The following is a 115,343-nucleotide window of genomic DNA, read 5'->3' on the forward strand; positions in this document are numbered from 1 at the left end:
GAGTATTTTCATCTCGTCCCATGTCTGGAGAGTTAGGTATTTCGAAAAAAGCTAAAACATTCTCGTTACCTGCGTTAAGAAAAATATGCATGTAAGGATCAGGTTCTTTGGTAGATGGAACCTCGTTTTCTGCAATGGATAAAATAAGGTCCATATTTAACTTATCTTTATACCACTGTGCAGTTTCTTTAGCGTCGATACAGCGATATGCGACATGGTGGATTCTATCTATTTTTATCATAACTATAAGTTCCCATAACAAATTAATGAGTGGTATATCTGGTATTTTAGAAGCACTTAATTTTAGATTAAGTGCTTAATATTAAGCCCCAATAACACCGCGCTCTAGCTGCTCACGCTCAATAGATTCGAATAAGGCTTTGAAATTACCTTCACCAAAACCATCATCTTGCTTACGTTGAATAAACTCGAAAAATACTGGGCCTAAAGTGGTTTCAGAAAATATTTGTAATAATAATCTAGGTGTTTCACCTTCTGTTGTACCGTCTAATAAAATGCCACGTGTTTGCATTTCTTCAACAGGTTCTCCGTGACCCGGTAAGCGTTCTTCTAACATATCGTAATAAGCGGCTGGAGGAGCTTTCATAAACTTAACGCCAGACTTTTTCAATCTATCCCAACAAGTAATTAAATCGTCACAAGAGAAAGCAATGTGTTGAATACCTTCACCATTGTATTCCATTAAAAACTCTTCTATTTGACCACCGCCACCAGCAGCTTCTTCGTTTAATGGGATGCGGATTTTTCCATCTGGTGCTGTCATCGCTTTTGAAAGTAGACCTGTGTATTCACCTTTGATATCGAAGTAACGAATTTCTCTGAAATTAAACAGATTTTCATAATATTTAGCCCAGTGAGCCATTCTGCCACGGTAAACATTGTGTGTTAGATGATCTAATGTATGAAAACCACAACCTTCTGGGTGTCTATCTACCCCTTCAATCCAGTTAAAGTCGATATCGTAGATAGTATGACCTTCAGCATAGCGATCAATTAAATAAAGAGTGGCGCCACCAATACCTTGAATCGCAGGTAAGCGTAATTCCATTGGAGCTGTTGGTATGTCTACAGGTTGTGCACCTTTTCTTAGCGCTTCAGCATAAGCAAATTGAGCATCTTTAACGCGAAAAGCAAGACCACAGGCAGAAGGACCGTGCTCTCTTGCATAATGATAAGCATGGCTGTTTTTTTCATAATTGGTAATTAAGCTGATATCTCCTTGTCTCCATAAAGCTACGTCTTTAGATTTGTGCGTTGCAACCATAGTAAAACCCATCGCTGTAAATGCAGGTTCTAAAATACCTTTTTCTGGAGCAGTAAATTCCACAAATTCAAAGCCGTCTAATCCCATAGGATTCTCAAATAGATCAGTCATCTTTATCTCCGTACCCAATTATTTGTATTGTCATTATTTTGGTAACAAATGTTACTAGTTTTTCTCGATATTAGTGTTAATGATTATTGATGTCAAAATGGTGAAACAAATAGATAAATCAGAGTGGAAAGTATTCTTTTCACCTTGTTTTGAGTAGCGAAAATGTGTCAATCATGAATGGATGAAAAACGTTAGCTCAAAGGCTTGTAAGATACGGAATAACTGAGAATACGAAAATTAATGTCTTTAATTTTATGTGTAAATTAAATGGTACATTGAGGTAGGAACTTAACTTTCAGAGCAAAGTTTTGATTTAAGTAATAACTGTATATGTTAAAACTTAAATGGCGTTATTATCTGCTTAACTAACAAGTTATGCTTTGTATACTCTGTATTGTTTAAATACTAAGTACATACTGCAGCAGTTATTTCAAAAGTTGAAAAAGTGTTAATCTTTTTTCAGCCTTCAAACGTAATGGTAAGTATAGAATGTTAGAAATATTAATTATTTAATTAAAAAGTTATTTTTTATTTTAGAATAAGCCCATTAACTCATTAAGATCTATTCAGTAATACATTTAAGGCAACATAATGACCATTAAAAAAATATCTAATCTATGTAAATTCGCAGTAATTCCTTTGTTATTGGGTTTTCCTCTTGCTGTAATTGCTTACCGTATACAGTTATGGAATATGGGTACATCTTTTCAACTGATTAAATTTACGGCTTATGCCAGTGTTGCTGTATTAGCGATAGCTTTAATTGTAGGTATTATTGGTTTTTTCAAAAAACAAAAAGACGTAGTTAAAACCTGTACTTCTGTAGCGATATTATTAGCAATACCTGTAGTTGGTTTATCAATGACAGGCGCTAAAGCTAAGTCTTTACCTTTTATACACCAAGTAAGTACAGACACTGTAAACTTGCCAAAATTTGAAAAAGTTATCGAATTGCGTGGTGATAATAGTAACCCTCTAGCTTACGACAGAGAAAAACTAGAGCCATTACAACAAGAAGCTTACCCTGAATTACAACCAATTATGAGTACGCTAAATACCGAGCAAGCTTTCAGCAAAGCGGTAGATACTGCAATGAGTTTAGGTTGGGAAGTTGTTGCTAAAGATTCAGGCAAGGGGACTATAGAAGCTGTTGATACGACCTTATTGTGGGCGTTTAAAGATGATGTCGCTATTCGTATTCTAGCTACTGATACGGGTAGTAGAATTGATTTAAGATCTGTCTCGCGTATTGGTGGTTCAGACTTAGGGGCAAACGCTGAGCGTATAAAAACCTTTATTTCTTTATTTTCAGAGTAAAATGTATTGAGCCTAGTATGTTTATATAGGTTATGTATTTGAATCTATGACTTTATGTCAGTAAATTATTTTTAATAAGCCTTTACAGAAATGTTGAGGCTTTTTTATTGGGTTGAGTTTATTAGAGGTGATTGGAATTTGCCTATTGAAGGTAGATTATTAAACGTTAGATTAGCTTTGTTGATCACTTCATCGTGATTAATCCGTTTGGTATAACCTCAACTTAAATAACTCACTTTAAAACGAAAAACACCCAGTAATACCAAGTTGATTAATTAACTGCTCATTTTTAACGATTAAAATTAATAATGACCGCGTTATAAAATTTATAAGTAGAATAACTACTTACTAAATTTTATGCCTTGTAATTATCCATTTTTCCTCATGAAAAAGTAGATCACTTCATTAATCAAATTGGTATAACCTTAGTTATTGGGGGTTTGATTTTACTGTCTGCAACTCTCTAAAAACTGATTCATAACTTTGCTTATCCCGAGCTAAGGTTATTTAGATTTTAATGCTAATACTTTATCAATATCTGCAGCACTGTGACGATTTTCGAGTTGCTCCCAAGGCTCACCCCAAGTGCGGTTAACAATACGACCACGTTGAACAGCAGGGCGATCGAGTATGGCTTTAGCCCAACGTTGAACATTGGTGTATTCGTCAACTTGTAAGAAGTCTTTTGCTTCGTATAAAACACCTAAAACTAAATTACCGTACCAAGGCCAAGTAGCAATATCTGCAATACTGTATTCATCTCCAGCGATAAATTCATTTTTAGCCAATTGCTTATCTAGAACGTCAAGCTGACGCTTAATTTCCATAGTGAAACGATTGATTGGGTATTCAAACTTTTCTGGTGCGTAAGCATAAAAATGACCAAAACCACCACCTAAATAAGGTGCTGAGCCATGTAACCAGAATAACCAGTTCATTACTTGAGTACGCTTAGTTCCACTTTTAGGTAAGAAAGCATCAAATTTTTCAGCAAGGTAAACCAAGATTGAAGCTGACTCAAAAATAGGATTAGTTTCTTCATTCGATTTATCAATCATCGCGGGTATTTTAGAGTTAGGGTTAACTTCTACAAAACCAGATGAGAATTGAACAGCTTCACCAATTTGAACTATGTGTGCATCATATTCAGCGTCTTTTCCAAGGGCTAACAATTCTTCAAGCATAATTGTTATTTTCTGGCCATTTGGCGTTGCTAATGAATACAGCTGTAGATCATGTTCGCCAACAGGTAGTACTTTTTCATGTGTAGCACCTGAAACGGGGCGATTTATACTTGCCCATTTTCCGCCACTTTCGGCATCGTGTGTCCAAACTTTTGGTGGTACAAATTGGTTTTCCATTCTTATCACTCCTAATTTAGTGATTGGATTATTTGTCAAAATTTTGAGGATAAAGTGCGCGTGCTGCTACTTCATCAAATTCAGATTTAAATTCAATATCTTTATCAATATTTCGAGCTCTTGCTACTGCTGGACGTGATTCTATTTTAGTGAACCAACGTTTTAGGTTAGGGTAGCTATCTAGACCCGGTTCGCCTAATACGAACATGGCTTTATCGATCCAACCCCAAGCTGAAATATCAGCAATAGAATATTCATCACCGACAATATATTCACGACCTATCATGTGAGCTTCTAACACATCATAATGACGCGCAGCTTCACGACGGTAGCGATTCATCGCATAAGGTAGTTTCTCTGGAGCCTTATGATTAAAATGAACCGATTGACCTGAAAATGGCCCTAAACCTGTCGCGATAAACATTAACCATGAAAGCATTTCACCACGATCTTCAGGTTTGCCTCCTAACTCACCCGACTTTTCAGATAGATACATAAGAATAGCATTTGAATCGAATATACGCTTACCGTTGTCTTCCATCGCTGGTGTTTTAGCATTTGGATTAACTACACGAAATTCCGTGGTATGTTGCTCGCCTTTCATTGTGTCTACAGGGATCAGCTCATAAGGTAATCCTGTTTCTTCAAGAAAAAGAGCAACTTTCATTGGGTTAGGTGTTTGATGAAAGTAAAACTTAAGCATAATTTTATCCTATTATATTTTATGTAAATAAAGCGATGATGAAGGTAAAAGCTTCAATCAAATTAGTTATTAATTAATGTTCTAAAAGCAGATCAGCAAAGTGCTCTAAATTCTTCGCAACAAAGTTTGGCTGTGGTAAGTTTTCTGTGATCAAAAGATTGTTATTTGGACGCGTGATAAAAGCGCCAGAACAACCTACAGCTTGTGCGCCTAAAGTATCCCAAAGATGACAAGCCACTAAACATATTTTATCAAGCTCAACACCTAAAGCTTTAGCTGCATATTGATAAGTATCGGGGTGCGGCTTAAAGCGTTTCACTTCTTCTACACTAAATTGAGCTTCGAAAAAGTCACTAATTCCTGCTTTTTCTAACAAAGTAGGTGAGGCAGTCGGCGTTGAATTTGTTAGTGTCGCTAAGCGAAACCCCGCAGCTTGTAGGCGTTTTAAAGCAGGTAAAACATCAGGGTGCGGAGGTAAGCTACCCATCAAGCCTTTAAATTCAGCGATATCTTCATCGTTTATCACAACGTTATGATTGGCGCCAACCATCTTTAAAGCGCCAAGTGCTAAATTTCCAAAGGGTTCGTACAAGCCAGACACTGTCATGGCTTGTGAATAAAGCACCAGTTCAGCAAACCAATTACGCATTACTTGTGGGTTATTAAAAAGTCGTAAAAATAAGGGCTCAAGAATAGTAATATCAAGTAGTGTTTCGTTTACATCAAACAGTAAAACGTCAATCTTGTGTGCTTTATTCATTTTATAAACCTTGTATCAGTTTAATAGCATAATTTATTTACTTAAAGCCCAGCTAACTCTGTAAGTACATCTTTATATGTACTTTGAGGATGAGCTCCCGTTAAAGCACTTGTGCGATTAAATATAACCGTTGGAACACCTGAAATACCTTGTTGTTGCCATTGTAATTCTTGGCTTTCAACTCGTAGACGGCGTGCTGCATCATTTAATGCCTCTGCTGAAGCTTGCTCATTTAAACCAACTGTTTTAGCTTCTGCTAACAAAATATCTCGATCAGATACATCTTTATGCTCAGTAAAAAAAGCCGCGAATAAACGTTGTTTCAATTCATGTTGCAAACCTTCTTCATGTGCATAATCGAGAAGAACATGAGCATCACGGGTATTTACCATTTTCATTTCTTCAAAGTAATCAAAAGTAAAACCGTATTCAGCACCACGAGCGCTAATGTTATCTCGTGCTTTATCACTGTCTTCACGTTTAGCACCATATTTACGTAATACATGATCTCGCAAATTCTCACCTTCTTTTGGCATATCAGGGTTCAGTTCAAAAGGTTGCCATTCAATTTCGATTCGATCTTTTAAGCCAAGTTCATTTATGGCAGCTTCAAGATGTTTATAACCAACAATGCACCACGGGCATACAATATCTGACACTATATCTAGCTTGATTATGTCGTTACTTTCGGTTTTATCATTCATTCTATTGTTCCTCTTCGTGCATTGGGTTGTGCTACTAAATTGGTTAGGTGTAGCACTTAATTGTTCATACTATAAACTTGCTTGAACAAACGTTCAATAACTATTTGAGCGATCGTTCAAACAGGGCGATATTTGTTTTTGATATTTGAAAATAATTAAAGGGAATAGGAATAAAAGAGTATTTATTGGAATATTGTTAATAATGCAGTAGCAATAAATTGGAGTTGTATTATATATTAGCTCTACAGCGTCTCAATGCATTTCAATGTCTTAAACATACTGATAATTCTATGATAAATATTGTAAATTTTTCCCATACAAAACTAACTATTTCTAATTGGCAACTCAATAAAAATGAAGGGTGGTGCGTACTAGGGCGAAATGGCTCTGGTAAACAATACATCGATCAATTGCTAACAGGAGAGCTAGAAGCTGACTCTGTTGAGGAACTAATCTTACCGAAAGCAGAAAAAGTGGGGATGATCTCATTCGAAGCACAACAAGAAATTTACGAACATGAGCTGAAAATAGATAATACAGATTTCCTCAATGCCAATGATATTGGCACTAAAGCCAAGGATTTTCTTCCTGAAGATAAATGGGATGATCCACTCGTAAGTGAGTTTGGTTTAAGTCATCGTCTTGAGGCTGGATATCGTCAATTAAGTACCGGTGAAAGTAGAAAAATTTTGATTTTACAGGCGATTTTTAACGGTATTGAATTGTTAGTTTGTGATAATCCGTTTGATAGCTTAGATGTTGAATCTTGTGAGGCATTATCTATCGCTTTAGAGCGTTTATCTAAAACAGGTATTAGCGTTGTGCTGATGTTGAGTAATCGACAAGATATCCCTAGCTGGTGTAACAATATTGCTTTTATTGAGCGCGGGCAATTTGATGTTATTGGGAAATTAGAAAGCACCGAAACTAAAAACCAATTAGACGCTTTGCTTACACCTGTTGCAGACGATACAAGCTGGCCTGAAAATATGCGTGAGCTGTCTGACTATCCTCATGATTACTTAGTTAAATTAGCCAATGGCAGTGTTCATTATAGTGGCAAGAATGTTTTCGAAAACTTAAATGTTTCGATAAAACCGTTACAACATACGTTGATCACTGGCGGCAATGGTAGTGGGAAATCCACTTTAATGCAGCTTATTACAGGTGATTGTCCGCAATGTTATAGCAACGATATTGAAGTACTTGGTCATAAACGTGGTTCAGGTGAAAGTATTTGGGAAATTAAAAAGCACATGGGGATTGTTAGCTCAGAGTTTCATCGACAATATCGTGTACATAGCGACTTATTAACGGTAGTTGTTTCTGGCTTTTACGATTCGATTGGTTTGTACGAACAGCCAAGCCCATCACAAGTGATTATTGCCCGTCAGTGGTTAGAAAAAGTGGGTTTAATTGCACTTCAACATAGCCCATTCCAAAGCTTAAGTTATGGTGAGCAACGTTTAGCATTAATTGCTAGAGCCTTAGTTAAATCACCTTATTTACTGATTTTAGATGAGCCAACTCAAGGCTTAGATGAACTAAACCGACACAGATTACTTAATTTTTTAGAGCATTTAGAAAAACAACAACACAGTACAGTATTGTTAGTTAGCCATCGAAAAGACGAGTTTTTACCGCTATTTAAACAACATATTAAAATGTAGATCTAAGCAAGAATAAGAGAGATAGATGCAATATTTATCTCTCTAATGTTTTTTTGATTGATTGGCAAAGTGCGACAGCAACATATTCTTCAAAATTTTCGGCAGGATCGAATGATCGTTCATGAGTGATTTCAATAGATTCTAATTGAGCAATAAGCAGTTTGATTTTTTCTTCTTTGGATTGCTTCGCATCATTTAACTCATCAGAAACTGATAATAATTGATTCCAGATAACATTATTCATTTTTATACTTCATAAGTTTATACCGCTAATAAACTTATCGGTACTAAATAGAGAGGGTAAGAAAGTACATTTACTTATTCAAATGTACTGATTTTCTTGTACTTAATGGGACCTGACTTTAAATGGAATTAAAGTAAATTTCTAGTTTTCTTACTGAGTTTTTAATTGGTTATTGGGATTTCTCAATAAACATCGCGAATGTAACGCTGCTCTTGCTGCAAAGCGTCTAATGTACTTTGCCCTAAAGTATCAATTAAGGTTTGATGAACACTTTCCCCCATTCCAGATAAACAGCCGCAAACATAAATAATAGCGCCTTCATCTAACCATTTTTTTATGATGTATTGGTCTGAAACTAGAATGTCTTGTACATATTTAGGGTAGTTATTACCTTGAGAATAAGTACAGCTAAGCTTGTCTAATTGAGTATCTTTTAAAGTAAATAAGTGTTGATTAATGGGCAGTTGAGGATCGTTTCTACGTTCACCATAGATTAACCACATAGCACCTATTTTTTCATTTAATGTTTGTTGTGCATAAGTTCTTGAGGCTATTTGAGCTTTAAGCCCCGCTAAACCACTGCCTGATCCTATAAGGATAATCGGTTGGGTATTATTGATAATATGATTAGCTTTAACGGATCGTATTTTACCTTCAATCAGATCTCCTACTTTACTATGATGGCTCAAAAAGCTAGAAGCTAAACCAAAGCTTTTATCATCTTTTTTTAGTAATCGTATAATAAGCTCAAGTTGTTTATTTTCAGTAATTGAGGCTATTGAATAACTTCTTTTGGCTAAGTAGGGGAGATGCTCGAGTAAGTCAGAAACAGGTATATGGCATTTTTCTGGTAGTTCTCGTTCAAAGAGCCATGCCGCTAATGGTTGTTGGTGACCTTGATGAGTTAACCATAAAGAACCATCGAATACGTGCTTAAGTAACCAGTTTTCAACAATTTCAACGGAATTGCGTGGCTGAATATCAATAAGATCGCCAGCTTGCCAAATGGGCGTAGCACCTAGACACTTGAGGCTTATTTTAACGAGTAGCTCATCGCCGCAATTTGGGTTTAATATTTCACGTTCAACCAGCTGCCAAGAGTAGCTTGAACTGCTTTGTGTTTTATCTATTTCTGTGTTGTTTATGTCTAACCAAGGGGGAACAATGTCAGAAAAAACAGTGGTTTCTTCATCATAATTATCAAGTGTTATTAGTTCACTTAATGGTTGAGCTTTTAATGCTTTAAGTCCGTTGTTAACTTGATGGCCAAAAGCACAGAAATCTGGATAACTTGAATCGCCCAAAGCAATAACCGAGTAATTAACTTGTTTTAACGTTATCTCATCTTTAAGTGCTTGCTCTAGGCGCTGATTAAATAAATTACCATCGTCGGGAGCTTTACCATCACCATAAGTGCTTACAACAAAAAGCACTTTTTCCATCTGACTTAAGTGCTCGAACGTTAGACTATTTAAAGGTAATACATCCGACATTTCAGACAGTTGTAAAGCTTGCGCACAACGGTTCGCTATTGTTAATGCATTGCCTGTTTGGCTTGCATAAACAATTAATGTTGATGTATCTTTGGTTATTGTTATTTGTTGTTTAGCGCGATGTAAACGCCACATAAAAACACATAATATTAACCATGCAAGAATAGCTAAAACGCTAATGTACAAGCTTCCCATAAATCAACTTCTGTTAGTTTGCCAAATGTATAACTTTTATTTAAACGTATTACTCAGGTAATACTTCAAAAGTAGCACCGTAACTGCCTTTACGAACGGTTGCAGGCGCTATAGCTTTATCGTCTTCAAACTCTGCTTCAAGTAAATACATACCGGCTTCAGGCCAAGTAATATTTACAAATCCGTCAGCATCAGTAACTAAATCTAATTGATTTTGTTGGTTGCGGTAGCGCATGTTGCCGGCAACGATAGATAATTTAGCATTCGCTGCTGGTAAACCTTCAAACAAAAATTTGAATTTAGCTGTTTCACCTGCAAACAAGTCATTTGGGTGCGTTACTGGAATAAGTTCTAAACCTGAGTTTGTTGGTTTGAATGTGTTTTCAGTGGGTTCGCCAGAAGTAACAAAAGTCTCTAAACGTCTAAAGCTTTGAGCCACAAGTAAAGCGTCAGCTTCTTTTGGTACAGCTGTTGCAAATTCACCATCTTTAGCTGTTTTACCACGAGCGGGCCACATTTTACGTTTGCCATTTTCGTCTTTCCAAGTTGCTCGTAAGCCGCCAGACGCATAGCCAATTCTATAAGTTCCTGGAGTTACTAAATTCAAATCAAAGGTTGTTTTGAATTTACCTGTATGTGGGTTTTCAGCATCAATGTTTTTGCCTGTTGGATCTTGAATCACTAATCCTTTCATACGAAGTGGTACATGCTCAGGAATAAACAAACTATTCGAAACAGCAGCATCAAATGATACCCAAGGTGCATCGCCTGATAAGTTGGTTGTGCTAGGTAAAATCCAAGCTCTGTGTGCATTGGCGCTAAAACTTAAGCTCATTACCATAGTGATAGATAATAGCGTTTTCAAAGATGTAGATATGTTCATTTGCTTCTCCTTATAAATGATTGATTACAAAAGTTAATCGTTAACAAGAACTATATTAATTTTGCCTAGTTCGGTTTTTCCTAGAGCTGTTAAAGGAAAGTTAGTTGCCTTAGGTGGCCATGTCAGTGGAATGTTGATCACCTCTTTACCGCCAACTTCTCTTGAAGCTTCGATACGTAATTGGTATTCACCTGCAGGTAAATTAGCGAACTGTTTTGAGTTTAAAGCCATAGATACTTTATGAGTTCCTGGGCCTTTAGTTGCCGAAGTTACACCATCAAAGGGTTGCTCTGCTTTTCTGCCAACACGTCGCCACCATTGTCTGATGTCTTTTAGCCACTTTTCGCCTTCGTTATCTTTCATGTCTAAGTCGTACCAGAGCTCTAATTGCGTAGCTTTACGTTTACTATCTTCAAGCCAAATAGCTACATAAGGTTTGTGGTATTCAGCCACATTAAAGCGAGGTATATCTACTTCCATTACTAGCTTACTATCAGCTGCATAACTCAAATTACTTACCACAAGCGCTGACAATAATGACAAGTTAAACAAGGTTTTACGGTTCATTGAATGTCCTTATATTTATAAAAATTAATGTAGATTGGTTAAAATAATAATGAAAGGTATCAGCACGCCTAAAGTGACATAAGGCCAAGTTGATAACCTAAAAGAGGTTTGTTTTATTAGCAGCCATAAACCACTTAAACAAAAAATGATAGAACCCACAGCAAAAGCATCAATAAACCAAATCCACGTGGTATTGGTATAACGACCTTTGTGAAGATCATTAAAGAATGAAATCCAGCCTCTGTCGGTGCGCTCATAAATAAGCTCGCCACTTTCAACATCAATTGAAAGCCAAGCATCAACACCTGGTTCTGGCATAGCTAAATAGAATTCGCCATCACTAAACTCACCTTGTGCATTGCTCGGAATAGACACACCAAATTCTTCATCTAAATGCTCTATAATACTTTTAGCAAGTGAGTTTTTGTCGTTATCAACAGGTTGCCAGGTTTGTAGTAAACCATTAGATAATTGAGTTTCAATGGTGGCAATTTCATTTTTTGCAGGAATGTCAGCCGCATGGTTTAGAGTGATCCCTGTCCACGAAAAAAATAACATGCCTACAATACAAATAGCTGCACTTATCCAATGCCATTGGCGCACACTGCCTAATGAAAACTTCATTCTAAATTACCCATCATTTTGATGCGGGCACTTTATAAAACAACATACCAAATGTCAATGCAAACGATAATGGTTATCATTAATCTTTGTGAAAGTTTTTGTAAGTGTTTTTGTCGTTTGTATTGAGTTAATAGGATCTTGAAAGTATGGGTAAAAAGAAGAGGAGGGATTTGTTCATCTCTGGCAATAATGGATTAGTTATTACCAGAGGGATTTTTCCGATTATTTTTATAAATAACGGTTAACGAGTATATTTAGATTGATAGACTTTAAGATCTTTTTTGACCTGAGGTGCCAACATATACAAACCGATAATGTTAGCAATAGACATAGAGAAGAACATAGAGTCAGAAATAGCGATAACAGAATCTAAACTGATTGATGCGCCAATAATGGTAAATAAACAGAATATAAACTTATATCCTAAATCTAAAAGCTTGCTGTCACCGACTAAAAATCCCCAAGCAATTGAGCCGTAATACGCCCACGAAATCATAGTAGAAATAGCAAATAATAAAACAGCAACACTGAGTAAATACGGGAACCACCAAATAACACTACCAAAAGCTCTAGAAGTAAGCGCCACGCCATCTATGCCTTCAACCGAAGTATATGCACCTGTGATCACGATGACTAACGCAGTAATGGTACAAATAACAACGGTATCAATAAAAGGTTCAAGTAGAGCAACATAGCCTTCTCGAATAGGCTCTTTAGTTGATGCTGTGGCATGAGCGATGGAAGCAGCACCTACACCAGCTTCGCTTGAAAAGGTTGAGCGTTTGAAACCTTGGATCATAACACCAATAATACCACCCACAACACCTGTTGGAGAGAAAGCACCATTGAAGATCAAGCTGAAAGCATGAGGTATTTCGCTGGCGTTAACCGCTAAAATAAATAGCGCAGCCAACAGGTAAATACCTGCCATAAAAGGGACAACTTTTGAGGTAACTTTAGCGATGGTTTTAATACCGCCAATAATTACAAAGCCAATAAAAATAGCTAATATTAAACCGAACAACCAACCTTTATCAGCCCAAACACTACTGCTACCGCCCATAGCTGTAACAAATTGTTGATAAGCTTGGTTTGATTGCAACATATTGCTACCACACAAAGACGCGGTAACACAGCAAATAGCAAAGAATACACCTAAGGCTTTACCGAGTTTTTTATGACCTAGATCTGACAAACCATCTCTAAGGTAATACATAGGGCCACCGCGAACTGTACCTTCTTTACTGATACGTCGGTATTTCACACCTAAAGTACACTCAAGAAACTTGGTGGACATGCCCATCAAACCTGCAACTATCATCCAAAAAGTAGCACCAGGTCCGCCAATTGAAATCGCGATAGCCACACCGGCAATATTACCTAAACCCACTGTGCCTGAAAGCGCTGTGGTTAAAGCTTGAAAATGGCTTACTTCCCCCGGATCTTTAGGATCCGAGTAATCGCCTTTAATCACTTTGCAGGCATGTTTAAAACCACGAAAGTTAAGAAAACCAAAATATAGAGTGAAACAAACGGCAGCAACAATCAGCCATAAAACAATAATAGGAACTGAAGCACCAGCAACATTAAATGAATAAAAGATGATGCTAGTAAATAACTCTGCGACGGGTTGGAGCAACTCATCTATTTGTTGGTCAATACTTTTTGAAACAGCTAAGCCGGTTTCAACTTGGTTAATAGAGTTGACTAGCAGGGTACTAAAAGATTGCCAAAGCATAGGTGCTTCCATTTGTGGGTAATTTATAAAGTGTGTTTATAAAGGTAAATTTTCATGCATAGATTACCTATTTACAGCAATCAATGAAGTTAACTAGTTTTACTGTAAATATCTAAATAAATCAATGAAATTGAAAGGACTTTTGAGTTTACCAAGAAGTATGAAGTTAGGGGATTATATTAAAGAGGGGATGGGCTACCGAAGCTAAAATCAATTTTTCAGCTTCGGTAATTATTACTTATAAGAGCTATTTCTAAGAGTTATGCGAAAGAAATATGTTAAAAGATTAGCTAGCGTTAATAGCATCTGCCATAGATTTTTCAGCGACTTGCTCTAACCATTCAAAATCCATGGTTTGATGTGCTTCACAAATAAACCAAGGTTCACGTGAATCAGGTTCTAACATCACGCCATTGTCGATTAAGTTAAGGGCGAACTGTGTATATAAGTCGCTATTGGTTTTTTTCCAATCGCGGTAGTTTTGCGGCACGTTAGCACCAAAATGCACACCAAACATTGAGTTAGGACCTGCAAAACAATGTTCAACATCAAACTTAGTAAACACGCGAGAAAGTAAGGTTTGAATGTGTAAACCTACACTATCGATAGTGGCTAACGCATCAGTTTCTTTTAATAAAGTTAATGTCGCTTTTGCCGCACTTAACGCTACCATATTAGCCGTATAAGTACCGCCATGTGTAACGCCACCCTTATCGAAAGATATAGCATCCATCACTTCAGCCCTACCACCAAAAGCGGCAACAGGGTAACCATTACCCATAGCTTTAGCGTAAGTGGTTAAATCAGCGTGAATATTATATAAAGCTTGCACGCCGCCTTTAGCGACACGGAAACCGGTTTTAACTTCATCCATAATTAACAATGAACCATTGCTGTCACAAATATCACGTAGCTTTTGCATATATTCTTGCGTTGAAGCAATAGAACCACAATTACCCATGATAGGTTCAATCAAGATAGCTGCAATATCATCACCATATTCTGCAAATACAGCATCAATCGCTTCAAAGTCGTTTAATGGAACACTGACTTGATGTTCTCGTGTGCTTTGAGGAATACCTGCGCCAAAAGGAATAATTTCAGGCGATTTATTATCATCTACTTCCCAGTTATCAACATCCGACTTCCACATAACTTCGTCATGTAAACCATGAAAACCACCTTCAACTACAACAATTTTATTGCGACGTGTAAAGCCACGAGCCGTTCTTACAGCACCAATAACGGCTTCAGTACCTGAATTAGCAAAACGCATTTTGTCGATATTTGGACATAGTGATTTCACTAGTTCAACCACATCAGAATCAAGACCTGTAGAGAAGCCAGAAATAGTGCCTATGTTGGTAATCGCATTGATAACTTCATTATCAACACGTTCATCACGGTAACCTAAAATAATTGGACCGTAAGCTAAACGAAAATCTACAAAGGTTTGTTCGTCGCAATCGGTGATCGTACAACCTTTCATACTACTCAAAAATACGGTGTTGTCTTCGCCCCAGTAACGGTAGCTGTCGGCAACGCCTAAAGGCATGTTGGTATGCGCTCTTTTGAGCATGTTGGCACTATTGGGTTTGTGTGTTTTGGTCATAAGATGGTCCAATCTAACTAGTATGTTTTCAACAAAGGTTGTCGTCGTAATTTATGGCGCAGATAATACAGGGATAGTGAGATGGCAGGAAGTGCTAGAGGTAATTAATAGCTTGGTATTATAAATAAAAAAGCTCTTATACATTACATATAAGAGCTTTTAGGTAAGAACTCACTGAAAGATTAGTGATCTCTTCGTATTAGGTTCAGGTTTTTATAAACCGAAAGTACGAGATACAGATAACACAACACGTGTGTCGGCAGTATCCAAATTCATATCAGTATCTTCAAGAGCCGCGTTAAAATCAAAACCTTTGTAGCTAGTCATGTATTCAACACGGTAATGGTTGTATGACGAACCACCATCCCAGCTCCATCTGTTTTCATCTTGCGACGTTGAACGATCAAAGCTAACTCTAACATTATGACCTGGAGCTACTTCAATGGTGTGAGCAACCATGGCAATGTAATGACCCACATCAAAACCGAAGTAATCCCAGCTGTACCAAAAGTTTAATTCGGTATCACCTAAGTCGGAGTTATAACCAAACTTCGCATAAGCTTCAGGGTAGTTATAGGTATCTGAAATAGAATCACCGTGGTATGTGTAATAGGCAATACCTGCGTCTAAACCAATTTTATCGTCTAACTGAAAATACTTACCTGCGTAAACGTCAAATTCAAGGTTTGAATCTTCACCGCTACCAAAATCAATAGTTGAAGCCCAAGCGCCAGTGTAAAAGCCATCATCTCCTGCATAGTCTAAACTCGCTTGAAGAGCTGGGTTGTTATTGGTTTGGCTAACACCGTTAAAAGTGTAGTCAGAAGTAAGGTTAACTGTTGCTGATACTTCCGCTAAAGCACTTGAAGAAGCGGCTAATAAACCACTTGTTACTAACGTTATCATTGTTTTATTCATTATTTAATTTCCCTTTAAGTTACATGTTCAATTTTTGTAAAATCAATTTTGTTTTCTTTTGGCGAACTTTCAATGGCTGCTACATCTTTGAATTTGCTAAATATCATATAGCCAAAACAAGCGAAGAACATCCCAACAACTAAAGCGCCAACCCATTGAATTTGTAAGAAATCTAATTTGAATAACAAGGTAAGTAAGCTCAACGCAACTAAGTTACCTATTAAGTATTTAACTTTACCCACACGCGCTACACCTATGTTTAAATTATCGGTGTATAAGCGCACTAAAGAATCGAGCGAGTTCACTACAAATGTAATACCAACAACTACCATAGCAATGTTATAGAAGCCTGCGGTTTCAATGCCGTTCAGGTTGTAGTAATACAATACAGTAAACCAAATAGCGATTGGGATAGACGGAAATACCATCATAGCCACAAGTACTTGATAGGTGCGTAAACCACTAACAAAACGTGCGGTGAATTGACCAATCATTATGCTCCATGCAAACCACCAATAAAGGTAAAACTCATGGTATTCGTTCATCGGTAAAACAAACTCATGGATGTTACCAAAGTAACCACCTAGCATTGAGAAAGTATTTGCAAATTCGCCTATGCTTGAACCTTCACCAAGAAACGCTCCGCCCCACATTAAAGCGATTAAGGCAAGAAACAACCAAGTTGTTGATAAGCTTAAAATGCGTACATAACGTATGTTGGTACTTGAATACACGGCAAAGGCAATAACCAAGAAAACAATCGCGTAAAACGTACCAATAATAGATTCACCATCGCCAAGATCAGGCATATACCAAGGTAAATTAATAAGAAGTAAATTGGCGGTAAAGGCACAAGTACCTATGATGACAACGTTATTTATAATTTTAACTACAGGTATTTCGAAGAAGCGCACGCGTGGCTCAAGAACACAAAAGTAAAAACAGGTTAAAAAGTAAAAAGCCCAGATAAGAAAGGCCCAAAAGCCAAATTCGATAGATAGTGGATTTGTAAATCCATACTCAGGACTGGTTGCTAAATCGGAGTAGCCAGCGAACTCAGTTAACGGGAACATAATAAGTCCCACATCTAAGCCTGAAGTAAATAATATCGCGATAAAAGTAAAGGTTCTTACTGGCGTTACACCTACGCAACGAATATTTCCCCATCGATATAATACGAATATGATGGCGATAAATGTAAATAGCATTCCTGCTGATAACCATGCGGTCATAACTGTCTCCCTGAAGTGCAATTTATGTGTTTAAAGATAATTAACTCCTCTGTTGTTTTATTGTTTGAGTGATCCCGAAAGCCTAATTAAGGTTGTGACTTTATACTTCAAACCTTAACTTTCGCCGTTATAAAATATAAGACGACGAAAATTAGGAGATGAACGATACTCGCGTTTATTTGATGCTATAAATTAGCTGATTGTTCTTTTAGGTGCGGCTGAACGTTGCTGTTCTTGCCGTTTAGAGTCAATAGTGACTTTAGCTGTTGATGGTGCAAGTAATTCTTTGCCGCGAATAATATCAGCAGCACGTTCAGCAACCATAATGGTTGGAGCGTTTAAGTTACCGTTAGGGATCGTTGGAAATATTGATGAATCTACAACACGAAGCCCTTCAATTCCACGAACTCGGGTTTGCGGGTCAACTACTGCCATTTCGTCTGTTCCCATTTTACATGAGCAAGAAGGGTGGTAAGCACTTTCAACAAACTCACGTACAAATGTATCAATTTCTTCATCAGTTTGAATATGAGTACCCGGTTGAATTTCTTCACCACGGTATTCATCTAACGCTTGTTGATTAATAATTTCGCGAGTTAAGCGAACACAAGCACGGAAACCTTCGCGATCATCTTCGTGTTCAAGATAATTAAACAAGATTTCTGGATGTGCTTTAGGATCTGCTGAAATGGCTTTAATATGGCCACGACTTTTTGGTTTATTATGACCAATGTGTACTTGAAAACCATGACCTGCAAAGGCTTCTTTACCGTCGTAACGCATTGCTGCAGGTAAGAAATGATATTGTAAATCAGGCCATTCAACACTGGCTTTTGAACGAATAAAACCACACGATTCAAAGTGATTTGTCGCACCTAAACCTTTTTTAGTTAATATCCAGCGCACACCAATTTTAAGTTTACTGAACCAATCTAATTCACCATTAAGAGAAATTGGCTTTTTACATTTAAATTGAAAGTAAAACTCAAGATGATCTTGTAAGTTGTTACCTACGCCAGGTAAATCGTGCTTAACTTCAATATTGGCAGCTTCTAAAACATCTTTAGGCCCTATGCCTGAAAGTTGTAATAAGTGCGGAGAACCTACAGGACCCGCAGATAAAACCACTTCTTTGCTCGCCATTACATCAACAACTTTACCTTTACGTTCGTATCTAACACCAACGGCTTTTTTACCTTCAAGTAATACTTTGTGTACTAAGGCATGAGTGATAACGGTTAAATTATTACGTGTCATCGCTGGGCGTAAATAGGCGTTGGCTGTTGAGCTGCGCACACCATTTTTAACTGTCATGTGCATTGCGCCAAAGCCTTCCTGCTGCTCGCCATTGTAGTCTTTGGTTTCAAAATAACCGGCTTCAGTACCTGCATTGATAAACGCTCGGTATAAAGGGTTTTTCATCTCGTTGCCATTGTTAACACCTAAATGACCACCTTTACCACGGTATTCATTGGCGCTAAAAGCCCAATCTTCTGACTTTTTAAAGTAAGGTAAGCAATGAGCATAATCCCACTCTTGAGCGCCATGTTCTTGCCATTCGTCAAAATCTTTTGCGTGACCACGCACATAAACCATGCCGTTAATTGAAGATGAACCACCAAGCACTTTGCCGCGAGGGCAATGCATACGACGGTTATCTAAAAATGGCTCAGGTTGGGTTTCAAACTGCCAAGCATATTTTTTGGTATTCATCGGAATAGACAAAGCCGTTGGCATTTGAATAAAAATACTTTTATCGCTGCCACCTGTTTCAATCAGTAATACATTGTTATTACTGTCTTCACTTAACCTATTTGCTAATACACAACCCGCAGAGCCAGCACCAACAATAATGTAATCAAATTTTTCGCTATTCATTTAAAACCCGTTTTAATAATTTAAAGAAGTAAAAGCTTTGTAATCACTGAGCTTGATCTATTTAAACCAAGCTCAAATTGATTGCTAAAAAGGACTATCAAGTTTCTGTAATCCTACATAAACCGCTTTAATTTGAGTAAAGTAATTCAGTGTTACTAAGCCGTTTTCACGACCAATACCTGACTGCTTATAACCACCAACAGGCATTTGAGCAGGTGAAGCACCGTAGTTGTTGATCCAACAAATACCTGCCTCCATTTGATGAACAACACGATGAGCACGTGTAATATCTTGTGTAAATATCCCAGCAGCTAAACCAAATTCTGTGTCGTTAGCTCGGCTGATCACTTCGTCTTCATCATCAAAGGTTAGTACACTCATTACCGGACCGAAAATTTCTTCGCGGCAAATGGTCATATCGTCAGTACAATCACCAAAAATTGTTGGTGCTGTAAAATAACCATCGGGTGCGTTAGCTGGTTTAAGTGCTTTACCGCCATGCAGTAATGTAGCGCCTTCTTTAATACCAATATCAATGTAGCTTTGTACGAGTTTTTGATGCCTTTCAGAGATAAGCGCGCCAAAGTTAGTGTTAGGATCCATAGGATCACCAATCACGATATTTTTACTTGTACGTTCTAATAATTTTTCAATAAATACAGGGTAAATCGACTTTTGCACAAATACTCGCGTACCGTTTGTACAGATTTCACCTTGGGTATAAAAGTTACCTAACATAGCGGCAGAAACTGCATTATCGATATCAGCATCATCAAAAATAATTAAAGGTGATTTGCCGCCAAGTTCCATCGTCACATCTTTCAAAGTACTTGCCGCAGCAGTCATAACTTTTTTACCAGTACCTACTTCACCAGTAAAAGAAACTTTAGCTATTTCAGGATGATGAGTTAACCATGCGCCAACTTCACCGGCACCTTGAACCACGTTAAATACGCCGTTAGGAATACCAGCTTCAGTAAATATTTCAGCAAGTTTTAATGCGCCAAGTGGTGTTTCTTCTGAAGGTTTGAAAATCATTACATTACCACAAGCTAATGCAGGAGCTGCTTTCCAACATGCGATTTGTAATGGGTAATTCCAAGCGCCAATACCAGCACAAATACCTAAAGGTTCGCGACGTGTATAATAAAAATCGCCATCTACTGATTGTTGATTACCTTCAACACCTGGAGCTAACCCAGCAAAAAACTCAATAGAGTCAGCGCCAGATAAAACATCAACCACTGAAGCTTCTTGCCAAGGTTTACCTGTATCAAGTACTTCAATTTCTGCTAACTCGTCATTACGTTCACGTAATAATTCAACGGCTTTAAGTAAAATACGGCTACGTTCCATAGCACTCATGGCTGACCAAGTGGCAAAACCACGTTTAGCGCTTGCTATCGCTTGTTCTTTTACCTGTTCATCAGCTACTTCTACTTGATAGATCACTTTACCCGTTGCTGGGTTGATCACATCAAATGTTTCACCATTGGCATTTTCAATATAAGTACCATCGACATAATTTTTATAACGTATTGTTGACAAGTATCTCTCCGTTTTCTTTAATTTAATGGTTAAGTTGGTCGTCTATAAAGTTTTTACATAATTGTTCAGCTTGTTTAAATTCTTCATCAGGTTGTGCGCTTAAAGCACATCGTAGCCAAAAGCCATCAATCATGGCTGCCGTTTGTTTTGCAGCTTGTTGTGCTTGTTCTTCAGCGAGTAACTGACGAAATGAAAAAAGTAAATTGCTGTGTAAACGCCTACTATTAATGTTTTGCAATCTTTTCAGCTTAGGGTCGTGCATCGACTCTGCCCAAAAGCTAAGCCAGGTTTTTATTGCCGCAGTTGATTGCTGAAACTGCGTAAAGTTGGCTTCTATAATTATTTTTAAACGTTCATTTGCCGCAAGCCCTTCAACAGAAATACGTTCTAGCAAAGCCAGTCTTAATTGCTCTAAAAGATGCATGATGGTGGCTTCTATCAAGCCTTGCTTACCACCAAAATAGTGACTGATAATGCCTGACGATAAGCCAGCAATACGGCTGATAGTAATAATCGTTGTACTTTGTAAACCGTATTCACCTATCGATTCTAACGTGGCATCAATAAGCTGTTGTTTACGAACTGGTTTCATTCCTACTTTAGGCATATGTTCTTTTTCTTTTTTTTTAATTGAACGTTCAATTAATTTCTATTCTAACGGTTTTTAGTGGAGTTATCAAACGAAGGGAGTTTGCTATAAATAACTGCAAGCCTTTGAAAGTGTGGTTTTGTAATTGATTTTGACTAGGTTTGGCTTATGAGAATGTAAATAAAGCAATGAATTGAAAAGAAGACTAATCATTAAAGGTTAGTGTTCTAATGATTATTTTTGGACGTATGGGCTGTTATAAAAACCTTATGTCATATTCATGAGGAAGCTGATGTTAGGAAGTGTTTTTAATTTAATTTAACTCGCTTGTACGTGAATTTCTCTTCTGTCGTATTGCCGTTATCTTCAATCGCTACGTATAAGTTTATTTCGTTATTGCTTATTTTTTCAAGCGTCAGGCCATTAAAATAAACTTTATTTTTAGTAACTTTAACAAGCACAAAATCCACTGTAATGTCTTTTTCTTCCCAGCCTTTTAGGTTTTTATGAAAATGCTTTAAGCGAAAAACAAGTGTGTCTTCTTCTTCAGATATTGTTTCAATCTCATAGAATTGAACTTCATTATTAACAACCAGCTTAAATGCACCCATCATACTTTTACCCAGTGCTGGCGCCCATACTTCTTCAATAATTCCACCAAAAGCTTCGCCTCTCCAATGGCCTTCAAGCCAAGAAACAACACTCAAATCAGCTTTGGGGGATTGTTGGTTGTTTTCTAAAAATAATAAGTTATCAAATTTGTCATTTGCTGAAGTGTTAAAACACAATAACAGGAGAATGTACGCTATGGCTTTGTTCATCTTTTTAATCCTTATAAAAGGCGGGCTTAATTAATAATATTACAGTTATAGCTAATTAAGTGTCGAATCGCTAATGACTCTTTTAGCTTTGTGGATGAGTTTTATACTTCTCTGGAACATATCGATAATGACCTGTGATTTTATAATCCTTTGGGGTATTTGATATGTTTAACACTTCTCCATGTCTTTTGAAAAATGTTTGTAGATTCGGAACGCGTCTATGATCTATGTTTTTATCTGTTCGGCTTAACCCCCAAATTCTTTTCGATGGATATAAATCAAAATTCGCCACCAATCCTCATGAACCAGCTTTTGAAGATCTGTGCCTAACTTTCTGTAAGAGCGGATCAGAACATCAGTACACACACCTATATTGTCTGGAACGTCACCATTAGGGTAAGGAATTGATAAATAAGCACCATCATAACTAACATTATGTGTAGTTCGTTCTAACAACGCTGAAACAATATCGTTTTCAAAAGACAACGCCTGAGTATCTAAAGCAAAAAGTATGAGAAATAAAAATGAGAGTTTTGTCATAACTATACTTCCCAATTCCTTTTTATGAATAGCCAGATAATAGATACAACCAGAACTCAGTGAACCACTGATTGGTTGTATCTACTCAGCGTTTTTTAATTATTGTTCAGAACCCGTTAAATTCATTTGTTGATCTAACTCTTGCAACTTTTCAATTCGCTCGTGTTCAGCGTTAATTAATTCTTTTAATCGATCTTGTTTTAATGCAACAACTTGTTGGCCTAATTGCATATTTCTTGTCATGAAAGTTGGCATTATTTCTTCGTACTTTTTGAAAATAGGTAAATCCATCATTTCTTTTATTTCTAAAAGTTCTTCGTATGAAAACAAGTCCATTTGGATATTAGCTATGCCATGAATAAATTCATCAGATTGAAATGTTTCGCGATAAAATATTTCTAATGCTCTTCTTATTGGTCGTATTGAAGGATCCGAAGCAACTTGTTGGTTAACAATGCCTTGGATCATCTCTTCAAATTTTTCACCTTCAGGCATTGAAACCACAGCTAACGCAGCTTCAAAGTGCTCGATATCGTTTGCTAATAAGTTTGTTGAAAAGCTTAACGCTAATATTAAAGTAAGTCGTTTAATCATAAATCCCTCTATTTTTGTTACTACACTAAATGGGTGTTAGTCGATTGTCCGTATTATTTAACTTAGCATTAAAACTAGCTTACGCATAAGTTAAAAATATCCATTTCAGCTTGATAGCTTGTTGTTTCAATATTCAGTAAACCCAGCATAGTGTGAAAAATGTTATCGTGACTAAAAGTTTTTTGGCTATTCGCTTGAGCACAATGACCTTTGATTTTATTAATATGGTTATTTGACCAAAAAAGCATAGGTATATGTGTTTGCTCACTTGGCGCAATAGAATAAGGAAAACCATGTAAATATAAGCCATGTTCACCTAACGATTCTCCATGATCTGAAACATACAACATGTCAGCGTTGATCCTGTTATTTTCTGTACTTTCGGTTGTTTTAACTAACTTATCCAATGTTTTTAACACTTCAGCAATGACGTAATCGGAATAATGAATCGTATTGTCGTAAGTATTTATAAGCTGTTCAGAGCTACAGTTTTGAATATCACTTTGCTGACAATCGGGTAAAAATGTAGCAAATTTATCAGGATAACGACGGTAATAGGTTGGTCCGTGTGAGCCCATCAAGTGCAACACAATTAATGTGGTTTGGTGAGTTAAATTTGTTACTTTTTGTTCAAGTTGAGGCAGTAATATTTCGTCAAAACAATAGTCGCCATCACATAAAGGGTTAGTTTTGTTTTTATCTATGTCAATGGTCTGTACTCTTTTGCACACGCCTTTACAGCCCTCGTTGTTATCTATCCACAATACGTCAACATCTGCCAGTTTAGCTATGTCTAATAAGTTTTGTTGTGATGCCGCAAGCTGTTTATTAAATTCTGGTTTGGTTAATAATGAAAACATACAAGGGACTGATACTGCTGTTGCTGTTCCACAAGAGTACATGTTTTGGAAGGATTGAATATTGAGCTTTGCCGTATATTCATTTGTCGCTTTTTCATAACCATTTAAAGAGAAGTTTTTGGCTCGTGCCGTTTCGCCCACTATCATAACAATCACGTTTTTATCTTCGTTATTAAATGCTGCTAATTTAGGTTCAGCATCTAATATTTTAAAAACGCTAGGTTCATAAAAATAATTTTGTTTAACGTATTTATAGCTAGAAATTAAGGTTGGAAATGGCACAATATATTTGGCTAATTCTCGGTTGTTACGATTAACTGATGCATAACTAGAATAAAGGCTAGCAGCAATAATGAAGATAATAACAAGGGCTACAGTAATAAGCTTTAGTCGTTCCATTATACTAATTTTAAATGATTGATTTTTCTTACTCATTTTAGATAAAAGGAATAATGGAAGTAAGGTTAACAACACCACATAAAAAATCGAAGAAGGGTTAAGATAGGTAAAAGCTTCAGATGTTGATGTTTCAAGCATATTTTCAACCATGCCATAGTCAAAAATGATGCCGTAACATTTAATGGCGTAACAAAATGTAGCTGACAATATAATGAAAAGGCTGACTACTATTTTATAAATATATTGCTTAGGTAATAGGCTAAAAAAAAGTACAAATATACAGGTTAAAAAAAGTGGTAAAGAAAATAAATAAGCCCAATTAAAGTTATCTAGTTTAGCCAAATCGGCATATGTTTTTTGTAAAAATGGTAGGTTTAAAACTAATGAGAAATAAATACTGATCAGCAGAGTCACTGAATTTAAGGTAAGGTTTTTAACTAATAGTTTTTGCACAATATTATCTCTTTAATAAAAATAATATTGTGCGGTTTTATACTTAAATAAGACTTAATCTAAACTGAAGGTTTACTGAGTTTTACAGTTACTTTTCATCCATTTAAAGTTTAGATTTGGTAATTGATAAATAGCGTTATAAGTTGATTCTATAATGAGCTTTTTTATCATTTATAAACTTGGTTTTGATACAATTTACTTCCTAAAATGGCATGGGCTTTTGCTCGTGTAATTAAGTCTTTTTTCTCGTTTTCAGACAAGGTGTTTTTCCCCGTGACTAAAGCTTCTTTGTCAGGTTGTAAAAATACTTTGTTGTTGTTTGTCATGTAAGCAAAGTTTTTATCATATTGCATTAAAGCGCGTAATTTATTCTTAGGAATTTCTTGAGTTAAATCGTGGCCCAACATGGGATGATTTCCGTTTATTCCCGCAAGAGATAATAGGGTAGGCGCCAGATCAATTTGGCTAGTTAATCGAGTATCTTTTTTAGCTTCAATACCTTCACCGATAATTAAAGCAGGAATATGAAAATTCTTTATCGGTACTAATTCAGCTCCAGCCACTCTTGAGTCATGATCCGCTACCACTAAAAATATGGTGTTTTCCCAGTAATCAGATTTTTTAGCCTTTTCGAAAAAGGTACCTAACGCATAATCTGCATATTTAGCAGCATTATTTCGCGTATTTTTGTCTTTATCGTATAAAGCTACTTTGCCATCAGGAAATTCGTAAGGTGTATGATTTGAGCTACTAAATACTAAACTAAAAAATGGTTGATCGTTATGAGCTAACTGAGTGAATTCTTGATGAGCTTGATTATATAAATCTTCATCTGACGCTCCCCAAGATCCTTCAAATTCTATTTTATTGAATTTAGGATGATCAACAATATCAGTAAAACCATTACCTAAAAAAAAGCTTTTCATATTATCAAAGTGACTTTCACCACCATAAATAAATTGCGTGTGGTAATTCTGTTTTTGTAAAAAGTCAGCAATCGTAAAAAAGTTATTCTGAGACTTACCTAACTTAACTACCGAGCGAGAAGTGGTGGGTAAAAAACCTGTTGTTATGGCTTCTATACCTCGCACAGAACGTGTTCCTGTTGCGTATAAATTTGTTAAATTCCAACCTTCTGTCATCAATTTATCCAACGAAGGTGATAACGGTAAGCCACCTAAAGCTCCTACATATCTAGCACCTAAGCTTTCTTGAAGTAGTATTACAATATTCTTAGGTTTACCTTTGTAGCTAGCTTGATGAAAAGCTTGTGTTGGTAATTCTTTATTTAAATATTGTTCAGGGGCAACGTTAGACGCTTGTTGGACTTGGGTGAGAGCTTTATCAAAAGGCATATCACCATAGAAGTCAGCACTGCTCATTTCAAGTTGCATTTGTTTTAAGGCAAAAAGTGTTGAATAAAGAGAATTTAAGGTAAGTTCATTAACCAAGTGATCTGTTGAAAAAGCCATCATCGCTGGGTTAATAGGGCGATGCTGTAAAGTTCCTCTAGCGCCTAAAGCACACATGAATATTAAAACCAAAGCTAATATAGCTTTATATTTTTTAGGTAAACTTGTACTTGATTGCCATTGGGCATTAAACAATTTAGTCAGAAACTTTATCGCTAAAGCAAGAATAAACAAACAACTTATTATTTCAACTTTGTATCCAGTAAAAAGCATCGCGCATACTTCTTGAGGATAAATAAGGTATTCAATAAATAAACGATTAGGTCTTAAATCGTATTCTAAAATAAATGTTGGCGTTATAGCTTCAAAAAATACTAATGTTGTTACTGCGGTGATTAACCAAATCTTGATAAAGGTATGTAAAAAGGTACTTAATGTTTTGTTGTTTGAATTAAAAAACCATGCAATACAGCTTACTAATACAGGAATGATAAATAGGTAAGATAAAACCGATATATCAATACGCAAACCATTTAATAAGATTTGCGGCCACGAGTCTTCAGCTAAAGTTCTTTCTGCTTGCCAAACAATCAAAGCTAACCTCACCGTAGAAAGCAAGATAAGCGCATAAACATAAAAGTGTAAAATAACGACAAGAGGACCTAATAATTGGTTTATTTTTTTAACAGGAATGCTAATAGAGTGAGTAGATCTGTTATTTATCACATTAGCTGATCCCTCATTAATTAAAGTTGCCATAAAACAACACCCCAAGTAGCAATAGCGATAGTTAAACTGATGAATACGGCTAATGAGCCTAAGTCTTTGGCTAAACCAGATAGAGGATGATGTTCTGTACTTATGCGATCTATCGTTACTTCTATTGCGGTATTTATTACTTCAACGAGCAGTACAAAGAGTAACGACACAATCAGCAATAAATGCATTAATAAGCTCACCGGCAATAAAAAACTAATCACAGAGAGTACGACAATAAAAACTAACTCTTGCTGAAAAGCCGCTTCGTTTTTTATAAGCCAGTTAAAGCCCTGCAATGAATTGATAAACGCTAAATAAATACGTTTAAAGCCTTTATGTTTCTGTATTGTCATTGATAACTCGATAAGTGTAATAATTCTTAACACTAAATTATCAAGTTGAACTTAAGATCACCTGAGGGGAAACTTAAGGAATGCTGAAGTATTAAATAAATAAGTATTGAGTTATTTACTTTCTTAAAATTCAGTTAACCTTAAGAATCGAATGATAAAATACTCAAAAATAACGATAGCTTTTATTATGAATATTTTACTTGTTGAAGACTCTGATAAATTAAGACGTAGTTTACGTATAGGCTTGGTTGGCTTAGGCTTTGCTATTGATGAAGCAAGTGATGGTGCAGACGGATTAGCTATGGCACTAGCTGATGATTACGACGTTATTATTTTAGATTTAATGTTGCCAAGTGTTGATGGTTTATCACTATTAAAAACCTTAAGAACACATAACAAACAAAGCAAAATATTAATCTTATCAGCAAAAGATCAAATTAATGATCGAATCGACGGCTTATTTACTGGTGCTGACGATTACATGACAAAGCCTTTTTCATTTGACGAATTACACGCCCGAATTATCGCATTAACTCGAAGAGGTGAGCTGTTAAGAGCTTCCAATATTATTACCATTAATGACTTTGTTGTTGATTTGCAAGCCAAAGTGTTTAGTTATAAAAACCAACCCATAGAATTAACGCCAACAGAATATAAAATTACAGAGTGTTTGTTTATTAACAAAGAGCGAGTTGTGAGCGCTGAAAAAATGGGAGAATATATTGTTGGTAAATATGATGCTATTAACAAGAACTCATTAGAAGCGCATATTTCGTCTATTCGTAAAAAATTAAAACCATTGTTAGCCACTTTTCCCGTTAAAAATAAACGTGGATTTGGCTATATCGCTACTCAAGATTAAGTAACGATACACGGATTTTAGGATTAGAAATGACCTCAATTAAACAGTCTTTAGTTAGGCAATTAACAACCTTTATCACCTTTATCTTATTTTTGGTTTTACTATTTTTAGATATTAGTGTCGATAGCTATGTTGATAAACAATTTGATGAGTCTTTAGAACAGAAAGGGAAAAGCCTTGTTAACTTAATAAGTTATAAAGAAGATTCCATTCAACTCACTATGCTAACAGATGTGATGACAGAGTTTAATCGCGGTGATAATCCTGAATATTTCCAAATTTGGTCGAATAAAAAACTTCTAAAATACTCACAAACATTAGTGATTGAACCTGAATTTAACTTTAACAAAATTGACTTGTTATTAGGTGGTAGCGCAATTGTAGACGCTGAATTACCTGATGGGAGAAGTGGACGTGTATTTCTCTTTAAATTTATTCCTCAAACTGAAAACACTTCTAATGAAAACCAATATCAAGACGAAAGATTGAATGAGTTTCATCCACCTATTTATCTTGTTTTTGCACGCTCAAGCGCAACTCTAGAACGCATACTAATTCTCATCGATGTTGTATTTTTATTAACGGCGATTGGTACGGCATTTTTTATTCGTTATTTAGTAAATAGAATTGTTTCAAATGGTTTGAAACCTATCATATTGCTTAATCAGCAGATAAGAGAAATAGATATAAATAATGAATCAGACACATTTAAAATTGACTCTCCACCGAGTGAAATCAAAACAATCATCGACGAATTAAATCAGTTCTTAATTGAAAACAGAGTCTTACTTAAAAATGAAAAGCGTCTAACTTCCGATATAGCACATGAGCTCAAAACACCAATTACCGAGCTAATGAGTGTGAGTGAAATTGCGATAAAGTACCCAGACAATGTTGAAGTCTTAGAAAACTACAAAGATGATGTGTTGTCTATTTCAACGCGTATGAAAAATATTGTTGAGTCTTTATTATTACTTAACAAAGTCGGCTCAGAACAATTTCATTTAACGATGGAAAATATTAACTTATCTTCAACCATTGCATCTATCCTTGAACGTTTAGCTATTTCTCAGCCTTCTCTAGAGCAAAGAGTCGAGGTTAATATTCTTGACGAACTCGTTATTGTAAATGATGTGTTCTCAATTGAAGCAATACTTACCAACCTTATCAATAATGCGGTTCATTACAGTCCAGAATCAAGCAAAGTAAACATTCAACTCCGTCTTGCGGAACAACGTCCCGTACTTAAAATAGCCAACGTACCTTTGCAAAGCCTAACTCAAACCGATATTAACAATATGTTTGAACCGTTATGGCAAAAAGATAATGCTCGAACGTCTGAAACACATTTCGGCTTGGGTTTAGCTATTGTTAAAACCTTAGCTGAGCGAGGGAGCATAGAAATTTCGGTAGAATTAAATGAAGGCGATTTGATCACTTTCAGAGTTTCTTTTTAACGTTAGCTAAAATGCAGATATAAGTTAATAAATAAGCTCAATCACAGATAAATCACACCTAATCTATAATTTATCTGTGATCCCCTTTTAATTTTGATTAAACTACGCAAAATCAATGTTCACAGCCTTACCTTCTATGGAAAAACATCAAGAGTTATTAATTGCATTAAGAAAAGTTATTAGAGCTATCGATCTGCATTCTAAGCATCTGAGTAAAACTTCAGGCTTAACGAGTCCACAATTATTAATCATGCAAGAAATAGTAAAAAACTCAGGTATTAATTCAGGGCAGGTAGCTAAAAACATTAACCTAAGTGCGGCGACAGTAACAAATATTCTTGATCGTTTAGAAAACAAAAATCTTGTTTCAAGAGTACGAGATACCAAAGACAAACGCAGAGTCGGTTTATATTTAACTGAAAATGGTGAAGCGATTTTGTTAAGCGCTCCACAACCTCTTCAAGAACATTTCATTAAAAAGTTTGCCAACTTAGCTGAATGGGAGCAATCCCAATTACTATCATCTATTGAGCGCCTTGCCGATATGATGAACGCTAATGAACTAGACGCTGCACCATTATTAGAATTAGATACGTTAAGTGCCAGTATCGTTAATCAGAATCCAGAATAGGTTATTAGGCTTAAAATCCAACACTAACTAGAGTGTTACCATCTCAAGAGGATATTGAGTGGAAAATAACTATAAACTGACTCACTTAATTACATCTAGCATGAGCAGAAAATTACATTAGTGATGTTATGGAAATCACTCGTAATATAGTCTGCTTTAACTACCTAAGCTGATATACATCTTTTTAAATAAATCGATGTATGCTCCGGAAATTTCAAATTTATATAGAAACCCTATCTGAATACTTTTACGTTTTTTTAGACTCAGAAAGTCATACATTTGTTATATGATGAGGTTTATTTATGAGAAAATTACTGTGTTTTTAAACCGTTTTTAGCAAATCTTCTTTTCAATAAACATGAAATGAAGAATTGTTATAAAGACAAAACTTAAGTTTAATTGGTTTTATTTAACCTATTGATTTATATTTTTTATTCAATTATTGTCGATAATAATTATTAAGTAATGAATATGCTTTTCTCTTTTAGAAAGGTAGGTTTTATCCTCATATTAAATTGTCATGTTCCAAGGAAGGTTAAGCGTGAATCCAAGTTTTGAAGAATATTCTTTAGATGAATTGGAAGAGGTAAAAAAGCACATAGATAAACATTTGTACCCAGAACGTTATAAAACTATATGTGATCTAATTACTAAAATAAATACTGGAAAATATACTCCTCCACCTAAAGATAAACTACCAAATCCATTTATTTCAAATGAACCTCTAAGAGAGGTGGACTCGAATGGTGTTTACATTCCTAACTCTCTAACAAAACGGGAAATTATGGAGAACATTATATTTTCAGTTTTATTAATATCATACGGGATATATGGGTTTTATAGTGGTGAATTGCTTATTCCTTTAGGTAAACATGAAAGTACGTATGTCTATGGTGAAGGCATATTAACCGCAAATATTGCATTTCTTTGTGGTTGTTTTTATATGTTGTCTTATGTTGTTGACCATTATGATAAACGTGATAATGAAATTTATTACCACGAGTTTAGAGTATGGATGAAATACTTAGGGATATTTTTACTAGTGGTATCTTGTACTCTTTCCTTGTAAGTGTAAGTTGGAGGATGACAAAGTAATTAAGTAGGACTAAAAAAGTGGGCTGTTCGAGGCGTTATATTTTTCAAAGGATGATTGGTGAAAGCTACAAATAAATTAAAAATAATTATCGTTATTTCTTTAATAATTCTAATTGCAATTTTTATCTTATCTAAAGGATATATTGAAGATTACACCTCTGATTTTATTGATCATAATATATATTCAGAGGTTCTTGAGGAAGAGAGAAAAATATTCATTCGCTTACCCAAAGGTTATGATAAGAAAAAGAATTATCCTTTAATTATTAAATCAGATGGAAACTTCAATTTAAGTCGGTGGGATGAATCAATTTCAGATCTATCTGAAAAGAAGGTGATAGAAGATTCAATTATTGTAGCTATTCCTAATCTATTTTGGGTTGATTCAAGGAATAGGGACCTTGTTCCCCCTTATGCAAGAAAAGATGTAAAGATAGAAGCACGACCGCCAAGTGATAATTCGCCGTCAATATTCGGGAAAGCTGATTTATTTTTATCATTTATAGAAATAGAGGTTTTGCCTTATATGGAAACTAACTATTCAATTAATGATAATAGGATTTTAAGTGGCTTCTCTGCTGGAGGAAGTTTTGTCTTATATACAATTGTTACTAAACCAGAATTATTTTCTGGCTATTTTGTTTTTAGTCCAGCAGCTTGGTATGACGAATCCATTGTTGTAAATGAATTTAAGAGAGGATTGGATAATGTTAGTGGTAAACCATTATTTCTATATTTGAGTTTAGGTGATGCTGAGAATGAAATCATTACTGGATCATTTAAAGAATTATTATCGGCAATAGATTCGAATGCTCCAATAAATTTCTATTCTGAACATAGCTATAGTAAAGGTGCGGGTCATGTGGAAAATCCATATATTTCTATTCCTAAAGCCTTAGATGCATATTATAAGTTTAGGGCAGACAAAATAGAATAAACTATTCAAGCTGGGCAAATTAACCTTGGCCGGTCCCACTCTACATTTTGGCTAACAATTTTTAGCCTCTTAATTAAGCATTATATGTCACGGGGAGTCTCATTTGAGTCGTAAGTTTAGAAGTCAATTAGACTTTAATTTATTATTCAAAGTTTTTATTCTTGTTAGTTTTGGCGCTGGTATCTTTTGGGGTGTTATTTCGCTTATTCCATACTTCTGGAATTCAGAGAACTTTATGAAGGGTTTTTTAATCGCTATCATCACACCTTTTTTATCAGCACTTGGTGGTGCTATTTCATCATTAGTTGGTTTTCCTTTTTACTCTTGGTATTGCAATAAGATAGAAGGGCAACAGATAAGTGGGAAATTTTTAGAAGTTGAGTCATCAAAAGGTGACATACAATAAATCACTCAACAGACACTAAAGTTCCTCCCTTTTGGTAGATAATTTTTAGCTTCTCAATGAAGCGTAAGACATACAATTTTAGGAATCAAATACAATGGAAAGTAATGTTTATGCAACCCCAAAATCTGATATTGAAAATACTTCTATTAATCTCACTGATGTAAAAGTCTACTCCCCAACACAAATCGCATGCGGAGCACTTGTTGGAGGGCCTATTGGATTAATCTATTTTTTGATGACGAATTTTAGCTTGCTAAATGATGATGTAGGTAAAAGAAATGTGCTTTATGCTGGAATAGCTTTCATTATTGCTCTTTTATTTATTTTGCCTATGTTACCAGATGATTTTCCAAACTCGCCTTTTACCGTTGCTTATGTTGTTGTGGCTCGTTTAGTTGCTGAAAAATACCAAATGACTAAGAAGGCTATTATTGAATCGGAACAATACCAATTCCAATCTAGTTGGAAAGCTTTTGGTATCAGTCTTATTTGTCTTTTAGGCTCGGCTTTGGTTGTTCTTGTTCCATTGTTGATTTTGGATACGCTTGGTTTTATTACCTTATAAGGCAATTAAGTAGAGCTTAAAACTTAGTTTCGTTACACATTCTAATTAACAATTATTTGCCTCTAAGTGAGGTATTAGCTAACAAGGGAACTCATTAATTAATGGAATTTTTTTCTGCTATTTTTTTGTTTGCGCTATCTACAAGTATTACCCCAGGACCAAATAATATAATGATTATGACATCAGGATTAAATCATGGTGTTAAATTCAGTTTGCCTCATCTTTTGGGGATTTGTTTTGGCTTTCCCATAATGGTTATATTAGTAGGCTTAGGTATAGGTGTGTTTTTTGAAATGTATCCTATGTTACATGAAATAATCAAAATATTTGGTATTCTCTACTTATTATATTTGTCGTGGTTAATTGCTGCTTCTTCTCCTACATCGTTAGACGGAGGCATTTCTAATCCGTTGAGTTTTATTCAAGCTGCATTATTTCAGTGGGTAAACCCAAAAGCGTGGGTTATGGCTGCAGGTGCTGTATCCGCTTATACGACAGTATCAACAGATATATTTATTCAGGTTCTCTATATAGCATTAGCATTTTTTGTTGTCTCTTTTCCATCTGTTGGGGTTTGGTTAGTTTTTGGTGCAGGACTTAAAAAGTATTTAAAATCTCCTAAGCATCAAAAAGTATTCAATGTGTCTATGGCTATACTTTTAGTGGGTTCAGTCTTACCTGTAGTAAAAGAGTTTGTTGATAAATATACAGCCTAACAGTGACTATGCTCTAAGCCTGAATTTAATCTGGTGGTAAAAGGTATGTATTAGTGGATTCAAATCAATATAGCTATTCAGTCGAGCGCCAATATTGTTAACAACATTGGCGCTCTAAAGTATTTATATTGATGACTTAACGCATTAAATGTAAGAAATGTAGATGTTTGTGGTATTGATCAATAATGTTGTTGATCACTGCTGCTTTAGACCAACCCATAATGTCGTAATCTTGCCCACCTTCAACTAAATGAACTTCTGCACGATAGTAACTTTGTTCGTCTTCATCGTCTTCGGTAACAAAGTCAGGCTGTGAATGTTTACGCGCCATTACACGATAAATAAATACGCGTTCTTCGCCGTGATCAACAATCAAACTCAGACCATTTTCGTGTGTCACTTCAACACTAATATGATTTTCTTTAAGTTCTTTTGCCACAGAGTCAAATGCCGGAACAACTGTTAAATTAATAAACTTATTAACGTTAGTTTTATTCGGAAAGTCAACGATATTTTTCAAACGCACTTGCCAACTATCATCATTCACATTACTTGAATGCGGGATCACTGTGGCTAATTGACTGTCTTGTTTAAAAGCTTCAACACGTAATGCTTTAATTAAACCAATAATCGCGATAATTAACACTATAGCAAAGGGCAGAGCACTGGCAATCGTCATAGTTTGAAGGGCACTTAAACCACCCACCAACAGTAATATACCAGCAACTACGCCAATACCTATTGCCCAATAAACACGTTGCCATAATGGAGTGTCGTTGCTTCCGTGTGAACACAGCATATCTACAACCATAGCGCCTGAATCACATGAAGTGACGAAGAATATTACAATCATCAATACACTAAAAAACGACAACACAGAAGAAAGTGGGAAGTTCTCAAGGAATACAAATAACGCTACTGAAGAATCTTTACTCACCATTTCCCCTAAAGCTACAACGCCTTGGTTGTACACTAAGTCGATAGCGCTATTTCCAAAAATAGTCATCCACAATAAAGTAAATACAGTAGGTATTAACATAACGCCTAGAATGAATTCTCTGATGGTACGACCGCGAGATATACGCGCGATAAATAAACCAACAAAAGGTGCCCATGCTAACCACCAACCCCAGTAGAATATAGTCCAACCACCAATCCATGTTGTCTTTTTATAAGCAAATAAATTGAAGGTGTTATGCACAATATCAGCTAAGTAATCACCAATATTTTGCAGGTAAGCTTGAAGTAAAAATACCGTTGGGCCTAATACAAAAATTAGTACTAGTAAGATAACCGCCAATATCATATTGGCTTCAGATAAGCGTCTAACACCTTTATCTAAACCCGTAGCAACAGAAACTACAGCAAGCGAGATAATGCCACTCATGATGAGTATTTGATTAATAATCGAGACTTCAATACCGAATAAGTAACTGAAACCAGCATTTACTTGAGATGCACCTAAACCTAGTGAAGTTGCAACACCAAATACGGTACTCACTACCGCAAACACATCCACTAGATGCCCTGGCCATTGATAAATTCGTTCACCAATTAATGGATAAAGTGCTGAACGTAAAGTTAGCGGTAAGTTATGGCGATAACTAAAATACGCTAACACTAAGGCAACTACGGCATAGATTGCCCATGCATGTAATCCCCAATGGAAAAAAGTCATCTTCATGGCTTCGCGCGCAGCTTCTACTGTGCCGGTAGCTGCAGTCGGTGGAGATAAGTAATGCATTAAAGGTTCTGCAACCCCAAAAAACATCAAACCAATACCCATTCCAGCGGCAAATAACATAGAAAGCCAAGTAACTAATGGATAATCAGGTGTTGCATGATCTGGCCCTAGTCTTATGTCGCCATAACGGGAGAAGCCAAGAAAAGAAACAAAGAAGAAAATAAATGCAACAACTAGTACGTAAAACCAGCTACCGTTTTCAATAATACCTGCTTGAATGAGAGTAAATAAGTTGTTCGCCTGTGTAGGTAGTAAAGCGGTATAAAGTATGAGTGCGATAATAATGAAAGAGGCACTGAAAAATACCTTTTTATTGAGTTTACTTTTTGCGTCTGAAGGCAAAATATTCCCCTGAGTTTTGTTTGTATTGATATTATATCTGCTTATGTTGATCTGTAAACAACTCTAAGCTCTTAATCTTAAAAACCCTTATATAAATTATATGTAGCTTTAACCCTGAAATAATTTTTATAAATTGTTAAGCTATACTAGATATTAAATATAGTTAGAATTCTAACTATATTTATTCAACATAATAAATTATATCAAGGGAAAACATATGAAATTCACTAAGCTGCATTGTGCTGTACTTACAGCAATAGCGGCATCAGGCAACATCTATGCAGAAGAAGCAATAAAACAACCAAAAGCTCAAATAGAGACTATTGAAGTTACTGCGACTAAGCGTTCAGAATCTATCCAAGCAGTCCCTGTTACCGTTACGGCGTTAACCGGCGATAGCCTAGAGAAATTGGGTGTAGCTAATTTTGGCGAATACGTAGAATTTTTACCTAACGTCGTTTTTCAGGGCACAGGCCCAGGACAAAACGAAATTTACATTCGTGGTGCAGCAACATCACAAACCAACATTTCAGTTTCATCAGTACAAGCATTACAGCCTTCTGTAGCGTTTTACTTAGATGAACAACCTGTTTCAATGCAAGGTCGCAACTTAGACATTTACGCAACAGATGTTGAGCGTGTAGAAGTTCTTCCAGGTCCACAAGGCACACTTTTTGGTGCGAGTTCGCAATCCGGTACTGTGCGTTTAATTACTAACAAACCAACACATGATGGTTTTGCTGCGGGTTTTGATACCAACATTAATTCAACTAAAGGTGGCGATTTAAGCAACTCGGTTGAAGCTTATTTCAATATGTCTTTGAGTGATTCACTTGCGGTACGTGTTGCAGCTTATAATGATCATCAAGGTGGTTGGATCGACAACATCTTAAACCAACCAGGTCAAGGTGGTTACATTGGTAGCGCCGTAGTTATTGATAGAATTTCAGGTGGTGTTTTAGCTAATCCTGAAAATACACCTGTTACATCTCCAAAAAATGACACGCTAGTTGAAGAGAACTTTAACACTGCAAATTATGCTGGTGCTCGTTTTGGACTATCTTACTTAATCAACAATGATTGGGAACTTTTAGTTCAACATACGCAGCAATCTCTCGATACTGAAGGGGTGTTTGCTTATGATCCAAATCTTGAAGGTGAAAGCTCTACAAACCGCTTTGTGCCAGAAAATAACAATGATGATTTTGGTTTAACAACTTGGACATTAGAAGGCCGACTTGAGCAGCTAGATATTGTTTACACAGGTGGTTATTTAGACAGAGATATCAACTCGACTATCGATTACACCGGCTATACCAATGGTGGTGCATTTTCAGCTTATTACGTATGTAACTATGCTGGCGTATCTGAAAGTGAACAAGAATGTCTTGATCCAACAAAATTCTATAAAGAAGAAACCAGCACATCGCGTATTACCCATGAATTACGTTTAAACACATCAGCTGAAAATCGCTGGCGCTTAACTGCAGGTGTTTTCTACGATTCACAAGAGCTATCAACAGTTGGTTTATTTAACATTGCCAACACTAGTTTAGATGGTGCTTATGATTTCACTGACTTACAACGAACGTTAAAAGGTAACGACGGCATCAACAGTGATGGTTTTAATACACCATTCTCTTCTGAAATAAGTTTTGTGAACGATGTAACTCATGTAATCGATCAAATCGCTGTATTCGGCCAATTAGAATTTGATATTACAGATTCAGTAACCGCTGGTTTTGGTGCGCGTTGGTATCAAATTGATGATTCATTTAAAGGTGCAACAACTACGGTTGACGTAAGTGGTCGATTACAAGCCTTTGGTGATGGTAGCCCTGAAGCATTAACTGAGTTTTTTGGCGCAGACGAAGCAACAGCAATTCAAGAAGCAATTGCTAGCGGACAACTAGAAACTAGCTTACTTGATGATGACGGTACACTAACGGTAGACGACATTATCATTAAAGCATCACTTGATTGGCGTGTATCGAAAGATATGATGGTATTTGCATCTTATTCTGAAGGTTTCAGACCACCAGTAACTAACCGTGTTGGTGGTGGTTCAGCGTCTAGTGACGAAGGTGCTTTTGCTAACTTCCGTATTCCAGTTTATTCAACAACGGATAGTTTAGACAATATAGAATTAGGCTTTAAATCGACTTTGCTTGATCAATCATTACGTTTTAATGCAACAGCTTACTATTCAAAAATATCGGATCTACAAACGTCACGATACGACCCAACAAACATTAGTTTCTTAGTATTTACCGATAACGTTGGTGATGCTGAAATTAAAGGAATAGATGGTGATTTTAGTTGGGTAGCAACAGATAACTTAATTATCTCAGGTGCCTTTAGTTTTATTGATACTGAATTAACGTCAATTAACGATGAACTTGCAGGTATTGCTCCTCCAGTAGGAAGCCGTCTACCTTACTCAGCTGAGTTTTCAGGTAACTTACAAGCGCAATACTTTTACCCACTTAAAGGTGATTTAACGGGTTATGTAAATGGCTCAATTAGTTATACCGGCGAAAGACTAGCAAGTATGACAATGGACGCTTTTGTTAATGAAGATGCAACTCAGTTAATTTATGGCACAGGAACTGGCTTAAAAATCCAAAAAGAAGCTGATGTTTACGGTGGTGTTAACTACGTAGATCGTAATGGCGAAACTTTTGCTGGTGGTCGTTATGTACAAGAAAGTTATGTACTAGCTAACCTAAGTTTTGGTGTTACAAATGATGAATGGAAAGCTGAAGTTTATATTGATAACGTAACTGACGAAAATGCGACGTTATATATTGATACGCAACAGTTTACACCAAAAGTTGTTTCAAATAGACCTCGTACAGTCGGCTTTAGATTTTCGTACGATTTCTATTAACAGCTATTTTTGTTAAAGCTTAAGTTAAGTTAAAGCTCACATTAGTTAATAAGCTTTAACAATATATCATACTGAGTTACGCTGAAAATGCCGTTTGATGTTACAATCAAACGGCATTTTTTTGATAATTATTATCGTTATTTATTCGTGGAGCCAAAGTCTTGGAAAACACAGCTAACCTTTCAATTGATGAAGCATTAAAATCAATTCAGCAGCTAATTCAAACAGCAAAATTTAATGACGCAATATTGCAAAGTAAGCAACTTTTGCAACAACAAGAATTAATAAAAGATCATACGCAATTATGCCAACTATGGTATTTGATAGCTGTTGCTCAGCGTTATGCTAAAAGTTTTTCTGACGCATTAACCAGTATCAATGAATTAATTAAACTCGACGAAAAACATAGCCGAGCTCACCAAGAATTAGGTCATATATATATTGCTTTACAACAAATGCCACAAGCTGAAATAGCCTTTGAAAAAGCCGTACAACTTAATCCTTGTTTAGTCGGAAGTTGGCAAGAACTTATTGAAATATATCGCGATACTAATCAACCTGAAAACATTCAAAAAGCAGCGAATCAACTCGAAAAACTAAAAAAACTACCGCCTGCTTTACTCGCTGTAACTGAGTTTATGGTTGAAGGTAAATTTTTAAAAGCAGAGCAAATTTGCCGTCATTTTTTACAAAATAACAAACGACATGTTGACGGTATGTGCCTACTCGCAGAAATAGGTATAGAGCTTAAAATATATGACGATGCAGAGTTTTTATTAGCGAGTGCTTTAGAGTTAGCACCAACACACATTCATGCAAGATCGCAATATCTCAACCTATTAATACGCCTTGGTAAATACAAAGCAGCTGAACAACAAGTAGAAAGTTTACTGGTAGAACAGCCTAATAATTTAAGCTTTAAAGTTGCCAAAGCGAATGTATTAGCGGGCTTAGGGGAAACAGACCAAGCCATAAAATTATTTGAACAAGCGATAGAACAAGATGATCAAATCGCGGGTTTCCATTTACAACTAGGGCATTCACTTAAAGCCAAAGGTGATATAGAAAAAGCGGTTCAAGCTTATCAAAAGGCTTACCAAATAAATCCTAATTACGGTGATGCTTATTGGAGTTTAGCTAACACTAAAACCTATCGCTTTACAGACGAAGAAATAGCTCAAATGCAATCTAAACGTGAGAGTGACGACTTAGCAATAACCGATAAAATTCAACTTCACTTTGCTACCGGTAAAGCCTTTGAAGATCGCAAAGAGTTTGATCTTGCCTTTAAAGCTTATGAGCAGGGCAATAACTTACAACACAGCAATAATGGTTTCGATATTAGTAAAATTGAGCAACAAGTCGAAGATCAAATAAAGTACTGCACCGCAGAGTTGTTTGAACAACGAGGTCAGTTAGGACTTGATGCACCAGACCCTATTTTTATAGTGGGTTTACCTCGTGCAGGTTCAACGTTGCTTGAGCAAATATTAGCGTCGCACAGCCAAGTTGATGGCACTATGGAGTTGCATAATATTTTGGGATTAGCTTCCCGTTTACGTGGCCGTAATCCTAATCCAAAACAAGAGAACCAATATCCTAAAAACTTAGCTGAGATTAATCCTGAGTATTTTAAACGTTTTGGTCAGCAATTTATTGACGAAACACGTGTTTACCGTGACAGCGCACCTTTGTTTATTGATAAAATGCCTAATAACTTTCTTCATATTGGTTTGATCAAACTTATACTGCCTAACGCCAAAATTATAGATGCTAGACGATCGCCTATGGCTTGTTGTTTTAGTGGCTTCAAACAGTTATTCGCAGAAGGCCAAGACTTCAGTTATAACCTTGAAGATATTGGACGTTATTACCAAGTCTATTTAAAATTAATGGCTCATTGGGAAAAGGTACTACCTGATTTTGTACTCACGGTGAATCACGAAGATGTAGTGGACGATTTAGATAAAGAAGTACGCAGAATCCTTGATTTTTGTGGCTTAGGCTTCGAGCAATCATGTATCGATTTTCATAAAACTAAACGTAATATTAAAACCCCAAGTTCAGAGCAAGTTCGCCAACCTATTTATAAAAGTGCAACGGAACAATGGTTATATTTTGAAGAGCATTTAACGCCATTAAAAAATGTTTTAAAGCTGTAGTTTAGAATGAGTTAAGTTAATGAATACAAACATGAAGATGGACGTTAAAAAAGCAGTATTGATGACACTTGCTTATGCTTTTGTCATGTCTATCGCCACCGTTGGCGCTAAAAAAGCTCAGCTCACTATTAACGTTTCTACCCTTTTATTTTGGCAAAGCTTACTGTGCACGCTGTTGCTTTTACCTCAAGTGATTAAAAGTAAAATTTATCGCCCCGCAAAAGTGTGGGGCTTGTTAACTTTGCGTAGCTTCGGCGGCTTTTTTGCCATACTTTGCTACTACGGTGCGTTAAGTCATATTCCTATGGTAGAAGCTTCAATACTTCGAACGTGCGCGCCATTGTGCGTACCTTTTGTAGTGTTTGCGCTTCATGGAAAGGGCATTGCTCATCGGCGATGGTTGCCTTTGTTTATAGGCTTTGTTGGTGTGCTTATTATTATGCGTCCAAGTCCAACCAATATTAATGTTTGGCATCTGGTTGGTTTTGCGTCTGCGATTGGCTTGGCTGTGTCTATGGTAAGTACGCGTATGCTAAGTAATCATGTTTCAGCAAAAGAAGCATTATTCGTTTATTTTTTCTTTTCTACGGTTTTCTCATTAATACTTGTATTAGTGAAGGGAGATCCGCTATCAGTGGTTCAAAGCTCTTGGTTATGGGTGATTATTGTAGCAGCATCACTCTACTTGGGAATGTACCTTTATACCTTGGCATATACACACGCTCCGGCGAGTGTTATTGCACCTGTTAGCTATATTGGTATTGCTTTTAATGCGTTGTGGGGATGGTTTATTTGGCATCATATTCCAGACGTTTATGCTTGGTTAGGTGCATTTTTCATAATTTTGAGTATTGTTATCACGGCAAAAATTACAAAAAATTAAAGTGAAAATAAACCTTGTTTATTATTTGAACATCCTATAGACTCCATCTCAATTCGAGTTAACACATATGCTTTTTGCAGTTAACTTTGAACCTTTTATGAATTTCTTATTGCTCTGCCTTCCTTAAACATGTCAGTTCCCATTAGATTTTTTATTCCATTATTGTTTAGTCTCCATCGAAATATTTCAGCGTAAAATCTTTATATTTGAGCAAAAACAATAATAACACTTTGTTTTTATTGCGTGATCATATCCCCAATAACAACACTTATACCAAACGCATTAATAAATTAATCATTTAAACAAGTACAAATGATCAATTAATTATTGTGATTGGTATTATATATTAGAGTTTTTATATGTCTTACAATTATAACGGACAACAGATCCGTGTAATGCAACCAGTGCATTCAATTTCTGTTAATCAAAATCGCGTAGCGATCAAAGACGGTCATGGATTAAGTTATGTTACTTTTTCAAATTCGTCTGACTTTAAACAATTTTTATCTTGGTTAGCGACAAGTTAAATATTTAAATTAAATTCAAGAGAGAGGATCACACTTAATACTGACAATACCAATTAAAGTGCTATAGCTGCTAAATATAAAAATACAGTTAAAATCCGATAGTACGATTTACAGAATTAATCTACCAAAATCCTCATCTTGAATTGAACACTCTCGCTAAAATATCCTAGAAAAATACAGCACTAGTTATGCTTGATGTTAGTATGGTCACTAACGTTATTCATGTTTAATGTGCCGCTTTATTAAATAAAGCATTTAGTCATCTTCTTTGAATAAACATCTCATGTTGAGCTCTTCAGAGTCATTCTTCTTAACCATTTTAAGGTTTGTACGAATTTATGTTTTCGATTAACGATTTAGATAATATCAATGAAGAACTAAAACCTCTTAAAGAACTTGCTGACCGAGAACTTAGATCTATTTATGGATTAACAGGTTTACTCTACACACCGCATATTGATGCTTATAATCTTGTAGCAGTTAAAAAATCTAAAATATTACAACATTTGAAAAAAGCTGAGCTTATACCTTTATCTGAAGTTGAAACCGTTAGTACTAAATTAATGGCGTTGCATCGAAGAGCCAAAAACCATCAAATAGTTGAACACCAAGGTCACAGTTATAAATGTGTATTTGCACCACTCACCTTAAGTAAAACAGGGAAGATAGTGCGTAAATGGGTAAAGTATTGGTTAAGAATGTTGCCTAATGGCAAAATAGATAGAGCGTGGGAAAGTCAGGTAAGGGAAGTTTGGCCTGAAAATTTTCTGATCAAGCGATCTGATTACGAATAGAATTTGGCTTCAGTTAGCTAATTATGCTTTCATGCCACGATCACATATTTACAATCCCCAGAATATCACCATTTAGCCTCATTATTTTCATATCACTTTATGAATACTTCATATTTTTTAAGAAAATCTTTCTTAAATCCATCAAACTCCTTGAAATTTAAGATAGTAAACCTTAATTAACTGTCATTCAGTTTTTCCATTTATATGAGATCTAATAAATATTATTGTATTAATAATCATGTTGTTAAGGTTTTTTTATTGTCTGGTAAGAAATAGAACTCCACTTCATCATTTAAATTTATCTTCATTATTTTATAAAGAATAACAAATCTAAATGATATCGATTTGTATTTGGCTTTTTTGTGGTTTAGAATGCGCCGCATTAGAATTATTAAAATATAAATTAAATACAGGACCTCAAAAACATGAAGAAAAATCATAGTAAGTTAACATTAGGCGCTCAAGCTATTACAGCCGCTCTTGTTTTTTCAAGCAGTAATTTATATGCAGATGAAATTAAAGATAATTGTAAAGATGAAGCGACAGCTAAATGTGAATTAAACCAATCAGAAAAAGCGATTGAGTTAATGGAAGTTCACGGCGTAAGAACCTCAGTATATTTACACGATGAGTCAGGCGATATTCGTCGTGTTGCTAAATTGGTTGATACCCCACAAATTATTACGGTATTAACACAAGATCAACTTTTAGAAGCCGGTAAAACAGATCTTAAAGACATTTTATCAGCGCAAGCAGGTATCACATTAGGTACAGGCGAAAACGGTAACGCATTTGGTGATCGTTATATTATCCGTGGCCATGAAGCACGCAGCGATGTATTTGTTGATGGTTTACGTGATCCAGGTATGAGTACGCGTGAAAGTTTCGCAACTGAACGTGTTGAAATTACTAAAGGCCCAAGCTCAACATTTGCTGGTCGTGGTTCTTCAGGTGGTGCAGTAAACAGCGTTACTAAAAAAGCTTCAGTAAACTATAACTTTGGTCGTGTAGATGCAGGTTTAGGTACAGACGAATACCAACGTGTAACTCTTGATTATAACTTACCGCTTTCAGAAAATTCAGCAGTACGTATTAATGCATTAACTTCTGATCAAGATAAACCAGATCGTGAAGACATCTCTAGTAAAAGAAACGGTGTGCAATTATCAGCGGTATATTTACCTAGCAATAAATTGTCATTTACTGCCGATGCATACTACTTAGATGCTGAAGATGTATCTGACTTAGGTACTTACTTTGACCGTGATGCTTATGCACCCGTTGAAGATATCCCTGTGTACGCACAAGAGTCTGACTTCTTAAAATCTGAAGTAAAAACATTTACATTAAGAACAGAATACGAACTAAACGATAACGTAACGCTTTATAACGCCACACGTTACGGCGAAACAAAAAATGGTTACATTACTACTGGCGCAAGTGGTACAACGCGTGATGCGAGTGACACCATTGCACCAGGTGCAGCTACTATTAGCTTAAGTACTCACCAAGGTTACCAAGATGTTTCGTATGCAAGCACACAATTCAACCTATTTTGGAACACTGAGTTATTCGACTTAGAAAATAACTTTGTTTTTGGTCTTGAATACACAGATGAAGATGTTGAAAACGGTGTTTACTCTATCGATAACAACAACCCAACTAACTGTCAAATTTCAGGTCGTAATGGAGTATCTGGTGGTTACTGTATTATTGGTGGCGACGGCAATCCTGTTAGCAATATCGATCAATTAATCGGTAGAACATATTCGAAAGATTATAATGATGCGGTATTAAATATTAAAACTGTGTCGTTTTACATGATGGATACAGTACATTTAACTGAACAACTTGATCTTTACTATGGTGCTCGTGTAGATAGTTTTGATTACAGTAACGACACTATAAGCCGAGGTACTGAAACTGATTATGACTACTCAGACACTATGTACAATGGCAACATTGGCTTAATTTACGATTTCTCAGAAGATGTAAATATTTACGCTAACTACAGCACTGCAACTAACATCAATGGCGGCGAGTCTGACCTAGGTGCAAGTTGTGGTTACGGTGGTGTTTGTGGTGACCCAACTCAAGTAGAAGATTCAGATCCAGAACGTGTTCAAAATATTGAACTTGGTACTAAGATCATGATTGATGATAACTACTTACTTTCAGCTTCAATTTTCCAAATTACTAAAGATGATGTAATGGAAAGTGTAGGTGATGATGATTACGCTTCATTAGGTACGTTGAATACAGGTGAAAACCGCGTAAAAGGTATTGAAATTGGCTTAGTTGGTAACATTACTGATGCTTTAAGTGTGCAATTCTCAGCAACAGTAATGGATGCTGAAATACTTGACTCAATTACTGAAAGCAATGTTGGTTTAACTTTAAGTAACTTCGCAGAGAAAAGTGCTTACTTACAGTTAAGATATGAAATTAACGATTCATTCGTGATTGGTGGTGATTACGCTTACCAAAGCGAAATGTATGCTGGTCAGCCTGATAGCGCAGCGGGTTATGATGCAACAAACAACAGATACAGCATTGTTGTGCCTAGCTACCAAGTTGTTAATTTATTCGCTAACTATTATGCAACAGACGATTTATCGTTTAGATTAAACATTGGTAATGCTTTTGATGAAACTTACTATACTGCGGCATACCGTTCAGGTTCATTTATGTACCTAGGTAATGCAACAAGTACTAAGCTTACAGCAACTTACGAATTTTAAACTAGAGAGAAAATATGATTGTTATTGATAAAATATTATCAACTGAAGAAGTTAACGCATACCGTAAAGTACTAGCAAACGCCCCTTGGGACGATGGCACTAAAACGGCAATGGGAATGGCAGCTTCAGTAAAAAATAACAATCAAGCCGATCCTAATAACGACAGTGTGCGCCAATTAGCTAACCAGCTATTGTCGCGCATTGGCGAAACACCTAAATTAGTATCGGCTGCTTTACCTCATAAAATATTTCCACCGTGTTTTAATCGTTATATTGAAACCGAAGAATATGGTTATCATGTAGACGCTGCTGTAATGAGAATACCCAATACATCAGAAGTGATACGTAGCGATATATCAATGACAACTTTTTTGAGTGAGCCAGAAGAATACGAAGGAGGTGAGCTGATCATTTCTACCGAGTTCGGCCAACAATCAATTAAGTTACCGGCAGGTTATGCCATCGTTTATCCATCAAGTAGTTTGCACAAAGTTAACGCTGTTACTAAAGGGCAACGTGTTGCGGCAATTACTTGGATGCAAAGTATGATTGCCGACTCAAACATACGTCAGAACCTGTATCAGCTTGATCAAAGCATACAAAACCTGATTGCTGAAGATAAAACCTCGCGCACCGAGTTAGACAATTTACATAACGTCTATCACAACTTAATACGTCAATTTACTCAGCTGTAAACTAACCTAGGCCATATTTTTAAGCTGTATCTTAAGGTACAGCCTTTAATTTTATAACCTCGAAAACACCAAATCACAGGCTTATGTTTACATTTATTTGCGAGTAAACATAAAACGCCTTCTCAATAGAAACACCTAATTTAAATACCATTAACTCTGCATCAATCCTACATTATCCCTGCATTAGTCAGTTTAAGTTCTATACTTTATTTAGACATAAATGTGCAGAACGCTAAGCCAAATCGATCGTGTTTCCAATGTTCACGCTTAAATCTAAATGATTATTTTATCAACAGAGCCTAATGTGCTTTATGCATACGTATTCAGAGATATGAAACATTCCCCAGTTTATTGAATACGTATGCATTTGGTATCTAAGTTCAAATAGCGGGCTTATATTAAACGTGCTCACAAATTTATGTGTAACGAAAAATTAATAAGCTGATAAGAAGTTAGCTATAACAAATTATTCAAGGATGATTTAGGGGAAAATAATCATGATAAATTTCAAATTAAATAAAGTATCGGTGGCTTTAATATCTAGCGGACTCTTAGCCATGAGTTCATCAGCTATTGCCCAAACAGAGCAAAACAACAACCAAAAAGTTGAAGAAAAGCAAGTTGAAGTTATTCAAGTAACCGGTATTCGTGGCAGCTTAATTAAAGCACAAGCCATTAAAATGAGCTCTAATTCTATCGTTGAAGTTATATCAGCAGAAGACATCGGTAAATTACCAGATACTAGTATTGCTGAATCATTAGCACGTTTACCGGGTGTTACTGGTGAACGACGTAATGGCCGTACGAGTGGTTTATCTGTTCGTGGTTTTAATGAGAACTACATCGGTACATCTTTAAATGGTCGCGAATTATTAGGTATGGGTGATAACCGTGGTGTTGAATTTGATTTATATCCAACGGAAATTATTTCTACTCTAGCGGTACATAAATCATCTCAAGCAGATCTACTTGTGCAAGGTGTTGGTGGTACAGTTAATTTAGAAACTGTAAGCCCATTATCAGCAGCACCAGCCATGGCGTTTAATTTGCAGCTAGAACAAAATGAAAAAGATTCTCTAAATCCAGATTACGATAACCAAGGTCATAAATTATCATTTAACTTTGTTGATAAGTTTGCCGACGATACTTTAGGTGTTGCACTAGTTATCGCATCACAAGAAACACCACGCCAAGAAGAATTTTTTAGCGCTTGGGGTTACTCTCCGCTTTCAAGTATCGCAAGAACTGACGAAGACATCGCCGGTGATACTGTTGCTTCTCAAGGTACCGACGTTATTATCAATGGTGGTCAATATTACGGTCGTTCAGCTATGTTAGAACGTGACTCAATTGCTGCTGTTATTGAATATCAACCGAACGATCAATTAAACATTACCTTCGATGCACTTTATATCGATTTTGAAGAGAACGATGTACGTCGCGGCATTATTGAAGGTAGAAGTAATAATTTTAGTGTTACAGGCGTAGAAAACGGCTTAGTCACTTCAGGTTTTCAAGATGGCTTTAACGCAGTAATCCGTAACGATTCAACACAACAAAAAGCTGAGTTAACAGCTTTTGGTTTGAATTTAGATTACGAAATTAACGACACTTGGTCAGCAACACTCGACTTATCAACAAGCTCAGTAGATAAAGACATTGTTGGTATGGAAGCTTACGCAGGTACAGGTCGTGCAGGCTCTGGTGCCGCTTCAGCACGTTCATTTGAAATGGTATCTACAGGCGCAATATTTAGTGACCATCCAACTATTGCCCCTGTTGATTTAACCAACCCAGACATTTTAACACTTGCTGGTCCACAATCTTGGGGCGGCGGGTTTAATGCTTTAGCTTCACTTCCACAGTTTGCTGGCGGCTCACCATCAGACGCACAAGATGGTTTTATTAACCGTCCTAAATTTGAAGAAGAATTAAATAGCATCCGTATTGATGTTGAAGGTCTTATTGAGTTCAGCATTTTTAATAGCATTAAAGCAGGCGTTAACTTTTCTGAACGTACTAAACAAAAAACTAACCAAGGCGCATTTTTAACTGCACCTACTTTCCCTGGTGATGGACCAATTCCTGATGTTACTGGCTTTACTGATTTAAGCTTTGTTGGCATTAAAGGTGTGGTAGCATTTGACGGACCAGGCTTAGTAAACAGCGGCTACTACACAGAAACTGACGCAGCACTTGTTGAAAACACACGTTTAGGTGACAGCTACACTATCTCAGAAGACCTATTAACTTTTTACACTAAGTTAGATATAGAAACAGAAATAGGCGATATATTAGTTAGTGGTAACCTTGGTGTACAAGTTGTTAATGCTGATCAAGAAGGTTCAGGTTATAACACAAGTAGTGGTGCAGATGGATTAACGCGTGCAATAGCGGTATCAGACGATGCTTCATACATTGACGTTTTACCATCATTCAACTTAAACTTTGAAATAGCTGAAAATCAATTTATTAGAACAGCGGCTTCAAAAGTTATCAGTCGTCCAAGAATTGATACCTTACGCCCAAACAGCGCAGTAAGCTTTCAGTTTAACGATGTAAACATACTGCAAACCGACCCAACACAATCAGCTTGGTCTGCGTCATCAGGTAGTACACAGTTAAAACCGTTAGAAGCAAATCAATATGATATTTCATATGAAAACTACTTTGCAGACAATGGTTACTTTGCCGTTAGTTTCTTCTATAAAGATCTGAAAAACTGGCACCGTAATAGCCCTGTAACAACTGACTTTAGCGACTTTTATATTCCGGGCTTCCATCAAACAACTGATGGCCAAGTACCAGGAACATTATCAGGTCAAACAACAAGTGCGGTAGATGGTTTTACTGGTTATGCTCGCGGTTACGAATTACAAGCTAGCGTGCCACTTGAATTAGTACACGAAAACCTAGAAGGCTTTGGTGTAACCATGAGTGCTACCTTTATTGATGGTGAATTATCTGACGACAGCCCAGTACCAGGATTGTCTGAAGAAAGTTACTCGTTAACGGCTTACTATGAGCGAAACGGTTTCGAAATTCGCTTATCTGGCACCAAACGTGATGAATTTATCACCGAAACTCGCGGTCTTAGCTTAAGCTTAATTCCAAGAACCGACCAAGGTTCAGAAATTTGGGATATGCAAATGGGCTACGACTTTAGCGAGTCAGGTATTGAATCTTTAGACGGTTTACGCATTATATTACAAGCGCAAAACTTAACTAATGAAGATTCAGTGCAAGCTGACGGCAGTGGTTTTCTTTCTGCTTATAGCTCATTTGGCGCAAACTACATGTTAGGTCTTAATTATAAATTCTAACCAAGCATAAGTCTCAAAGCCAAAACCTACCAATACCCTTGGTAGGTTTTTTTGCTTTAGACTGTTTAGGCCAGTGTTTAGATTTAGTGTTTAAGTTCAATATTCTGAGGTCGTTTAAAAATGAATGCAGCAACGAATAATACAATAAAAAAAGTAGTTGTTTTAGGTGGCGGAACCGCTGGTTGGATGTCGGCAGCCATGATAAAAAAACTGATAGGTTCAGCCGTTGAAATTGAATTAATTGAATCAGAACAAATAGGCACTATTGGTGTTGGCGAAGCGACTATCCCACCAATTAAGTTATTCAACAGCGCACTCGGTATTGATGAAGCTGAATTTCTCCGCGAAACCAAAGCCACCATCAAACTTGCCATTAAATTTGAGAACTGGAAAAACAAAGGTGACAGCTATTACCATACCTTTGGTGCAGCAGGGCGAAGCTTAGCTTTTTGCCAATTTCATCATTTACTTAAACGCGCCAATCAATTAGAAAATGATCAACATCTTTGGCAATACGACTTAAATTACTTATGTGCTGAAGCTGGCAAGTTCGCCAAAATAAATAGCCAAGATCCTATTTACGACATGCCATACGCCTATCACTTTGACGCAGGTTTATACGCACAGTTTTTACGAAAGATCAGCGAAAAAATGGGCGTGAAAAGAACCGAAGGTATGGTTGAACATGTACAGCAATGCCAAGAGTCGGGCTATATTCAAGCATTACAACTTAACGACGGACGCCAAGTAAAAGGCGATATATTTATAGATTGTTCAGGCTTTAAAGGCTTGCTCATTCAACAAAAACTCGCCACAGGTTACGAAGATTGGAGCCATTGGTTACAGTGCGATCGGGCTATTGCTGTTCCGTCTGAACGCTTAGAAAAAACCTTACCTTACACACGCTCAATTGCTCACTCCGCTGGCTGGCAATGGCGCATCCCGTTACAGCATCGCAACGGCAATGGCTTAGTGTATAGCAGCCGTTATTATAGCGAGCAGCATGCTGAAGACTTGCTGCTTTCTAACTTAGACTCTAAAGCGTTAGCTGATCCTAAACACTTACGTTTTCATATTGGGCGCAGACGCCAACAATGGAACAAAAATGTAGTCGCTATTGGTTTATCAAGTGGCTTTTTAGAACCACTAGAATCAACCAGTATTCATCTTATTCAATCGGCTATTACTCGGTTAGTGCACTTGTTTCCGCATCAAGGTATTAATAACGCATTGGTTAGCGAATACAACAAACAATCAAAAATAGAGTTTGAACAAATTCGAGACTTTATTATTTTGCATTATCACGTCAATCAACGCACCGACAGCCGTTTTTGGCAAGACATGCGAACCATGGATGTACCTGACAGCCTAGCCCATAAAATTGAAATATTTAAACAAAGCGGACGTTTATTTAAAGAACAAGACGACCTTTTTCAAGACAGCTCTTGGCTGCAAGTATTAGTGGGGCAAGGCATAATACCTAAAGACTATCATCCTATTGCGAACAGTGTTTCAGTCGAGGCATTAAACGAAATGTTAGCTAAAGTTAAACAGGCAAAGCACGAGCCTGTCGCCTCTTTACCTAGCCACGATGAGTTCTTACAAGCTAGCTTAAACAATAGCTGCACTTAAATCATAAAAAGCTGAATCTAGGTTAATAATAAAGGCATCACATGAACTCAGAAAGTCAGAACATAAACAACAAGCCGTTACATCTTGTTATTTTAGGTGGTGGCACAGCCGGTTGGATGGCCGCTAACTTATTCGCTAAAAAATGGTCTTCTCACAATATAAAAATCACTTTAGTTGAATCGCCAGACATCGGTATTATTGGTGTTGGCGAAGGTTCTACACCTAGCTTAAAACGCTTTTTTGAAATGATAGAAGTAGACGAATCGCAATGGATGCCGCGCTGCAATGCTACTTATAAAGTGAATATTCGCTTTGATGGTTGGAGCCCAGCATCAGGTGTTAACAGTTATAGTCATCCATTCTTCTCGCAAGTTGATACCTTTACCGCCAAATCATTTACCGTAAACTGCCAAACCCGACGATTAGGACTAGACACTCATACGCAACCTGAAGATTTTATCCTCAATGGTTTATTAGCTAAACAAGGTAAAAGCCCAGTAGCGCCAGAAAATTTCCCATTTCAAATGGAATACGGTTACCACTTTGACTCTCATTTACTAGGCGAGTTTTTAGCTGAATGTGCCGTTGCCCGAGGTGTTACTCACCTTAAAGAAAATGTTATAGCTGTTGAACAACACGCAAATGGTGATATTGCAGCTCTTAAAACGAAATCAGGCAATACTATAACCGGTGACTTTTTTATAGATTGTTCAGGCTTCGCCGCAGTATTAATGCAAAAAACACTGGGCGTAAAATTTAACAGCTACAAAGACAATTTATTTAACGACTCAGCCATCGTTATGCCCACACCCATTAGCGACAGCATTCCCGTTGAAACCGTTTCTACCGCGTTATCAGCAGGCTGGTGTTGGAAAATACCCTTACAAAATCGCTTCGGCAATGGTTATGTTTATAGCTCAGACTTTATTTCAACAGACGCAGCCGAAACAGAACTACGTAAACACTTAAACTGCCTTGATAGCAGCGAACAAGCTAGATATTTGAAAATGAAAGTAGGGCGCTTAGAAACCCATTGGGCAAATAACTGTATCGGCTTAGGTTTGTCACAAGGTTTTATCGAACCACTCGAAGCCACCGCTTTGCATTTAGTACAAATCAGCCTTGAGTTTTTCATGGAGCGATTCGAGCAAGGCGGCTTTAGCAATAAAAACCGAGATGAGTTCAACACTAAGCTTGCAAAAAGGTTTGATGGCGTACGAGACTACATAGTTGCCCACTACAAGCTAAATACACGAACCGACAGCGACTACTGGCGCGCTAATCGCGACAACACCAATATATCTGATTCGTTATACCAAGTACTTGATGTTTGGTACAAATGTGAAGATTTAACCAAAGAGATCGAAAGGCAACAGATAGGATCCTACTTCGATGCTATGTCATGGCATTGTCTGTTAGCAGGCTATGGCGCATTCCCACCACTTGCTAAAAATCAACCCAATAAAGGCGACCTATATAAAGAGAAAAAGGTGCAGCAGTTTTTACATGGGTGTGCGTTGAATTTTGGGTGAAGGAAACTAATGTAAAGTGATGAATGGTTAAGATAAATGTAAATACTTTCTTGATATATAACGTTTTATTAAATGGAAAAGTATTGTTAGCTAAATCAAGCGACAAAGGGGGGAAAATAACTGTTTTGTTCTTATTTAATTTCTTTTTGTTCAATTATAAATTAAGAATGCGGTTAACAAATTCTTGTGTTTGTTCGCTAAACATTTGAAGCTGCTCGTTACTTAATACTTCGCTCTTTCTTAATGTGACGATCTTTAATATCACATTATTACGGGTTGGATTGTTAAACATTTCAGCAATTCTGGTATCTTCTTTTTTAATCAAGTTATACAAATCTAAATATGATTGATGTTCTTTACCTGCTCGAACATTAGCAATATCATTAACTTGTTTGAAAATTGACTCACAAGCTTTGTTTGTTAATTCTGATTGTAGTTTACGGAACAACTTCCAATCACTCTCTGGAACGGATGGCATATCAAACCCTTATTAATTTATAACGCCTCTACAGTGGCTATTGTTTAGCCGTGCTTGTGTAACCTATCGTTTCACCTACTGCCAATTAAGCTTTAATTCTTTATGACTTGCCGCGCAGTCTTTGAGATAAAGGTTAATTAAATTTTGATAAGGTACGCCATTTTGTTCAGATAGTTGTTTAAAATATTCAATAACGTCTTGATCTAAACGAATAGTTATTTGTTTTTTCAGTTTCTTCACATAGGGGTTAGGTACGGAATTAGAAAAATCATATTGATCACGCATATCTATACTCCTCATATTGTTTACGTTCAAATTTATCAGCCTTTCTAGCTGAAATAATACGAATGCTATCATCTGGTTCTCGGTAACAATGGCAAACTACCAGTGCTTTAAAGTCACTGCTTAGACCGAGTATTATGAAACGCTCTTCACCGAAAGAGCTATCTGGATCAGGTATTAAGCGAGCATATGAATCAAAGAAAACTGACTGAGCCTCATCGAAACTGACTCCGTGTTTTTTGATATTAGCGCTCGCTTTGGCAGGATCCCATTCGAATTTAATATCATCCATAAATGCAGTGTAGTTATATTGTAGTGTAAATGCAAGTTGAAGAATTAATTTAACTCAGCGTTAAACGAGTAACAAATTCTAAATTAAAAAAGTTATTGGCGCATTCCCACCACTTGCTAAAAAGCAGCCTAATAAAGACGACCTTTATAAAGAGAAAAAGGTGCAGCAGTTTTTACATGGGTGTGCGTTGAATTTTGGGTGAGTATCAGAGTTTAATTGAAGAGAGTCTAGACAGACATGAAAAGATAAAACTGTAATTACTATTTTTATGGGGGCTAATTTTTATTATTTGTTGCCATTAACAAATAATCTAGTGAATCAACCAAACCATCTTAATATCCAAGTATTTATATGATTCCACGAGGTAATCTTGTGAATTTACCATCGTTAACTCCACGAATAAAAACTTGGTCAAAGGTTGAATAAAATGCATCTTCACTTTCTAAATTTGATGTCCACATCAATAGTTCATTATAGTCAATTGCAATACAGGGAGTCCTAATATCGTTGGCTAATGCTAAAAGGATTTCACTATAAACTGGATATTCATCATTAAATAGTTCTTTAACAACAATCAAGACTTTTATCTCTCGGCCTTCAAGTGAAATACTTTTTTCATCTCCTCCTATAATCATCTTCATTGAGGAAGTTGATTTAGCATAATTAACAGCGCCTTTAGATTGTTTACAAGCCTTTTTTAGTGATTTTTGAGTAGTCGATTTTTTTCGAGATATTGAGTTTTTTAATACTCGCTCTATATTTGGACTATCCTTAGCTTGGATAAAGAGAACATTTTTATTTGTGATTACTAATAAGTCAGCAATTTCTTCTTTATCTTGAACTCGTAATGGATTTAAATAGATACTATTAGATCGAAATATTCTCCGGAGTGATTGAGCTATATCTCGTTCTTGAAACTCTCCCGGCTCATCTCTAACTAGTTGGCTATAGCTATTTGAACTACTCCCTTGATAGCTGTGATTTTCAGGTCTCATATCTTGAATAAATAAATCTTCTGTGAATAATGCTTCATTAAACGTTACTTTGATTGCTAATGAGTCGTCTTTTTCAGTCCTACGACCAAACCAATTACCCATTTTTATATGTAGAACTTTTGCAGCCTCATTAGTAAATTGTACTAGCGGAGTATCTTTGATAAATTTTTTTGTTATCGGATCACATTCTAAAGTTGCCTCATAACCAAGTAACTCTCGATTTAAGTCATCAAAAAAATAAACATCTAAATTTTTAGTAAGAATAGTATCTTTAAGGGTTTCTACACCTGGCTCTTTAAACATAGGTGTATAAATAACTAAAGGTTCATCAGCATCATCAAAAAATGCAGATATTAACGCATATGTCAGGATTCCATTGCTGTTTAGCGGTACCGTATAAATACTAAATCCTTTATTTAATTTGGCTGCTAAAATAGCCTCTTTTGGGGCTTTTACAACTAGCTTTGGAATATTATCGACATTTAGCCACAGAGGCATTATGCCAATAGGAAAACTTTCGACTAAAGGTAATATTTGAGGGTGGGTGACTGATAGCATATAGATCCTTTGATTTTTATTCCTTTAAATAAACACCATTACTCTATCTGACAAAGCATATGAATACAAAAAGTGGTTCAGACTGCCAATTTTTTCTCACGGTGGAAGTTAAATACTATAAAACGCAAAAAAGGCGCTATTCATAAAGCGCCTTTCTTGTTCTCTATATCGATTATTTGTCTATACAGTAGTAACCAATAGCAACCAGTCGTTACTTAATCGCGCCATAAAAACATGCAAAAGCTGGAAGTTCTATGGTGTTATCTATCAAAGTTGCTGTTGCTAGTTTATGTCCTGTTTGCTCTGTCAGCTGATTAAATGCTGCTGTTGAGAAGCTTTGTTTTGCATCACTTAAGTTAAAACAAACCAACATTTTTTGTTGTTCAAATGTTCGTGTGAATACTAATAAATCTTCAGCTGATTCGATAAATTCAATATCACCATAAAGTAGTGCAGGGTGCTGTTTACGCCAATGGGTAAAAGCTCTGTAGCTATTTAGTATTGATGCTGGTTCATTATCTTGTTCGCTTACCGCTAACGGTTTATGGCTGTCGATCATAGGTAGCCATGGTGTGTTTTCAGAAAACCCTGCGTTGGTATCGTCTTTAGCCCAAGGATGCGGTGTTCTACAACCATCGCGACCTTTAAATTGTGGCCAAAAGGTTTTGCCGTAAGGGTCTTGAATGTCTTCAAAGGCAATTTCACCTTCAGGTAATCCTAGCTCTTCACCTTGGTAACTACATACGCTGCCACGTAATGATGATATTAAAGCAAACAGCATTTTGGCAAAGTTTGGCGCAGCAGCTAAGTTGTTTTTAGTACCCCAACGAGTTACCACACGTTGCACATCGTGGTTGCTGATAGACCAACAAGGCCAGCCGTCAGACACGCTTGCTTCTAATGATTTAACCACTTGTTTAATATAGCTGGCGGTAAAGTTGTCGGTTAATAAATCAAAGCTGTAACCCATATGTAAACGGCTATCGCCTTGAGTATATTCAGCCATGGTTTTAAGTGAGTCTTCAGACGATATTTCGCCTAAAGCTACTGTGCCAGGGTACTGATCAAGTAGTGCTCTGATTGATTCTATAAAACCTAAGTTTTCATCTTGGGTGTTGTTAAAGTAATGGTATTGATAGGCGTACGGATTTTTTTCATCGAAGCCGATACTTTGTCTTAACTCTTTAGGTTTAGGTGGGTTATCGCGTAGTTGTGCATCGTGATAACAAAAATTAATTGCGTCTAATCTAAAGCCATCAACTCCACGTTTTAGCCAAAATTCAACATTGTCTAACACGGCTTGACGAACATCAGGATTATGGAAGTTTAAGTCAGGCTGGCTAGTTAAAAAGTTATGTAGGTAATATTGCTGTCTGCGCGGTTCCCATGTCCAACCCATACCACCAAAAATTGATAACCAATTGTTAGGTGCGGTTCCGTCTGGTTTTGCGTCTGCCCAAACATACCAATCTGACTTGTCGTTGCTTTGGCTTTCGCGGCTTTCAATAAACCATTGGTGTTGGTCTGAGGTATGGCTAAGCACTTGGTCGATCATAATTTTAATATTTAAAGCATGGGCTTTTTCTATTAATTCGTCGAAGTCGGCTAAGTTACCAAAAATAGGATCTATGTCGCGATAGTCGCTAATGTCATAACCAAAATCTTTCATTGGAGATTTGAAAAATGGAGATATCCATATAGCATCTACACCTAAACTAGCAATGTAATCTAGTTTCTCAACAATGCCCGGTAAGTCGCCAATACCGTCGTTATTGCTGTCGTTGAAACTGCGAGGGTAAATTTGATAAATTACTGCTCCTCGCCACCACATTTTTTCTAACATTATGTAAACTCCAAGTCCTGACTAAAGAGAGTTGAGTGTTTCTCTTTATTGTATTCGTTTTATGATCCTAGAATACGCTAATTTGCCTTATCTATAATAGACCTTGCATACGTATGTATTGCGTAACATACGTATGCATTTGTTGGCTGGAAGTTTAAGTGGGTAATTTGAGTAGGGAATAGATAGATGAGTTTTGTTGGATTGAAAAGGAAAGGCAAAAGACATGAGTTATAAATAAGCCTGAACGCGGTTAGCTATTCAGGCTTATTGGGTTTTGTTGTTTTAGCGAGTTATTTGGTTCTTTATTTAGCTGCTTGCTTTGTTAAAGACAACAGTTTGTTATTGCTAAGTGGGCGGTTTAATAACAGCACTTGTACACCATGGGCCGGCACTTTAACCGATAAGGTTTTTTGCTCTGGTGTTATGGTTATAACTTCTTGGCTTTGTGCATTTTGCCAAGTGCCTGCGTTTAAAAGATCGTCGAGAATTATGGTTTCTTCTGCATCGCTTTTATTAAGCAAAACGAGGGCTGTTTGATTGATATTATCTTTTTGATAAATACGGTAAAAAGCAGCGGTGTTTTTGTTAAATGCTAGGTTGATTTGCATACCTTTTTGTAGCGCTATATTGTTTTTACGAACATGCGCTATTTTAGTTAATTGCTGATGAATAATGTGCTTTTTAGCGAGCTCTACGTTTTCTTGCCCAAAGTAGTTGCGGTTACCTTCATGTTCAGCTTTGCCTGTCATAAAGTTCATTTCAGAACCATAATAAACAATAGGAATACCACGCGAGGTAAATAACCAATTGTTAGCATCAATAAAACCGTTGTCGTTAGCATTCATGCGCGGCATATCGTGGTTGTCGTAAAAGGTCATTAACTCGTACGGATTTTCATATATGCCATCGGTTAAATGTAAATACGATAATAGTTGTGCGTAATCACTGTCGGCATTTTCAAACACATCAGTAATGGCTTTTCTGCCGGGAAAATCTAAAACACTTACACCACCATTTTCAGGTTTTGTATGCTGAGCAATAAAGTTTGCATCATATTTGTAGCTTTCGCCAAATAAGAATAAATCAGGATATTGTGCTCTTAAATTGTCGGTAAGCTTTTTCCAAAATTGGTGCGGCATGTGTCTTATGGTATCAATTCTAATAGAGTCGGCACCTTGATCTAACCAATATAAATAGGCTTTAGTGAAGTAAGCTAAAACTTCTGGATTGTTTTCATTAAAGTCTGACAGTTCTGCAATATCGGGCTTGGTATTGAAAAACTGATGTAATGGATTGTCAGCACTTAAATCTTTTGGGTGTAGGTTTTGATGATCGGCAACTAGGATGTTGTTTTCATCATAAAGTTTACCAAATGATGTTTGATTAACAGGCATGGTGTAAGAGGGTGAACCATGATTAGCGACAATATCGAGTACAAAATCGAGTTCAAACTCGTCGTTTAAGCGTTGTGTAAACTCAGCAAAGCTTAAATTAGGCGAGGTTAAATGTTCGTCGGTTTGGAAAAAGTTAACGCCCCAATAACCATGGTAGCCAGTTTTGCCGCCATCTTTAAATTGTCCGCCATAAGTAATTGGCGAGCCGCCAGAAAAAGCTTCGTCTGGATTATCAAAAATAGGTGTTAACCAAACCGAGCTAAAGCCCATATCTTTTATGTATTGTGCGTTGTTGATAACGCCTTGGAAATCGCCACCTAAATAACCTACGTTAGCTGTTTCGCTATTCTCACCCACCAAAGGTCTATCAAATGTTGGAAATGCGCCACCTTGATCTTCATGGTTGTTATTTGGATCGCCATCAACAAATCTGTCGGTAAGTAAAAAGTAAATGGCCTCTTTAGCGTAATCATTGTCGGTACCATAAATTTCGGTGCTGGCGGTTTGACTAGTTGAACTATTAGTACTTTGTTGATTGCTTTGATAAGTGTTGCTACAGCTTAAACTGATACAACCAAGTAGCATGATACTGAGTGTGTTAAGCACACTTTTTTTAGGCAGGTGCGGTTTAGCTAGACAAGAAATCTTGAAAAAATGGCGCATAGTGTTATTCCCCAATTATTATTGTAATCATGCTATGACGTTACTCATATCTCTACAAGCCAGTGCATACGTATTCAAGTAAAGGCAAAGTTTTTGGCTTTCTTTTAGATTTTAAAATTTGTAAATGACAATTCAGTAAAATTTGAATACGTATGCAGCTTATAGCTGTTTAGTACTATCCTTAGTATATTGATTTACTTTCGTAAACCCTTCATCTCAAGAGTCTAATAATGAGTGTAGTCACTAAAAAATATAATAATAAACAGAAACCTCAACTTAGCTTCTGGCAAATTTGGAACATTAGCTTTGGTTTTCTTGGTGTGCAGTTTGGCTTTGCCTTACAAAACGCTAATGTGAGCAGAATATTGTCTGACTTAGGGGCTGATCTGCATTCTCTTTCTTTGTTTTGGTTGGTTGCGCCTATTATGGGGCTTTTAATTCAACCTATTGTTGGTGCTGCATCAGATAGAACATGGAATAAGCTTGGGCGTCGTGTACCTTATTTACTTATAGGTTCGTTAGCTGCTGCGGTTGGTATGATTTTAATGCCGAACGCACCGTTAGTTGTCACCATAGTGCCACCTATTTTATTCGGTGCGGTTATGTTGGCGTTGATGGATGCTTCATTCAATGTGGCCTTTCAACCTTTTAGATCTCTTGTGTCTGACATGGTGCCTGATAACCAACGTAATATTGGTTATTCAGTACAATCGCTGCTTATTAATATTGGTGCTGTTATTGGCTCTTTATTACCTTTCGTTTTAACCAATATTGTGGGTTTAGATAATACCTCTTCAGTGGGAGAAATTGCGCCGTCAGTAACTTGGGCATTTTATATTGGTGCGACTGTGTTGTTAGGTTCAGTGTTGTGGACAGCAGTAATGACCAAAGAATATGCGCCAGGTGAATATTCACTGCCTAGTGTTGAAGACAATAAAAACAGCCAAGATGAAAAAGCGACGATGATTCAACGTTTTTCTGACTTTATTGGTTTAGTTAAATCAATGCCAGACACCATGAAGCAATTAGCCTTAGTGCAGTTTTTCTCATGGTTTGCGTTGTTTATTTTATGGGTTTACACCATGCCTGCGTTGGCTCAACATATTTGGGAAATTGATGCGAAATGGTTTGATTCAGAATACTTAAAACAAGTGGGCGAAGTACCTGAAGCTATTATGTTAGCGAAAGGTTCAGCTGGCGATTGGGTAGGTATTTTATTTGCCGCGTATTCATTATTTGCTGCTGTGTTTTCAATGTTTTTATCTAAAGTTGCCAATACTATCGGCCGTAAAACAACATACGCCTTGGCGTTATTCGCAGGTGGCTTAGGTTACGTTAGCATTTACTTTTTACCAAACCCTGCACTTACCACAGTGTACTTTTTAGGTGGGCAATTAGATGTTCCACAAGGTGCGGTGAATTTATTAATTCCTATGGCTGGAATTGGTATTGCTTGGGCGGCCATTTTAGCTATGCCTTACGCGATATTAGCTGGTTCTTTACCTGTTAAACAAACAGGTGTTTATATGGGGATTTTCAACTTTACAATTGCTGCTCCGCAAATTATATCAGGCGTATTAACAGGTTGGGTGTTAACCACTTTCTTTAATAATGAAGCTATTTATATGATTGTATTAGCGGGTATCGCGATGTTTTTAGCAGCTATTTCGGTGTCATTTGTTAAAGAGCAGAAAAAGGAAGAAGTTGAATAAGTGTTTTAATTGACTAGAAGCACTCTAGCCATTTTTGTGGTGTGGTGTGCTCGGTTTTTTAAGCTATGCAAGATAAGTTATTTTCTTCGCTTAAGCCTCACAATCTAAGCACCACAATCTATGCCTCACAACCTAGGCACCACAAGATTTTCTAACAACAACATCTGCGGGTATTAAACTTGCTCCAACTTTTTCCCCATCAATTAACTGTAATAACTTAGTTACTAAAATATCACCAGCGAGTTGAGTGTCTTGTTTTACCGTTGTTAAAGGTGGAAAGGTAAAGCTAGCAACGGCAATATCGTCAAAACCTACAATAGCGACTTGCTCAGGTATTGTGATGCTTTTTTCTTGTAAAGCGCGCATAGCGCCAACAGCAATTAAGTCGCTGGCTGCAAATATTGCATCAAACGCTTCACCACGTTCTAACAGTTCGCAAGCCGCTTGATATCCTGCTTCTTCTGTAAATATAGCATCAACTTTTAAGTGTTCATTAATCTCTAAATTGTTATTTTTTAAAGCTTGGCAGTGACCTTGATAACGCGCTAAAAACTCAGGTGAATGACTTGAAGCATCTCCCAAAAAGGCAAAGTTTTTACGGCCTTGTTTGATCACGTGTTCTGTTACTTTCATTCCGCCTTGGTAGTTATCACAACCAATAGAGGTAATCGGTAAGTCTTTAACTTCAGCTCCCCACAATACAAAGTGAGTATCTTGCTCTATCAGTTTTATCAGCTTTTCTTGGTAATCTTCATAATCACCATAACCCAGTAAAATAAGTCCATCAGCTTTATTAGTGTCTTCAAAATCTGCATGCCAGTCGTTACTAGATTGCTGAAAAGATACTAATAAATCATAACCTTTATTAGAACAAGCACGTGTAATGCTGCCCAACATAGATAGGAAAAATGGGTTTATTGAAGAGTCATCATTACTCGGATCTTCAAAAAGCAGCAGGGCAATAGTGTCACTTTGTTGTGATCTTAAATTACTGGCATTTTTATCCACTTTATAATTTAGCTCTTTCGCTATATTTTGGATTTTTATGCGAGTTTCTTCATTCACTAACGGACTATTTCTTAGTGCTCTAGATACTGTAGATTGTGATACGCCTGCTTGATAAGCAATATCAAAAGATGTGGCCTTAGCTTTCAATAAATACGCTTCCGAAAAATGTGTAATATATCAATATACCCTAGGGTAAAGGCTTATACAACGACCCATGTAGTGTGTGTTTCGTTATAAAACGGTTTATATGAAAAGCTTGAATAACCGAGGGGATTATGAAAATTTAGTAAGGTGTTTTTGTAAGGTTTTAAGTTGGATATTTTACTATTTACTGACAACTCATTAAGGCAGTTAGATTAGTAAAATATCAACTTTGAGGCATGTGAGGTTTTACCCACCACTAATTAAAATAAGCTTTCCTGTTTTAGGGTCTTTATAAACTTGTCCTAACGATTCCATGCCGTTGGCTTTTGCATTGGCTGGGTTTGCAAGTGATTCAGGCGCTTCAATAAGTTCAGTGCCTGTGGTTACTTCGAGGACTTCGGTTACTTCTGTTTTATTAGATTCTATTGAGAACCTTTCTTGTAATTCTTTACTTTGCGCAACTAACGCTAGCATTAAGCCGAGTGCAAAAACTAACATAACATCCATTATATTAGCGAAACCTGCGAGTGGGTCGGTGTCTTGTTCAGCAAATTGAGAAGACTGCCACGATGATTTGTTAGACATAATATTCTCCTAAATTTACTCAGCAGTTGCAGAAGTGATTTTCTGCCATGTTTGATCGTACCAACGTCGACGAACGCGTCCTATGGTATAAGCCACTAAGCCAATTAATAAACCAACAACCGTTGTGTCGAATGCTACCGTAAGGGCTGTAGCTAAAATATCGATATTGCCAGAACCTAAAGCCGTTAACCCCGGACCTAAAGGGATCAAAGTGCCCATTAAACCTAAGATAGGACCAGAACGTGCAAATAAGTCGATGCGTTCTAAGCGTTTGGTGGCATGAGTTTGAAACTCTTGCTCAATTTCAGTGTGGCTTATTTTTAAGGTTGTAGTCGAAGTTTTACCTGCAACAGAAAGAGCCGCTTGGCTAAAGGCTTTTAAAATATAATAACGTTCAGCAAAAGCTAAACCTAGCTCCCATAAAACGCCTATTACCGCCAAAGCTAATACCAAAATAACAGGATAAAGTAACCAACCCACAAATTGGTGCAGTACACCTAATATCATTCCGTATTCCATGTGCATGTTATTGCTCTCCTGTTGAAGATCTATGGGTTAAGCTTTTAGCTTTAGTTATTCCGCTATAAAAACCGAACAGTATAAAGGCGACAAGCACTAGGGCTAGCCACCATTGCCATGTTGAGTTGTTTTCAGTTTCTGTTTCATTTTCAGCTGTTTCATCTGCTGGCTTTTGTTCATCGTTAGCGCTGTCAGAACTCTTATCTGTATCTGCGCTTTCTGGCGCTAGTTCTTCAACTTTTAGTTTCAGCTCAGCAACTCGATGAACTTCTTCAGGTTCAGCTTGTGTATCGTTACCTTTTGCTAAGGCGATAACTTGCGCGAGATCTTGCCATTGTTCTGCAGATAAATGTTGCTCTAACCATGGCAACATAGGGTTGTCAGGATCTGAATGACCACTGCCTGGTAAACCATTGGCTTTAACTAGGCGTGCAAAGCTAGCAGCAAGTTGTTCGATAGTGGCTTTATCTGCATCCCAAAATTCTTTTTGAACTGCCACCAACATAATCGCAAGCATGTTACTTTTAACATGAGCGTTGTGACCTTTTTCTAAAAACTGATCTAATTGAAGATCGTAACGATCGTCTATATAAACGGCTTTAACTTCTTCCCATGCCCAATCTCCTACTAATGTTGGATTGGTTACTTGCCAGCCCCACAAATATTCAAGAAACTCACTACCCATAGTACGAGCACCAGCATAGTCATGTTCCATTTGCGCTTTTAACCAAGCAGGATTTAAGAAGCGACCGCGAAGTTCTTGTCGAAGTGCTGGCCCTAAACGTTTAGTTTTTACGTTGTCAGGATCGGCATGATCGATTATATAATTTTTAGGTGGCTTACCTGTTAAGGTTTCTACCGCTAAGCTTAAGCCGCCAAGATAATCGAAAGCATCGTTGTTATCGATTAAGCCATAAAGGTTACTTGAACGACCAAAGTAAGTATTTTCAACATCACTTAATACACGCTTGAAAGTATTTTGTGCTGGCGTACCAAACGATGATAAGCCATAGCTGTGGCCTAAACGTCGGGTATAAACTTTGGCAAGCTCTTCACGTTTTTCCCATGCGCCTGAGCGTTCAACTAAACGGTTGATACCTGCGCCATAACTACCGGGAGCATCGCCAAATACGCGTAAACTTGCACTAATACCTGCATCTTTTGCGTTAAAACCTGCGGCAAGTAACTCTTTAGCTTGAATCACCCAGTTAGCGGCTACTTGGTTAATGTTAAGTGATTCGTTACCACCTATGGCTTCTTTACCTAATACTTCTAATGCGTTTGCTAGTGGTAAACTTAGCGCAGGGTAGTCGGTTCTGATGGTATCTGCACTGGCATCTATCGCCATTAATGTCGCTTTGTCTAACATCAGCATTTGCTGACCGTATAAATCGCGGAATAAGCCTGATGTAGTGAACACCATATCGCGACGGACTCGGTTTGCTTCATCACTTTGATGTTGTAGGTCTTGGCGTTTTAAGCCTTTAACTAAACCGCGGCTGTTCCATACAGGTTCAAGTCCTAACATGTCTAAACCAAAGGCGATCATTACACCTTCATCGCGAACTACGTCAGACGCCCAAAGAATTAGCGCTTCACGTTTATCGGCTGCTTTTTCATTATTTTGTCTCGCTGATTTTGCCATTTCTTGACCAAGCTGCCATGCAACACGACTTGGAATTAACGAGCTATCAAGAGCATAGAAGTTACGACCTGTCGGTAAACTTGCTGGGCTTCTTATTGGATCGTTGCCTTGACCCGGTGTGATAAAACCACCTTTTAAGCCATTGAGCAGGGCGGTCATTTCAGCTTTAGGCGAAGCGACTAATCTTGCTGTTATATCTTTTTTCAATACGCTATCTTGGCTGTCTGCTCGGGTAAGCATTGAATTCAACATCATTTCTACCGCATTTTCTTGCCAGTCTTTACCAAAAATATGTAAGCCTAATGGCATGAAACGTTCTTGTAAGTCGGTAAGGTAATGGCCGACTTCATGCACCATCATATCGTCGTCAACTTCTTCAAAACTGATACCCATTACGGCAAGTTCAGCTGACATAGCTTGGGCGAGTTCTTCTTTGAGTTCGAGCTTGTCGACTTTCTCACGTATTTGTTTAACAAGTCTTGTAGCAACCACTTCGTTATCTGTGCCGTGGCTGGCTTCAAAGCTTTCTATTAGTTGACGTAGTTGCAGTAACTCGTCGTAAAGTGGTGTGCTAGCAAGAGGTGGCGTTAGGTGATCTACCATCACAGCTAACCCACGACGTTTGGCTTGAATACCTTCGCCCACACCATCAACAATATATGGATAAACACCAGGTACATCGCCTGCGATAATGCGCGAGTAATCATCTGGCGCTAAACCTACAGAGCGGCGCGGTAAAAACTCATAAGTTGAATGACGTCCTAAATGCACAAAAGCATCAGCTTTAAATTTGTTACGTAAGAAGTGATAAAAAGCTAAATATTGATGTGGTGGCGGAAACGCTAAATTTGCGTGTAATAGCTCTTCATTAATTTCCCAACCTCTTGGTGGTTGCGGACCAATAAATATATTGCCGAAGGTTAAACCAGGTAAAAGTAGCTCGCCATTAAAGGTCATCACTTTACCCGGAGCTTTGCCCCAGCCGCCTAAACCTTCAATGCCTGTTTTTTGTAGTGCGTCGATAATATTAGGCGCTTCACTCATACAGGTTTGTTGCTCAGGTGTTTTGATGACGTTTAAATAACAGGTTTCTAGTTGACCTAATAAAGCGAGTGCACGAGTGCGACCTTTGTGATCAACACCTTCAAGTAAATGATGCATTTCTTCAACGGTATGATGTAGTGCATCTGACGCAAGCTTGCCCTTGTTTTGGCTAATTGCAGCGCTAAGTTGCTCGTGTAATAAACCAAATGGACCTTGCTCCATTTCTCGCTGCACACTAGCCGGTAAGGTTTTAAACCATGTGCTGTATTCTGTACTTGTCATGCGTTCAATATGTTGGCTCATGGTAGCGAGAGCGCCAGAGTCACGCGGTAAATTTACACCACGAGCTTGCATCATATCGAGTAATTCTTCTTGCGATTTGGGTAGCTCACCTGTGTTATAACCTGCGGCTTTTAATTGATTTAATATTTGCCATAACGACGCAGGAACATCTAAGTTATCGGCACCTATGTTATGACGTCCTGGAGGATGATTGTAATAAATAAGCGCGACTTTTTTATCGGCATTTTGTTTAGTTTGTAGTTGGTTCCAACGTTGTGTACGCGTTAATAATGAATGAATCGAGCTGGTTTCAGCGGTAACACCTTGTACACGAATTCCTGTTAGTGGATCTTTGCTGGCGTCTCCTGCGGTGGCTATTACTAAAGGTTGGCTAGCACCTTGTAGTTCAGGCATTGCCACTTGGTAATAAACTTTTTCTTGCGCTAATCCGTCTGATGAAAGCTGACGTTCAATAGCAGTTCGGTCACGTAGTTTGATTGCTTTGATAACAGGTACATTAAGTTGTGTGAGTAATTCGGTTACTTCGGAACGACCATCGCCACCACCAATTACAAAATCTTGCAGCATGATCACGGCGCTTAAACGTTCTTTAATCGGCACTAATTGTTTAACCGCGTCTACACCTGCTTTACCCCAAGCGGCAATAGCTCCTAAACATTGATTGTTGTATTGGCTTGTAGCGAGATCACAAATTTCGCGTAGTAGCTTAGTATCGGCAGGGCGAGCCCCACCTGCGTGATCAATTATGGCAACAACGGGTTGCTGATTAAGCTTTGAAAGTTCGGTATTGGTGAGCTGATTATAAAAATGGTTGTTAATAACCCAGCGTAATTCAGGGGTAGGAACTGGCGCATTGAATGTGATGTTTTCGCCTAAAGCACTAAAAATTGAAGCGAACATTTCAGCACTGTTGTTCGCTCCGCCTGCTTTCCAGTAGCCTCGGGTTTGTAGCCATATTTCTTTATTTGGGTATTGCTGTATTTGCTCTGCAAGGTCTCGAAGGAAATTCTCGCCCGGTTGATTCTTGGCTATTTCTCGCATTTGTTCAGCATCAGCAAATAGTGGCGAGTTACCAAATTGGCTTAATATAACCAAGCGATGATCGCTGTTAATGATTAATTTAGGCTTTTTAAATTGTGTTAATAACGACTTTAAATTAGGAACGCTGGCGCCGTATAAACCAAAGCCTAAAATAGCGCGGCTGTTAGTAATTAATGCTGAACGTTCTTCAGGAGAGAGTTCCCACAATTGCACATCGCTACGCGCTTTAATGGTTAGCTGTTTTTGTTGGGGATGCGCGATATAAAATAATCGAGCGGCTTCGGCTATGGTTTCTGAGTTGCGTTGTGAAGCGAGTACGAGTAAATAATCGTCTTCTACAGCAGAGCAGATTGAAGTGATAAAAAGTAAAGATAATATGAAAAAGCGCATAAATTCTCAAAGCCAATTAAAAATAAGGGAGAGAATTAAATAAAGAACAGCGAGTGTTTATGTGGTTTTTAATATCAAAGTAACCGATTGATCTCTATGTTCAAATTAAGAGAGTAAAGGCATCACTGATTCTAAAAGATTGCTGTGCTAAATTGAGTATTCTCGCTCAAAACAGTCGTCTTATCTGCGTCATGTATCTGGCTTATATTGTTGATAAAAATAATTTATTTACAATAATTACAGTTGCGAGGACAGCTCCAGCTTAGTAACAAAACAAGCTTGTTAATACTGGATTCCATGAAGCTTATTTTGTGAAATTATTAACTCAAAAAATAGGCATGCAGAGACTGGAGACCTTTTTACAGATTGCCATAGTTAATGTCAATAAAACCCTTGTTTATTAGGGGCTAAATTCAATTAACAACACTTGTTGGTATGGCTTGATTCACTATACAATGCCGACTATCTGCCCATAAAATCGATATTCGAACGTTGAAACTCAGTAAAAGATTAAAACAGATAGAGCAAATGGTAACAGCTGAATATGATCATATTTGGGACTGTTGCTGTGACCATGGTTTTTTGGGTGCTGCTTTATTATCTCGAGACTTAGGGGCTGATATTCATTTTGTCGATATTGTGCCTGAATTAATGACGCAATTAGAGAATAAGCTTGAGAAGTTTTATCCACAGTCAGCTGAAAAAAACCGATGGAAAACCCACTGTATTGATGTCGCTAAATTGCCTTTACTGCAATATAAAGGTAAGCACTTGGTGGTTATTGCAGGTGTTGGTGGCGACTTAATGATGGAGTTTATTAATGGGATTTACGTACAGTATCAAGATGTAGATATCGACTTTTTGTTGTGTCCTGTTCATCATCAGTTTGCATTACGACAACGACTAATTGAGCTAGATTTTGGTTTGAAAAATGAAGTGCTAGTTGAAGAGAATAAACGCTTTTATGAAGTGATTTATGTATCGAGTAAGCGTAGAGATAATAAAGAAATAAGCCCTGTTGGCGATAGTCTTTGGCAAGCTGCCTCTGATGAACAATATGATTCAGAGCATCAAAAGAGGATAGCTAAGCAATATTTGAATAAAACCTTGAGTCATTATCAGCGTATTCAGTTAGGTAATAGCCATAAGGTTCAGCATATTATCGATGCTTATAATAAAGTGAATATATGAGCTCTAATATCTGAACGCTAATACCTAAACGCTCATACCTAAACGTACGTGAAATAACTTTAAGCTCGTTTTACCGAATTACCTTTCATTAACGTACCTGCCAATACTCGTGATTCAGATGGAGATTCTGGATTTTCTATATGACTGAGTAGCATATCAACCGCCGCTTTTACTAATTGCTCTACGGGTTGTTTAATAGTGGTAAGTTGATAACTTTGCCAAAGGGAAGAAGTGATGCCATCAAAACCTACAACAGATATGTCGTTAGGGATCTGTAAGTTGTGCTTTTCTCGCATTTCGTCAATAACGCCTATGGCCATTGTATCGTTACTACAAATTACCGCGTCTGGCGCTGGATTTTTTTCTAGCCATTTAGCTAAACCTTCTCTAGCTGATTTATAGGTATAGTCACAGTAGAGTACTTCAACATTTTTCTCGCCTGACTTTTGTAGCAAATCAAGGGCAACTTCGCGGCGCTCATTCGCAACGTCTGAATCGGTAGGGCCTGAAAGTACAAGATACGACTGAGGTTTACCTAGCTTTAATTCCGCAAGTAACTGTTTAATGCCTTGTTCATGATTACAACAGACGGTGTTAGTTGAGGTATCGGCATTTGCATCGTTACGGTTATAAAGTACAACAGGGACTTTATGCTGTTCAAATAAAGCTAAACGTTTACATTCAAAATGTGGTGCGAGGGCGATAATGCCATCCACTTGGAAAGTCCAAATTTGTTCAAACAGATCATCAACACCTTCAGCATCATCTAAAATAAAAAGTAGAACACGTTTGTTACGTTCGGCAAGTTGTTTACTGACTTGAGAAAGCACTTGAGGATGATTTTCGTTGGCGCGAGATGATACGATAACCGCTACCATTCCAGACTGTTTAGTAATTAACATTCTGGCAATAGCGTTAGGGCGGTAACCCATTTTATTGGCAGCATCCATAACCTTTTTACGTGTTTTTTCTGAAACACTTAAACCGGGTCGGAATACGCGTGAAACAGCAGATTGAGATACTCCAGCTTCACGCGCTACATCGTAAGATGTTACTTTTTTATTTGTATTCAATGTTTACCCTTTTTTATATCTTCTCAAGCGAATGTCGGCTTGCTCCTTATGACCCGCAAACCCTTCAATTGCACAAAGTCTTGAACAATATTCGCCAACCACCACTGATGCTTCTTCTGTTACTTTTTGGAATGTACAGGTTTTAATAAATTTACCTACCCATAATCCACCCGTATATCGTGCCGCTTTGCGTGTAGGTAACGTATGGTTGGTACCAATACATTTATCGCCGTAAGATACGTTGGTTTCGGGTCCTAAAAATAAGGCACCAAAATTACGCATGTTGTCTTTGAAGTATGGAATGTTACTTGTCATTACTTGAACATGCTCGAATGCTAAGTCGTTAGCAACTTCAATCATTTCTTCGTATGTGTCGCATACTATAACTTCACCGTGATCTTTCCAAGCGGCACCAGCAACTTCTGCTGTTGGAAGAATCGTTAGCTGGCGTTCTACTTCAGCAATAGTGTCATGGGCTAGCTTTTCACTATTCGTTAATAAAATAGCAGGAGATGTAGGACCATGCTCTGCTTGACCTAATAAATCAGCCGCACATAATTCACCATCAACACTTTCGTCGGCAATAACTAATGTTTCAGTAGGGCCCGCAAATAAATCTATACCTACTCGACCAAATAGTTGACGTTTAGCTTCAGCAACAAAAGCGTTACCTGGACCAACTATCATATCTACAGGGGCAATCGTTTCTGTGCCAATAGCCATTGCTGCAATTGCTTGTACGCCACCAAAACAATAAATTTCGTCAGCACCAGCGAGATCCATAGCAACAACAATCGCTGGAGATGGCTTTCCATCAAACGGAGGAGCAGCAGCGATAACGCGTTTTACACCGGCAATTTTTGCGGTAACAACACTCATGTGTGCAGATGCAACTAATGGATATTTCCCACCTGGTACATAACAACCAACACTTTCCATAGGGATATGTTTATGCCCTAAAATAACGCCAGGCAAGGTTTCTACTTCAACGTCTTTCATTGAATCACGTTGCACTTGAGCAAAGTTACGCACTTGTTCTTGTGCCCATTTAATATCTTCAATCACACTATCTTCAAGTTCAGCGTAGCAGGCTTTAATTTCTTCTTTTGTTAATTTAAATGACTTCGGATTCCACTTGTCAAAAGTCTCTGAATATTTTGCTACAGCTTTATCACCGTCTGTTTCGATAGCTTCAATAATATTCTCGACTGTTGTTTTAACTGATTGTAAATAATCCTTTTTCTCTTCTTCTTGTTTTCCTTTTTTTAAGTATTTAATCATTTTTAATCTCTCAATTTATTAGGGGGAATCTAATTTATGTTATAATGTTATGTCTATATGATGAATGAATCCTACTTAAAAATAACTTCGAATGCAATAATTGATTCGAACTCACTTGAGGTCATGATAATGGCTTATCTTGAGTTCAGGTTAACAAGTAATAATTATCAATAAGTTGTATTGAGCTTATGTTTTGATGTGATATTTGAAGAAATAAGAAGGTATGGTTGTTATTGAAAAGATCATGCAGAAAATATGACGGGAAATAGAAAGAAGAGACAGAAACAAAAAAGGAGTAAGTCATACAAAGATGATTTACTCCTTAGTTATTAATGCCTCAGATCAGATATTCTGAGTTCGGATTAATGATATCTTAACTCTTGTACCTTGCCCCAAAACACGCGATACGAGAATGCGGTGTAGCTGAAGATCACAGGAACAACAACGATAGCGCCCCACAAAATAAAGCTTAATGATTCTGGTGCTGAAGCGGCTTCCCAAATAGTCAGTTTGTTAGGCACTATATATGGGAAGAAGCTGAAACCTAAACCAATAAAACACAGTAAAAATATTGTTGATGCTGCGGTGAAAGGTATCCAGCAACCTTTGTCATTTTCTGCCGGCAATTTTTTAAGTACAAAAAAGCTGTAAACAAACAAACCAAAACAGATCAAAGGTAATGGTAAAAGTAGCAGCATGTTAGGTGTTTCAAACCAGCGGTCAAATACATTAGGGTTAATAATTGGGTTGATCACTGATACAGCTAATATGCCGATGAAACAAATTAGCCCTGATTTTTTAGCCCAAGCAACGGCTTGAACTTGTAAGTCACCTTCGGTTTTCATGATTAACCAACATGCGCCAATGTAAGTGTAAGCAGCAGCTACACCTAAAGCACTTAATAAACTAAAGCTATAGGCAGCAAATGTGCTTTCAAATCCCATTACATACATACCTAACATGTAGCCTTGGCTCATTGAAGCAAGCAGCGAACCTATTTTAAACACTTTGTTCCATGTTGGTTTATGGCTGAATGCAGCTTTAGCTCTAAAATCGAAAGCCACACCACGCAGCACTAAACTAATCAATAATACAGCAGTAGGTAAATACAGCTCTTTAAATATATAGCTATGGGCAGCAGGAAAGGCGATAAGTAACAAGCCTATAGCGAGTACTAACCAAGTTTCGTTGGCATCCCAAAAAGGTCCTATCGATGCGATCATGGTATCGCTGTTATCTTCTTGTTTTAGGGGAAGTAAAATACCTACCCCTAAATCATAGCCGTCTAAAATAGCGTAAAGAAGAATTGAAAGCCCCATCAAAGCGACAAATACTACGGCAAGTGTGTTAGCTTCAAACATTATTTGAGTCCTTCTATTGCTGATGTGATAACAGGTTTTGTAATTTCATCATCGCTGATCTCTTCAATCTCAACTGCTCTACCTGCCATTGTGAAAATAGTATGTAAGTAAGCAATCATTAACACTGTGTATAAGATTAAATATGCAATTAATGATAATCCTACATTTGACGACGCTATATCGGTTGCCGCATCTTTAACACTTAATACACCTGTGACTAACCATGGTTGACGTCCTATTTCTGTTACGTACCAGCCAGCTAATGTGGCAACCCAACCTGAGAATGTCATAAACAGTAAGGTTTTTAATACCCAAGGAGATAGCTCCTTTTTACGCCATAGTTGAATACGTCCTGTCCATGCAACAAACAACATCAGAAAGCCGAGTCCGACCATAATCCTGAAAGAGAAAAATACAGGCATAACAGGCGGGTGATTACCTTCAAACTCGTTTAAGCCTTTTATCTCACCATTTAAGTCATGAGTTAAAATCAGGCTTGCCATATTCGGAATGCCTATTTCAAAATGGTTAGTTTTTGCTTCAGCATCCGGTAAGGCGAAAAGTAATAAAGGTGCGCCTTTTTCTGTATGCCAAATGCCTTCCATTGCAGCAACTTTTTGTGGTTGATGTTCTAGGGTATTTAGGCCGTGAAAGTCACCCACTAATGCTTGTGTTGGCGCTAAAATAGCCGCCACTGTTAAAGCTATTTTTAAGGTAAGTTTAGGTGCTCGTTTGTCGTCACCTTTTAATAGACGATAAGCACTGATACCGGCAATTAAAAATGAAGCGGTTAACCCAGACGCAATTAACATGTGAGTAAAGCGATATGGGAATGATGGGTTAAAAATAATAGCTAACCAATCAACAGGAAAAGCAACACCGTTACGCATTTCATAGCCTTGTGGTGTGTGCATCCAAGAGTTAAGGGCTAAGATCCAGAATGAAGATAGTGTGGTACCAAAAGCCACGATAAAGGTAGAAAGCGTATGAACACGAGGCGATACACGATTAATACCAAATAACATAATGCCTAAGAATCCAGCTTCTAAAAAGAAGGCTGTTAGCACTTCATAACCTAATAATGGTCCTGCGATATTACCTACAGTTTCCATAAATTTAGGCCAGTTTGTACCAAACTGGAAAGACATGGTAATGCCACTTACCACACCAAGAGCGAAACTTAGCGCAAATATTTTTACCCAAAAGCGATAGGCTCGCATCCATACCGGATCATTAGTTTGGACAAATCGTACTTTGAAAAAAAGTAAGAACCAACTTAATGCGATAGTGATAACTGGAAACAGAATATGAAAACTGATATTAGTCGCAAATTGAATGCGAGATAAAATCAAAGTATCTAACATTTTTTACTCCATTAGCCCTATGCAGCACGCTTTGGGCTGTTGTTAAAACATGTTTAAAAAGATCGCTATGGCTTGGTAGCCAATAGCGATAAGGGAGGTTGAGCTGGTTGGTTGTGCTTATAAAATCTTTGTTAATTGTTCTTCAGTAATTTATCTTTAATATCAATTACTTTACTTACGCCTGCGCCAAGCTTCATCAAGGTATTTAATTTGTCAGGACTCATACTTTGCAGTTCACTTGCCCAATGGGTAATGGTTTCAAGTAATTCATGTATTTCATGCATTTTTACTTGTGCATATTGTTCTTCTTCATTAGCGGGTTCGTTTAATAAGTTGTCACGTAATAAAGATAAAGTTGGATCGACTTCACGTTTACGACGTTCTTCAAATACACGTATTGCCATTTCCCAAATAGAACCTGCAGGAGAATAATATTCTTTTCGATCTTTTGGCTTATGTTGAACCTGAACAAGTCGCCATGATTGCAATTCTTTAATGCCCATGCTGACATTGCCGCGAGATATATTTAGTGCTTCAGAAATTTGTATGGCGCTTAATGGCTCTTTGCTGATCACGAGTAGCCCATACATTTGACCAACTGTACGGTTAAAGCCCCAGCGACTGCCCATCTCTCCGCAGTGCATTACAAATGATTCTATTGTGTCTGTTATTATCATGATATGTGATTTCTGAAGTTTCAGTAATTTCTGAAAGTTTAAACCTTTGTTGATATAAATCAATATTTATTTGAATATTTTTATACTTTATTTCTGCTTTTTTTTTGTTGCATATTGGTGCGTTTTCGTTTGGATATACTTTTTTTGTATAAGTAGTAAGTACATACCTTTTGCGTCATAAGTGTGCAGTGGTTAGAATGCAGACAATAAAAATATAATAAATAAAACAAATTAAACTCACACTAAAGAGTATCCACATGAAAAAACAATTCCATTTACATGCTATTTCTATCGCATTAAGTACTTTATTTGTTGGTTTACCTGCCTTTGCTGAAACAGCAGAAGTGAAAACAGATGAAGATGTAGAAAAAATCGCTATTTTAGGTTCACGTGTATCAACACGTACGGCAACAGAATCGACTTCTCCTATTGATATTATTACTGGCGAATCACTTACTAAAGGTGGCTTTAGTGAATTAGGACAAAGCTTACAAGCGAGTGCACCATCGTTTAACTTTAGCCGTACACAAGTTTCTGATGGCTCTGATTTATTTAGACCTGCAACTTTACGCGGTCTTCAGCCAGATCAAACCTTAGTATTAATTAATGGTAAGCGTCGTCATAACCAAGCAATTTTTGGTTTAAACGGTACTGTTGGTGCTGGTGCTGCAGGAACAGATATGAACTCTATTCCAATGACGGCTCTTAAAAATGTACAAATTTTACGTGATGGTGCTGCAGCTCAGTATGGTTCTGATGCAATTGCTGGTGTTATCAATTTAGAGTTAAAAAATACAACTAATGAAACCACAGGTTTTGTACAAGCGGGCTCAACAGGTGAGGGCGATGGCGACACAGTATCTTTTGGTTTAAATACTGGTTTTGATATTGGCACTGAAGGTGGTTTTATTAACCTTTCTGCTGAGTATCGCGATGCTGATGGTACTAACCGAGCTCAACGAGATACGGGTGGTAGCTCTACAGTTCCTGCTGGCGAACTGTCTGAAGATGTTCGTTGGATCCAAGGTAACTCGGCTTCAGAATTCACTTCTGTTTTCTACAATGCCATGCTCCCATTAGGTACTATGGAGTTATATGCCTTTGGTGGTTTTTCAAATCGTACGGCATTAGGAAACGGCTTTTATCGTGACTACAACGATCCAGCTAAAAACGTTCCACAAGTTTATGCTGATGGATTTTTGCCAAGAATAGACAACGAAGCTGAAGATCTTTCAACCGCGGTAGGTGTTCGTGGAGAAATAAATGATGACTGGGACTACGATGTTTCAGCAACTTATGGGCAAAATGATTATGACTTTCATTCGGCAAATACAATCAATGCTTCTTATGCTGCTGAATACTTAAGTGCAAACCCTGATGCGACAGACACTGAAATAGCCGCTAACGCTGGACCAACGTCTGGTTATTCTGGTGGTTTTAGATACGACCAGTTAACTGTTAATGCTGATGTTAATGGTTTTATTGATATTGGAAGAGATGAACCTCTTTATTTAGCTTTTGGTGCTGAGTACCGCGACGAAAACTACTCAATTGTTCCTGGTGAAGAAGCGTCTTACGCTTGTGGCATAGCTAATCAAGATGTAGCGTTTCCGTCGGTAATCGATGATTCTGTTTTTGCTGAGTGTGGCTTTCAAGCTTACCCTGGTTTAAGACCTGACGCAGCAAGTAAAGCGGGCAGACACAGTTACGCATTTTATGCTGATGCTGAAGTACAATTAATGGAAGATTGGAATCTTGGTGCAGCACTTCGTTATGAAGACTTCTCTGATTCAGGCGATAAGTTAATTGGTAAAGTATCAACACGCTTTAACGTAACAGAAAAGTTTGCACTTCGTAGTGCTATTTCAACAGGTTTTAGAGCACCGTCTCTTCAACAAAGTGCTTATACTGCTTTTACTGCTAACTTAGGTGATGGTGGTGTTTTACTACCTTCGTTTACAGCAACTGCGGGTTCTGCCTTCCCATCAGCGTTAGGTGTTGACGGTTTAGACTTAGAAACTTCTAAGAACTTTAGTTTAGGTGCGGTTATTACTGTATCTGATGAAATATCAGTAACCATTGATGCTTACCGTGTAGAAATTGACGACAGAATTACTTTAGGCAGCTTACTTAATGCTGATGACGTAGCATTTAATGCAGATGCTGCAGCGGCATTAGAAGCAACAGGCGCTGTACAAGCTAACTACTTTTCTAACTCAGTTAACTCTATTACTGAAGGTGTAGATATTATTGTTGCCTACAATACTGAATTGTATTCTGGTGATTTTGGCATTACTTTCGCGGGTAATATTAATGAAACCGAAATTGACAGTGTTAACACGGCTGATGGTGTTCCTGAGTCGGTAGCGTTAGATGATTTACAGCGTAGCTTTTTAACTGACGGTCAGCCAAAAGAGCGTGCAACGTTAACATTTGATTATGCAAGAGACGCATGGTCTGCTGTTATTCGAGCTAACTACTTTGGTGAGACTGAAATCACTTATTTCGGTAACGATCATATTGGCTTACCTGGCTTTTTATCTCCAACAGGCGAGTTTAAACCTACAAGTACGGTTGAATCTGCTGTGTTAATTGATGTGAACTTTGATTATCAAATTAACGAAACCTTTACAGTTTCTGCTGGTATTAATAACCTTTTTGATAAAACGCCTGACGAATTAGGTCAAGACGAAGCACTTGATTTTATAACTAATGGTGCATTCAAATATCCAGTTAGAGCTTTACCATATGGCTTTGATGGTATGAGCTATTACGCACGTTTAAACTTTAGATTTTAATGATTAAAGTAGTTTCAATAGCTCATTGGTAGCTATTGAAACTAACGATAGAAAGTAAAAAACGCTCAGCATCATTTAGATGTTTGAGCGTTTTTTATGTGCTGTTCTTTATTAATCTAAGGGCGCTTTCCTTAATCTAAAACCCTTTAGCTTATGCCCAATCTTAATGGCTTAGTACAAAATAAACCTTGCTATTTTTTGCTAGCAGTTGATAATCTCGCCCCAAATAAGTCATATATTTTTATATTTATTTCGTTCAGCTGAAACGTTAAAAATCATATTAACTAAGGTTGAAAATAAGAAATAAAACTGGGAATGTGGTGAAAATCCACAACTGTACCCGCAACTGTAAACAGAGCGACATACTTACAAATTTGTAAACCACTGAGTTTAACTTGGGAAGGTGTATGTTGAGATGCTGTAAGTCAGGATATCAGGTAAAAATATGTGAATAAATACTAGGTATTAAGTTGATATTAATTAAGCTTAGTATAGGTCGAGCGGGTCTACTCGAACATGTTAATTCATCTGTTTTTCTAATAGATGAAAAATGTTCTGTGCCTCTTTGTCCTCATACTAATTAAATAATACTAGCGCTAAGTAATACCTAAGTTAACCAATATAAGCGGATTCATTATGGGACAAGTACATTTAATTTTAGGTGGAGCACGATCGGGCAAAAGTTCGCTTGCAGAACAGTGCGCTAAAAAATTAAACCTACCTGTTACCTATATTGCTACTGCTCAAGCCCTTGATAAAGAAATGCAAAAGCGAATTGCTTTGCATCAGCAAGATCGCCCACAACAATGGCAAACGTTAGAGTCGCCACTTTTATTAGGCAAAACCATAGACTCACTTGTTAATGAGACTATAAATAAAACGGTTGATAACACACAAAATGTTGGGCATTGCATTTTAATTGATTGCCTCACGTTATGGCTAACTAACTGTTTATGCCAACATGATTTAGCTTATTTCGAGCAAGAAAAACAACAATTATTAGCCTCTCTTATTAATACTCAAAAATACCAAAACCTTCATATTATTTTAGTCAGCAACGAAGTTGGGCATGGCATAGTTCCTATGGGGGATTTATCGCGTGAGTTTGTCGATCACTCAGGCTGGCTTCATCAGGCCATTGCTGAAGTTGCTGATAAGGTTGATTTTGTTATGGCAGGTCTACCCCTTTCGTTAAAGTCTGTTACCTCTTTGCAAGCAGAACCAGCACGAGGTGAAATTTAATGAAAACCATTATGATACAAGGCACAACGTCTGATGCAGGTAAAAGTACGTTAGTAGCAGGTTTGTGCCGAGCTTTAGTTAATCAAGGTCATAAAGTTGCGCCATTTAAGCCGCAAAATATGGCGCTTAATAGCGCAGTAACCAGTGACGGTGGTGAAATTGGTAGAGCACAGGCTTTACAAGCGATAGCGGCAAAAGTAGAAGCTCGCATCGACTTTAATCCCATTTTATTAAAGCCGAATAGCGACACTGGCGCGCAAGTGATTGTGCACGGTAAGGCTATTTCTAATATGGAAGCGGGTAAGTATCACGACTATAAGAAAGTGGCGATGCAAGCAGTGCTTGAGTCACATCAACGTCTTGCCAATGAATTTGAGATCTTAGTGGTTGAAGGTGCTGGCAGCCCAGCTGAAATTAACCTACGCGCTCATGATTTAGCAAATATGGGATATGCCGAAGCAGTAGATTGTCCTGTACTTATTGTTGCTGATATTGATAAAGGTGGTGTTTTTGCACATTTGTTAGGAACGCTTGCATTATTATCTGAGTCGGAACAAGCACGTGTTAAAGGTTTTATCATCAATCGTTTTAGAGGTGATATTAAACTACTAGAGTCAGGTTTAACGTGGTTAGAAGAGCGAACAGGAAAACCTGTATTAGGTGTTTTACCTTATTTATATGACTTAGCGTTAGATGCAGAAGATGCTGTGGTGTTAGACAATAAAGTGAGCCATGCTAAGGTTAAAATATTTGTGCCTTTGCTACCACATATGAGTAATCATACTGATTTTGATCCTCTACGTTTACAGCCCAATATTGATCTGCAATACATTAAAATAGGTCAGTCGTTACAAGGTGCTGACTTGATTATTATCCCGGGAAGTAAAAACGTAACTTCCGATCTTAAGTTTTTAAAAGAGCAGGGCTGGCAGCAAGAAATTAATCAGCATTTACGTTATGGCGGAAAAGTTATGGGTATTTGCGGTGGCTATCAAATGCTAGGTAAAAAGATATTTGATCCACTGCATATCGAATCTCAAGTTGATGAAATAGAAGGTTTAGGCTTACTCGACTTTACAACTACTCTTACTCAAGAAAAAACCTTAACACAAGTTACTGGAGTCATGACCTTAGATGGAAAAACATGTGAATTAAAAGGATATGAAATTCATTGTGGTGTTTCTACAGGCAAAGCTTTAGAGCAGCCTTTATTGCATATTCATCACAATGAGCAAATAACAGCTGATGGTTGCATATCCGATGATAAGCAAATAATTGCGACCTATTTACATGGCTTTTTTGATTGCCCAGAGCCAACTCAACAAATACTTGATTGGTTAGGTGTGCAAAATTTAGAACAACCCGTTATTGATATAAACCAACATCGAGAAGTGCAATTAGAGCGCTTAGCGGATGTATGTGAAGAGCATTTAGCGTTAGATCAAATTCAAAAAATTATTGATGAAGGTGTCGATACAAAGCCTGTTCAGTAATTTACGGATAAAACTTAGACACGACAATAATTTAGTTGCATATAAAGCACCTTAATATGTTGTCATTACATAATAAATTTAAGGAAAGAGGATGCGAACTCCTCACTGCCCCCGCAACGGTATATGCATAATAAAATGCATGAGTCCGACCGCTTAAATTTATTTAATAAAGTCGTAATGAAACGACTATCAAATGATGCGGAGGGCATCATTAATGAGGTAAACATGAATACTAAACATATGAATCAAATGAACCTAAAAAATAACTTTAAAAAATCAGCGCTTTTATTAGCAATGTCAGCTGTGTTCTCTATGCCTGTTATGGCGATAGAAGAAAGTAACAAGGCTACAGCTGAAGAAAAAGTTGAACGTATGACCATTACGGCGACTCGTTCAGCATTAAGTGTTGATGATGCATTAACAAGCCAACTTATTATTACACGTGCAGATATTGATGTTATTAACCCTATTTCAATCCAAGATTTATTATCAACATTACCGAGTGTAGATATTGCGAATAATGGCGGCAGAGGTCAAACATCTTCTGTCTTTTTACGTGGTAATGCTTCAGACGCGACCTTAGTTCTCATTGATGGTGTTCGTGTAAGTTCGGCTACTTCAGGTGGCACTAGCTTTAACAGTATTTCACCTGAAATGATTGAACGTATTGAAGTTGTTCAGGGTCCTCGTGCTGCATTATGGGGCGCCGATGCTATTGGTGGTGTTATTCAAATATTTACTCGCCAATTAGAAGGCGGAGAACACTTTGCAGGTGTAAGCATAGGTACTGACGAATATCGTAAATATAAAGCCGGTATTGGTTTAAGTCATGGTAACGGACAAACTACAGTAACTGTTAGCCATGAACGTGCTGAAGGTTTTGATGTAAAAGATGACGGTGAATTAGATGACGATGGTTATAAGTTCACTTCAATTGCTATTCGTGGTCAGCAACAAATTAATGCAGATTTTTCAGTTGATTGGTTATTTTCGAACAGTGAAGGTGATAATGAATTTGACGGTTCTTTTCAAAATAACTCAGATATAAATAATCATGCATGGTTAGTTCGAGCTAACTACGCAAGCGAATTTAGCGATGTTAAAAACAACACCGTATTTAGTGTTGGTCAAAACAGAGATAGCTCAAGAAACTTTTCAGATTTCGAATTTGCGGGGACTTTTGAAACACGTCGAGATCAATTTTCATTAGTAAATAACAGCCAGTTTTCTGATGAATTCCAAGTAAATATGGGTGTTGATTATTACAAAGATGATGTATCAAAGAGTACAACTCAATATGATGATGAAAAGCGCGATGTAACAGGAGCGTTTGTACACGCACTTTACAATGGTGAAGTATTCTCTTTTGAAGCAACAGCAAGACACGATAATGTAAGCGGTGTTGATTCTGAAAATACTTACAATCTAGGTGCTGGTTATAAAATTAATGATGACAGTCGTATTGTGCTTAATCATGGTACAGGTTTTAAAGTGCCAACATTTAATGACTTATACTTTCCTAATTTCGGTACGCCAACGTTAAATTCAGAACGCTCAGAAACCACAGAGCTATTTCTTGAAACTCGTTTAGGCGCTGTAGATACACGTATTAATTTTTATTATTCAGAAATAGACGAGTTAATTAGTAGAAATTCAGCAGGTAATGCAGCTAACTTTGATGAAGTTGTTATTAAAGGTACTGAATTAAGCTTTAATCTTGTAGCAACTGGTGGAATACATGACCTGAATTTGTCTTATACAGATGCGAAAGATCAAGCTACTGCTGAAGATCTAATTATTGATGTAAACGCTACAGATGAAAAATTAGTTCGCCGCGCTAGAGAAAAGCTTAACTATAAGTTTACTACCTCAATTAACGTTGCTGATTTATATGCTGAGTACAAGTTTGTAGGTAGTAGAGAAGATAGTGTTTTTGGCGCTGATAATGTTAAGTTGGGTGCTTACCAATTAATTAACTTAGGCTTAAATGCTCCGTTAACTAAAAACCTAGTGCTAAATGCTCGAGTTACTAACTTACTTGATAAAGAATACCAAACAGCAAACACGTTCTTCACACAAGGTCGTGCGCTTTATGTTGGTATTACATACCAAAACTTTTAATAGCTATTTAATTTATTAGAACAGCTTATTAGCTAAGCCTAATAGATAGCTTAGTAAAATAAGCTTAAGTTTTTAGCTTAATAACTAAGACTTAATTAAAACCCTAAAAGGTCATTCTTTTGGGGTTTTGTTTTTTATATTAAATAAACTTAAAAAAAGAGTAGAAAAGACTTTACAATGTAAATGAGAATGATTACTATTTAGCTGTCGGTTAGGGAGGAGTCCACTACTACTCCTTCTTAACCGATATCGAATTACCTCTGGCTTTAGGTTACAGGACGCGTAAGGCCAGGGACCCCCATATTCGATGTCGTATTGTCACACTCTCTCTTTGGCTATTACCTATTTTTAGTTAATAGCCTTTTTTTTGCCTAAAATTTAACTTTATGCTGACTCTGTTTTATTTAAATACACAATTTAAAGATCTTTGTGAGCTTAATAAGTTGCTGCTGTGTTGGAATGCCAAAACGTAACTTGTCTTTTTCGTCAGTTAAACGCACATAAACAGATTGCTGGCATAGCCGTTCATATAAATCTTCAGCATTAAGGTCTGAAGTTTCATTAAAGCTGAGAGTTAAAAATAGATCTGTACCTTTAATATCTGAAATAATGTTATGACCTAAGTACTGCCACAAGAGTTTTTCTAACTCATTTCTTAGCTCAGATAATGTGTGTTTTTGTTGTAGATGCCAGCTGTTATCGCGAAGTGCATGGAGGGCAATAAGTTGCGCAGGACCATTGACTTGCCATGGACCTAAGTGCTCATTAAAAGCTTCACACCATGATTGATTCGCCACTAAAAAACCAATGCGAATACCGGCTAAGCCAAAAAACTTTCCGAACGAGCGAAAAACTAAGGTATTGCAATTGGCTACTTGTGAACAAATAGACTGATCACTAGGTATAACATCCATAAAAGCTTCATCTACAACGAGTAAACCATTCAGTTCATCCATCGCTTTTTGGTAGGTGAGTAATATTTCGTTAGTAAACAATAAACCTGTTGGATTGTTTGGATTAATAATAACAAGCACGCTGTTTGCTTGTATCTCATCAACGGCTGGAAGTTCATCTAAGTAAAAGTTCAAACTATAACCAGTATTACGCCAAGCTTGAGCATGTTCTTTGTAACCATATTGAGGTAAATAAACATGATGAGTATAATGAGCTGGATCTTTGTTATCTAAAGTTAGCGTATTTAATTTGTTCTGCCATAACTCGGGCAGTGCTTTAATAATGGCTTGGCTACCATTGGTTACGGTTAAGTGTTCGCATTGATAATAGTGTTTAGCAGCAGTTAACAAGTCATTATTTTGTTGTGGAAGATCTTGCCAAATATTAAGGGGAATATTAGGAATAGGGTAGCTTATGGGAGCAATACCTGTAGATAGATCAAGCCATTGCTCAACAGGAATTTGATATTGATTTGCAATTTGTTGTAGCTGCCCGCCATGAGTTAGCGCCATGTTTTGTTCTCTGTTTTATAAAATAATTGCTAGGAAAATAGTTAGCCGAGATAATTGGCTATAAAAAGATTAGTCACAATACTCATTACCGTTAGCAATATAGCTGCACGTTTTACGAGTAAAACGCTTTTAGGGATATCTTCAATGTTGATATTATTACCGCAACCTAAAGTCACCGATTTTATCAATTTTCCATGATATGAAGCATTACCTCCAAGCTTTATATTCATCACAGTAGCGCCTGCAGCCATTACCCATCCACCATTGTGGCTTTTATATTGATTCCCTTGTGATGCAGAATTCTTTAGAGCTTGAGTGAATGTCTTCAGGCTTTGACTTTGAAGTGCATAAAGTAATGTGCAAACTTTAGCGCTGAAAAAACCAAGTAAATCATCGAGTCGGGCACTGGCAAAACCAAAAGCATTAAATTGCGGTGTTCGGTAGCCCCACATGGCATCTAAGGTGTTGGCAAAGCGATGTAAAATAACTAAAGGCGCGCCACCAATAAGAAAATATACCATTGAGGCTATTACTGAGTCATGGCCGTTTTCTAGCATTGACTCAACCGTAGCTCGCGACATTTCATCGGGTGTTAATGTACTCGTTTCTCTACTCACTAAGTAGCCTGTAAAGTGCCTTGCTTCTTTTAGGTTATTGGCTTTAAGGGGTAAATAAACCTGCATTGCGTGTTGATGCAAGCTATTAAGCCCAATAGCAAAATATAATACGCTGGCATCACAGAGTATCTGCAAGTACCAGACTAAATCATTTAGATAAAAGAAGTACAGTAAGGGCAGAGGTAACACTAATAATGCCCATGAAAGCGCACCTAAAATAGCATTTTTTTTGTTGAATGCTGGCGCTAGTGAGGGGTCTTCTAATTGCTTTGAGTTGTCGATGTTTATGCGTTTTTCGCATTGGTTAGCTAACCAACCAAATCCCACTAAATAATGATACTGACGGGCTTCACCTAGAAATTTATCAAGAAGGAGGGCAAGTAGAAGTGTTAAGCCAACTGAACATGCAGGAAGATAGATAAGTAGCCATGAAATAAAGTCGTTTGCTAACAATCTTTTCTCCTCCTTTTCTTTGTTGTTAATGAATAATTTATGGGTTGAATATAATAGCTAAGCTAAATTTATTTGGATGATAGTCGTTAATTTATATCGCGTTAACTTATATAGCGTTAACTTAGCTTAAAAGCTTCAGTGTTATGGTCGTAAGTTAAGTTTGTAATACAACCATTTTTAAATAAATCGTAAGCGTTTTGATTTGAAAACTCACCAAGAAAAGCTAAAAAGCAACGTAATGCTTCACCATGAAAAATCACTAAAATGTTTTGTGTTGTATATACTTTTACTATTTCTTTAAGGGCATTATAAATTCGTTGTCCACAAGTTACTGCACTTTCACCACCTTTAGGCGCAAGTTCGGTGAATTTGTATAGTAACTCGTTGTAGTTGTTGTCGTGTGATAGGTTTTCTATTTTCTCGCCTTGCCAGTGTCCCAAATGTCTTTCGGTAAGGTTTTTATCTAACTTTACTTTAACATTGAGCAGGCCTTGGCAAATTTCAGCACTATGTTTAGCTCTACCAAGATCTGATGAAAAAATAATATCTATATTTTTATCAAGTAACTGTTGAGCAATTTGTACAGATTGTTTTTCCCCCAGCTCGGTTAGATTACTATCAAGCTGTCCTTGAAAACGTTGAACTTGGTTCCATTGGGTTTCACCGTGTCGAGCTATGTATAAGGTTGTTTTCATGGACACTCATTACTGGTCAAGGTACGTTTTTGTATGCTTGAGGAATTTAAATTTATGGTTTAGTGCACTCTACATTTAGAATGACAACGGATATATTTCTTCTTTGACAATTGCTGCGCAGCATAACTAAATCGAACTTTGTGTTCAACGCAAAAGGTAATAATACACAAATAGCTGCTAAATAGGTTTAGCTATGATTGTATAAGCTTTGTCCTTAGCGTAAAATTTGAATTAATTAGGTGCCTGCTATTAATCTTTTATAGAGAAAATAGCGGTGAAACGTGAAACTGGTGAAATACCAGTACTGCCCCCGCAACGGTAACTGTGAGCTTCAATCAAACCACTGTGATTCATTTTTTCAATGAGCATGGGAAGGGATTGAAATAGCGATGATCAGGAGTCCGGAGACCGGCCTAATTATATAGTACTAAACAACTGCGGCGGGCGGTTATTCAGAGATATTAAAATTTGCTGTAGGTTTATTCCCTAATTTTTTAGGCGCCCCTTTATTTTACTAACTTTGATTTCCCACCGTTAATCTATTTAATGGGATCATCATGAAATCAGAAGAATCACAAAATTCACTACTTTACTTTTTAGGCATTGCTGCGCTATTAAGCCTTTTAATGATCGCTACTCGCGGAAGTCACTTTTCAACATTTAATAACTTACCTAGCGCTTCAATTGGCGTTTTCTTCTTAGCAGGTATGTTTTTACGTAATGTTAAAAGCTATTGGTTTTTATACATTTTATCTATCACTATTGATTTAGTGTCATCGTATTACCGTGGCTCATTTGGCGATTGCTTAACAACGGCATACCCAGCTTTAGCAATTAGTTATGCCGTAATGTTTACTTTTGGCTATTACGCTAAACCCGATTGGTTAAAGCAAAATATTGTTATTAATATTGTTAAAGTTGGAGCTGCGTTATTTATTGGCAGCTCTATCGCGTTCTTAATCTCTAATGGCAGTTTTTACGCTCTGTCAGGTCATTTTGCTGATTTGTCTTGGGCCGAATACACATCTCGCGTAAATAAGTATTATTTCAATTCAATTTCCAATCCTATTTTCTATGCTAGCAGCGCTATCGTTATCGATTGGGCAATTAGCCGTTTATACAATCATAAAGTAGAAACTCAACTCACTTCGTAAGCTTTTAATTTTATTGACAGGTAAGGATTTATTTTGGCATTTGAAAATACTTCACAGAATTTAAAAGGCACGGGCGAAATGTGTCCAGCGTTAATTGTTGCGGCTCCATCTTCGGGCACAGGTAAAACAACGATCACCGCTGCTATTGCGAGATATCATCGTAATCAAGGTAAAAAAGTTACCATTTTTAAAGTAGGACCTGACTTTATTGATCCTATGATTTTACGCCAAGCCAGTGGCGAATTGGTTTATCAATTAGATTTATGGTTGGTGGGTGAGCAAGGGTGTCAGCAGTTATTGTATAAAGCAGCCCAGAGTTCTGACCTAATTTTGATTGAAGGCGTGATGGGGCTTTTTGATGGTACACCAAGCAGTGCCGATTTAGCTGAAACTTTTAATATTCCTGTATTAGGTATTATTGATGCCTCAGCTATGGCGCAAACATTCGCGGCAGTTGCTTTTGGTTTAGCAAATTATCGTCCGGCAATGCCATTTTCTGGTGTAATTGCCAACCGCGTTAATACACCTCGTCATCAAGAAATCTTAGCCAATTGTTTACCAGAGGATATACGTTTTTATGGCCGTATACCTAAAGATGCAAGTATTACTTTGCCACAGCGCCATTTAGGTTTAGTGCAAGCACAAGAGCTTACTGATATTGATACTCAGCTTGATCAAGCTGCATCACATATTGCTGAAACGGGTCTCGTTGATTTACCTGCAGCTGTTGAGTTTTTTGCTTGTGAAGCAACTGAAACATACAAAGCAGAAGGTGCCTTAGCTGGTACTCGGATTATTATTGTTAAAGACAAAGCTTTTAGTTTTATTTATGCGGCAAACATCGCCTTTCTAGAAGAGACCGGCGCTGAGTTAGTTTACTGTTCAGCACTTACTGATAGTGAACTACCTGCTGGCGATGTGTTGTATATTCCAGGTGGTTATCCTGAACTTTATGCAGCTCAACTAACTGCTAATAAGAGCTTTATCGATAGTGTAGTGGCATTTTCTCAATCAAATAAAATAATTATTGCTGAATGTGGCGGTATGCTTTATTTGCTCGATCAGTTAACTGATTTAGAAGAAGAGAAATTTGCTATGGTTGGCTTACTTCCTGGTAAAGCCGTAATGCAAAAGAAGTTAGCTGCAATTGGTTCTCAGCAGGTTGAATTACCTTTAAAGGGAACTGAAGACTTAACAAGTGCTATTATGCGTGGTCATAGTTTTCATTACTCAAGTGCAGAAATAGCATTAGAGCCTATTAGCCAAACTAAGCATCACCCAACCGAACGTTTAGGTGAGTTTGTTTATCAGCATGGTAATATTTTAGCTTCTTATATGCATTGGTATTTTCAAAGTAACCCTGAGCTGACTGTGCAACTATTTACTCGTGTAGGTAGTTAAATTAAAGCATATTATTTTGAGGCTTAGGTGGGAAGATGTATTTCTGTTAAGGTTATTTGATAAACTTTAATCAATATTAAAAGATAAAGCGTGACCATGAAAACTGAAACCTACACTAAAACGGATCCTGAAATACAGCCTAGAGGTTTGAGTTATTTCGCTGCTCCAGCAAGAGTAATTGCAATGCTGGTGGCATTGTTTGTCTTATACGCGGCTTTTACTGAATACTTAGATTATAAACATGAGGCCGATAATTCTTTGGCTATTATTTCTGAGCCGAAGATTAATGATATTTATTTTATGGATTTTAGGGTTATTAAAGAAGATTTAAGACCTCATGAAAAATATAGAATTGCTAAGGTTGTAGATATCACCGGTGATATTGTTACCTTGGTGTATGGTAGTTTTTATTATCAACGCAAACATGCCACTTTAAATGCGATAAGTTATGGACAGCTTACTTTTAAAGATTATTTTGAAGGTAAACGTTACGACTTTTCTCTTAATAAAGTGAAAGATTTATTTGAAAGTGGTGCGATTTATTTAGCTAATCGACCTATTCGAAATAAGCTTTATGGCAACTTAGTTGGACCCACCGAAGAATATTATCGCTCTAATCGACTAACGTATGGCAAACAAGAAAATATAAAAGGCGAAGCCTTTTTTAATGATAGTTTTAATGAGATGAGGTTTGAAAAAGCCTTTGGATTCTTCCAACAGTCAGCTGAGTTAGGTTTTGCTAAGGGACAGATAAACTTAGCTCAAATGTACATTAATGGTGAATTTGTTGATAAAGACCTAAATATAGCGCTGTATTGGTTAAAACAAGCATCGTTGCAGAGTAACAAATCAGCTATTTTAAAATATGGAATTATTTGTGTACAAGTTGAAGCATGTAATCTTGGCGATTTTTATCAAGAACTTAACAAGTCGGGTGTAAATATTAAAGTAAGAAAGTTAGATTTCGAACTAAGTAATTCAAATTAAACCTAAATTAAAGAACAATAAAGAATATAAAAATGACTGCAAAAGATAATAAATTAACAGACGAACAAAAGCATAAAGAACGCCAACAAAAAATCAAAGCTAAAGTGGACGAACGTATCGCTAATGCTACCGAAGAACGAGGTGTTTTTGTTGTTATCACGGGGAATGGTAAAGGTAAAAGTACTTCAGGTTTTGGCACCATATTGCGTGCAGTTGGTCATGGTTTAAAAACAGGTGTCGTTCAGTTTATTAAGGGCTCGAAATGGGAATGCGGCGAGATGAATATTCTTAAACAATTTCCAGTCGAACATTGGGTGATGGGCACCGGGTTTACTTGGGAAACACAATCAAAAAAAACCGATATAGCCGCCGCTAAAGTTGCATGGGAAAAGACTAAAGCTATGCTTAGCGATCATTCTATCGATATGGTGTTACTTGATGAAATGACTTATATGGTGAAATATGGCTATATTGATTTAGATGAAATTATTGAGGCGCTAAATAACCGTCCTAAAATGCAGCATGTCATTATTACAGGGCGAGCTTGTCATCGTCGTTTACTTGAACTTGCCGATACCGTGTCAGAAGTTCAGCCTGTTAAGCATGCCTTTAAAGCTGGCATAAAAGCCCAAAAAGGTTTGGACTGGTAAACAATTCAAACATAAACTCTCGTAGAATAAGCCTGATATCGTCAGGCTTTTTGCTATCTAACGGCTTGTTTTATACCAAGTTGATTAATTAACTGCTCATTTTTAACGGTTAAAATTAATAATGACGGCGTTATAAAATTTATAAGTAGAATAACTACTTACTAAATTTTATGCCTTGTAATTATCCATTTTTCCTCATGAAAAAGTAGATCACTTTATTAATCAAATTGGTATTAATTATTGAGTCGTTCAATAGCAATTTAAACTTTCGCCTTATTCAGGAAGTTTAAGTTACTGATCTTTTTAGCTTATGTTTATCTTTATCTTTTATTTAGGAAAGTCTATTTGATTCTCAGGTTTAGCCATATCAAATGCTGGCAGTTGGTTACAACTGTTATAAGTTGCCATTATTTTTGGGTAAGCTGTCATATCAAGCTTAAAGCGTAGTGCGTTGTATACTTGTGGAATTAGGTATAAATCTACCAAACTAGGCTTGGAACCTAGACTGTAAGGTGATGCCTTTATTTGAGTTTCTAGCACATCAAATCCTTTAACGATCCAGTGTAAATACCATGTCATTTTATCTTCTTCATTCACATTTAGCGTTTGTGTTAAATATTTAAGCACACGTAAATTATCAACAGGATGAATATCGCAAGCAATAACATCGATCATACTGCGTACCTGAGCCGCTTCAAATGCCTCTGTTGGTACTAAAGCAGGGCTAGGATATAACGCTTCTATGTATTGCAGAATAGCACCCGATTGAGCTAACAGCCGGCCATCTTCAGTTTCTAAACAGGGAACTAAACCTTGAGGCTGTTTATCAGTATAAGGCGTTTGAGTTTGTTCACTTTTCAGTAAATTTACAGGAACTAGGGTATGAGCGATATTTTTCAGATTTAAAGCTATTCGAACACGGTAAGCTGCTGAAGAGCGATGATAGCTATAAAGTTTCATTTTATTTAGGTTCCTGGTCGATCTACTTTAAATAAAGCAAGGTTTTATAGAGTGTAAAGGGCTTTTAATAGATGAGTAAATTATAAGAACAATTCACTAAATTTGTTGCTGTACATCAGTGTTTACATAATGTGTATAGTTTTAGGTAAAAGTAAGTTGTAGAGGAGGGATAGCGAAGAGATAGTTTTATTAGAAATTAGCTTATCTATCTTTTGGATGTATTTAACTAGTTTAATATCAACAAGGTAGTAGAGGTATTAAAAAATAATTCATCATCAAGATAAACATTACTGTTATTCGCGTTGTGCTTTCGTATAATCATTTGCTGTTATATTTGTAAAATTTAGCGAATGTTATTTTATATTTGTTTTATAAATATTTTACCTTTAGGTAAAGTTATAAAAAGGAAGTAGAGATGAATGCAACATTAAAACAAATTAGAGCTTTTGTTATGGTGGCAAAAAGTAATAGTTTTGCCGAGGCTTGTGAGATCCTGCATTTGTCGCAACCTGCTTTAAGTATTTCTATTAAAAATTTAGAGTCAATTGTTGGTGGTGCTTTATTTATACGTTCAACACGTAGCGTTTCTCTTACGCCAGAAGGAGAAGCTTTTTTACCTATTGCGCAAAACTTATTAGTAAATTGGGATGATGCCTTCAACGATTTAAATAACTTATTTTCATTAAATAGAGGTAAATTAACTCTGGCTTCAATGCCATCTTTTGCGAGTAGCGAACTACCCGCTCAGCTACAAAAGTTTAAAGCTAGTTATCCTAAAATTAATATAAAAGTGCATGACGTTATAGCTGAAGACGCTGTTCATATGGTTAAAAATGGGCAGGTAGAGCTAGCACTGACTTTTGATCCAGACGAAGAAGATTACCTTAATTTTGAGCCACTCTTTACTGACACCTTTGTCATAGCTTTACCTGAAAAGCATGAACTACTAAAGCATGACCATATTACATGGCCTATGGTTGCCAAATATCCGTTTATTATGTTGCAACGCCCCTCAAGTATTAGGCATTTAATCGATAACGCATTAAAGGATGAAAATATTGATTTGAATGTAGAGCTTGAAGCTAATCAATTAGTTACCATTGGGCAAATGGTCTCTATTAATCTCGGCATCAGTGCTATGCCATCTTTATGTAAAACCCAACTGCAAGCCCAAGGTGTTGTTTGTCGCTCATTAACGCAGCCAACAATAAGTCGAAGAGTGGGGATTGTTACTCGAACTCGTTATCCGCTTTCAAGCGCTGCAAAGGCCTTTATTGAGATCATTAGAGCGGAATATCAAATGATCTAACGAAGATTATCGTCTTAAAAAATCTTACTAAGCGAATTTATTTTTATTTATTGAAATACATTTTGAACTAATCGGAAGAAGAAGACTCATAACTTATAGAAATCATGTTTTCCCCTTGTATTTCATGTTTATTTATAGCGCGCCTACTTTTGTAAGCGCGTTTTTTTTGCCTGGAATTTGACAAATTTTTTATAGGATCACTAGAAAGGAATACTTCATTTCTTTTACATAGAAACAAACTGATTTATACAACTTCAATATTAATTAAATAAAGTTTAATTAATATTGAACTAATCGGAAGAAAAAGACTCTTAACTTATAGAAATCATGTTTTCCCCTTGTATTTCATGTTTATTTATAGCGCGCCTACTTTTGTAAGCGCGTTTTTTTTGTCTGAAATTTGATAAGTTTTGAAGTGAGGAGGAGTAAACTTTATAGATAAGAAAATAATTAAATAAAATTTAATTAATAATGAACTAATGTAAATATCGAGACTCTTAACTTATAGAAATTATGTTTTCCCTTGTATTTCATGTTTATTTATAGCGCGCCTACTTATGTAAGCGCGTTTTTTTTGTCTGAAATTTGATAAGTTTTGAAATGAGGAAGAATAAACTTAATAGATAAGAAAATATAAAAAACCTCATCAGAGTTGACCATTGATATTCCCTTTAACCAATAAATTAAATAAAATTTAATAATTAATGAACTAATGTAAATATCGAGACTCTTAACTTGTAGAAATTATGTTTTCCCTTGTATTTCATGTTTATTTATAGCGCGCCTACTTTTGTAAGTGCGTTTTTTTTGTCTGGAATTTGATAAGTTTTGAAGAGGGGAAATAATAAAATTAATAGATAACAAAATATAAAACAACCCTCATCAGAGTTGACCATTGATATTCCCTTTAACCAATAAATTAAATAAAATTTAATAATTAATGAACTAATGTAAATATCGAGACTCTTAACTTATAGAAATTATGTTTTCCCTTGTATTTCATGTTTATTTATAGCGCGCCTACTTATGTAAGCGCGTTTTTTTTGTCTGAAATTTGGTTAATAGTCTATTGTGGATCCCAAAAAAGAAAGAGGGAATATACATACAGGTAATTAGCTGTTAAGAAATAAAATGATAATAACTAAATAAAGTTTAATTATTATTGAACTAATCTTAATAACGACACTCATACTATATAGAAATCATGTATTCCCCTTGTATTTCATGTTTATTTATAACGCACTTACTTTTGTATGTGCGTTTTTTTTTGCTCAAATATACCAATCAAAAATTAAAGATATTCTCTTGTGTGATAAGGGGGAACTTTGTTTATCTGTTTACTTTGATTCCTTGAACCTACGGCTTATTTCGTATGATTGAGCTTCATTAACAATATAAGAAGATAAAAATTACATAACAATTTTATGCATAATTGTTTACTCTGAATTTATTTTTCATCTATAAGGATATTGAAGTGCTCATTTTTTTAGCTGTTTTGATCAGCTTTTTATTACTCGTAACTTTATTACCTATATCGTATAGCCAGCACTATTTAGTGCGTAGTTGTGATTTTATTCGTTTACAAGTTTTTTATATAACAAGTCTAGTTGCTATTTTTACTGGGTATTTACAGGTGAAAAGTGATTCATACGAGTTTTTGATTATAAATATCATTGCTTTAGTTGTTTTGGTTATGCAAGGGAAATGGATTTTTCCATATACTGTTTTTGCTAGAAAAGAAGTGCAAGGTACATCAGATAAAAGTGAAAACAATGTAATTGTAATGTCGGCAAATGTTCTTATGTCTAATCATGAAAGTGAAAAGCTTATTAAATTAGTGGGTGAGCATAAGCCAGATATTCTTATCACATTAGAGACTGATTCTTGGTGGGAAGAAAAATTATCTGTTCTCAAAAATAGTTATCCGTACGTGATTGAATGCCCTAAAGATAACCGTTACGGCATGCATTTATACAGTAAATTTAAAATACTGGATTCGCAGATCTGTGAGCTTATAGAAGATGATATTCCATCAATTCATATTTTATTTGAAAATGATAATGGGTTAAAAATGCAAGGGCACTTTATACATCCTGCGCCGCCGAGTCCAACAGAAGAAGATTCATCTCGTCCACGTGATAGTGAATTAATTATGGTGGCTAAAGCGGTAAAAAATAGTACTCGCCCTACGATTGTTGCAGGAGACTTGAATGATGTTGCTTGGTCGAGAAGTACACGCTTATTTATGCAAATCAGTGGTTTTTTAGATCCTCGTAAAGGCAGGGGTTTTTATAATACTTTTCATGCAAGCTACTTTTTTATGCGCTGGCCACTAGATCATCTATTTCATAGTAAAGGCTTTAAATTAAGACACATAAAGCGTTTAGATAAGTATGGCTCTGACCATTTTGCATTGTTAACTGAACTTGTTTTTGATGATGCTAAAAATGAATCATTAGAAACTAAATCTGAAGCAGATATAAAAAGTGAAGTTGATCAAATGGCTATGGATAAAGCTGATAAACGGAAGGTTCCATACTTTCAAGAGTGAGTTTTGATAAAAGAATAAATTAATTTTGAACTAAATTAACTTTTAATACTCTTACTTTATAGAGATTATGTTTACCCCTTGTATTTCATGTTTATTTATAACGCGCTTACTTTTGTTAGCGCGTTTTTTTTTGTCTAGAATTTAAGTAACCTGAGGTTGGTTTAATATATGCTTATCTTACTTGTATTAGGCTAGTTATTGAGGCGAAACTTTCTTTGAAGTAATAAAAATCAAGCTAGCGTATAAGTTAAAAACACTTTAAACCGAGTTCAAATTAATTAAATAGTCGTGTTGTTATGAACAAATTTGGGCTTATATTCTCAAGTACAAATAAATATAAGTAAAATATTGAACTAATCAAAATATTAGCACTCCTACTTTATAGAAATTATGTTTTCCCTTGTATTTCATGTTTATTTATAACGCACCTATTTTTATAGATGCGTTTTTTTTTGCATTCAATTCGGCCTAAATTGTATGAATTTACCCATTGTAAAATAGTTGTATTCTTATTTTACAATTATGAGTTAATGCAAAGATGCCGATGTTATGACTGCCCTTAAGATGTAAGTATTATGCTGATCTGATTTAATGTTTACTCATAACGCATCTCCTTTGTAGATGGTTTTTTATAAAGCAGTATAAAGGTGTATATTGTATGCTGCGCGAGATGATTGTTAATGTGGTGTAAATAATTATTCATAAAGAATTTTCTTCAATAATATCCTGTATTAAAGCTACTCATTAGACCTCTTTTACCTCAACCCTTGTTTTTATTGGTCTTGATATAACTAAAATGATTTACATATACTTTTTGTTGCTTGATATTTAATCTTTTTTGTATGATTATGAACTTGAGAGTAGATGGCGTAATAGGTAGTTATGCACAAATAATAAATAAATCTGAACTTATTTTAATTTTTCTAATCTCAATAAGTGAGAGTTTTTTCTCTTACTTCATGTTTATTTTTAACGCACCTATTTTCATGGGTGCGTTTTTTTTGTTTTAATTTTTGAATTTTCTATTTGAATGAAGATATTAATTAACCTCAGTTAGGAGTAATAACTATAAAGAGGTGCTTATAGACACTTGTAGGTTATATAGCCGTTTTTGTTTTTAGTCTTAACAAGAAGTGATGGGGTAATAGTTTTGAACTAAGTAGGATGTTTGTACTCTTAATTAATAAGAGTCATGTTTCTCTTATTTCATGTTTGTTTATAGCGTGCCTACATTTGTATGCACGTTTTTTTTGCGTAAAATTTAGCGTAAGTAAATTATTAAGGGTGAGATGCAGAGCTAAGTAGTTGTAACAAACTCTTTTGGGTTATCGGTCTGCTAAAATAGAATCCTTGTAACTCTTCGCAGTTATTCATGTTTAGGAAGTTTTGTTGATCGATTGTTTCGACACCTTCGGCAATCACTGACATTTTTAAAGAATGTGCCATTGATATAATTGCTAGTGTGATTTCTTTTGCATCAATACTCGTATCTAACTCGCTGATAAATAATCGATCTATTTTTATTCTATCAATAGGGAATTGTTTTAAATAACTTAAAGATGAATAACCTGTGCCAAAGTCATCTATAGATAGGTTTACACCCATCCCTTTGAGTTTTGTTAGTACATCTACTGCGTTATCCATATCTTTCATTAAACAACTTTCAGTTAGCTCTAATTCAAGATATTTAGCTGGTAGTTGAGCGTTGTTTAATGCATAGGCAACTTGCTCTAACAGATCAGGAGATGAAAACTGAACGGCAGATAGGTTAACAGCAATTCTTAAATCTGTATGGCCAGCGTTGTGCCAAGACTTTAAGTGTAAGCATGCGTTTTGTAGTATCCAGTTGCCTATAGGTATAATTAGCCCTGTGCTTTCTGCTATTGGGATAAATTCGTCAGGCAGCATCAATCCTCGATCAGCATGATTCCATCGCACTAGGGCTTCTACACCAATTATTTTGCTTTGTTCAGCTGTAACCTGTGGTTGGTAATAAATTTCAATTTCGTTACGTGCTAATGCAGACGTTAGATCATTCACCAGCTTGTTGTGTTCAATAATATTTAACTTTATTTCTTGATCGTAATAACAAATGCCACGACCACTTTGCTTTTTAGCTTTTTGCATAGCTGTAATTGACGCGTCAAATAGTTCGTCTATTTTTTGCGTATGTTCAGGGTAAAAGCTAGCCCCAATACTTATTGGTAAAACAAACTTCTCATTTTGTATTTGATAGGGTTTACCTAATAAATCATGGAGAGCATCGCAAAAAATGCTAAGTTGTTCTTTATTAGATATATCCTTAAAAAAGATAGCGAATTCAGGTCCATTGTATCTGGCACATTCGTGCTTTTGATCTATACAGGTATTGATTCTTGTTGACGCTATATTTAATAAATGGTCACCAGCTTTAAAGCCTAACAATTCATTTACGTCTTTAAACTTTCCTAAATTAATTACAACTATAGCAAAGTTTAAATTACCATTAGATTGTCTTAATGCCTTGATAATATTCTTTTTAAGTTGTTGCTGAGTTGGTAACAAAGTTACAGGATCGTAACCTATATGCCTTTCTAAAACGGCAATCTTTTTATGTGTATTTTTTGTATGTATGAAAGATGTTAAACAATAAATAAGTATTTGAGCAATTATCATTAAAGCGGGCTCAAACCATAAGTTAAAGCCAAACAGAAGTATTGCACTTGCCGATATACTGACTAACACTTGTACAATTAAATTTGGAATTAACCACAAGTTAGCAATGAAATAAGTACAAAGAAGACTTAACAGAATAATAATGAATTTAAGCGAATAATTTAACCAAGGGTCAACTTTTAATATGAATTTGTCGTTAATTAACCCGTTAACGATATGGGCATTTATTTCAACACCTGTCATGTTTTGATGATTAGAAGAGAATGGTGTTGTAAACCTTTCACTTAATCCTGCAGCTGTTATTCCTACAATCACAACTTTATTTTTAAATGTATTAATATTAATAGTTTTATCTAACACATCGATATATGAATAAGTTGGAATTGATCCTGGATTATTTGTATAGGGGATCAAGATTGGTTGGCGTCGAGTCCAATGTGATCCTAAAGTTAACGTGGTAGTTTCAAATGTTTTTTCTGGCTTAGCAAGCTGGGCTAGGGCAAGAGAAAAGCTTGGCCATTTTGATTCTTTCCAACCGGCAAAAAGATAAATGGAACGGACAAAACCGTCCTTATCTAACTCTAAATCTACGTGCCCTAAACCTGCACTTTTGTCTGCCAAAATAGGAATTGGAAGTAGCTCAGAGGCGATAGTTTTTTGAGGGGCAAGTGGAGCTACAGCCAAAATAACTGAATTGTTTTTTTCTATGGCTGTTGCAAAGTTTCTGTCTCTTACTGGGTGGTTTTTGTCTGGCTCAGTAAAAAGAATGTCGAAGCCAATAGCCTTGGCTTTTGAGGTTTCTAAAGCGGTAAGTAAGGTGGCATGTACGTCCCTTGACCACGGCCATCTACCTATCTTTTGGAGACTTTTATCATCTATTGCAATAATGACAGTGTTTTGTTCGACGGTATGGGGCTTAGTTGTTAATAACCAATCATAAATAATAGTGTCTAATTTACTGAATTCATTAGTAAATAAAACTAGTACGCCAAGTAAAAATATAGCAACGCGCAGCTTATTATTTCGCCAAGAGATTGACGATTTTGATTGTTGATTATCAACAGTCAAACTCATATTAATATTACTAATAAAAGAAAGCCAAACATTGAAAGTATGCCTTTGTCTAATTGAGAGATATGTTGAGTGTTACCCCATTCACTTTCAATAGCTGTGTTATTCAAACTTAATTTACATCTGACAAAAACTTCCTCTGAAGAGTCGAATGCTATAGTTGAGGTATTAGAATCCAATTGATATGTTTTTATCATTTGAGTAAATTCTGCATCCTGAGCAACTTGAATAGTCGCTGTTTGGTCGTTTTCTATTGGCGACCAGCGAATACTTACATTGTTTGACTCGACTTCAGCTTTACAGTTTGGTGCTGTAATGATGGTTTTCCAGTTAAAGGCTAACACTTCAGATGCTGGGCCTTTATCTACACCGTTTTGAATGTCTTTAATTGAAGATACTCGCCAGAAATAATCTCCAAAAGCTAACTCTTGAGTTAGTTGTATTTGAGTATCTGTGGTTGTTTGTTTCAAAACGTTTTGAGTAAATTCTTTATCTTTAGCTATTTCTATTTGATAACGATTAGCACCATCAGTTGATATGTTCCATTCAAGTGAAGATAACTTATTGTCACCTAATATTTTCTCAGCTGTGTGGATTAATTTTGGTGCACTTGGAGCTAAATTTACAGTTAGCTGTTTAACAACAGGAAGGCCTTCAATACCTAGTGTGTCGATTGCTGTAACTCGGTAAAAATATACACCATCACTTAACTGAGGTAATACCATTGAAGTAGCTGAGGTTGATTGGCTCCAAAGTATGCTTTTGAAGTTATTATTTTCTGATAATTGAAGGTTATAACTTTCAGCTTTAGTGTTTTTAATCCATTGTATTTCAGGAAGTTTCTCAAAAAATGTTTGAGTTGTTGTAATTGTTGGTGGTGCTAATAATGCTACTGGCTTAGTAGGTTCTTCACCTTTCTCGATACGAGTACCTTGCCCGGTGGCAACACTGATTGTGTTGTCAGGCTTTTCTCCCGCAACGGCAACTGAGCCTTCAATCACTTCAACAGTGGAAATGTTTTCTCCTGTATTAGATACACGATAAACGGTTCCTCTTACAGAGCTTATCGCCGAAGGTGTTGAAATATCTAAACGAGATCCTGGGCCTTTATTTTTTTGTGCGTTGGTTTCTACTTTACCTTGAATTACTCTTATACGAGTATCTACCATGCCTGTTTTGCCGTAAGAAGATAGATGATCAAATGCAACAATTGTATTTTTAAATAAAACCATCTCACTACCATCCGCAAAAACTACGGTTGCGCTGCCATTATCACCCGTACGGATCTCATCACCGAGTACTAATTTAGTTGTTGATGTTAGTGGGCTTAGTACTTTATTTCGGAGGAATTGGCTATCGCCTTTCAGAAAAGATATTTGTGCTGAAGCGGGTGTGTGTTTGATCCACTCCATAGGAATACGGATCACACTGCCAGGTTTCATTCTTTTAGGGTATTTAATATTATTTAATTGCTGAAGTTGGGTATAATAATCAATACTAGTGAGGAATTTACTACTAATATTCCAAAGGCTGTCGCCATTAGTGACTACATAAACCCAAGGTTTTTTTTCTGCGGATACAGCTAATTGCATGGTACTTAACAGAAATACCGAACAGGAAACTAGGCTAACAAGAAATTTTTTCATCGAAGAAATAGCAACTAAAGTGGTTTGTAAAAAATTGTTACCGACAATAGTACACTGAATATACTTTTATATGAAATGTTTTGTGTTAAATTTATGTTAATAAGATGTAAACTATTCGTTCCTAAGTTGCTTCTTTCTCAATATAAATTATTATTTCTCCAACCTTTAAACCGTATTTGATAATATTGGTTTTATTAAACAACCTGTTATCGTCTATTAAATACATCCAATCATCTAGCGTTACTTGATATTCAGTCCCATCAATTTTAATTAATAAATCGTATTTCCAGTAGAGTGCAGAGCCACTTGTTTGACCTTTTGCTGTGCCAACAACATCACCTGCTGTACCGGAATAGGTATTTTCATCTTCTTTGGTTAATTGCCATACTCTGGTAGATTTCTCACCATCGTCAAAATCGAACCATTCGTTAATTGTACCTTTGTTGCCATTCCATTGTGCTTCAAGCACTACGCTGAATCGTCTTGCCAGCTTACCATTGCGGTCTAATACCATTCCGTAAGCACTTAAATTACCATTAAAAAACTCTTCTAACACTAAGTCAGGTGTTGTTTCTTTATAGTCACTTATTTGTGGGGATGAACACGCAGTTAAACAAATAAACAGGAAAAGCATTGTTATTTTCATTGATGTATTTTTCATAATTATCTCTCGTTATTTTTAGGAGCAGTTGGGCTTTTATATTGTTTTTACAGCAATGTATTCGCGTTTTAATACGACTATATGGGTGCAGAAGCTAGGGTGACTCAGGAGACAAAGCCCATATCGCGATGAAATCCGCTTTAAAGTGAGTAAAATTGAACCCTGAAAAATCAAAAGACCTGAGGTTTATTGGCCTATTAGTTTTTTTCTTAATTTAGGTTCAGATGTGTGTTTCGATAACCAAATAGAAAGAAAGTAGTCACCAAATGTAGGTTCATTAATACTGCCTATTAACTGGTAATCTATAGGTTTATTTTGCTTAACTGTCGTTTGTTTAAGGTAGAAGTTAGCTTGTTTTTCTTTATTCAATGTAAAAAGGATCACGTCATTTTCTTTAATATCTGGAAAAATTTTACTTAATTGAGTTAACCATTTGTCTTCTTGAATTTGAGGTACTAATCTTTCGTTAAAATGTGAATTCAGTTTGACCCATTCGCCTTGTGTTGCATCAATAAATTCTTGTTTCTCTATGTCTCTTTGATAAGTCAATTTAAGGGCTTTTGGATATGATTTTTCATCATAAGGCGAATCAGCACTGTAAAATTCAGCCTTGTATACTTTCCAAAACAATATGTTCATTTGACCTTCACCTAGTTTTTGTAGTGAAGATGCTAATGTTGACCCTAGATCATTATCTTTGGATAGGTTAGCGGCCATGCTCGCAACAGAAAATATACTGAGAAATATAAAAGTGAATAGCTTTTTAATGTTCATGATAATTCCTTTGTAGTGTTATTTTTCTGATCTAGTTATTAAGGCATGTAAGCGAGTTAAAAAAGGTAGTAATAGTGCCCAAACTGTTGCCATGATTAATACAAAATATACAGGTGAATAAGCACTAGTGAATACGTTAAGTTGCAATGCGGCGTAATAACTTAAGGTACCAAAAATTGCGCCTAGCCCACTTATTTTGTAAGGAGATAACTGACTTAACCACTGTAAACTGTGGTTGAAGCACCAGGCCAAAACACACCATAAAAGCATTAGCCATAGTGGCAAAATGGGTGTCAAACTATGTGGTATTTGAATTACCTGTAAAATCATTAATAATTGGTCGACAGTTATGCCTATTAATGCGATGGGCAATACTTCAATATCAGCTTTTCTGCTTGGGCTAAATAAGAAGTGGATACACATTAATGCGAGTATTATGGGTATGCCACTATCTTGATATGTTGCAGATAAAAACCAAATTAGCTGAAAAACAGCTAAGTTAATAAGTGAGAATAGTCTCATCTAGCGCATCTTTATATTCTGGCTTACGAGCAACTATATGGTGTGTGCTGATCACTCGCTCAATAAATGCGCCTTCACAATAGGCAAAGTAGTAATGCCATAAACGTTTGAATTGTTCATCAAATCCGAACTGGCTAATATCTTCCCAATTTTTATCGAAATTTCTACGCCAGTCATTTAAGGTTCTTGCATAATGTAAACCTATGTCTGAGATGTTATCGATCATCATATCGGTTGACGTTGCAATGTGTTCACTGATAACTGCGATGGAAGGTAAACAACCGCCAGGAAAAATATATTTCTGAATAAAATCAGTGTTTTTTCGATAATTATCGTAACGTTGATCAGCAATAGTAATGGCTTGAATGAGTAACTTTCCATTGGGTTTTAGTAAGCTATTACACTTATTGAAGAATTCAGCCATAAAATTGTGGCCAACAGCTTCTATCATTTCTATTGAAACAAGCTTGTCGTATTGACCTTCAAGTAAACGGTAATCTTTTTTAAGTAAGGTTATTTTTTCGCTTAAACCAAGAAAATTTACACGATCTTGGGCATATTCAAATTGTGCGTCTGAAATTGTTGTTGTTGTTACTTTACAATCATAATGAGTTGCAGCAAAAATGGCTAATCCACCCCAGCCAGTACCAATTTCAATTAAATGGTCATCTGCTGTTAAGTTTAGTTTGTCGCATATGGTTTTTAATTTAAGAGTTTGCGCTTGATCTAAAGTTGTTTCTTCGTCTGAATAGATAGCTGACGAGTACATCATTTGAGGATCAAGGAATCTAGTGTAAAGATTATTGCCTAAATCGTAGTGGGCTAATATATTCTTTTTAGACCCAGTAACCGTATTTGAGTTTTTGAAGTTAAGCAGTTTGTTTTGTAATGTGTTTAACCAGCCGCTCTTGTTTTCAACTTCATCAAGAGCTTTTTGATTTCGTGCAAAAATACGTATTAATTGTGTTAAGTCTGAAGAAGTCCACTTTTTTGATATATAACCTTCAGCCGCAGCAATACTGCCACCCTTTATAATGTCGGGATAAATTGACGGATCATGAATGTGCATATGCGCTTTTAAGGATGCGTTAATGTCGCCATGTGTGCTGCTATAAGAATTTTCATGAATCTCAATGCAAGCATCTTTCATTTTACCTAACGTATGTAAAACTATCGCTCTACACTTTTCCTCAAACCAAGTGAGTTTTTTATTAAATACTAGGCTATTTGTTTGTTCCATAATTACCTCAGATCTTATTTTGCTTTATCTACAATAGGTACACGTTTGATAAATAGTTTTATGGCTTGCCAATAAATTAATATAACGATTTTTATTATAGTAAAAGGTAAACTCAACCAAGACTTAATTAACGTTAATGTCTTTAATGGTCTTTTGGTTAGTTTCATATTTGCTTCAAATACTTTTTCGTTGGTATCTTGCGTAAAGTTTTGAATATTAATAAACAATTTCTCTGAAGGCCGGTTAATATTCCAGTGATAATTCATGTTTAATTCCATGAAAGGTGAAACATGAAAATCTTTTTTGGTTATATTGCCTTTACCATCAATATTACTTGTTCTCTTTTTTGGCACGTTCACTAAATAATAATGTCTTTCGTTCCAAGGTGTATTGCTTACCTCTGCTAACATATAAGAGCATTCTTCATTTTTATCAAAACAGTAATAAAAGTTAATAGGGCTAAAATAAATGCCTAAGCAACGACATTGGGCAATCATCAAAACTTTATGGCCATCCCATTCACCGCCTAAGCTTTTAACTTTTATAGCAATACGTTGCTTTAAAGATCCTGGTTCACTTTTTATGTAATCTTTTTCGTTAAAGCGCACTGGATTGAACCACTTTGTTCCAAATAACGGGTGTTCTGTGGTTACTTTATCCAGTTCATCTAACATTATGCCAAGCATAGATATTTGATAAGAAAACTCATTCATCTTAGGTGAGAAACGCTTATGAGAGACTAAGCCTTGGTAAATCCCACTTTTAAAAAGATCAGAATTATCTGTTAAAGGCTCACCCATTTTTAAAGCCCAATGCCAAATCGTTTAGCAACAACTAAGGCGCTAAATACACCATCTTCATGAAAACCGTTGCGCCAATAAGCTCCAGCAAAATGTGTATTGTTTTGGCCACAAATTTCTTTACGTCTGTACTGAGCTTGTAAACTCTGATGATTAAAAACTGGGTGATGGTAAATATAACTGCTGATGATTTTACTTGGGTCAATCTTTTCTGTTTGATTTAAGGTGACGCAGAATGTTGTGTCAGTGTCTTTAAGACCTTGTAAAATATTCATATTGTATGTAACACATGATGGGTTTGTAAGTTGTGCGTCTGTACTTGTATTGTCTAGCAAATAGTTCCAACTTGCCCAGGCGAGCTTACGTTTAGGTAGTAGGTTGGTGTCAGTATGTAATACCACTTCATTACTTGTATAAGGAATACTGCCTAATATATCTATTTCATTGGCTGACGGATCTTTTAATAAGGCTAATGCTTGATCAGAATGGCAGGCGAAAATAACATCGTCAAAAAGTCGAGTAGTACCATTTTCAAAAACAATTTCTACTTGGTTTATATGTCTTATAACATGCTTAATATGGCTGTTGAGTTCAATTTTGTCTGCAAAAGAAGCTGTCAGAGGTTCTATATATTCTCTTGAACCGCCAGGAATAACATACCATTGTGGACGATTAGTAATATTTAGTAAGCCATGGTTATAGAAGAAACGTATAAAAAAATGTAAAGGGAACTCTTCCATCTCACTCAGGCTTGTCGACCATATCGCTGCGCCCATAGGTAATATGTAATTTTGTTTGAAATAGTCTGAGAAGTTATTAAGTTTTAAAAAATCACCAAGGGTATCTTCTTTATTTATGTTGTCAGATGCATAAGCAGCTTTACAATGTTTATTGAATTTAATGATGTCTTTAACTAAACCCCAAAATTTAAGGCTTAATATATTACTTCGTTGAGCAAATAGGCTATTAAATGTGTTGCCATTGTATTCAAGGTTTGTTTGTTTGTTTAAAACACTAAAACTCATTTCTGTAGGTTGTAAATCAACTTTAAGTAGTTTTAATAATTTTAAGAAATTAGGATAGGTTCTGTTATTGCAAACGATAAAGCCTGTGTCTATGGCGTAGCTTTTGTTATTAAAGACGATATCTTTTGTGGCTGTATGTCCGCCAATGTAGTCATTTTTTTCAAATACTGTGACATTATGTTTTCTATCAAGTAAATAGGCACAAGTAAGTCCCGAAATCCCCGAACCAATGATTGCTATATCTTTCATGTTGTTATGCACCTTTTTCCATTTTACTTGCCAGATATTTCCATAGGTTAGAAGGCAGTAAAGAAAGTAATTTTAATGTGTATGTGAAACGCTTGGGAAAGTTAATTTCACTACTTTTTCGAGATAAGCCCTTAAAAATATATTGAGCTGCTTGTTCGGCAGTGATGATACAAGGCATTTTAAATGTATTTTTATCGGTTAGACTTGTTTGAACAAAGCCTGGATTAATTACACTTACATTAATGTTATGTGGTTTTAAATCAATGGCTAATGTTTTGGCTAAATAAGTTAATGCAGCTTTTGAAGCACCGTAAGCCTCGGCTCTTGGTAAAGGCAAAAAGCTAGCACAAGAACTGGTGATAGCGAGTTGGCCATTTGGCTTTACTAATTTTAGCCATACATCCAAACAATAACCTGTTGATATAATATTATTAGTAATAACACGAGCGAATAACTCACCGTCAAAGTTTAATGCATCGTCGATGTACTCGCATCCACCAGCATTGAGTAGAAGAATATCTAAAGCTGGGATATTTAACGTTAAACTCTCAATACTTTCTTTAGAAGTTAGATCGCATGCAAAAGTGGTAATATTGCTATGTTGTTCAGATAGACTTGTTAACCTTTCTTGGTTTCGGCCTCCAGCAAATACCATAAACCCATTTTGCGCATACAATAAAGCGATTGCTGCACCTATGCCAGAAGAAGCTCCTGTTATCAGTATAGTCTTCATTTGCTTAATCGCTGTTTTAAATAACGAATAACTCTTCCAAGTAAGGGGACGTGTTCGTAAATCATTGAGCCAACATCAAGATAATCACGATGAAATATCACTTTGCCATCAGCTGATTTTAGATGAGAATGCCCCATAACAGAGATTGTATTACCTGAATTTAATTTAGGATGTTCATAACGCATTTCCCAATAGATTGCGGCTTCGTTTGAAGTGTTGATTATGTGGGTTATTTCAAAGTTACAAGTAATGACGTTAGTGTATAAATTTTCAAAATATGCAATAAAGTCTTCTAAGCCATCTACTTTGTGTAAAGGATCTTGAAAAGAAATATTCTCATGATAAATATCTGTTAAAGAATTTAAGTTATCTTTTGATAAATTCTGATAGATCATTTGAAACTTACATAACCACTCGGGAGTATTAAGGCCATGCAGTTGAGTCGGTTTTATAACACTCATTATTACTTCCCTGATTTATAGCTTGTCTTTAAAAGCTGAATTAATACGTATGTAATGTTTATACAATGTTAAACGTTACGCTATGTATAAATACGAAGCTCAAACTGTAAAAGATCACTTTCCTTCAAAAACTAAGATTACTCATTTTTCTAATTACGGATTAAAAATATATTATGAGTAATAGATAACTTATTTATTATTAACAAGTGTTTAGCTTACCTATTTTATATTAATTACTAGTTAGGTACCCTTTAAAATAATTCATAAGTTTAATCTTTTAGTTTTAGGCTTGTTTAAATAGAGCTAATGCATCTAATCTTGCCGTTTTGTGGTCAACAATAGCTTCTGGATATACAGATGATTTACCCACACTAGCTAAATATTTGTGAGGAAAGTGTATTTGTTTAGCTGGTACATTACTTAACTCAGGAAGATACTTTTTGATAAAACTACCATCTGGATCAAATCTTTCACTTTGCCTAATTGGGTTAAATACTCTGAAATATGGCTGAGCATCACAGCCTGTGCTTGCAGCCCATTGCCAACCGCCGTTATTTGCTGAGAAATCACCATCAATTAAGTGCTTCATAAAGAAAGTTTCACCTAATCTCCAATCGATTAACAGATGTTTAGTTAGAAAACTCGCCACTACCATACGTAAGCGATTGTGCATCCAGCCAGTAGTTATAAGTTGTTTCATAGCTGCATCTACAAGAGGGTAGCCAGTTCTCCCTTCACACCATGCTTGGTAATGTTCAGGAGTATTTCTCCAAATTAATCCATCATATTTTGTTTGGAAGTTTTTATGTTTACATAATTCTGGGAAATGAAAAATTAGGTGTTTGTAAAAATCGCGCCATGCTAGTTCATTCAACCAACAAAATATGTCAGCTTTGGGATTGTCTAATATATGGGGATACTTTTGTAATACATTAAACAGTATAACTTTAGGGCTAATGGCGCCTATAGTCAGATAAGGTGATAAACCGGAAGTACCTTTTAAAGCTGGAAAGTCTCGATATTCTTTATATTCATCATGTTTTTTTTCTAAAAAACTAGGCAGTACTTGATTATAAATATCTGAAGATAAAGGCCATTTTTTTGAACATGTTTTTGGGGTATTTAATATGATTTTAACTGGGCTGATCGACTTGTTACTCGCCTGTTTTAAAGGTTTTGGTGGCTGGCTCATATTTAGCGGATGTTGAGTAAGGTAATTTGCCCAATTATTTTTAAAAGGTGTGAAGACCTTATACATATCCCCATCACCATTGAGGACTTTTCCTTTACTCACTATAACGTCAGATTCAAAAAGCTGTAACGAAACGTTTGTATCGCTAAGTGCTTGTTGTATTTTTTTATCTCTGTTTCGTTCGTTTATTTCGACTTCACTATTTGCATAAATATTTTCGATGTTATGAGTTTGGCAGTAAGATAATAACTTATCAGCTTGATCGTTAAAGTCAGTCGCTTCTATATGTTCTAGATCTATTCCTAATTCTAATAATTGCTCTGCTAATAAATTTAAATGACGCTCAATAAAGTCAGCTTGAATAGGGGCCATATGATGTTGTTGCCACTGAACAGGTGTTGAAATGTAAACAGCTTTACAGTTGCCCCTTTCAGTTGCGTTAGTAAGTGCAGGGTTATCGTAAATACGTAAATCTTTTCTAAACCAAATTAGATCCATGAGACATGCCTATAGTTTACTTAATGTGTTTGTTTATTTTGATAAAAAGCCATAATCAGTTTTACAGAAGCTTTATTTTTGTACATTGTGGTATTTTTGCACTATATTTATCTCTTATATATTGTAAATATTTCTTATTCTGTGAGTTAAATAGTAGGTTAAAAACATACAGAAGTAGAATAAACAGTTAATACCTCTACATAAGCTAATACGAAAATACTTATCAATAAGATCATTATATAATTGATATTTTTATTGTTTGAGGTGCTTTATAACTTGATTAATCTATACGGACATTTTTAATCGAATATTATGTTTAAAAAATGGGGCTGTATGTTTAATAAAAAACTTAAAGAAGATCTTCAACATTGCAATACTCAACTGATCGAGTCGCAATCAGTTATTCAAGCTATCAAAAATAGTGTCGCTACTATCGAATTTTCACCTCAAGGGTATATTCTTGATGCGAACGACTTATTCCTTTCTGTTGCTGGTTATTCAAAATCCGAAGTTATAGGCAAACACCATTCTGTTATGTGTGATCCTGATTATGCAGCAGATCATTCGTATCAAACTTTCTGGGAGAGTTTACGTTCGGGTAAACCAAACAAAGGAACTTTTGAACGACGTAATAAAGAGGGCGACATCCTTTGGCTTGAAGCAACATACTTTCCTATTATTGTAGATAATAGTGTTGTTAAAGTTATGAAAATAGCAACGGATGTAACTCAGGAAAAGCTGGCTTCTTTAGCCAAAGAACAAATTCTTGATGCTTTAGATAAATCTCAAGCCATTATTGAGTTCACGCCAGAGGGAACTATAATCCAGGCTAATGAAAATTTCACAAAAACTGTCAAATATGATTTAAATGAAATTGTTGGTAAACACCATAAAATGTTCTGTGAAGATCTCTTTTATAGAGAAAATCCTGAGTTTTGGAGTGAACTAGCGCAAGGGCAATTTAAAGGTGGTCAGTATTTAAGAAAAGATAAAAATGGCGTTTCAATATGGTTAGAAGCAACCTATAACCCCATTATGGATAGCACAGGAAATGTTATCAAAGTTATAAAATTTGCTCGCGATATTACACAAAATATTGAGAAGGAAGTTGCTGTTCGTGATGCATCTAATATGGCGAATAGTACGTCAGTAGAAACTGTTAAAATAACAGAGCATGCAGCTCAATTATTGGGTTCTTCGGTGAAACTTTCGAATGAAGCGTCTGACAAAGCTAAAACAACCACCGAGCAAATATCTAAATTGAGCGAGCAAGCCGATAGCATTCAAGCGATTGTCTTAACAATTAAGAGTATTGCAGATCAAACCAATTTATTAGCACTAAATGCTGCGATTGAAGCAGCAAGAGCTGGTGAGCAAGGTCGTGGTTTTGCAGTTGTTGCTGATGAAGTACGTCAACTTGCTTCACGTACTAGTGAGTCTACAAATGAAATTGAATCGGTTGTACTTAATAACCAATCAATTACGCTTAGTGTTCAAGAAGGGATGAGCTCTGTTTCTGACTTTGTTGAAAAAGGCCGTGTTCAAATGTCTGAAGTTGCAGGAGTGATGGAAGAGATAAAAATAGGTGCTGCAAATATATCTGATACAGTTTCAGCTTTGTCTCGAAACTAATTGATGCTTCAGTAAATAACCTGAGCTTGGCTTAATATATTCTTCTCAAACAACTAGTTTTACTTGCTTCATCGTTAAATTTACTTGCAATAGATTAGCTATTGCAAGTAAATTTCTTTGAAGAAAGAAACACTATCAAGTTAGAGTATTAGAGTATGAGTTAAATTTTATTAGTAACTATTTCAATGGATTAAAATATCTTAAATCGAGTTTAGGTTAAACAGAATATAAATAAAAAACGGTTAACTTTTTTAAGAGTTAACCGTTTTTTATTTATAAGTGAACTGTTCTCAAGATAATAACTTGTATTTTAACAACCTTTTTCTTATTACGTTGCCAAACTTGATTGCAATAAACTCGCTATAGACGCTTAAATTTTTCTTATACTAAGTGAATACATTAAGTAAGAAATGGTATCACCAATTAAACGTTTTTTATGGTGTTAGCTAAATTCTCATGTCTAGTTCAGGCTACATAAGGTTATACGAAATTAAAAACCATACCTTAATTTTAATTCATCAGGGTAGGGCGATAAGTAAACCTGTGCAGATAAATACTCTTCAGTATGTTCTCTTAAATAATGGTTAATTAATGTCAGTGGAACTAACAATGGTAAAATGCCTTCTCGGTATTGATGGATCTTTTCTACTAACTCTTCTTTTTGAAGTGGAGTTAAGTATTTTTTAAAGTAACCTTGTAAATGCATTAAAGTGTTGGTGTGACTTTTTCTATTAGACAGTTTCTTTAAAGCCGTCATCAAACCTAAAATGTATAAATCTGCTTGTTCTTCTAACGGTAAATCTGTTCTCGCTAAAAGTTGCCCTAGTTCTTTATAGCTTTGCACATGATGACTCATCACTAAGTATTTATGTTCGCTATGAAAAGTAATTAACTTATGTTTTGTTAAGCCTGATGCAACTAAATCTTGCCAATGGCGGTAAGTGAAAATTCGAATAATAAAATTCTCGCGCAAAGGTATATCGTTTAAACGACCATTTTCTTCACACGGCAGAAGAGGATTAGCTTTCATCACTTCTCTAGCAAAGAAACCTACACCATCATGTTTACAGCCTTTACCATGATCGTAATACACTTTAACTCTTTCCATACCGCAGCTAGGGCTTTTTTGGCAGAAAATAAAACCACTTAGTGAGCCAAAATTTTGTGCTGTCTTTTGTCCATATTCTGTTAACGCTTTAGTTACATCACCTGTGCCGTCTGGTTGGCTTACATGAATAATGTCATCTTTAAGTATTTGTCTGATGGTTGGGCGAGGAATAGGTAAACCAATAGCAACTTCAGGACAAAAGGTTTTATAGTCCACATGTTTGCTTAATTCTGACATACAGAAATCAGATTTTTTATGTCCTGTATCATATCTAACAGGCTCTCCATGTACACAGGCGCTCATTCCAATCACAGGTCTGTTAAGTGTTTCTTTCATTGTAAATCCTTATGCTATGCGCCAAGCGCTATCTATTATGTATAGCTGCTCTATTAATAGTTAGCTAGTTTGAGTTATACAGATAATACTGAGTAAATATTTAATTTAACTTTAAGTAACAGGAATAATTATGTGTATTTTAGACAATAAATCTCATCAATACTGGCTTGGTATACGTTAGCCAATATTGATGAATATCTAATGATATCTATATATTAATAAATAAATTTACCTATAGGATTGAGTAATTTGCTCAAACCTTGAGTAAATTGAAGTGCGTCATCTGCAACGGTGTAACACAGACAACCTTCTTTTGTATGAGGTGTGTGAGTATGTTTATCAGTTAACCAAATAAAGTCACCTTTAACATAAGTGCCTTTTTCATCCTCAAAGCTACCTTCTAGTAACAATGTTAACTCAAAACCTTTGTGGGTATGAGATGGCACACCGCCGTCTTTGTCTATGTGTAATAAACTTGTGTGCAATGACCCTTCGTTTAAATTAATACGTGCTCTACTTAGTTTGCCTAGCTTTTGCCAACCCATCATAGCCATAGACCTCAATGCAGTAGGTAAAGGGTACGTTGTCCCTTTGATTTCTACATCTAAAGGCTCTTGAGTCATCATTTCAGTAATTGAATCGTCTTCCATAATGGATTTCATCATGAGATCAAATTCACTAATATTATCAAATGCTTTGTCAGTTATTACTTTCTTTGAAAGACTGTTATAAACATTTGCATCGTCAGAAAATGTATTAGCTGCAGCTTCTTCAGTTATACGTTGAATGTTCTTTGCACATATTTCACACATTTCAGCATGAACTGCAATTCCCGCGCTTAATGAAGCAGGTAATTCTCCTTCAACATAGGCATTAAGGAGTTCGTAGTGTGGATGATGAGTGATCATTTCGACTCTCCTATCTGTTGTTTAAGTTTAATAAGTGCCAGCCTTAATCTAGATTTGACTGTTCCTAGAGGAATCGCAAGTTTTGTTGCGAGCTGCTCTTGAGACATTTCTTCAAGATATAAACCTTTTACAACTTCTTTTTGTGCTTCAGGTAAAATATCAATGTTTTTTAGTAGGTTAGAGCTCATCAGGTGGTCGTCAAAACTATCCTCTTGCACAAGTTGAGCTTCAGCCATTGGCCAAATATCTTCACTCAATGTGTCTTCGCGGTTTGACCTTACCTTTCTTAGCATATCAAACGATAAGTTACGCATTATGCTGTAAACCCATGTTGTTGCTTCGCCCTTGTCACCATTAAAAAGGTGAGCTTTTCTCCATATATTCGTCATTGTCTCTTGAAGTAATTCATTGGCTGCGCTTTCGGTATTAAGTTTTTGTATACCAAATTGAATAATTTTAGGCGCGAACCAAGAAAACAACGCTGTAAATGCGTTTTTATCTCTGTCAGTTGCTATGTCGTATAGCCAGCTTTTTAATTGCTGTTGTTCATCAGAATTCATTGTTGAATTTCTTATAATGATTTCAGTCGGAGCTGAATTATATGTCCAAGGTGTATACATAATATAACAATTTACAGTGAATTAGGTGACTCTTGTTGTGCTATACGATGAGATATTAACTTTAGATCAATAATATTATTAAAAAAACTGAGCTCGGCTTCATATATTCTTTTCTAACTGCTACTTTTACTTGCTTCATCATTAAATTTACTTGCAATAGGCTAGCTATTGACGCGAAGTTTGCTTTGAAGAAAGAAAAATTATCAAGCTAGCGTATAAGTTGAATGTTATTAGTAATAATTTCAATGAATTAAAAACATCTTAAACCAAGTTGAGGTTAAAAATAATGCACTCAATTAATTGTGTTGTTAATTAAACGTACCGATTAATAGCTTATGTAACAGAAAGAAATGTGTATGGTCTTGGTTATTAATTTTGTTTGATATGAAGGTTTTAAACTTGATGAATAAAGTGAACTTTAAAATGCCAATAAAACATTTAAGTACAATAAACTTCAAAATTCTATTGTAACTATAGATAACAGTTAGTTATCCTACTTCTTCCTTATAATCTTAAGGAGATATCTATTATTAGATTTTGAGATTATAATACCATGTCTTTTTTAACTAACCAGAAATTCACAGAGCTAACATGCTAAGTAACCGCAAAAAGAATGAGTCTGCATTAATTCAAATATTTAAAGGTTTATTGAAAGATCAACGTTATGGTTCTCAAAGCCAATTAGCCGAAGCTCTCGCACAACACGGCTATGAGAATATGTCTCAAGCTAAAATTTCTCGCTTATTATCTAAATTAGGCGCCGTTAAAATGAGGAATGCTTCAAGTCAGGTGGTTTATATTTTACCTGATGAGTTAGCAGTACCGAGAACAAAACAAGCGATTCAATCTGTTGTTATAAGTGTTAAGCACAATGGCATGCAAATTATTGTTAAAACAGGTATTGGTGGAGCACCATTAATTTCTAGAATGCTAGATAGTATGGGTGAGTCTGCAGGTATTTTAGGCACTTTAGCTGGTGATGATACAATTTTTATTGCTCCTGCTAATGTAGATAACATAGATCAAATAACTGATGACATTAAACAAATATTAGATATGTAAGCAAGTTGATAAATTTAAGGCTTGAATAACTAACATAATCAACTTTAGAGCAAACTTAACCTTGGTTAATTGTCTATATTTTAACAATTCTTCAATCATAATAGTGTTTTAGTAAATTAAGTTATTTTTCTCTTCTGATAGTGTTAGTTTTTTGTTTGTAATTCGTCTATAATCTCGCGCAAAATTTATACTTACTAAATCTTATAAGGGCTATCATGGCTATCGAACGTACTTTTTCAATTGTAAAACCTGATGCAGTAGCTAAAAATGTTATTGGTCAAATCTATAACCGTTTTGAAACTGCTGGTTTAAAAATCGTTGCTTCAAAAATGGTTCACCTAAGCAAAGAAAAAGCTGAAGGTTTTTACGCTGAACATAGTGAACGTCCATTTTTTGGCGCACTTGTTGAATTTATGACATCTGGTCCAGTTATGGTTCAAGTGTTAGAAGGCGAAAACGCTGTATTAAAAAATCGTGAAATCATGGGTGCTACTAACCCTGCTGAAGCATTAGCAGGTACTTTACGTGCAGATTACGCTGATTCAATTGACGAAAACGCATGTCACGGTTCAGATGCTTTAGAATCTGCAGCTCGTGAGATTGCTTACTTTTTCGCTGACGATGAAATTTGTTCACGTACGCGTTAATATTTGCTGCTACGTTAAGTAGCAAACAATAGTATCAAAAAAGGATTTTACTGAATATTCGGTAAAATCCTTTTGTTTTAAATAGCGATTAGCTTTTTGCTTAATTACGAGAGGGCTATTCTTAAGATTTTAATATTGAGTCTTTTTTATTAGAATACTCAATATTAAAATTTTAGCGGTACTTATATCGTTAAAACTACCTCTGT

General features: G+C 36.2%; 92 protein-coding genes, 1 pseudogene and 3 riboswitches (1 of these 96 cut by a window edge). Of the genes and pseudogenes, 35 read left to right on the forward strand and 58 right to left on the reverse strand.

The annotated features are described in order from the left end of the window. Nucleotides 1–241 carry the start of a VOC family protein gene (locus Q5N69_RS02075; protein ID WP_304367164.1) on the reverse strand. 284 nt of this gene lie to the left of the window's left edge, so the window shows 241 of its 525 coding nt (coding positions 1–241); it begins with the start codon at nucleotides 239–241; the stop codon falls past the left edge of the window. Between the two features lie 81 nt (nucleotides 242–322). Next, on the reverse strand, nucleotides 323–1,396 hold the full coding sequence (gene hppD / locus Q5N69_RS02080) for a 4-hydroxyphenylpyruvate dioxygenase (protein ID WP_304367166.1): 1,074 nt from the start codon (nucleotides 1,394–1,396) through the stop codon (nucleotides 323–325). A 591-nt stretch (nucleotides 1,397–1,987) separates the two neighbouring features. Here hppD and Q5N69_RS02085 point away from each other — a divergent pair. Next, the gene (locus Q5N69_RS02085; RefSeq protein WP_304367168.1) at nucleotides 1,988–2,713 is read left to right on the forward strand and encodes a DUF1499 domain-containing protein; all 726 of its coding nucleotides are present in this window, start codon (nucleotides 1,988–1,990) and stop codon (nucleotides 2,711–2,713) included. Nucleotides 2,714–3,216: 503 nt separating this feature from the next. Here the strand turns inward: Q5N69_RS02085 and yghU are convergent. The 4 genes from yghU to Q5N69_RS02105 form a co-directional block, all read right to left on the reverse strand. Beyond that, nucleotides 3,217–4,074 carry a glutathione-dependent disulfide-bond oxidoreductase gene (gene yghU, locus Q5N69_RS02090; RefSeq protein ID WP_304367170.1) on the reverse strand — a complete coding sequence of 286 codons (858 nt, stop codon included), beginning with the start codon at nucleotides 4,072–4,074 and terminating at the stop codon, nucleotides 3,217–3,219. 28 nt (nucleotides 4,075–4,102) lie between these two features. Further along, entirely contained in the window at nucleotides 4,103–4,777 is a 675-nt protein-coding gene (locus tag Q5N69_RS02095; RefSeq protein ID WP_304367172.1) for a glutathione S-transferase family protein, read from the reverse strand. 73 nt (nucleotides 4,778–4,850) lie between these two features. After that, nucleotides 4,851–5,537 (reverse strand): haloacid dehalogenase type II, encoded by a 687-nt coding sequence (locus Q5N69_RS02100; protein ID WP_304367174.1) that lies wholly within the window; start codon nucleotides 5,535–5,537, stop codon nucleotides 4,851–4,853. Nucleotides 5,538–5,578: 41 nt separating this feature from the next. Further along, nucleotides 5,579–6,241, reverse strand: a complete 663-nt coding sequence (locus tag Q5N69_RS02105) for a DsbA family oxidoreductase (protein WP_304367175.1) — start codon at nucleotides 6,239–6,241, stop codon at nucleotides 5,579–5,581. A gap of 290 nt (nucleotides 6,242–6,531) precedes the next feature. On the opposite strand from Q5N69_RS02105, the gene Q5N69_RS02110 reads away from it, so the two are divergent. After that, nucleotides 6,532–7,911 (forward strand): ATP-binding cassette domain-containing protein, encoded by a 1,380-nt coding sequence (locus Q5N69_RS02110; RefSeq protein WP_304367176.1) that lies wholly within the window; start codon nucleotides 6,532–6,534, stop codon nucleotides 7,909–7,911. Between the two features lie 34 nt (nucleotides 7,912–7,945). Here the strand turns inward: Q5N69_RS02110 and Q5N69_RS02115 are convergent, their stop codons facing one another. The 18 genes and pseudogenes from Q5N69_RS02115 to Q5N69_RS02200 form a co-directional block, all read right to left on the reverse strand. Next, complete coding sequence (locus Q5N69_RS02115) at nucleotides 7,946–8,155, reverse strand: hypothetical protein (RefSeq protein ID WP_304367178.1); 210 nt, start codon at nucleotides 8,153–8,155, stop codon at nucleotides 7,946–7,948. A gap of 182 nt (nucleotides 8,156–8,337) precedes the next feature. Next, nucleotides 8,338–9,843, reverse strand: coding sequence for a flavodoxin domain-containing protein (locus Q5N69_RS02120; RefSeq protein WP_304367179.1), 1,506 nt, complete (start codon nucleotides 9,841–9,843; stop codon nucleotides 8,338–8,340). 49 nt (nucleotides 9,844–9,892) lie between these two features. Further along, the gene (locus tag Q5N69_RS02125; protein WP_304367181.1) at nucleotides 9,893–10,726 is read right to left on the reverse strand and encodes a DUF4198 domain-containing protein; all 834 of its coding nucleotides are present in this window, start codon (nucleotides 10,724–10,726) and stop codon (nucleotides 9,893–9,895) included. A 33-nt stretch (nucleotides 10,727–10,759) separates the two neighbouring features. Beyond that, the gene (locus Q5N69_RS02130) at nucleotides 10,760–11,293 is read right to left on the reverse strand and encodes a DUF2271 domain-containing protein (RefSeq protein WP_304367183.1); all 534 of its coding nucleotides are present in this window, start codon (nucleotides 11,291–11,293) and stop codon (nucleotides 10,760–10,762) included. Nucleotides 11,294–11,317: 24 nt separating this feature from the next. Further along, nucleotides 11,318–11,917: a PepSY-associated TM helix domain-containing protein gene (locus tag Q5N69_RS02135; protein WP_304367185.1), complete on the reverse strand. Its 600-nt coding sequence runs from the start codon at nucleotides 11,915–11,917 to the stop codon at nucleotides 11,318–11,320. 241 nt (nucleotides 11,918–12,158) lie between these two features. Continuing rightward, entirely contained in the window at nucleotides 12,159–13,655 is a 1,497-nt protein-coding gene (locus Q5N69_RS02140) for a sodium:alanine symporter family protein (protein WP_304367187.1), read from the reverse strand. 286 nt (nucleotides 13,656–13,941) lie between these two features. Continuing rightward, nucleotides 13,942–15,267, reverse strand: a complete 1,326-nt coding sequence (locus Q5N69_RS02145) for an aspartate aminotransferase family protein (protein WP_304367188.1) — start codon at nucleotides 15,265–15,267, stop codon at nucleotides 13,942–13,944. 213 nt (nucleotides 15,268–15,480) lie between these two features. Continuing rightward, nucleotides 15,481–16,185 carry a TorF family putative porin gene (locus Q5N69_RS02150; RefSeq protein ID WP_304367189.1) on the reverse strand — a complete coding sequence of 235 codons (705 nt, stop codon included), beginning with the start codon at nucleotides 16,183–16,185 and terminating at the stop codon, nucleotides 15,481–15,483. Between the two features lie 14 nt (nucleotides 16,186–16,199). Beyond that, on the reverse strand, nucleotides 16,200–17,417 hold the full coding sequence (locus tag Q5N69_RS02155; RefSeq protein ID WP_304367191.1) for a BCCT family transporter: 1,218 nt from the start codon (nucleotides 17,415–17,417) through the stop codon (nucleotides 16,200–16,202). A 192-nt stretch (nucleotides 17,418–17,609) separates the two neighbouring features. Beyond that, nucleotides 17,610–19,295, reverse strand: coding sequence for a choline dehydrogenase (betA, locus tag Q5N69_RS02160; protein ID WP_304367193.1), 1,686 nt, complete (start codon nucleotides 19,293–19,295; stop codon nucleotides 17,610–17,612). A gap of 84 nt (nucleotides 19,296–19,379) precedes the next feature. Continuing rightward, on the reverse strand, nucleotides 19,380–20,843 hold the full coding sequence (gene betB, locus Q5N69_RS02165; protein ID WP_304367195.1) for a betaine-aldehyde dehydrogenase: 1,464 nt from the start codon (nucleotides 20,841–20,843) through the stop codon (nucleotides 19,380–19,382). A gap of 22 nt (nucleotides 20,844–20,865) precedes the next feature. Then, nucleotides 20,866–21,450, reverse strand: a complete 585-nt coding sequence (gene betI, locus Q5N69_RS02170) for a transcriptional regulator BetI (protein ID WP_304367197.1) — start codon at nucleotides 21,448–21,450, stop codon at nucleotides 20,866–20,868. 290 nt (nucleotides 21,451–21,740) lie between these two features. After that, nucleotides 21,741–22,253: a DUF6265 family protein gene (locus Q5N69_RS02175; RefSeq protein WP_304367198.1), complete on the reverse strand. Its 513-nt coding sequence runs from the start codon at nucleotides 22,251–22,253 to the stop codon at nucleotides 21,741–21,743. 169 nt (nucleotides 22,254–22,422) lie between these two features. Further along, nucleotides 22,423–22,793: pseudogene (locus Q5N69_RS02180) on the reverse strand (DUF1287 domain-containing protein); the annotation flags it as partial. Nucleotides 22,794–22,892: 99 nt separating this feature from the next. After that, the gene (locus tag Q5N69_RS02185) at nucleotides 22,893–23,387 is read right to left on the reverse strand and encodes a hypothetical protein (RefSeq protein ID WP_304367199.1); all 495 of its coding nucleotides are present in this window, start codon (nucleotides 23,385–23,387) and stop codon (nucleotides 22,893–22,895) included. A 74-nt stretch (nucleotides 23,388–23,461) separates the two neighbouring features. Next, nucleotides 23,462–25,099, reverse strand: coding sequence for a phosphoethanolamine transferase (locus Q5N69_RS02190; RefSeq protein WP_304367200.1), 1,638 nt, complete (start codon nucleotides 25,097–25,099; stop codon nucleotides 23,462–23,464). A 167-nt stretch (nucleotides 25,100–25,266) separates the two neighbouring features. After that, the gene (locus tag Q5N69_RS02195) at nucleotides 25,267–27,270 is read right to left on the reverse strand and encodes an LTA synthase family protein (protein WP_304367202.1); all 2,004 of its coding nucleotides are present in this window, start codon (nucleotides 27,268–27,270) and stop codon (nucleotides 25,267–25,269) included. Next, complete coding sequence (locus tag Q5N69_RS02200; RefSeq protein ID WP_304367204.1) at nucleotides 27,258–27,623, reverse strand: diacylglycerol kinase; 366 nt, start codon at nucleotides 27,621–27,623, stop codon at nucleotides 27,258–27,260. The genes Q5N69_RS02195 and Q5N69_RS02200 overlap by 13 nt, the downstream gene beginning before the upstream one ends. 187 nt (nucleotides 27,624–27,810) lie before the next feature. Here Q5N69_RS02200 and Q5N69_RS02205 point away from each other — a divergent pair, with 187 nt between their 5' ends. The 8 genes from Q5N69_RS02205 (at nucleotide 27,811) to Q5N69_RS02240 (ending at nucleotide 34,292) form a co-directional block, all read left to right on the forward strand. After that, entirely contained in the window at nucleotides 27,811–28,485 is a 675-nt protein-coding gene (locus tag Q5N69_RS02205) for a response regulator transcription factor (RefSeq protein ID WP_304367206.1), read from the forward strand. Nucleotides 28,486–28,514: 29 nt separating this feature from the next. After that, on the forward strand, nucleotides 28,515–29,942 hold the full coding sequence (locus Q5N69_RS02210; RefSeq protein WP_304367208.1) for a sensor histidine kinase KdpD: 1,428 nt from the start codon (nucleotides 28,515–28,517) through the stop codon (nucleotides 29,940–29,942). Between the two features lie 136 nt (nucleotides 29,943–30,078). Continuing rightward, nucleotides 30,079–30,573, forward strand: a complete 495-nt coding sequence (locus Q5N69_RS02215; protein ID WP_304367333.1) for a MarR family winged helix-turn-helix transcriptional regulator — start codon at nucleotides 30,079–30,081, stop codon at nucleotides 30,571–30,573. Between the two features lie 541 nt (nucleotides 30,574–31,114). Then, the gene (locus Q5N69_RS02220; RefSeq protein ID WP_304367209.1) at nucleotides 31,115–31,642 is read left to right on the forward strand and encodes a hypothetical protein; all 528 of its coding nucleotides are present in this window, start codon (nucleotides 31,115–31,117) and stop codon (nucleotides 31,640–31,642) included. An 84-nt stretch (nucleotides 31,643–31,726) separates the two neighbouring features. After that, nucleotides 31,727–32,605, forward strand: a complete 879-nt coding sequence (locus Q5N69_RS02225; RefSeq protein WP_304367210.1) for an alpha/beta hydrolase — start codon at nucleotides 31,727–31,729, stop codon at nucleotides 32,603–32,605. 103 nt (nucleotides 32,606–32,708) lie between these two features. Then, entirely contained in the window at nucleotides 32,709–33,011 is a 303-nt protein-coding gene (locus tag Q5N69_RS02230; RefSeq protein WP_304367211.1) for a hypothetical protein, read from the forward strand. Nucleotides 33,012–33,105: 94 nt separating this feature from the next. Beyond that, nucleotides 33,106–33,576, forward strand: a complete 471-nt coding sequence (locus Q5N69_RS02235) for a hypothetical protein (RefSeq protein WP_304367212.1) — start codon at nucleotides 33,106–33,108, stop codon at nucleotides 33,574–33,576. 101 nt (nucleotides 33,577–33,677) lie between these two features. Further along, on the forward strand, nucleotides 33,678–34,292 hold the full coding sequence (locus tag Q5N69_RS02240) for a LysE family translocator (RefSeq protein WP_304367213.1): 615 nt from the start codon (nucleotides 33,678–33,680) through the stop codon (nucleotides 34,290–34,292). 136 nt (nucleotides 34,293–34,428) lie between these two features. On the opposite strand, the gene Q5N69_RS02245 is transcribed toward Q5N69_RS02240, so the two are convergent. Beyond that, complete coding sequence (locus Q5N69_RS02245; RefSeq protein ID WP_304367334.1) at nucleotides 34,429–36,381, reverse strand: choline BCCT transporter BetT; 1,953 nt, start codon at nucleotides 36,379–36,381, stop codon at nucleotides 34,429–34,431. A gap of 214 nt (nucleotides 36,382–36,595) precedes the next feature. Here Q5N69_RS02245 and Q5N69_RS02250 point away from each other — a divergent pair, with 214 nt between their 5' ends. The 10 genes from Q5N69_RS02250 (at nucleotide 36,596) to Q5N69_RS02295 (ending at nucleotide 53,557) form a co-directional block, all read left to right on the forward strand. Then, nucleotides 36,596–39,268: a TonB-dependent receptor gene (locus Q5N69_RS02250; protein WP_304367214.1), complete on the forward strand. Its 2,673-nt coding sequence runs from the start codon at nucleotides 36,596–36,598 to the stop codon at nucleotides 39,266–39,268. 161 nt (nucleotides 39,269–39,429) lie between these two features. Continuing rightward, complete coding sequence (locus Q5N69_RS02255; protein ID WP_304367215.1) at nucleotides 39,430–41,430, forward strand: tetratricopeptide repeat-containing sulfotransferase family protein; 2,001 nt, start codon at nucleotides 39,430–39,432, stop codon at nucleotides 41,428–41,430. Between the two features lie 19 nt (nucleotides 41,431–41,449). Further along, on the forward strand, nucleotides 41,450–42,313 hold the full coding sequence (locus Q5N69_RS02260) for a DMT family transporter (RefSeq protein WP_304367216.1): 864 nt from the start codon (nucleotides 41,450–41,452) through the stop codon (nucleotides 42,311–42,313). A gap of 359 nt (nucleotides 42,314–42,672) precedes the next feature. Further along, nucleotides 42,673–42,840, forward strand: coding sequence for a hypothetical protein (locus tag Q5N69_RS02265; RefSeq protein ID WP_304367217.1), 168 nt, complete (start codon nucleotides 42,673–42,675; stop codon nucleotides 42,838–42,840). 338 nt (nucleotides 42,841–43,178) lie between these two features. Beyond that, nucleotides 43,179–43,634: a hypothetical protein gene (locus Q5N69_RS02270; RefSeq protein WP_304367218.1), complete on the forward strand. Its 456-nt coding sequence runs from the start codon at nucleotides 43,179–43,181 to the stop codon at nucleotides 43,632–43,634. 425 nt (nucleotides 43,635–44,059) lie between these two features. After that, nucleotides 44,060–46,375: a TonB-dependent siderophore receptor gene (locus tag Q5N69_RS02275; protein WP_304367219.1), complete on the forward strand. Its 2,316-nt coding sequence runs from the start codon at nucleotides 44,060–44,062 to the stop codon at nucleotides 46,373–46,375. A 14-nt stretch (nucleotides 46,376–46,389) separates the two neighbouring features. Beyond that, complete coding sequence (locus tag Q5N69_RS02280) at nucleotides 46,390–47,070, forward strand: Fe2+-dependent dioxygenase (protein WP_304367220.1); 681 nt, start codon at nucleotides 46,390–46,392, stop codon at nucleotides 47,068–47,070. A 497-nt stretch (nucleotides 47,071–47,567) separates the two neighbouring features. Beyond that, entirely contained in the window at nucleotides 47,568–50,393 is a 2,826-nt protein-coding gene (locus tag Q5N69_RS02285; RefSeq protein WP_304367221.1) for a TonB-dependent receptor, read from the forward strand. A gap of 120 nt (nucleotides 50,394–50,513) precedes the next feature. After that, the gene (locus Q5N69_RS02290) at nucleotides 50,514–52,025 is read left to right on the forward strand and encodes a tryptophan halogenase family protein (protein WP_304367222.1); all 1,512 of its coding nucleotides are present in this window, start codon (nucleotides 50,514–50,516) and stop codon (nucleotides 52,023–52,025) included. A 41-nt stretch (nucleotides 52,026–52,066) separates the two neighbouring features. Beyond that, the gene (locus tag Q5N69_RS02295; RefSeq protein ID WP_304367223.1) at nucleotides 52,067–53,557 is read left to right on the forward strand and encodes a tryptophan halogenase family protein; all 1,491 of its coding nucleotides are present in this window, start codon (nucleotides 52,067–52,069) and stop codon (nucleotides 53,555–53,557) included. A 154-nt stretch (nucleotides 53,558–53,711) separates the two neighbouring features. Here the strand turns inward: Q5N69_RS02295 and Q5N69_RS02300 are convergent, their stop codons facing one another. The 6 genes from Q5N69_RS02300 to Q5N69_RS02325 all read right to left on the reverse strand — a co-directional run bounded on the left by Q5N69_RS02300 (nucleotide 53,712) and on the right by Q5N69_RS02325 (nucleotide 60,062). Further along, nucleotides 53,712–54,035: a hypothetical protein gene (locus tag Q5N69_RS02300; RefSeq protein WP_304367224.1), complete on the reverse strand. Its 324-nt coding sequence runs from the start codon at nucleotides 54,033–54,035 to the stop codon at nucleotides 53,712–53,714. Between the two features lie 75 nt (nucleotides 54,036–54,110). Next, nucleotides 54,111–54,320, reverse strand: a complete 210-nt coding sequence (locus Q5N69_RS02305) for a BrnA antitoxin family protein (RefSeq protein ID WP_304367225.1) — start codon at nucleotides 54,318–54,320, stop codon at nucleotides 54,111–54,113. Continuing rightward, complete coding sequence (locus Q5N69_RS02310) at nucleotides 54,313–54,609, reverse strand: BrnT family toxin (protein ID WP_304367226.1); 297 nt, start codon at nucleotides 54,607–54,609, stop codon at nucleotides 54,313–54,315. The genes Q5N69_RS02305 and Q5N69_RS02310 overlap by 8 nt, the downstream gene beginning before the upstream one ends. 347 nt (nucleotides 54,610–54,956) lie before the next feature. After that, on the reverse strand, nucleotides 54,957–56,162 hold the full coding sequence (locus Q5N69_RS02315) for a hypothetical protein (RefSeq protein WP_304367227.1): 1,206 nt from the start codon (nucleotides 56,160–56,162) through the stop codon (nucleotides 54,957–54,959). A 211-nt stretch (nucleotides 56,163–56,373) separates the two neighbouring features. Next, nucleotides 56,374–58,005, reverse strand: a complete 1,632-nt coding sequence (locus Q5N69_RS02320) for an alpha-glucosidase (RefSeq protein WP_304367228.1) — start codon at nucleotides 58,003–58,005, stop codon at nucleotides 56,374–56,376. Between the two features lie 302 nt (nucleotides 58,006–58,307). Further along, nucleotides 58,308–60,062 carry an alpha-amylase family glycosyl hydrolase gene (locus Q5N69_RS02325; RefSeq protein ID WP_304367229.1) on the reverse strand — a complete coding sequence of 585 codons (1,755 nt, stop codon included), beginning with the start codon at nucleotides 60,060–60,062 and terminating at the stop codon, nucleotides 58,308–58,310. Nucleotides 60,063–60,292: 230 nt separating this feature from the next. On the opposite strand from Q5N69_RS02325, the gene Q5N69_RS02330 reads away from it, so the two are divergent. Then, nucleotides 60,293–61,774 (forward strand): MFS transporter, encoded by a 1,482-nt coding sequence (locus tag Q5N69_RS02330; protein ID WP_304367230.1) that lies wholly within the window; start codon nucleotides 60,293–60,295, stop codon nucleotides 61,772–61,774. A 132-nt stretch (nucleotides 61,775–61,906) separates the two neighbouring features. Here Q5N69_RS02330 and Q5N69_RS02335 read toward each other — a convergent pair whose 3' ends face one another. The 4 genes from Q5N69_RS02335 to Q5N69_RS02350 all read right to left on the reverse strand — a co-directional run bounded on the left by Q5N69_RS02335 (nucleotide 61,907) and on the right by Q5N69_RS02350 (nucleotide 68,453). Then, entirely contained in the window at nucleotides 61,907–62,929 is a 1,023-nt protein-coding gene (locus tag Q5N69_RS02335; RefSeq protein ID WP_304367231.1) for a LacI family DNA-binding transcriptional regulator, read from the reverse strand. A gap of 243 nt (nucleotides 62,930–63,172) precedes the next feature. Further along, the gene (locus Q5N69_RS02340; protein ID WP_304367232.1) at nucleotides 63,173–63,511 is read right to left on the reverse strand and encodes a DUF2149 domain-containing protein; all 339 of its coding nucleotides are present in this window, start codon (nucleotides 63,509–63,511) and stop codon (nucleotides 63,173–63,175) included. 15 nt (nucleotides 63,512–63,526) lie between these two features. After that, a complete protein-coding gene (locus Q5N69_RS02345) occupies nucleotides 63,527–64,036 on the reverse strand; it encodes a MotA/TolQ/ExbB proton channel family protein (RefSeq protein WP_304367233.1) in 510 nt (169 codons plus the stop codon). Nucleotide 64,037: 1 nt separating this feature from the next. After that, complete coding sequence (locus Q5N69_RS02350; protein ID WP_304367234.1) at nucleotides 64,038–68,453, reverse strand: cobaltochelatase subunit CobN; 4,416 nt, start codon at nucleotides 68,451–68,453, stop codon at nucleotides 64,038–64,040. Between the two features lie 492 nt (nucleotides 68,454–68,945). Between Q5N69_RS02350 and Q5N69_RS02355 the strand changes: the two genes are divergently transcribed. Beyond that, nucleotides 68,946–69,644 (forward strand): tRNA (adenine(22)-N(1))-methyltransferase TrmK, encoded by a 699-nt coding sequence (locus tag Q5N69_RS02355; RefSeq protein ID WP_304367235.1) that lies wholly within the window; start codon nucleotides 68,946–68,948, stop codon nucleotides 69,642–69,644. Between the two features lie 59 nt (nucleotides 69,645–69,703). Here Q5N69_RS02355 and Q5N69_RS02360 read toward each other — a convergent pair whose 3' ends face one another. The 5 genes from Q5N69_RS02360 to Q5N69_RS02380 form a co-directional block, all read right to left on the reverse strand. Next, the gene (locus tag Q5N69_RS02360; protein WP_304367236.1) at nucleotides 69,704–70,717 is read right to left on the reverse strand and encodes a LacI family DNA-binding transcriptional regulator; all 1,014 of its coding nucleotides are present in this window, start codon (nucleotides 70,715–70,717) and stop codon (nucleotides 69,704–69,706) included. Between the two features lie 3 nt (nucleotides 70,718–70,720). Then, on the reverse strand, nucleotides 70,721–71,998 hold the full coding sequence (gene hisD, locus Q5N69_RS02365; RefSeq protein ID WP_304367237.1) for a histidinol dehydrogenase: 1,278 nt from the start codon (nucleotides 71,996–71,998) through the stop codon (nucleotides 70,721–70,723). A 362-nt stretch (nucleotides 71,999–72,360) separates the two neighbouring features. Further along, nucleotides 72,361–73,359 (reverse strand): cytochrome d ubiquinol oxidase subunit II, encoded by a 999-nt coding sequence (locus tag Q5N69_RS02370; RefSeq protein ID WP_304367238.1) that lies wholly within the window; start codon nucleotides 73,357–73,359, stop codon nucleotides 72,361–72,363. Continuing rightward, nucleotides 73,359–74,723, reverse strand: a complete 1,365-nt coding sequence (locus tag Q5N69_RS02375; protein ID WP_304367239.1) for a cytochrome ubiquinol oxidase subunit I — start codon at nucleotides 74,721–74,723, stop codon at nucleotides 73,359–73,361. The genes Q5N69_RS02370 and Q5N69_RS02375 overlap by 1 nt, the downstream gene beginning before the upstream one ends. Nucleotides 74,724–74,854: 131 nt before the next feature. Further along, nucleotides 74,855–75,400 carry a GbsR/MarR family transcriptional regulator gene (locus Q5N69_RS02380; protein WP_304367240.1) on the reverse strand — a complete coding sequence of 182 codons (546 nt, stop codon included), beginning with the start codon at nucleotides 75,398–75,400 and terminating at the stop codon, nucleotides 74,855–74,857. A gap of 257 nt (nucleotides 75,401–75,657) precedes the next feature. Between Q5N69_RS02380 and Q5N69_RS02385 the strand changes: the two genes are divergently transcribed. The 4 genes from Q5N69_RS02385 (at nucleotide 75,658) to Q5N69_RS02400 (ending at nucleotide 83,054) form a co-directional block, all read left to right on the forward strand. Beyond that, nucleotides 75,658–78,198 (forward strand): TonB-dependent siderophore receptor, encoded by a 2,541-nt coding sequence (locus Q5N69_RS02385; RefSeq protein WP_304367241.1) that lies wholly within the window; start codon nucleotides 75,658–75,660, stop codon nucleotides 78,196–78,198. 265 nt (nucleotides 78,199–78,463) lie between these two features. Beyond that, nucleotides 78,464–78,655: riboswitch (cobalamin riboswitch) on the forward strand. Between the two features lie 179 nt (nucleotides 78,656–78,834). Then, a complete protein-coding gene (gene cobU, locus Q5N69_RS02390; RefSeq protein ID WP_304367242.1) occupies nucleotides 78,835–79,440 on the forward strand; it encodes a bifunctional adenosylcobinamide kinase/adenosylcobinamide-phosphate guanylyltransferase in 606 nt (201 codons plus the stop codon). Further along, nucleotides 79,440–80,933, forward strand: coding sequence for a cobyric acid synthase (locus Q5N69_RS02395; RefSeq protein ID WP_304367243.1), 1,494 nt, complete (start codon nucleotides 79,440–79,442; stop codon nucleotides 80,931–80,933). Before cobU ends, Q5N69_RS02395 begins: the two co-directional genes overlap by 1 nt. A 39-nt stretch (nucleotides 80,934–80,972) precedes the next feature. Continuing rightward, a riboswitch (cobalamin riboswitch) is annotated at nucleotides 80,973–81,105 on the forward strand. A gap of 53 nt (nucleotides 81,106–81,158) precedes the next feature. After that, nucleotides 81,159–83,054, forward strand: a complete 1,896-nt coding sequence (locus Q5N69_RS02400) for a TonB-dependent receptor (protein WP_304367244.1) — start codon at nucleotides 81,159–81,161, stop codon at nucleotides 83,052–83,054. Nucleotides 83,055–83,458: 404 nt separating this feature from the next. Here Q5N69_RS02400 and cobD read toward each other — a convergent pair whose 3' ends face one another. The 3 genes from cobD to Q5N69_RS02415 form a co-directional block, all read right to left on the reverse strand. After that, nucleotides 83,459–84,520 (reverse strand): threonine-phosphate decarboxylase CobD, encoded by a 1,062-nt coding sequence (cobD, locus tag Q5N69_RS02405; protein ID WP_304367245.1) that lies wholly within the window; start codon nucleotides 84,518–84,520, stop codon nucleotides 83,459–83,461. Nucleotides 84,521–84,561: 41 nt separating this feature from the next. Further along, on the reverse strand, nucleotides 84,562–85,590 hold the full coding sequence (locus Q5N69_RS02410; protein WP_304367246.1) for a CobD/CbiB family cobalamin biosynthesis protein: 1,029 nt from the start codon (nucleotides 85,588–85,590) through the stop codon (nucleotides 84,562–84,564). Between the two features lie 116 nt (nucleotides 85,591–85,706). After that, complete coding sequence (locus tag Q5N69_RS02415; RefSeq protein ID WP_304367247.1) at nucleotides 85,707–86,285, reverse strand: histidine phosphatase family protein; 579 nt, start codon at nucleotides 86,283–86,285, stop codon at nucleotides 85,707–85,709. A gap of 220 nt (nucleotides 86,286–86,505) precedes the next feature. Beyond that, nucleotides 86,506–86,717: riboswitch (cobalamin riboswitch) on the forward strand. A 125-nt stretch (nucleotides 86,718–86,842) separates the two neighbouring features. On the opposite strand from Q5N69_RS02415, the gene Q5N69_RS02420 reads away from it, so the two are divergent. The 4 genes from Q5N69_RS02420 (at nucleotide 86,843) to cobO (ending at nucleotide 90,477) form a co-directional block, all read left to right on the forward strand. Further along, nucleotides 86,843–87,439, forward strand: a complete 597-nt coding sequence (locus tag Q5N69_RS02420) for a hypothetical protein (RefSeq protein ID WP_304367248.1) — start codon at nucleotides 86,843–86,845, stop codon at nucleotides 87,437–87,439. A gap of 33 nt (nucleotides 87,440–87,472) precedes the next feature. Then, nucleotides 87,473–88,840 carry a cobyrinate a,c-diamide synthase gene (locus tag Q5N69_RS02425; protein ID WP_304367249.1) on the forward strand — a complete coding sequence of 456 codons (1,368 nt, stop codon included), beginning with the start codon at nucleotides 87,473–87,475 and terminating at the stop codon, nucleotides 88,838–88,840. Between the two features lie 96 nt (nucleotides 88,841–88,936). Then, entirely contained in the window at nucleotides 88,937–89,827 is an 891-nt protein-coding gene (locus Q5N69_RS02430; protein WP_304367250.1) for a tetratricopeptide repeat protein, read from the forward strand. Nucleotides 89,828–89,859: 32 nt separating this feature from the next. Beyond that, nucleotides 89,860–90,477: a cob(I)yrinic acid a,c-diamide adenosyltransferase gene (gene cobO / locus Q5N69_RS02435; RefSeq protein ID WP_304367251.1), complete on the forward strand. Its 618-nt coding sequence runs from the start codon at nucleotides 89,860–89,862 to the stop codon at nucleotides 90,475–90,477. Nucleotides 90,478–90,804: 327 nt separating this feature from the next. Here the strand turns inward: cobO and maiA are convergent, their stop codons facing one another. Further along, on the reverse strand, nucleotides 90,805–91,437 hold the full coding sequence (gene maiA, locus Q5N69_RS02440; protein WP_304367252.1) for a maleylacetoacetate isomerase: 633 nt from the start codon (nucleotides 91,435–91,437) through the stop codon (nucleotides 90,805–90,807). A gap of 415 nt (nucleotides 91,438–91,852) precedes the next feature. On the opposite strand from maiA, the gene Q5N69_RS02445 reads away from it, so the two are divergent. After that, nucleotides 91,853–92,746: a LysR family transcriptional regulator gene (locus tag Q5N69_RS02445; RefSeq protein ID WP_304367253.1), complete on the forward strand. Its 894-nt coding sequence runs from the start codon at nucleotides 91,853–91,855 to the stop codon at nucleotides 92,744–92,746. Nucleotides 92,747–94,220: 1,474 nt separating this feature from the next. After that, nucleotides 94,221–95,297 carry an endonuclease/exonuclease/phosphatase family protein gene (locus Q5N69_RS02450; RefSeq protein WP_304367254.1) on the forward strand — a complete coding sequence of 359 codons (1,077 nt, stop codon included), beginning with the start codon at nucleotides 94,221–94,223 and terminating at the stop codon, nucleotides 95,295–95,297. Between the two features lie 1,278 nt (nucleotides 95,298–96,575). On the opposite strand, the gene Q5N69_RS02455 is transcribed toward Q5N69_RS02450, so the two are convergent. The 11 genes from Q5N69_RS02455 to phrB form a co-directional block, all read right to left on the reverse strand. Continuing rightward, nucleotides 96,576–99,026 (reverse strand): EAL domain-containing protein, encoded by a 2,451-nt coding sequence (locus tag Q5N69_RS02455; protein ID WP_304367255.1) that lies wholly within the window; start codon nucleotides 99,024–99,026, stop codon nucleotides 96,576–96,578. After that, on the reverse strand, nucleotides 99,023–100,615 hold the full coding sequence (locus tag Q5N69_RS02460; RefSeq protein WP_304367256.1) for a FecR domain-containing protein: 1,593 nt from the start codon (nucleotides 100,613–100,615) through the stop codon (nucleotides 99,023–99,025). The genes Q5N69_RS02455 and Q5N69_RS02460 overlap by 4 nt, the downstream gene beginning before the upstream one ends. A gap of 175 nt (nucleotides 100,616–100,790) precedes the next feature. After that, complete coding sequence (locus Q5N69_RS02465) at nucleotides 100,791–101,330, reverse strand: DUF3833 domain-containing protein (protein ID WP_304367257.1); 540 nt, start codon at nucleotides 101,328–101,330, stop codon at nucleotides 100,791–100,793. A 186-nt stretch (nucleotides 101,331–101,516) separates the two neighbouring features. Further along, nucleotides 101,517–102,104 carry a chalcone isomerase family protein gene (locus tag Q5N69_RS02470; protein ID WP_304367258.1) on the reverse strand — a complete coding sequence of 196 codons (588 nt, stop codon included), beginning with the start codon at nucleotides 102,102–102,104 and terminating at the stop codon, nucleotides 101,517–101,519. Between the two features lie 18 nt (nucleotides 102,105–102,122). Further along, nucleotides 102,123–102,626 (reverse strand): DUF2878 domain-containing protein, encoded by a 504-nt coding sequence (locus Q5N69_RS02475; protein ID WP_304367259.1) that lies wholly within the window; start codon nucleotides 102,624–102,626, stop codon nucleotides 102,123–102,125. Next, on the reverse strand, nucleotides 102,604–103,866 hold the full coding sequence (locus Q5N69_RS02480) for a cyclopropane-fatty-acyl-phospholipid synthase family protein (protein ID WP_304367260.1): 1,263 nt from the start codon (nucleotides 103,864–103,866) through the stop codon (nucleotides 102,604–102,606). Before Q5N69_RS02480 ends, Q5N69_RS02475 begins: the two co-directional genes overlap by 23 nt. A 14-nt stretch (nucleotides 103,867–103,880) precedes the next feature. Further along, nucleotides 103,881–104,666 carry a DUF1365 domain-containing protein gene (locus Q5N69_RS02485; protein WP_304367261.1) on the reverse strand — a complete coding sequence of 262 codons (786 nt, stop codon included), beginning with the start codon at nucleotides 104,664–104,666 and terminating at the stop codon, nucleotides 103,881–103,883. Nucleotides 104,667–104,668: 2 nt separating this feature from the next. Next, a complete protein-coding gene (locus tag Q5N69_RS02490; RefSeq protein ID WP_304367262.1) occupies nucleotides 104,669–105,940 on the reverse strand; it encodes an NAD(P)/FAD-dependent oxidoreductase in 1,272 nt (423 codons plus the stop codon). A gap of 4 nt (nucleotides 105,941–105,944) precedes the next feature. Then, nucleotides 105,945–106,673, reverse strand: a complete 729-nt coding sequence (locus Q5N69_RS02495) for an SDR family NAD(P)-dependent oxidoreductase (protein ID WP_304367263.1) — start codon at nucleotides 106,671–106,673, stop codon at nucleotides 105,945–105,947. Beyond that, nucleotides 106,670–107,134, reverse strand: coding sequence for a nuclear transport factor 2 family protein (locus tag Q5N69_RS02500; protein WP_304367264.1), 465 nt, complete (start codon nucleotides 107,132–107,134; stop codon nucleotides 106,670–106,672). The genes Q5N69_RS02495 and Q5N69_RS02500 overlap by 4 nt, the downstream gene beginning before the upstream one ends. 283 nt (nucleotides 107,135–107,417) lie before the next feature. Then, nucleotides 107,418–108,824 carry a deoxyribodipyrimidine photo-lyase gene (gene phrB, locus Q5N69_RS02505; protein WP_304367265.1) on the reverse strand — a complete coding sequence of 469 codons (1,407 nt, stop codon included), beginning with the start codon at nucleotides 108,822–108,824 and terminating at the stop codon, nucleotides 107,418–107,420. 333 nt (nucleotides 108,825–109,157) lie between these two features. Between phrB and Q5N69_RS02510 the strand changes: the two genes are divergently transcribed. Next, nucleotides 109,158–110,456, forward strand: coding sequence for a PAS domain-containing methyl-accepting chemotaxis protein (locus Q5N69_RS02510; protein WP_304367266.1), 1,299 nt, complete (start codon nucleotides 109,158–109,160; stop codon nucleotides 110,454–110,456). Between the two features lie 490 nt (nucleotides 110,457–110,946). Here the strand turns inward: Q5N69_RS02510 and Q5N69_RS02515 are convergent, their stop codons facing one another. The 3 genes from Q5N69_RS02515 to Q5N69_RS02525 all read right to left on the reverse strand — a co-directional run bounded on the left by Q5N69_RS02515 (nucleotide 110,947) and on the right by Q5N69_RS02525 (nucleotide 113,368). Next, nucleotides 110,947–111,900, reverse strand: coding sequence for a DUF523 and DUF1722 domain-containing protein (locus Q5N69_RS02515; RefSeq protein ID WP_304367267.1), 954 nt, complete (start codon nucleotides 111,898–111,900; stop codon nucleotides 110,947–110,949). Between the two features lie 215 nt (nucleotides 111,901–112,115). Further along, a complete protein-coding gene (locus tag Q5N69_RS02520) occupies nucleotides 112,116–112,808 on the reverse strand; it encodes a ChrR family anti-sigma-E factor (RefSeq protein WP_304367268.1) in 693 nt (230 codons plus the stop codon). Further along, nucleotides 112,805–113,368, reverse strand: a complete 564-nt coding sequence (locus Q5N69_RS02525; protein ID WP_304367269.1) for a sigma-70 family RNA polymerase sigma factor — start codon at nucleotides 113,366–113,368, stop codon at nucleotides 112,805–112,807. The genes Q5N69_RS02520 and Q5N69_RS02525 overlap by 4 nt, the downstream gene beginning before the upstream one ends. A gap of 651 nt (nucleotides 113,369–114,019) precedes the next feature. Between Q5N69_RS02525 and argR the strand changes: the two genes are divergently transcribed. Further along, nucleotides 114,020–114,490, forward strand: a complete 471-nt coding sequence (argR, locus tag Q5N69_RS02530) for a transcriptional regulator ArgR (RefSeq protein ID WP_304367270.1) — start codon at nucleotides 114,020–114,022, stop codon at nucleotides 114,488–114,490. A 215-nt stretch (nucleotides 114,491–114,705) separates the two neighbouring features. Beyond that, nucleotides 114,706–115,137, forward strand: coding sequence for a nucleoside-diphosphate kinase (gene ndk / locus Q5N69_RS02535; RefSeq protein ID WP_304367271.1), 432 nt, complete (start codon nucleotides 114,706–114,708; stop codon nucleotides 115,135–115,137). The last annotated feature ends 206 nt before the right edge of the window (nucleotides 115,138–115,343 follow it).

This window comes from Pseudocolwellia sp. AS88, assembly GCF_030551755.1.
In the GTDB taxonomy this organism is placed as follows: Bacteria; Pseudomonadota; Gammaproteobacteria; order Enterobacterales; family Alteromonadaceae; genus Pseudocolwellia.

What these genes read in the sequence shown, in the direction of transcription:
- hppD (WP_304367166.1), bottom strand. Translation starts at nt 1,396, where the DNA reads ATGACTGATCTATTTGAGAATCCTATGGGATTAGACGGCTTTGAATTT.
- Q5N69_RS02085 (WP_304367168.1), top strand. Translation starts at nt 1,988, where the DNA reads ATGACCATTAAAAAAATATCTAATCTATGTAAATTCGCAGTAATTCCT.
- yghU (WP_304367170.1), bottom strand. Translation starts at nt 4,074, where the DNA reads ATGGAAAACCAATTTGTACCACCAAAAGTTTGGACACACGATGCCGAA.
- Q5N69_RS02095 (WP_304367172.1), bottom strand. Translation starts at nt 4,777, where the DNA reads ATGCTTAAGTTTTACTTTCATCAAACACCTAACCCAATGAAAGTTGCT.
- Q5N69_RS02100 (WP_304367174.1), bottom strand. Translation starts at nt 5,537, where the DNA reads ATGAATAAAGCACACAAGATTGACGTTTTACTGTTTGATGTAAACGAA.
- Q5N69_RS02105 (WP_304367175.1), bottom strand. Translation starts at nt 6,241, where the DNA reads ATGAATGATAAAACCGAAAGTAACGACATAATCAAGCTAGATATAGTG.
- Q5N69_RS02110 (WP_304367176.1), top strand. Translation starts at nt 6,532, where the DNA reads ATGATAAATATTGTAAATTTTTCCCATACAAAACTAACTATTTCTAAT.
- Q5N69_RS02115 (WP_304367178.1), bottom strand. Translation starts at nt 8,155, where the DNA reads ATGAATAATGTTATCTGGAATCAATTATTATCAGTTTCTGATGAGTTA.
- Q5N69_RS02120 (WP_304367179.1), bottom strand. Translation starts at nt 9,843, where the DNA reads ATGGGAAGCTTGTACATTAGCGTTTTAGCTATTCTTGCATGGTTAATA.
- Q5N69_RS02125 (WP_304367181.1), bottom strand. Translation starts at nt 10,726, where the DNA reads ATGAACATATCTACATCTTTGAAAACGCTATTATCTATCACTATGGTA.
- Q5N69_RS02130 (WP_304367183.1), bottom strand. Translation starts at nt 11,293, where the DNA reads ATGAACCGTAAAACCTTGTTTAACTTGTCATTATTGTCAGCGCTTGTG.
- Q5N69_RS02135 (WP_304367185.1), bottom strand. Translation starts at nt 11,917, where the DNA reads ATGAAGTTTTCATTAGGCAGTGTGCGCCAATGGCATTGGATAAGTGCA.
- Q5N69_RS02140 (WP_304367187.1), bottom strand. Translation starts at nt 13,655, where the DNA reads ATGCTTTGGCAATCTTTTAGTACCCTGCTAGTCAACTCTATTAACCAA.
- Q5N69_RS02145 (WP_304367188.1), bottom strand. Translation starts at nt 15,267, where the DNA reads ATGACCAAAACACACAAACCCAATAGTGCCAACATGCTCAAAAGAGCG.
- Q5N69_RS02150 (WP_304367189.1), bottom strand. Translation starts at nt 16,185, where the DNA reads ATGAATAAAACAATGATAACGTTAGTAACAAGTGGTTTATTAGCCGCT.
- Q5N69_RS02155 (WP_304367191.1), bottom strand. Translation starts at nt 17,417, where the DNA reads ATGACCGCATGGTTATCAGCAGGAATGCTATTTACATTTATCGCCATC.
- betA (WP_304367193.1), bottom strand. Translation starts at nt 19,295, where the DNA reads ATGAATAGCGAAAAATTTGATTACATTATTGTTGGTGCTGGCTCTGCG.
- betI (WP_304367197.1), bottom strand. Translation starts at nt 21,450, where the DNA reads ATGCCTAAAGTAGGAATGAAACCAGTTCGTAAACAACAGCTTATTGAT.
- Q5N69_RS02175 (WP_304367198.1), bottom strand. Translation starts at nt 22,253, where the DNA reads ATGAACAAAGCCATAGCGTACATTCTCCTGTTATTGTGTTTTAACACT.
- Q5N69_RS02185 (WP_304367199.1), bottom strand. Translation starts at nt 23,387, where the DNA reads ATGATTAAACGACTTACTTTAATATTAGCGTTAAGCTTTTCAACAAAC.
- Q5N69_RS02195 (WP_304367202.1), bottom strand. Translation starts at nt 27,270, where the DNA reads ATGGCAACTTTAATTAATGAGGGATCAGCTAATGTGATAAATAACAGA.
- Q5N69_RS02200 (WP_304367204.1), bottom strand. Translation starts at nt 27,623, where the DNA reads ATGACAATACAGAAACATAAAGGCTTTAAACGTATTTATTTAGCGTTT.
- Q5N69_RS02205 (WP_304367206.1), top strand. Translation starts at nt 27,811, where the DNA reads ATGAATATTTTACTTGTTGAAGACTCTGATAAATTAAGACGTAGTTTA.
- Q5N69_RS02210 (WP_304367208.1), top strand. Translation starts at nt 28,515, where the DNA reads ATGACCTCAATTAAACAGTCTTTAGTTAGGCAATTAACAACCTTTATC.
- Q5N69_RS02215 (WP_304367333.1), top strand. Translation starts at nt 30,079, where the DNA reads ATGGAAAAACATCAAGAGTTATTAATTGCATTAAGAAAAGTTATTAGA.
- Q5N69_RS02235 (WP_304367212.1), top strand. Translation starts at nt 33,106, where the DNA reads ATGGAAAGTAATGTTTATGCAACCCCAAAATCTGATATTGAAAATACT.
- Q5N69_RS02240 (WP_304367213.1), top strand. Translation starts at nt 33,678, where the DNA reads ATGGAATTTTTTTCTGCTATTTTTTTGTTTGCGCTATCTACAAGTATT.
- Q5N69_RS02250 (WP_304367214.1), top strand. Translation starts at nt 36,596, where the DNA reads ATGAAATTCACTAAGCTGCATTGTGCTGTACTTACAGCAATAGCGGCA.
- Q5N69_RS02260 (WP_304367216.1), top strand. Translation starts at nt 41,450, where the DNA reads ATGAATACAAACATGAAGATGGACGTTAAAAAAGCAGTATTGATGACA.
- Q5N69_RS02265 (WP_304367217.1), top strand. Translation starts at nt 42,673, where the DNA reads ATGTCTTACAATTATAACGGACAACAGATCCGTGTAATGCAACCAGTG.
- Q5N69_RS02270 (WP_304367218.1), top strand. Translation starts at nt 43,179, where the DNA reads ATGTTTTCGATTAACGATTTAGATAATATCAATGAAGAACTAAAACCT.
- Q5N69_RS02275 (WP_304367219.1), top strand. Translation starts at nt 44,060, where the DNA reads ATGAAGAAAAATCATAGTAAGTTAACATTAGGCGCTCAAGCTATTACA.
- Q5N69_RS02280 (WP_304367220.1), top strand. Translation starts at nt 46,390, where the DNA reads ATGATTGTTATTGATAAAATATTATCAACTGAAGAAGTTAACGCATAC.
- Q5N69_RS02285 (WP_304367221.1), top strand. Translation starts at nt 47,568, where the DNA reads ATGATAAATTTCAAATTAAATAAAGTATCGGTGGCTTTAATATCTAGC.
- Q5N69_RS02290 (WP_304367222.1), top strand. Translation starts at nt 50,514, where the DNA reads ATGAATGCAGCAACGAATAATACAATAAAAAAAGTAGTTGTTTTAGGT.
- Q5N69_RS02295 (WP_304367223.1), top strand. Translation starts at nt 52,067, where the DNA reads ATGAACTCAGAAAGTCAGAACATAAACAACAAGCCGTTACATCTTGTT.
- Q5N69_RS02300 (WP_304367224.1), bottom strand. Translation starts at nt 54,035, where the DNA reads ATGCCATCCGTTCCAGAGAGTGATTGGAAGTTGTTCCGTAAACTACAA.
- Q5N69_RS02305 (WP_304367225.1), bottom strand. Translation starts at nt 54,320, where the DNA reads ATGCGTGATCAATATGATTTTTCTAATTCCGTACCTAACCCCTATGTG.
- Q5N69_RS02310 (WP_304367226.1), bottom strand. Translation starts at nt 54,609, where the DNA reads ATGGATGATATTAAATTCGAATGGGATCCTGCCAAAGCGAGCGCTAAT.
- Q5N69_RS02315 (WP_304367227.1), bottom strand. Translation starts at nt 56,162, where the DNA reads ATGCTATCAGTCACCCACCCTCAAATATTACCTTTAGTCGAAAGTTTT.
- Q5N69_RS02320 (WP_304367228.1), bottom strand. Translation starts at nt 58,005, where the DNA reads ATGTTAGAAAAAATGTGGTGGCGAGGAGCAGTAATTTATCAAATTTAC.
- Q5N69_RS02325 (WP_304367229.1), bottom strand. Translation starts at nt 60,062, where the DNA reads ATGCGCCATTTTTTCAAGATTTCTTGTCTAGCTAAACCGCACCTGCCT.
- Q5N69_RS02330 (WP_304367230.1), top strand. Translation starts at nt 60,293, where the DNA reads ATGAGTGTAGTCACTAAAAAATATAATAATAAACAGAAACCTCAACTT.
- Q5N69_RS02340 (WP_304367232.1), bottom strand. Translation starts at nt 63,511, where the DNA reads ATGTCTAACAAATCATCGTGGCAGTCTTCTCAATTTGCTGAACAAGAC.
- Q5N69_RS02345 (WP_304367233.1), bottom strand. Translation starts at nt 64,036, where the DNA reads ATGCACATGGAATACGGAATGATATTAGGTGTACTGCACCAATTTGTG.
- Q5N69_RS02350 (WP_304367234.1), bottom strand. Translation starts at nt 68,453, where the DNA reads ATGCGCTTTTTCATATTATCTTTACTTTTTATCACTTCAATCTGCTCT.
- hisD (WP_304367237.1), bottom strand. Translation starts at nt 71,998, where the DNA reads ATGATTAAATACTTAAAAAAAGGAAAACAAGAAGAAGAGAAAAAGGAT.
- Q5N69_RS02370 (WP_304367238.1), bottom strand. Translation starts at nt 73,359, where the DNA reads ATGTTTGAAGCTAACACACTTGCCGTAGTATTTGTCGCTTTGATGGGG.
- Q5N69_RS02375 (WP_304367239.1), bottom strand. Translation starts at nt 74,723, where the DNA reads ATGTTAGATACTTTGATTTTATCTCGCATTCAATTTGCGACTAATATC.
- Q5N69_RS02380 (WP_304367240.1), bottom strand. Translation starts at nt 75,400, where the DNA reads ATGATAATAACAGACACAATAGAATCATTTGTAATGCACTGCGGAGAG.
- Q5N69_RS02385 (WP_304367241.1), top strand. Translation starts at nt 75,658, where the DNA reads ATGAAAAAACAATTCCATTTACATGCTATTTCTATCGCATTAAGTACT.
- cobU (WP_304367242.1), top strand. Translation starts at nt 78,835, where the DNA reads ATGGGACAAGTACATTTAATTTTAGGTGGAGCACGATCGGGCAAAAGT.
- Q5N69_RS02395 (WP_304367243.1), top strand. Translation starts at nt 79,440, where the DNA reads ATGAAAACCATTATGATACAAGGCACAACGTCTGATGCAGGTAAAAGT.
- Q5N69_RS02400 (WP_304367244.1), top strand. Translation starts at nt 81,159, where the DNA reads ATGAATACTAAACATATGAATCAAATGAACCTAAAAAATAACTTTAAA.
- cobD (WP_304367245.1), bottom strand. Translation starts at nt 84,520, where the DNA reads ATGGCGCTAACTCATGGCGGGCAGCTACAACAAATTGCAAATCAATAT.
- Q5N69_RS02415 (WP_304367247.1), bottom strand. Translation starts at nt 86,285, where the DNA reads ATGAAAACAACCTTATACATAGCTCGACACGGTGAAACCCAATGGAAC.
- Q5N69_RS02420 (WP_304367248.1), top strand. Translation starts at nt 86,843, where the DNA reads ATGAAATCAGAAGAATCACAAAATTCACTACTTTACTTTTTAGGCATT.
- Q5N69_RS02430 (WP_304367250.1), top strand. Translation starts at nt 88,937, where the DNA reads ATGAAAACTGAAACCTACACTAAAACGGATCCTGAAATACAGCCTAGA.
- cobO (WP_304367251.1), top strand. Translation starts at nt 89,860, where the DNA reads ATGACTGCAAAAGATAATAAATTAACAGACGAACAAAAGCATAAAGAA.
- maiA (WP_304367252.1), bottom strand. Translation starts at nt 91,437, where the DNA reads ATGAAACTTTATAGCTATCATCGCTCTTCAGCAGCTTACCGTGTTCGA.
- Q5N69_RS02445 (WP_304367253.1), top strand. Translation starts at nt 91,853, where the DNA reads ATGAATGCAACATTAAAACAAATTAGAGCTTTTGTTATGGTGGCAAAA.
- Q5N69_RS02455 (WP_304367255.1), bottom strand. Translation starts at nt 99,026, where the DNA reads ATGAGTTTGACTGTTGATAATCAACAATCAAAATCGTCAATCTCTTGG.
- Q5N69_RS02460 (WP_304367256.1), bottom strand. Translation starts at nt 100,615, where the DNA reads ATGCAATTAGCTGTATCCGCAGAAAAAAAACCTTGGGTTTATGTAGTC.
- Q5N69_RS02465 (WP_304367257.1), bottom strand. Translation starts at nt 101,330, where the DNA reads ATGAAAAATACATCAATGAAAATAACAATGCTTTTCCTGTTTATTTGT.
- Q5N69_RS02470 (WP_304367258.1), bottom strand. Translation starts at nt 102,104, where the DNA reads ATGAACATTAAAAAGCTATTCACTTTTATATTTCTCAGTATATTTTCT.
- Q5N69_RS02475 (WP_304367259.1), bottom strand. Translation starts at nt 102,626, where the DNA reads ATGAGACTATTCTCACTTATTAACTTAGCTGTTTTTCAGCTAATTTGG.
- Q5N69_RS02480 (WP_304367260.1), bottom strand. Translation starts at nt 103,866, where the DNA reads ATGGAACAAACAAATAGCCTAGTATTTAATAAAAAACTCACTTGGTTT.
- Q5N69_RS02485 (WP_304367261.1), bottom strand. Translation starts at nt 104,666, where the DNA reads ATGGGTGAGCCTTTAACAGATAATTCTGATCTTTTTAAAAGTGGGATT.
- Q5N69_RS02490 (WP_304367262.1), bottom strand. Translation starts at nt 105,940, where the DNA reads ATGAAAGATATAGCAATCATTGGTTCGGGGATTTCGGGACTTACTTGT.
- Q5N69_RS02495 (WP_304367263.1), bottom strand. Translation starts at nt 106,673, where the DNA reads ATGAAGACTATACTGATAACAGGAGCTTCTTCTGGCATAGGTGCAGCA.
- Q5N69_RS02500 (WP_304367264.1), bottom strand. Translation starts at nt 107,134, where the DNA reads ATGAGTGTTATAAAACCGACTCAACTGCATGGCCTTAATACTCCCGAG.
- phrB (WP_304367265.1), bottom strand. Translation starts at nt 108,824, where the DNA reads ATGGATCTAATTTGGTTTAGAAAAGATTTACGTATTTACGATAACCCT.
- Q5N69_RS02510 (WP_304367266.1), top strand. Translation starts at nt 109,158, where the DNA reads ATGTTTAATAAAAAACTTAAAGAAGATCTTCAACATTGCAATACTCAA.
- Q5N69_RS02515 (WP_304367267.1), bottom strand. Translation starts at nt 111,900, where the DNA reads ATGAAAGAAACACTTAACAGACCTGTGATTGGAATGAGCGCCTGTGTA.
- Q5N69_RS02520 (WP_304367268.1), bottom strand. Translation starts at nt 112,808, where the DNA reads ATGATCACTCATCATCCACACTACGAACTCCTTAATGCCTATGTTGAA.
- Q5N69_RS02525 (WP_304367269.1), bottom strand. Translation starts at nt 113,368, where the DNA reads ATGAATTCTGATGAACAACAGCAATTAAAAAGCTGGCTATACGACATA.
- argR (WP_304367270.1), top strand. Translation starts at nt 114,020, where the DNA reads ATGCTAAGTAACCGCAAAAAGAATGAGTCTGCATTAATTCAAATATTT.
- ndk (WP_304367271.1), top strand. Translation starts at nt 114,706, where the DNA reads ATGGCTATCGAACGTACTTTTTCAATTGTAAAACCTGATGCAGTAGCT.